This is a genomic window from Acinetobacter sp. 10FS3-1, from assembly GCF_013343215.1.
Lineage (GTDB): Bacteria > Pseudomonadota > Gammaproteobacteria > Pseudomonadales > Moraxellaceae > Acinetobacter > Acinetobacter lwoffii_C.
On sequence record NZ_CP039143.1, the window covers coordinates 1,555,644 to 1,670,986 of the forward strand.

Below are 115,343 nucleotides of genomic sequence, written 5' to 3' on the forward strand. Positions count from 1 at the left end.
TTGCCAAATGGCAGATTCCGGATAAGGTTATTTTTGCAGATAGTATTCCACTGAGTGGAACTGGAAAAATGCTGAAAAAGGATTTACGTGAATCTTATGGTTCTATCCTGACGGAACAAGAACAAGTGCCAAGTTAAGAAAAAAAGGCGCTGATCTTTCACGTTGAGGAAATATAAAAAACCAAAACCGGTCTGGATTCAGGCCGGTTTTTTTTATTGGTTTTTAAAACAAGCTTTATACAAGCAAGGTATTTATTGGACTTCAAACGAGCTAAATCAGCTTTTCTATGCAATATTGTCCTACAAAAAACCTCATCATGGATTCTCAGCCCATAATTTGTCCTGCATTGATATGGTTTGAAACTCAAAACTTTTTATCCTGAACCACATAATAAATAGACGATTGTATATTAATAAACACCTACGGATTAAGGGAATAAAAATGACAAATATAACCACCTACCGGCCGCATTGGGTACGTGAAGACTTTATTGACTTCATAGGTGAAAAAATACATCCGACCTGGGCACTAAAAAGAGTCAAAGCTGAGGTCATTAAGATCCAGGCAGTCAGTCCGGATTTTTTCAAGATTCAATTACGTCCAAACCGCAACTTTAAAGGACGACTGTTTCAAGCTGGCCAGCATATTGCGGTGACAGTAGCACTGGATGGGATTCACCATCAGCGTCATTATTCTATTGTGACAATTTTAACCAATGGTGATATTCTGATTGCAGTTCGACAGCAAGGCAAAGTATCACGTGCGCTGAGTCTGATGCAGCTGGGTGCGGTTATTGAGCTTTCTCAAGCTCAGGGTAATTTCACTTTGGGTGATTCTGACAGACCTTTGTTGTTTTTGGCCTCTGGCAGTGGCATTACCGCAATTTATTCACTTTTGCAAAAAGCCGTAGTGCAGTCACTCGAACCAATCGACCTGATTTATTTTACCCGTGACAATGCTTTTCATGCCGAGCTCAAAACGCTGGCTTTGATGCATCCCAACTTCGAATATCATCATTTTAATACCCTCGAACATGCACAGCATTTGAATCAGACTTTGCTACGAAAGCGAGTGCCTGATTTTGAAAAACGTGAAATCTATGCTTGCGGTTCAGACAGCATGATGAAAGCAGCACTTAGAATAGTAGCTAAATTTGACCTCCAGCCGCATTTTCATACTGAATACTTCCAGCTGATCACGGATAAAAAAGTAAAGGCACAGCCAGTACAATTTTTAAGGTCTCAACAAGCGTTTCAAGCTGATTCTAATTTGCTGGAAAGTGCAGAGCAGGCCGGGCTCAAGCCTGCACATGGGTGTCGTAGGGGCATTTGTAATACCTGCTCCTGTACCAAAGTGAGTGGTTCGGTACGCAATATATTAACCGGTGAACTTGATCACGCTCACAACACCCAGATTAAACTTTGTATTTCACAGGCGGTTAGTCCTGTGGTGATTAACTTATAACCACAATTAAACAAATAAATAAAAAGGTCCGTTCATGAATCTATCGGTTAATTTTAACAAACACAGCAAATCCCAATTTCTCAGTCTTGAACAGGTTGAAGAGTTTGGGGGCAAGGTGGATGCAATCCGCCGTCAGGTCATGGATGACTTGGGTGAAAAAGACGCAGAGTATATTTATAAAATCCGGAATTTTATCCGTTATAGCGAAATTACTTCGCGTGGCATGTTGATGTTGGCTGGATGGTTGCCGCCCGTGTGGCTATTAGGCACGGGTTTATTGGGTATTTCTAAAATTGTGGAGAATATGGAGCTGGGCCATAATGTCATGCATGGTCAGTTCGACTGGATGAACGATCCGAGCTTGATTGGTGCCAATTATGACTGGGATACCATTGCGACCGGAGATGACTGGAAGTATACCCATAATTATATGCATCATACGTATACCAATATCGTCGGGATGGATCATGATGTAGGTTATGGTCTGATTCGTGTCAGTGAATCCCAGAAATGGGAACCGCGCTTCCTGTTTAATATTCCAGTGGCAATGCAACTGATGGTCTTTTTTGAATGGTATGTGGGCGTGCAGCGTCTACATCTGGAAGAGGTGATTGTCTATAAAACCAAAACTTGGACACAGGTATGGGAAGAAGCTGCGCCCCTACGCCAGAAAATGCGCCGTCAAATCGTGAAAGATTATGTATTTTTTCCGCTGATTGCGGGGCCGAATGCGCTTCCTGTTTTTACCGGAAATGCTGTCGCCAATATCATTCGTAACTTATGGGCCTCAGCGGTCATTTTTAATGGTCACTTTACCGAAGATGCAGAAACCTTTGAATTTGAAATCGATAGTGTCGAGAAGGAAACCCGGGCTGAATGGTATTTACGCCAGATCCGGGGATCTAGTAATTTTAGCGGTGCTGCCTGGTTGCATATATTAAGTGGTAATTTGAGCCATCAAATTGAGCATCACTTATTCCCCGATATGCCTGCCAATCGCTATGCCGAAGTTGCTCCGAAAATTAAAGCGCTCTGTGCAGAATATGGGATTCATTATAATGAAGCCAGCTTCATCAAACAGTTTTCAACGGTTTGGATCGGTCTGGCAAAATGCTCGCTGCCTCAGGAATGGAATAAGCAGATGGTAGAAAAAATCCAGATTCTGCAATCAGGCTGGAATGATTTAAAGAATAAACTGATCAAATAATTTAGATACTTTTACTGTTTATCCCTCTGGATACTCCTCAATAGATTTGGATGGTTTATTGAGGATTTTTTTCATTAGAATTGGAGATTAAGACTAGGGCTATCTATTATAGTTTATCAATCATAGTTATCACGCCAAACTTAAAGTTCTCGTATGGGCAGAGAAGCTCTATCAAGTTCTGTGTCAAGATTCAGCACCTCATTCTAATACCATCAATCGTGTAATTAATACTTTAGGTTGAAAGCTGACAGTTCAAAATACTTAAAATTAGTAAAAATGGCAGCTACACGCTCCGATTTTTTGAATTCGCATAACAGCCACGATGTGCAATAGGCTAGCTAGTAGCCAAGAGTTAATCTTTACTTTTTAGTGGGTAGGTCAGCTTAGATCACAACTAAATACTTTTAACTCACTAAACGTAGTAGTGCTGCAAAATCTTCTACATAATAATCAGCTTTGGCTTTAATCAAGTCGATTTCATGAGCAGAATATTGATCATAAATTGCGATGACATCAATACCGGCTTGATTGGCAGCTTCAACACCTACCAAAGAATCTTCAATAATTACACAGTCCTGAGCAGAAAGTTTAAAATGCTTGAGTGCATTCAAATAGACTTCTGGATGCGGCTTAATATTCTCGACATTTTCTCGCGTCCAGATCATAGAAAAATCATGTTCAAAACTAAGTTTGCGATTAATATTCTGATTATTTTCCTGATAGCGCTGAATATTGGATAAGCTGGTAGTTGTGGTTAACGCGATATGTAGCCCTTGCTGTTTCAGGGTGGAAATCAAGGTTTCTGCATGCGGTTTCAGCTCAATCACGTGATCAAGAAAATGCTGTGAAATATGATAACGGCGTGATTTTACCTCTTCTTTGCTAAGATTAAAGCCATAAAGTTCTTTTAAATAGTCACAATATTCCAGATAAGGATCAAGCGAATGTTTAAAAGCTTTCAGTTGTTGATCGCGTTGCTGCTGAATTTGGCTTAAACCGACCTGCACATGAGAAAGTTCCTGAATCAGGGCAGCATCTACCTGATTCCAGATGCCGACAGAATCAATCAGAGTGCCATCCAAATCAAAGCAGACCAGCTTTTTGCCCCGGAACATTTGACGTTTCCCCCAATTTTTTACAGCTTATTGTGTGCGGCAGAGTATATAACAGGAGTCCTGATTTTTTTGATCGCTTCAAAAAAAATCCAGCTTGGCTATTTTGAAAAAATATTAAAAAAACATCAGAAGGAAAAGTATTTTTTACTTGCCTTCGTATTGGAATGGAGGGTATGGCGGGTGTAAAAGTGTTATATTTCGATAATGGCAGTGGATAAAACAATATGGATAATTCGCATGCCAAATGATGCAAAAGTAAAAGGGAATATGTTGTTGTGTTTGAACTTGACTGTAAATTACTCAGTATTTTTTATTATGTATATAAATTCAAAAATGTCTCACAGGCAGCCGAACATCTGGAAATGAGCCAGCCAGCGGTCAGCAATTTACTCAATAAAGTTCGCCAGCATTATAGTGACCCTCTGTTTCTGCGTATTGGCAATGAAATGCTACCGACCGAGTTGTCTAAGCAGCTGTTTCCTTTGGTTAGTGAAGCACTGAGTAAAGTGGAGGCCATCAATAATTTTACCATTGATTTTGATCAGGCCACTTCGCAGCAACAGTTTACGCTGGCCATGACCGATGTATCACATCTGGTACTCTTGCCAAAAATTTCCCAATATCTCAAACAGCATGCTTCTCATATTCGGCTGAATGTACGCCCCATTACTTCAGAAACCAGTTATCAGATGGCCAATGGCGAAATTGATCTGGCTTTGGGCTTTTTGCCTAATTTTGAAAATGGTTTTTATCAGCAGAAGCTGTTTGAACAATACTATGTGGTGATTGCAGCCAAAGACCATCCACGGCTAACGGGTGACACCCTGACCACGGAAGAGTATTTACATGAAACTCATATTGATATTGATGCAGGCATGGGGCATTACCATATTGAAAATGAGTTACTCCGTCTGGAGTTAAAACGCGATATTTTGATGCGTTTGCCGAGCTACTTAGGCGTGGGTCTGGTGGTACAAGAGACTGATGCCATTGCAACCGTGCCGTATTATTTAAGTGAAGTACTCTTGTCTCGCGGTAATTTGAAAATTTTTAATGCGCCCATTGCTTTTCCGACCTATTCAGTAAAACAGTATTGGCATGCTTCTTGTCATCATAAGATTAGCCATCAGTGGTTGCGTCATACTTTCTATGAAATTTTAAGTAAATAGTTTTTTTAATTTCAATAACTGGATAAAGACCAGACAACGGACGGGGGTGATTACGCACAGTGTATAGGAGCAGGTGAATCATCAGATCATTCATTTCCCGGATGATTTGCCCTGCGAACAGGTGAATAAGGAATCAAGCTCCTTTAAATCGGGCAGAAATTCAGACAAATATTATCAATTTTATAAAATAATTCTATAATAGCGTCCATTCGGGTCAGGGTTCATCTAAACCATAGATGCAGATGTCTCATGCTGACCATTTTCTATTTTTCATTCAAGTTCTCCTCTGTGATCCGGCTTGTATATTCAGATTTAGCATCTTATTTGTCCATGACGGCACATAAGAATATTAGGTATCCACATGGAAATTAAGGTCAATTATCTCAATAATCTTCGCCAGGAAGCCAAGTTTGATGACTTCACGGTAATCGCTGATCAGCCGATCCGTTATAAAGGTGATGGCTCAGCGCCGGGTCCATTCGATTATTTTCTGGCCTCATCGGCACTTTGCGCTGCTTATTTTGTGAAAGTGTACTGCGCGGCGCGGAATATTCCGACCGACAATATCCGCCTGTCACAAAACAATATTGTCGATCCGGAAAACCGCTATAAACAGATTTTTAAAATTCAGATTGAACTGCCGACCGATATTTCTGATAAAGATCGCCAAGGTATTTTACGTTCAATTGACCGCTGTACGGTAAAAAAAGTCATTCAAACCGGCCCTGAATTTATCATTGAAGAAGTGGAAAGCATTGATGCCGATGCTCAAGCCTTATTGATGCCAAGTCTGGCTTCTGACCATACGACGTTCATTGCGGGTAAAGACCTGCCGCTGGAAGAAACTATTGCCAATATGTCTGCCATTCTGGCCGGTCTCGGCATGAAGATTGAAATTGCATCTTGGCGCAATATTGTGCCGAATGTCTGGTCATTGCATATTCGTGATGCGCAGTCGCCAATGTGCTTTACCAATGGTAAGGGATCGACCAAGGAAAGCGCACTGGCGTCAGCATTGGGTGAGTTCATTGAACGTCTCAACTGTAACTTTTTCTACAATGACCAGTTCTGGGGTGAGGAAATTGCCAATGCCGAATTTGTGCATTATCCTGACGAGAAGTGGTTCCAGCCAGGTCCGAATGGCGAACTACCTGTAGAAATTTTAGATGAACATACCCGTGAAATTTATGATCCTGAAGATGAGCTTTTAGGCATCCATCTTTATGATACCAACTCCGGGAATATGGCACGTGGTATCTGTTCATTGCCATTTGTGCGACAGTCTGATGGTGAAACCGTATATTTTCCATCCAATCTGATTGAAAACCTGTATTTAAGTAATGGTATGAGTGCTGGCAATACCTTGGCTGAAGCTCAAGTTCAGTGCCTGTCTGAAATCTTTGAACGTGCGGTTAAACGTGAAATTCTGCAAGGGGAATTGGCCCTGCCGGATGTGCCGGAACATGTATTGGCAAAATATCCAAAAATTGTGGCAGGTATTCAAGCTTTAGAGGAACAAGGTTTCCCGGTACTGGTAAAAGATGCGTCTTTAGGCGGTCAGTTCCCGGTAATGAGTGTGACCTTGATGAATCCGCGCACGGGTGGGGTATTTGCTTCATTTGGGGCTCATCCAAACTTTGAAGTAGCTTTAGAACGTAGCCTGACTGAGCTGTTGCAAGGCCGTAGTTTTGAAGGCTTAAATGATCTGCCACAACCCACTTTCAGCAGCAATGCCGTGACTGAGCCAAATAACTTTGTCGAGCATTTTATTGACTCCAGCGGTGTAGTGTCTTGGCATTTCTTTAGTGCAAAGTCAGATTATGATTTTGTCGAATGGGACTTTACCAATAATGGCCAAAACTCGAATGCGGATGAAGCCCAGGCATTATTCAGCATTCTGGAAGATATGGGTCATGAAGTCTATATGGCCATCTACCAGCATCTTGGTGCAACGGCTTGTCGCATTCTGGTGCCGGGTTATTCGGAAGTGTATCTGGTTGAAGATCTGGTTTGGGATAATACCAACAAGGCCTTGCAGTACCGTGAAGACATTCTCAACCTGCATCGTCTGGATAATGAACAACTGGAGGCGCTAGTAGAGCGTCTGGAAGAGTGTGAACTGGATGACTATACCGAAATCCGCACCTTAATCGGGATTGAGTTTGATGAAAATACCGAATGGGGCCAGTTAACGATTCTGGAATTGAAATTGCTGATTTATCTGGCGCTACAGCAGTTTGAAGAAGCCAAAGATCTGGTGGAGCAGTTCCTGCAATACAATACCAATACGGTTGAACGCGGCCTGTTCTACCAGTGCATGAATGTGGTGCTTGAAGTTATTCTCGATGATGAACTAGAACTGGAAGACTACGCCTATAACTTCCGCCGTATGTTTGGTGATGCCCATATGGATGCAGTTATGAGTTCAGTCGAGGGTACAGTACGTTTCCATGGCCTAAGCGAAACCAATATGCAGCTTAAAGGACTGGATCGTCATTTACGTCTGATCGAAAGTTACAAAAAACTGCATGCAGCCCGTGCCAAGTTTGTAGCGAGTTAAATCATGAATCTTGAAAATGGTTTAGGGGGGGCGCTAAGCCATTTTTTGAGCGTCATCCATAGCGGTTGAAAGCATGTTTTGTGATTTATTAATCCCAGCTCCCTGGGGAACTGGGATTACCTAAAAAATTAAAGTGAAGTGTTAACAATAACGGCTTCAAGGTTGGGTATATGAATAAAAGGAACATGCCTTTTATTCACCAGAATTACCTTACATATTCGGATAATTCGGACCACCGCCACCTTCCGGTGTTACCCAGGTGATATTCTGGGATGGATCTTTAATGTCACAGGTCTTGCAGTGTACACAGTTGGCTGCATTAATCTGGAAGCGTTTTGAACCATCATCATTTTCCATAATTTCATACACACCCGCCGGGCAGTAGCGTTGAGCTGGCTCATCCCATTTCGGCAGGTTCACTTCTACCGGAATTGAAGCATCGGTCAGCTTTAAATGCGCAGGCTGGTTTTCTTCATGCACGGTATTCGATACAAACACTGAAGACAGACGGTCAAACGTCAGCTTGCCATCCGGTTTTGGATAGTTCGGCTTGAAGTTCACTGCATCAACAGTTTTCAACGTCTTAAAGTCTGGCACCAGGTCATGTAAAGTGAAGGGTACTTTAAACACGTTCTGGTCGATAAAGTTAAAGGCGCCCCCCATCCATTGACCGAACTTGTGCATTGCCGGGCCAAAGTTACGCGCATTGTAGAGTTCTTCTTTCAGCCAGCTGTTGTTGAACTTCTCGATATAGGCAGTCAGCTCTTTGATGAAGAAATCTTCACCTTCGCTCACACGGGCAACTGCAAGATCACCACCTTTTTCTACACCGGCCTGGATTGCTTCAAATACCGCTTCACCGCAAAGCATGCCAGATTTCATTGCCGTATGTGAGCCTTTGATCTTGGCAAAGTTCAGGAAACCTGCATCATCACCGATTAAAGAGCCACCCGGGAAAGTGAATTTAGGCAGCGAGTTAAAACCACCCTTGGTCACAGCTCGTGCACCATAAGAAATCCGCTTGCCACCTTCCAGATACTGTTTGATTAAAGGATGGGTTTTCCAGCGCTGCATTTCCATAAATGGATACATGTGCGGATTGGTATAGGACAGATCCACGATCATGCCCAAAGTTACCTGATTGTTTTCAGCATGGTATAACCACCAGCCGCCTGAAGAACCGGTTTCATTTAAAGGCCAGCCGGCCCCGTGCATCACCAGACCTGGCTTATGTTTGGCCGGATCAATTTCCCAGAGTTCTTTAATCCCGATCCCGTAGTGCTGTGGATCAGCATCTTTATCCAGATTGAATTTTTGAATCAGGCGTTTACCTAAATGGCCACGGCAGCCTTCAGCAAAGATGGTGTATTTGGCATGCAGCTCATAGCCCGGGGTGAAGTTATGCGTCGGTTCGCCATCTTTGCCAATGCCCATATCACCGGTTTGAATACCTTTCACCGTACCATCTTCATGGTAGAGAATTTCAGCAGCTGCAAAGCCCGGGAAAATGGAGACTTCCAGCTCTTCGGCTTTCTGGCCTAACCAGCGCACCACGTTGCCGAGGGAAATGACATAGTTGCCATCATTATGCATGGTTTTTGGCACCATCCAGTGCGGAGCCTGTTTGGAGGTGGTTTCAGACAGCAGGAAGAACGTCTTGTCTTCAGTGACGGGCACATGAAGAGGCGCTCCCTGTTCTTTCCAGTCAGGGAAGAGTTCATTGATGGCACGAGGTTCGATAATTGCACCGGACAGGATGTGGGCACCGACTTCGGAGCCTTTCTCTACGACACAAACGGACAGATCGTTCAAGTTGTTTTCAATTGCAAGTTGACGGATTTTAATTGCCGCAGAAAGACCCGCAGGGCCTGCACCTACGATGACTACGTCAAACTCCATCGACTCTCGAGTAATATCTTCCATAATCTAAAACCTAAGGTTGTTATACGATAATGATGCTTGCACACTGTTCAGACTATAATTTAGTAAAGCTTTATTTTATAAAGCAAAGAAGTGAATCAAGCCGCTTCCACAGAACAGATTCCATGATTAAAAAATAGCGGTTAGATCTGTAACAAAATAGAGAATGAGGGGGTATCATTCTCTATTTCAGACCCAATAACTCAAATATTATTCAAGCTTAACGCAATATTATTGACCATATGAATGAGGCGAGGGCCAATTTCATTTTCCAGCTTTTCCTGATCCAGAATGTAGCTTGGAGCACCACAGTTAAAGGTTAAAATGCCATGTTTAGGGTGAATCAGAGGAACCGCGACAGAATTCACATCTTTGGTCCAGTCACCGATAGAAAGACAATATAAAATCATCTGTTTGAATCTAAATATCAGGATTAAAAAATAAGATTAAGCGCAGTTTTGTGCCTCTCTATAATACTGTAGTAGAGAAAAATACTCCTGTTTTTCACGATCCTTGTGAGCATTCTATTATTCCATTCGTTCAGCATTGGATAAGCACTACTTTGAATGAAATAAAAATACAACTAATCAGCAAATTAAGAATATCCTTTTTAACACAGGAAAATATTTTTTTATGATCATTTAGTTGGTTTTAATTTAGGGCATATTCAAATTTTGGCGGTTATCTCAAACGCCCCCATTTAAATGATACGGACGCCGAAGGCTGGTTTGATACTGGCGATATTGCCTATCAGGACCAGCAGGGCTATATCCGGATTTGTGGCCGTAAGAAGGATGTGATTATCCGTGGCGGAGAAAATATTCCGGTCGCAGAAATTGAATCATTGCTCTATAAACATCCGAATATTGCAATAGTAGCTTTAGTGGCTTATGCAGATGAACGAATGGGTGAGCGTGCCTGTGCAATCATCAAGCTGAAAGATCCAACACAGCCGTTAAGTTTTAATGAGCTGGTAGATTTCCTGAAAACCCATAATCTGGCCATGCAATATGTTCCGGAACGTTTGGAGATATGGGATGAAATTCCAATGACGCCATCGGGGAAAATCCAGAAATTTAAACTCAGAGAACTCTTGGCCCAATCTATAGCATCAGCAGCAATTGCAATGAATTAAAAAATGGAATAATTAAATGAGAAAAACCCTGAACAATACAATATTATTCAGGGTTTATTTTCATCTTAGATAAAAACGGCAATGGGGGGAACAAAAATCCCAAGCTTAATTTTTGGACGAGTTACAATTTTATTAGGCTAACTCCAACCTCTATAGTCGCAGCAGAAGATACCTGATTTTATCTGCTAGTACTTTGCATCTGCCTTGAAATACTGTCCAGCTTTTTTGTGAACGATGTCCATTTATGAAGGGGCTTTTAAATAAGCTTAGTTTTGATCTGAACTTTTCTTTTTCTTGCCTCCGCCATCTTGTTTATTGACTGTTGACCAGGCAATCCGTTCAGCCTCCTCTTCAGATCGGCCGCGTTCTTTTTCACTGTCTTCAATATGCTTGGCCTGTCGCTTTTGTTTATCTGTATAAGCAGATTTATCACCTCTAGGCATCTCACTATCCTCATCAGATTTGCAGTGAAAAATACTATAACAAGCGCTTAGGTGGGAAAGGGTAAGTATCTGTCAGAATTTGTTTAAATTATTTTGGAATCTGCCAAACTTGATAAAAAATCAAAAGCCGCCTCATATTTTTAATGTATTTCAAAGCACATATAATACACGCCATTTAGGGCTATTATTCAACTTAATAAATTGATTGTATTAAATATTTTTATAATCCTTATAGATTAGTAGAAATATTTTTTGAAAACTAGAAATTCTCAAAAATGAAGATAAGCATCCACAAGGATGCGTTATCTTCAGATCTGATTAACCATTAATAATGCTGCCACCATTCACATGAATGACCTGACCTGAGATATAACTGGCTTCTTCACTGGCCAGAAATAAATAGGCAGGTGCGACTTCACTCGGCTGTCCCATGCGGCCCATGGGGGTCTGTTTACCAAATTCTTCCAGCTGTTCTGCATCAAAACTGCTCGGGATCAAGGGTGTCCAGATCGGGCCGGGCGCTACACCATTGACCCGGATTCCCGTTTTGTTTTTCAATAAATTGGTAGATAAGCTTCGCGTAAAGGAGGTAATGGCCCCTTTAGTGCTGGCATAGTCGATCAGCAGGTCATGACCGTGATAGCTGGTAATACTGGTGGTGTTAATAATGCTGTCACCTTCATGCATATGCGGCAGTACCGCCTGAGTCAAATGGAACATTGACAGAATATTGACATTAAACGTTTTTAATAGTTGCTCAGAGGAAATATCCGTAATACTCTCCTGTGGATATTGAACGCCGGCATTATTCACCAAAATATTAATAGTTTTAAATTCCTGAAGGGCTTGCTCGACCATTTTCCGGATGGTTTCAGGTTGCTGCAAATCGCATTGAATCAGGAGGCAGCGTCTGCCTTCATTTTCAACCATTTTTTTAGTCTCTTGTGCATCCTGATCTTCATCCAGATAGCAGATGACAATATCAGCACCTTCACGGGCAAATAAAACAGAAACGGAGCGTCCAATGCCACTATCGCCGCCTGTGATCAGTGCCACCTTATCTTTTAATTTATCACTGCCTTTATAATTTGATTTGATGACTTCCGGGAGAGGATTCATTCTGCTTTGGATACCCGGTTGATGTTCTTGCGTTTCAGTTGAAGCTGGGGTTTCAGGATAATGATTCATCTCTTCTCCAATTCCAATGAGGTCGTCCTATAAGAAAAAATATATTAGGAGAATTTGAAAAAAATGAGTCAACACCTCACATTTCATAACATAATGTATTCGTGATTTATCAATTTTTCATTCAGATTGACATTATGAATGATTTTTGCTGGAACAGGCTGGATGAAGATTCTTTTAATTACAGGTTGGGGACTAGGCATTTCAGTTCTCCAGCCATTTGCGGACTTGCTAAGACAACAGCAATATCAGGTTGAAATCTGGGACATCTTTGATCCCAATGACCTTTCAGTTCGTGCTGCCAGAGTAGAACAGGCCCAATCTTTTGATGTTTTAATCGGCTGGTCATTGGGCGGGCAACTTGCTTTATTGCTTGTGCATGCAATTTATCAAAAAACACAGCTTGTTAAACCTGTCATCTGCTGTATGTCGAACCCCTGTTTTGTGGCAAATGATCTTTGGCCTCAAGCCATGCCCTATATGCAATATCAACAGTTTCAAAAGTCTGTTTTAAAAAATCCTCTACAGGCAATGCAGCGCTTCTGTGCATTAGTGACTCTTGGTTCATCAGCACCTCGAGAAAGGGCAAAATATCTTCAACAACAGATTCTAAATATTGATTTAATCTATCAAGCCCGCCATCTCTATCTTCTTGAACAATTAAATTTGGTCAATATCTTCAAGTCTTATCCAGGCAAGATGCTTTTTGTATTTTCCAGAAACGATATGCTGGTTCCCTACCAACTTAGCCAGGAAAGCGAGCTATTAGCAGCATGTAACCTGAACTTGGTAAGTATTGATGCTGCACATGATGCCATCCTGTTCGATACAAAATTGTTAATCGAACCAGTTTTAATATTTTTAACCGATACAGTAGCAGCTAAAGCCAAATAGCAGATAATGACATTTTCATTTCAATTTTAAAACGTTAAGATCAAAGTCATCTTTATTATTAGGGTTGAATTCTGTGCAGGACGCTTTCGATCAACAGCATATTTGGCATCCTTATACCTCCATGACTAATCCACTTCCCTGTTATAAAGTCAAGGCGGCACAGGGGGCAGTGATTGAACTGGAGGATGGATCTCAACTGATTGATGGAATGTCTTCTTGGTGGTGTACGATTCATGGCTACAATCATCCGGAATTAAATCAGGCTGTCAAAACCCAACTGGAATCGATGTCGCACATCATGTTTGGCGGCTTGACCCATCAGCCAGCAATCGACCTGGCCAAACTGCTCCTTGAAATTACCGCTCCTGAGCTGGATAAAATTTTCTTTGCCGATTCTGGCTCAGTGGCCGTTGAAGTGGCTTTGAAAATGGCCGTGCAATACTGGCATGCAAGACAGCAGCCTCAGAAAACCAATTTTGTTACGACCCGTTCCGGTTATCATGGCGATACCTGGAATGCCATGTCGGTATGTGATCCGGTGACGGGCATGCATCAGATTTTTGGTTCCAGTCTAGCCCAACGTTTTTTTGTGCCTGCGCCGCAAAGTACTTTTGAAGGAGAATGGCATGTGGCAGATATTCAACAGCTAGAACAGGTCCTAAAAGAAAAGCATCAGCAGATTGCGGCCCTGATCATTGAGCCGATTGTACAAGGCGCAGGTGGAATGCGTTTCTATCATCCTGAATATTTAACACAGGCCAAACGACTCTGTGAACAATATGATGTCCTGCTGATTCTGGATGAAATCGCAACCGGTTTTGGCCGTACTGGAAAACTCTTTGCCTATGAACATGCTCAAGTGAGCCCCGATATTATGTGTATCGGCAAAGCACTGACGGGGGGGTATATGACGCTCTCTGCGACCCTGACCACAAAGCATATTGCAGACACGATCTCCGATGGTGAAGCAGGTGTGTTTATGCATGGCCCGACATTTATGGCCAATCCTTTGGCTTGCGCCGTTGCTTTAAAAAGTACCCAGCTATTACTTGCCCAGGACTGGCAAAGTCGTATTCAGGCCATTGAAGTCCTGCTCAAAAAACATTTACAGGTTTTGAACACTTTGCCGCAAGTCAAAGCAGTTCGCGTTCTGGGCGCCATCGGTGTGGTCGAGTTGCACCAGCCTGTAGATCAGGCTCACTTTCAGGCTGAATGTGTACGCCGTGGGGTGTGGATTCGTCCTTTTGGTCGCCTGGTCTATGTCATGCCTCCTTATGTAATTTCTGATGCTCAACTTGAGACCCTGTTAAAGCAGATGGTTGAGATGGTTCAAGAGATGGAGTTAGCCCATGCACCATCTTGACTATTTTCAGCAGCAACTGGATGAGCTGAAACAGCAGGGTCAATACCGTCAGTTTAAGGCCAATATTTCAAGCCAGCCTCGGCTACAAATGAATGGAATCGAGATGCTGAACCTGGCTTCTAATGATTATCTGGGACTGGCTTCAGATCTTCGCTTACGTGAAGAGTTTTTTGACCTGATACCTCTGTCGGAACGCCAGATGAGTGCCAGTTCATCACGTTTGCTCACCGGTAATTTTGCAGCATTTGAACAGCTTGAAGACACGATGGCGCAAGCATTTGGCCGCTCGGTATTGCTGTTCAATAGCGGTTATCATATGAATATCGGAATTTTGCCGGCGCTCGCCAATGCAAAAACCATGATCATTGCCGATAAGCTGGTGCATGCTAGCATCATTGATGGCATACGCCTTTCCAAGGCGCAGTATGTCCGTTACCGGCACAATGATCTCTGCCATTTACAGCAGTTGTTAGAAAGGTACCAACTCGATGCAGCAATTGACCGCATTATTGTGGTCACTGAATCTATTTTTAGTATGGATGGCGATGAAACGGATTTAAAAGCATTAGTGGCCTTAAAGCAGCAGTGTGACAAGGTCATGCTGTATGTAGATGAAGCACATGCGATCGGCGTACGTGGTGAGCGGGGGCTTGGCTGCGCCGAGCAGTATCAGGTGCTGGATCAGATTGATTTGCTGGTGGGTACTTTTGGCAAAGCACTGGCTTCTGTCGGCGGTTATCTGGTCTGTCATCCGGTAATTCGCAACTATTTAATCAATACAATGCGTCCGCTAATTTTTAGTACCGCGCAACCTCCACTCTGTATGGCATGGACGCGTTTTATTTTCCAGAAAATGCAGCAACTGCGGGCAGAGCGGCAATATCTGGCCGAACTGGCTGCACAGTTTCAGCAGGGCATTCAGGCACTAGGCTTTGCCTGTCCTTCGAGTTCACAGATTATTCCGGTGATGATTGGTGAATCCGGTCAAACTGTTCAGGCCGCCCAGATGATGCAAAAAAACGGCTTTTATATCTTGCCGGTGCGCCCGCCAACTGTCCCGGTCAACACTTCAAGACTAAGAATCTGCCTGCACCGGCAGGTAGAACAAGAAGATTTGAATCACTGTCTGACCTTATTGGGAAGCTTGTCTCGATGAAAAGTGAACAGATTGCCCGACGTTTTGCCCAGGCACATTTAAGTTATAAACAGCACGCCGTGGTCCAGAATGCAGTGGCTGCCGAGCTGATACAGCTGTTACAACAGCATGTGAGCCAGCCGGATTTTCAGCGCGTCCTGGAAATTGGTTGCGGTTCAGGCCTGTTTAGCCAACGCTTTATGCAGTCCTATGGTTTTGAACATCTTTTTTTGAATGACCTGTATGCCGAAGTACAGCAGCATTTTCAGGAGGATGATCGTCTTTTATGGGGCTTGGGTAATATTGAAACGTTGCCGTTGCCGCAGTCGCTGGATCTGGTGGTATCTTCCTCGTCACTGCAATGGATTAAGGATTTAGCAGCACTGTTGAAGAAAGTTCATCAGGCTTTAAAGGCCTCAGGCCATGTATGTTTTTCCAGTTATGCCCAAGACAATTTAAAAGAAATTAAAGCTTTAACCGGGCAAGGGCTGGATTATTTAAGTTTGGATCAAGTCGTGAGAATGCTTGAATCACAGGGTTTTGAAGTGATTGCACAGCATGAAGAGCGAATGACTTTAGACTTTGAACATCCCAAGCAGGTGTTACAGCATATCAAGGCCACCGGAGTACAAGCGACAGCACAGGGTTTTCGCTGGACCAAGTCTTCACTGCAGGCCTTTTATCAAAATTATCAACAATTTCAACATCCCGATACGCAGCATTATGGCTTAACTTATCATCCTATTTATGTGATTGCCCGGAAGGTGATATGAACGCGCAGATTTATTTTGTCAGTGGTATTGATACCGCTATTGGTAAAACCTTCGCCACAGGTTTTCTGGCCAAACACTGGAACGAGCAGGGCATCCGCACCATCACGCAAAAGCTGATTCAGACCGGTAATACTGACGTTTCTGAAGATATTGAACAGCACCGAGAAATTATGGGCTGCGGACTGCTCAGTGAAGATCTGCAAAAGCTGACTATGCCAGAAATTTTCACTTATCCGGCCTCACCCCATCTGGCTGCCAGATTAGACAAGCGTGAAATTGATTTTGGGAAAATTGAGCAGGCTACCCAACAGCTGGCCCAACATTATGAGCGGGTTCTGATTGAAGGTGCGGGTGGTTTGATGGTTCCACTGACCGAAGACTGGTTGACAATTGATTATATAGTGGCACAGCAATACCCGGTTATTCTGGTGACTTCTGGACGTTTGGGCAGTATTAATCACACCTTACTCAGTCTGGAACTGCTCAAGCAGCGCCAAGTCAAGCTGCATGCCTTGGCCTTTAATCATACGGACAATTCACAGGATGAACTGATCGCTAAAGATACGATTCGCTATTTAAAACAGTATTTGCAACGAGATTTTACTGATACTGAATGGCTGGATATTCCGGCTATGGATCTAGAACAGGATTAAAGAGAGATAAAAGAAATAAAACATCGGGGAATTTTCATTAAGGTCGGTTATACGCAATGGATTAACGCAAATCAAAGAGAAAGGTTAGTAAAGCCTCTTACAACAGCGAAGGCCCAATCTTTGATTGGGCCTTCGCTCAAAGCCAATATTTAATGATGAATTAAATACTCACTTTAAAAGGAATTAAAAGAAACCGGCTGGTTTAGTTGAATAGCTCACCAACAGGTTTTTGGTTTGCTGGTAATGCTCAAGCATCATTTTATGGTTTTCACGTCCAATCCCTGATTTTTTATAACCACCGAAGGCAGCATGAGCAGGGTAGATATGATAACAGTTGGTCCATACACGACCCGCCTGAATCGCACGACCCGCACGGTAAGAGGTATGCGCTGAACGTGACCAGACACCGGCACCTAGACCATAAATAGTGTCGTTGGCAATGCGGATTGCATCATCAAAATCTTTAAAGGTGGTGACAGCAAGTACCGGTCCAAAAATCTCTTCCTGGAAGGTTTTCATGTCATTGGTACCTTTGAAAATAGTCGGCTCAATATAAAAACCTTGACCAACCTCATGGCGTTCTGCACCACCGGTTAAGATTTCGGCACCTTCTTCACGACCAGTTGCAATACAGCCCAGAATTTTATCTTGCTGTTCCTGAGAGGCCTGCGCACCAATCATGGTTTCGGTATCTAGCGGGTGACCGGTTTTAATACGTTTTACTCGTTCGATTGCTCGTTCCAGGAATTTGTCCGCAATACTTTCCTGAACCAGGGCACGTGATGGACAGGTACAAATTTCTCCCTGATTCAGGGCAAACATGGTAAAGCCTTCAAGGGCTTTGTCTAAATAGTCATCTTCCTGATCCATAATGTCTTCAAAGAAGAGGTTTGGAGATTTACCGCCCAGCTCCAGCGTAACTGGAATAATATTTTCGGTCGCATATTGCATAATCATCTGGCCAACCCCTGTTGAACCAGTAAATGCAATTTTGGAAATACGCGGGTTGGTTGCAAGCGGGCGACCCACTTCTACACCATAACCGTTGACTATGTTAAGTACACCTTCAGGTAACAGGTCTTGGATCAATTCAACCAGAACCAGAATGCTGGCAGGGGTTTGTTCGGCAGGTTTCAATACAATACAGTTACCCGCCGCCAACGCCGGCGCCAGTTTCCATGTGGCCATTAAAATCGGGAAGTTCCACGGGATAATCTGTCCAACGACCCCTAAAGGCTCATGGAAGTGGTAAGCGATAGTATCTTCATCAATCTCTGAAATACCGCCTTCTTGAGCACGGATACAGCTGGCAAAATAGCGGAAATGGTCAACGGCCAAAGGAATATCGGCAGCCAGTGTTTCGCGAATCGGTTTACCGTTATCCCAGGTTTCAGCCACAGCCAAAAGCTCTAAATTGGCTTCTAACCGGTCAGCAATTTTTAATAAAATGTTAGAGCGAGTTGTTGGAGAAGAGCGGCCCCATTGATCTTTGGCCTTATGTGCCGCATCCAGTGCAAGCTCAATATCTTCAGCGCTTGAACGTGGAATTTTGGTAAATACCTTACCATCTACTGGAGAAATGTTATCAAAGTATTGACCTTTTACAGGTGGTACCCATTGTCCGCCAATGAAGTTCTCATATTGGGCTTTAAACTGAACTTTTGAACCGGGTTGATTAGGATCGACATAACGCATATAGGTGTTCCTTGACTTATTTTAGTGTTGTAAAAATCTGTAATTACAGTTTTGGTATCAGGGACTCTGGTACACTATTCGACTTAGCATACATGGAATAAGGTTGGAGAAAGGTTGGAGACAAGAAGGTTTACAATTTTTTCACTTGATCTTAAAAGATAGTTATATAGTCATTACAGTGGATGTAAATCATGGCTTTTTTTGTGAGAGTATGGAATGGAGATAAAGCAAGATCTGAGCCAGAGACGACAGAAAATCGAACAGTTTAGAGCGAGTAGTAGTTGGTCGGCATTACATGCAGAGCAACTGGGGCAAAGTATTGCCAGCTCCTGGCAGCGCTCATCTTCTGCTGCAATACCAAAAGATCGTTCTGCGGCGCCTTTAATCCATTTGCAAAAAGAAACTTACTCTTCCACTTTGGCAAATGCCTTGCAATATTGTGCGCAGGATTTAAAGCATATTGCTGAACAGTCTTCCATGGTACTGGCAGTTGCAGATATGGGCAGTACCATCATTTGGTCAGCCTCTAGCCCGCAAATGAAAAGTGCCGCCGAAAGTGTACATTTTATCGAAGGTGGGCAATGGCGTGAAGAACTGGTGGGGACAAATGCTTTAGCACTGTCATTAAAAACTCAGCAATCGAGCTGTGTGTTTTCCAATGAACATTATATGTCGTCTATCCACGACTGGGTTTGTTATGCTGCTCCGATTGTTGATCCGCATTCACAACAGCTTTTGGGGGTAATCGACCTTTCGACCACCTGGCAACAGCATAATAGTCTGGGACTGCTGGCTGCGGAACGCTGTGCTTCCATTATTCAGTCTGCTTTACTGGAACATCAAAAGCAGCAACTCTATATTCGTGCTTTTTCTGTGCCGCAAGTACTGTTCAATGGTAAGGTTTTGGTGCTGACTCCACGCCAGATTGAAATCCTGACCATTCTGGCTTTATGTCCACAAGGTCTAAGTCTGGACAGTCTGCACCAGGCTTTATATGGTGAGCGTAAAGTCAGTATGGGCACATTAAAGGCGGAAATGTCACAATTACGTGATGTGCTTGGGGGAATGCTGGGTTCAAGGCCGTACCGTTTATTGGCCCATGTCGAGGCTGACTTTTTGCTGACAGAGCAGGCTTTAGATGCAGGGTATATCGATTCTGCCTTAAAACTGTGTAGCGGGGTGTTTTTGGCTAAAACAGAAAGTCCTTTTTTATGTGCATGGCGCGATTGTCTGGAATCTCGCTTAAGTGATGCCATTTTTAAAGCCAATGAAACCGATGTATTACTGAAACATGTAGCGCGCTTCCCCGAGGCGATTGATGCTGTCGAACGTTTGATTGAGCTGATGCCGAAAACGAATCCCGTATATCAAACCCTATTAAAATATAAAGATAGTTAAGACGGCGATAGGCTGAATTGATCAAGCTTTGCATTTGCATACACGGCCGATCATTAAAGTTTTTTAAATGGCTGGTTTATCTTCTGAATCTTATGGATCAGGTTGCTATAGTGCCTTGAGGGCGCCGTCGGACAGTCTTATATTCATTTATTAAGACTTTCTCCCTTATCCTGCTGACGAACCAGAATTCCCCCCAATTGTAAGAGTAAAAAAAAGCAACTACCGTCTAACCTATTTTCTAAAAAATACGTTAAACAGCAGTTGCTAAAAATGTAAGCCAATAACTAAATGGGAGAGAGGGCTTACATTGAGGATTACATTGCAGCTTTAAAAATTTCTACCACTTGCGCATGGGTTGCTTTACGTGGATTGGTCAGCATACAGGCATCTTTTTGCGCATTTTCAGCCATAATTGCCAGATCAGCTTCCTTCACAGATAATTCAGCTAGACCAGTTGGAATACCAATTGAAGCTGAAAGTTGACGAATCGCATCGATCGCTTCATAAGCGGCTTCATTGACGGTCAAGCCTTCAATATTCACGCCCATTAACTGTGCAATTTTGGCATAACGGTCAGGGCAGGCAATCAGGTTAAATTCACATACATGTGGAAGTAAGATTGCATTACATACGCCATGCGGCAAGTTATAGAAACCGCCAAGCTGATGTGCCATCGCATGTACATAACCTAGCGAAGCGTTGTTAAAAGCCATTCCTGCCAGATATTGTGCATAGCTCATAGCATCACGCGCTTCCAGGTTTTCACCATTGGCAACCGCAGGGCTGAGCCATTGGCTAATCATGCTGATAGCTTTTTCTGCACAGGCGTCGGTAATAGGGTTGGCGTCAGTAGAAACATACGCTTCAACTGCATGAGTCAAGGCATCCATTCCGGTAGCAGCAGTTAAGCTGGCCGGTTTGGCAATCATCAGCTTCGGGTCATCAATCGCAATTAGCGGAGTACAGCGCCAATCGACAATAGCCATTTTCACATGAGTCTCTGTATTGGTAATAATACAGAAACGTGTCATTTCAGAGGCAGTACCGGCTGTAGTATTGATCGCAATCAGCGGTGTCATAGGCACTGTGCTTTTATCAATACCCTCATAATCACGGATATGGCCGCCGCCCGCAGTCACCAGCCCGATACCTTTGGCACAGTCATGTGATGAACCGCCACCTAAAGACACAATAAAATCACAAGCATTCTCGTGATAGGCTTGCACCCCTTTATGTACGTTAATATCAGTAGGGTTCGGTTCTGCACCCGGGAAAATATGACAGTCGACGTTAGCTTCTTTTAAATAAGCAGCAATCGTATCGGCAACACCAAATTTAAACAGACCGGCATCTGTCACAATCAGGGCTTTCTTTGCGCCTAAATTTTGTGCTCTGCTTCCTACTTCTTTGGCACAGCCAGGACCAAAAAGTGAAACACAGGGAATGTAAAAACCATTGGTTTTATCTGCAAGATTTTTAAAAGCCATGGGGCAACTCCTTTTACCATTATTCAATTGTTGACATTTTTCATCGTCGATGAAGTATGCAGTCAAGTCCGGAAGAATCCCACCTACCAAACACCTACCATTTTAATAACATGTTGATTTTTATCTAAAATCTGAATGGGATTTAGCCGTTCCCTTACATCGAGGACCTTACGATTTAACAATAGATGTATAGAGTAGAAGGAGGACAGGACATGTCTCACTCTTATTCGAGCGATTTTGATAAAGGCAACAAGATGAGTATCCTGATATTTTTTAACTTAAAGATGAGCTATATTCATTTTTGGTGATTTTGTGAGTGAGACAAGATCTTTAGGAACACTACTCAGAAACAGAATATAAATATTCTAAAGAGACATGTTTAAGTCCGATACAGCATTCAATTTAGAGCTATAAAAATTCATTTCTCTAAACCGGTTTTTAAACTTTCCTTTAACTTTATTTGACATTAGCTATTGTATTTTATCATTTTTATATATTTATTAAGCTGAAAAATAAACAAATTTATCTAGACCTGTTTATTCATGATACGATTCAAGTATAAATTACCTTATCAAGAAATTCAGATTTATCTTAGAAATTAGGGCACCGGATCATCATTAATAAAGAGTTTGCATGTTCGATTAAAAGCATTCGTTTTGATGAAAATTATCATCCTTCAGACAGTACGCGTCTTACCACTAACTTTGCAAATCTGGCAAGAGGAGAGAGTCGTCAGGAGAACCTGCGTAAAACCCTGGCGATGATCAACAATCGTTTCAATGACTTGGCTCATTGGGATAATCCTCAGGCAGATCGTTATTCAGTTGAAGTTGAAATCATTTCTGCGGATATGGATATTGAAGGCAAGGGGAAGGCGTTCCCAGTCATTGAAATGTTGAAGACGACCATTATTGATCATCACAAGAACCAGCGCATTGATGGCATGGTTGGAAACAGCTTTTCCTCTTATGTACGGGATTATGACTTTAGCGTATTGCTATTAGAACATAGCAAGAAGCAGTCGACACGCAGTACTCCAGATCATTTTGGCGAATTACATGGCAAGCTGTTTAAATATTTGGTCAACTCTGAGGCCTATAAAGCAAAGTTTAATAAAGCACCGGTGATATGTCTCAGTGTCTCAAGTAGCAAGACCTATCAGCGGACTGAAAACCAGCATCCTGTATTAGGTGTGGAATACCAGCAAGATGAATATTCATTAACCGATGAATATTTCAAAAAAATGGGCTTAGAGGTTCGCTACTTTATGCCATCCAACAGCGTGGCGCCTTTGGCTTTTTATTTTAGTGGAGATTTACTGAGTGATTACACGAATCTGGAGTTGATTAGTGCCATTAGTACAATGGAAACCTTCCAGAAAATTTACCGACCTGAAATTTACAATGCCAATTCTGTGGCAGGGAAATGTTATCAGCCAAGTTTGAAATATCAGGATTATTCACTCACGCAGATTGTCTATGACCGCGAGGAGCGTAGCCAGTTAGCGCTGAAGCAGGGCCGATTTACGGAAGAGCAGTTCATCAAGCCTTATCAGAATATCCTTGAACAATGGGCAAAAAGCTACTCGGCTTAAAACCACTCACTACTTGATTCACTAAACGATAAAAGAAGATTGATGATGAAACGTCTATTACCGACCTCAACGGCTGGCAGTTTGCCAAAACCTTCCTGGCTGGCAGAACCGGAAAAACTCTGGTCACCGTGGAAACTACAGGAAGATCAACTGATTGAAGGCAAACAAGATGCCTTACGTTTATCATTACTAGAACAAGTCCATGCAGGTCTTGATATTGTGAGCGATGGTGAACAAACTCGCCAACATTTTGTCACTACCTTTATCGAACACCTCGACGGCGTTGACTTTGAAAAGCGTGAGACAGTCCGAATCCGTAATCGCTATGATGCAAGTGTACCTTCAGTGGTAGGAGCAGTATCTCGTCAAAAACCGGTTTTTGTGGAAGATGCTAAATTTTTACGCTCTCTGACCAGTCGGCCAATTAAATGGGCATTGCCTGGGCCAATGACCATGATTGACACCCTCTATGATGGTCACTACAAAAGCCGTGAAAAACTTGCCTGGGAATTTGCCAAAATTCTTAATCAGGAAGCAAGAGAATTAGAAGCTGCCGGTGTTGATATTATCCAGTTTGATGAACCGGCATTTAACGTGTTTTTTGATGAAGTGAATGATTGGGGCGTTGCTACCCTGGAAAGAGCCCTTGAAGGCCTGAAGTGTGAAACCGCCGTACACATTTGCTATGGCTATGGTATTAAAGCCAATACCGACTGGAAAAAGACTTTAGGCTCAGAATGGCGACAATACGAGGCAGTCTTTCCCAAACTGCAAAAATCCAAGATCGATATCGTGTCTTTAGAATGTCAGAATTCTCATGTTCCGATGGATCTGATTGAGCTGATTCGCGGAAAAAAGGTGATGATTGGTGCAATTGATGTAGCAACCAATAGAATTGAAACTCCAGAAGAAGTTGCTGAGACCTTATGTAAAGCACTTCATTTTGTTGATGCTGACAAGCTTTATCCTTCAACCAACTGTGGTATGGCGCCGTTGTCTCGCCAAGTCGCAATAGGCAAGTTGAATGCTTTAAATGCTGGTGCGGAAATTGTTCGTAAAGAGCTAACAGCTTAGTTCTTATTGATTACATGATGCGTCAAGAAAGATCTAATTCGGTTTGATCAGGTATTTCTGGTCAGACCGATAAGCGCAATCCAGATGAAATAGCATGTTAACCCAAATACATTCAGCTGATCTGCCGACGCCGTGGTATCAAAAAAGCTCTATCTTAAGAAAAACGCCGATTTAATTTTGGAACAAGTGATGATTGACTCAACTGACTTTAGAAATGCCATGTCTCTGTTAACAAGTGCGGTTAATATTGTGACTACAGCAGGAGCATCTGGTTCTCATGGATTTACTGCATCTGCGGTATGTAGTGTCACGGATACACCACCAAGCTTGCTGGTCTGCATGAATAAAGCCTCTAGGTCTCATGCACACTTTATAGAAAATAAAATTTTAACTGTGAATGTGTTGGGCGCACAACATAAGCATATTTCCAAGGTCTTTTCATCCAAAATGAGTTCAGAAGAACGGTTTAAACATGGAACCTGGCTGGAATTAGAAACGGGTGCACCTGTTTTGGAAGATGCTCTGGTTAGTTTTGATTGTGAAATCGATCAGATTCAAGAAGTTGGAACGCATACTATTTTCATGTGTCGTATTGTCGCGATTCAACAAAGTCAAAATGATCAAAGCTTGGTTTATTTCAATCGTGCTTATCATCATGTCGGTGGGGAGGTAGTTGCTTAAATGGTGAGGTTTTTAGAATGTACAAGCGCACTAAACTTTAGTGTAACGTATATATTATGTCACTTGGAATACTCAGCAACGTGAATATAGAGTTGCAGATTCACGTGGCTGAGCTGTGGCAACAAATAATGTTGTGTAGCATATCTCGGATATTCTATTTAATTCATGCTGACCTAAAAGTTTAGTTCACCAGGAAAGTTAAAATTTATATTTAGCTACTCAGGAGATGGAATTTACAAAATTAAGTTTTAGTCTATCAACCTAAAAAAATTAGGGCATAGTATAGGTCTTCACTATATCCAACTATGCTGTAACGATAGCATTTACTACCGATAAACCTAAATTACTCCTACTTGTCTTTATCGAATCTAAATCAGATTTGAAAAATAATTACGCTGGGTGCTGTCCTGCGGTAATAACTCTAATAAGCGCTGTACTGCATCAATTCGATCATATGTTTGCCCAATAATTCGTAATAACTGATCAATATCTTTTATTTGATAGATCAACTGGCTTAAACGGGCATCAAAACAATGTCGCCAAGTACTTAGTAAAGGGCTTTCTGATTTAGATAAAAAGCTACCTTTATATAGCGAGAATGTGCTGGCAATAAGATTTGCATTTAATGATTGTTCAGCACGTAAAAAATCACATTGGACTTCACAGGTAAGCCTATAAATACGAGCCTCGATTGAATGAGGTAATAGGCTACGAAGTTGTGAAAGCTCAGCCTTTAGGGTTTTTAGGCTGACATTACGCTCACCATAAAGGGCAGAGTGTAACTCTTCTAAACCAATACCATAGGGATGCAAAGCTAAAATGCAAAGTATTTCAATTTGACGGTGACTCAAACTCAATGTTTGCCCATTAAATTGAACCCAAGGCGAGCCTAGCGCCTTAATGTATAAAAAATTTTGCTGCTCAAATTTTATGGCTCGTTGTATTAAATCTGCACAGCGTTCAACTGCAAGCAGTCCCAAAGGAGTATGTTTTTTATATTTTGTGGAAAGGTTAATAATCCCATGAAATTGCCCTGATGTCGGATCCCAGATCGGTGCAGCATAACAGACCCAATCACGAACACTGCCCATTTGGTTCTCATGAGAATAGACACAACTTGATATCTGGCTATTTAAAGTCATACCTATCGCATTGATCCCAACAGCCTGTGTAGACCAATGCCCACCCTCAATAAAATGAGCCTGTTCAGCAGAAGAAAGCATTGCCGAACTACTCCATGTCCATAAGAGGGTACCTTGATGATCTGTAAGACCAATAGCCATATCTGAATCATTAGCTATTTTGAGTAAGTCAGCATAATTATGCTGGATAGAGCGGCGAAATAAAGAAGTTCTATCTTCTGGAGGTAAGGCCAAAACAGGGGCGGCATGCACAGTATGCTGATTGATTAAATGGGTTGTTTGCAGCTTTTTTGCAGGTGTTGTATTGCACAGATTCATATCATATTCCCTTATGATCAGACTGTAATATTTTTAAATACTAGAAAAGAGTTTTGAAGTTTATAGTCAATTATGCTATTTCCTCTTGCTTACATTTAAAATGGTTTTATCTTTGCTTTGTTAAATCCTATCTTTTGGTTTTACCAGCTCCTTGCGCTACTTTAAAAGTGTTCTTATGGGCTGAAAATGACTATTTCCATCTCAAATGTTAATAAACGTAAACAGGATAAAAAGTCATTCACGCATGTAAGGAGTAGGTACAGCCTCACCATGATATTGACGATCAGCAAAATAACTCGACCGAACCAATGGTGCACTCCAAATATTCTTAAACTTTAAGTGTTCTCCATGAGTTTGATACCGTTTAAACTCTTGCAATGTAACAAAACGATGAATTGGTGCATGTGATTTGGATGGCTGTAAGTATTGGCCAATTGTGACATAGTCAATTTGATAATCTTTCAAATCATTTAATAACACAATAACCTCAGCTTCAACTTCTCCCAAACCGACCATCAAACCACATTTGGTTGGGATATCAGGGCAGTAGTGTTTAAATTTCTTAAGTAAATCCAGTGAATGCTGATAGTTAGAGCCTGGCCGCATGGCTTTATACAAACGTGGAACAGTTTCAATATTATGATTAAAAACATCGGGTGGATTTTGACTCAGAATCTTCAGGGCAATATCTGCACGACCACGAAAATCAGGCACTAAAATTTCAATTAAAGTCTCTGGACTGGTTTGACGAATTTCTCGAATGCAATCGGCAAAATGCTGTGCGCCACCATCTTTTAAGTCGTCCCGATCAACCGAAGTAATCACGACATACTTTAAGTTTAAATTCTTTACCGTTTCAGCCAAATGCTTTGGCTCATTAATATCTAAAGCATGAGGACGACCATGAGCGACATCACAAAATGGGCAGCGCCGAGTACAGATATCTCCCATAATCATGAAGGTTGCGGTCCCACTGCCAAAACATTGCGGCAAGTTAGGACAAGCCGCTTCTTCGCAAACCGTATGTAGTTTTTGTTGCCTTAATAAATCCTTAATGATTTGGACTTCCTCAGGTTGACTAATTTTAGCCCGAATCCATTCTGGCTTCTTCGGTGTCGTTTTCGTTGGAATAACTTTAATTGGAATACGCGCCATTTTTTCAGCGCCCCGCAGCTTCTTTCCAGTTAATCTGGTGTTATTTAAATCCATTTCAAACACTCCATCGTTTAAAATAATTAATATAAATTCTGATATTAAATAAGCTGTTTTAAAAGCATTAATAATATTAAAACAGGGCAAAAAACTTATCATACAAAACAAAGGTTGGCTAAAGGTTTGTTTTTATATGTAATTGAACAATATTGAAAATTTACAATTTTTTTTAGATTTATAAGCTCATGTTTTTAATATCTATCTTATCTTTTTATGCATTATATTTTTTTAGTCTAATATGAAATTTAATAAAAATATTCTTATATAAATATACGATTTAAAAATCCAATTATTCAATTTTGGATTTTCTTTTAAGCGTAGGGAATAAGGAATAAATATATGCAATTAACGGAAGAGCAATTGCTGGCAGCATACAAAAGAATGCGCGACATTCGTGAATTTGAGGACCGACTTCACGATGAAAATAATACAGGTGATATTCCAGGATTCATCCACTTATATAGCGGTGAGGAAGCGGTGGCAGTAGGAATCTGTGAAAATTTAACAGATAAGGACTTCATTACCTCAACACATCGTGGTCACGGACATTGTATTGCTAAAGGCTGTGACATTCACGCCATGATGCTAGAAATATTCGGTAAAGATGATGGTCTGTGTCGTGGTAAAGGCGGCTCAATGCACATTGCGGACTTAGATAAAGGCATGCTTGGTGCAAACGGTATTGTCGGTGGTGGCCCACCTTTAGCAATTGGTGCAGCTCTAAGTGCCAAAACCCTCAAGAATGGTGGTATTGGTCTATCGTTTACGGGGGATGGCGGATCAAATCAGGGCTTAACTTTTGAAGCAATTAATATGGCTGTGGTGTTAAAGCTTCCTGTCATCTTTGTTTTTGAAAATAACGGCTTTGGTGAAGGTACTGCACACGACTATGCCGTAGGCAGTAAAGACATTGCAGGTCGAGCGGCAGGTTTTGGCTTACCTGCTGAAAAGGTAGATGGAACAGACTTTTTTGCTGTGTATGAGGTTGCACAAAAGGCAATTGAACGTGCCCGCCGTGGTGAAGGTCCGAGTGTAATTGAAACGATAACCAACCGTTTTTATGGACATTTTGAAGGTGATCCAGGGCTTATCCGCTCCAAAGAAGAACTGGATTATGTCAAAGAATATAAAGACCCATTGAAAATATTTCGTGAAAAAGTCAAAGGTAAAATTGACGAAACTAAACTGGACGCGATTGATGCCCAGTCTAAAGCCAATGTAGACGACGCCGTGGCAAAAGCACGCGCAGCTATGTATCCAGAAGTCTCTCAGTTGCTTACTGATGTTTACGTCTCTTACTAAAGGAATAGTAGAAAAATGCCAAATAAAAGTTATCGAAATGCGATTAAAGAGGCAATTGAATTAGAAATGCGCCGAGACCCAAGTGTTATTGTGGTCGGTGAAGATGTTCGTGGTGGGCATGGTGGCAAAAATACCGATGACAATAAACTGGAAGGTTTTGGCGGTGTACTGGGTGTAACCAAAGGTTTATGGACTGAATTTGGTTCTGAAAGAGTCATTGATACTCCGATTACAGAATCGGCGATTATTGGTATGGCGGCAGGTGCTGCTGCAACGGGTTTAAGACCTGTGGCAGATTTAATGTTTATGGATTTTTATGGCGTATGTTATGACATGCTGTATAACCAAGCGGCTAAATTCCGCTACATGTTTGGTGGCAAAGCCAAAGCACCACTCGTCGTACGTGGCATGATCGGTGCAGGTTTTTCCGCTGCAGCACAACATTCTCAGTCGCCATATAACGTGTTTGCCTCAGTGCCGGGTTTAAAGGTGGTGGTACCTTCTAGTGCCTATGATGTGAAAGGGTTATTGATTCAAGCCATTCGAGATGATGACCCAGTGGTCTTTTGTGAACACAAGTTATTGTATGACCTTAAGGGCGAAGTACCAGATGAGGCCTACACTATTCCTTTTGGCGTTGCGAATTACACCCGTGAAGGCACTGATATTACCATTATTGCCTTAAGCCTGATGGTGCATCGCGCCAATGAAGTTGCTGACAAGCTGGCAAAAGAAGGTATTTCGGTTGAAGTGGTTGACCCTCGAACTATTTCTCCGTTAGACGAAGATGGTATTTTAGAGTCAGTGGCTTCCACAGGTCGCGTAGTGATTGTAGATGAATCGGCGGCGCGTTGCGGTTTCGGACATGATGTGGCTGCACTCATTGCACAGAAAGGCTTTCATTATCTTAAAGCACCAATCGAGTTAGTCACTCCACCACACTCACCCGTACCATTTTCACCAGTACTAGAAAAAGAATGGCTACCAAGTGTAGAACGCATCGAACAGGCTGTACGGAAGACGTTGGAGGCTTAGGATGAGCGAAATTAAAACCTTAGAAATCCCAAAATGGGGTTTGTCCATGGAAGAGGGCACGATTGCCCAATGGCTGATTCAGGAAGGTACTCAATTTAGTAAAGGACAGGAAATTTGTGAAATTGAAACCACAAAAATCGTCAATGTTCTGGAAGCACCTTTCGATGGCTTGCTACGAAAAATTATTGCTAAAGATGGTGACACACTTATCGTAGGTGGAGTCATTGCAATTTGTGCAGATGCAGAAGTTTCCGATGCAGAAGTTGAAGAGTTTGCACAGTCTTTAGGCGGAATACCAGCTGTAACAGAAAACAAAGCTGTAGAAACGGTTCCTGAAAAAGTAGCTGTAGCTCAAGTTGAAACCAAAGTACAAGCTGCTCCTAAACAGAACAGTGTTGGTAATGGATCAAAGATTGTCGCTCAGGGTGGATATATAATTCCTGCTGCGTTACAGGGCTATCAGCAAAGCGATGATATTTTTGCAACGCCACATGCCTTGAAATTGGCTGAAAAACATAATGTAAACCTCGCTCAGATTGCTGGTTCTGGACGTGAAGGGCGTATTAGTGTTCAAGATATTCAGGCCGCAGTCCAAGCCGCTGGCGGGGCTTGGCCAGATGTACGTCATCAGGCCAGTACGAAAGCCGCCAAATCTAAAGCAGATGACAGTCAGGTTCTAGCGACCCCTGTTGCCCGCCGTTTAGCCAAACAATGGGGTATTAATTTGCATGACTGTCGTGCATCTGGTTCACGTGGACGAGTTTGTAAAGAAGATGTTGAAGCAGTTTATCAGCGGGAAAATCCTGTACAAGCTCAACATGCTGATCATGCTGATCCAGCAGAGCCAGCGAAAATCACTACCGTTGCTATGAATGGTATGCGCAAAGCAATCGCTTCACGACTACAAGCGGCAAAACGCAATGCACCACATTTTCGCTTAACAATAGACTTAAATGTTGAGTCGGTTCAGGCTTTGCGTCAGCAAATTAACAGTACCGTACCACAAGTAAAGCTGTCTATTAATGATATGCTGATTAAAGCTGCCGCCGCCGCGCTGATCAAAGTTCCACAGGTCAACGTGCAATTTGATGAAGAAAATCAGCAGATCTTACAGTTTGAACAGGCTGATATTTCGATTGCCGTGGCTATCGAAAACGGACTGATCACGCCAATTATTAAAGCAGCAAACCTTAAATCTTTGGCGCAAATTTCCAACGATATGCGTGATCTGGCGACACGTGCCAAGACTGGAAAATTAGCACCTGATGAATTTCAAGGTGGCAGTTTCAGTATTTCCAATTTAGGAATGCTGGGTATTCAACAGTTTGATGCCATTATTAACCCACCTCAAGGTGCAATTCTGGCCCTCGGTGCAGCCGAAAAACGTGCTATCGTCGAAAATGATGAGATTGTTGCTCGTGAAATGGTGACAGCAACATTGTCATGTGATCATCGTATTATTGATGGTGCATTGGGTGCTCAATTCCTATCGGTGTTTAAGCAGTTTGTCGAAAATCCTGCATTAATTTTGGTGTAGGAGGAAAAGGCATGTCAGATACACAGTTTGATCTTGTGGTTATTGGTGCTGGTCCTGGAGGGTATGTCGCTGCGATTCGTGCAGCACAACTGGGATTGAAAACTGCAGTCGTTGAAAAACAACATTTAGGAGGGGTGTGTCTTAACTGGGGATGCATTCCAACCAAGGCATTATTAAGCGGGGCTGCGCTTGCCCAGCAGTTTAAATCCGCAGAGCATTTCGGCTTTACTCTTAACGCTGTTGATTTTGACATTCAAAAATTGGTCCATCATAGCAGACAGGTTTCTGAACAACTGGTACAAGGTATTGGTCAATTATTGAAAAAGAATCAAATTACTGTTTTCAATGCGACAGCCCAGTTTATTGCCAAAGAACAATTACTACTTACAGATGTAAATGGTCAGAAACAGCAGATTTCTGCACCACATATTATTGTAGCAACAGGTGCACGTGCAGCTAATCTGCCTCATATTCCTGTAGATGGTGATCAAATCTGGAGTTATAAAGAAGCTTTAGTTCCAGAACAATTACCAAAGTCTTTACTGGTCATTGGTTCGGGTGCTATAGGCAGTGAGTTCGCAAGCCTATACCAAGACTTAGGCTGCCAAGTCACCTTGGTTGATATTGCAAAACAGATTCTACCTAGCGAAGATATTGAAGTTGCGAAGTATGTACAAAAGCAATTTGAACAGCAGGGGATACAGGTTTTAACCGAAGCGACTGTAAAGAAAATAGAAACAGATCATGCTCAAGTACATTGCCATATTGAAACTGCCACAGGTGTGCAAATCATTAGCGTTGAAAAGGTACTTTCGGCTACTGGAGTAAAACCGAATGCTGAAAATCTTGGCCTAGAAGCTTTGGGGATTGAATTTGAGAATGGCTTTATTAAAGTCGACTCATGGTGTAAAACCAATGTTGTGGGCGTTTATGCAATTGGCGATGTCGCTGGTGCACCGTGTTTGGCACACAAAGCCAGTCATGAAGCCATTCTTTGTGTAGAGAAAATTGCAGGCCTAAGTCATGTACATGCTTTAGATCGTACACAAATTCCAGGCTGTATCTTTACCCATCCTCAAGTGGCCAGTATTGGTTTAACAGAACAGAAAGCGAAAGCTGCAGGCTTGAGTATCAATGTTGGTAAGTTTCCTTTGCAAGCCAATGGTAAGGCATTGGCTTTAGGCGATAGTGCAGGATTTGTTAAAACCATTTTTAGTCAGGAAACGGGTGAGTTATTAGGTGCTCACATGGTCGGACATGAAGTCACCGAACATATTCAAGGTTTTGCCATCGCAAAATACCTAGAAGCTACAGATGAAAGCTTAGCACAGGTCATTTTCCCTCATCCGACTTTGTCTGAGGCGATGCATGAGTCGGTATTATCGGCGATGCAACGTGCAATCCATATTTAAGGAGTCGCAAGATTCTTAGGAGGTGAACCTAGAATTATTAGTTAATTCCTATAAAGCGAACTATAAAAACTCTCCAAGGAGGGTTTTATTTCATAGTTCGCTTTACTTTTTGGCGACTTCATTTTTAGCTTTAATTTCTGCTGAAAATTTCAAAATTAACTTTTATAGATAGTTGCGTAGGCCACAGTCTTAGACACCCAATTTAACATAATATAGATTATACGAAACGCTTTGTTAGAACCCATTTAAAGTGTCTATATTCTCACCAATAAAAATGTCTGGTTTATGATGGTTTAAACATCATGGACTGGATATGAAATATAGATGCTGATCACTATGTCTGACAAAGAAATTCAACGTCTTGCTGTTCTGCAAGACGTTCGAGATCATCGTATTACACAAGTCCGTGCCGCTGAAATCCTTAATCTTTCAACCCGTCAAATTACCCGGTTATTACAGAAGCTCAATCAAGATGGTGTTTCAGGTATGGCGCATGCCAGCCGTGGTCAACCTGGCCATCGTCGCCATGATGATTTATTAAAATCAAAATGTCTTTCCATTATTTCCGAACATCTGCTGGGATTTGGACCTACCTTGGCCCATGAGAAGCTCAGCAGCATATTTGACCTGAATATCCCGGTAGAAACGCTTCGGCGCTGGATGACTGCAAATGACCTCTGGATTCCGCGATCCAAGCGCCTTAAACGTCCATATCAGCCACGTTATAACCGTGATTGCTTCGGTGAGCTGATCCAGATTGATGGCTCATATCATGACTGGTTCGAAGGACGCGCTGCTAAGTGCTGTTTATTGGTGTATATCGATGATGCCACTGGAAAGCTGTTGCATCTGCGCTTCTGTGAGGCAGAAACGACCTTCGACTATATGCTTTCAACCCGAGCCTACATTGAACAATACGGTAAGCCTCTGGCCTTTTATAGCGATAAACATTCGGTCTTCCGAGTGAACCAGAAATCGAGCCAGGACAGCAAGATCACGCAATTTGGCCGGATTCTGAATGAGTTAAACATTGATATTATCTTTGCCAACTCCCCACAGGCTAAAGGTCGCGTAGAACGCGCGAATAGAACCCTTCAAGACCGTTTGATCAAGGAGATGCGTCTGGAAGGCATCAGTTCAATTGCCGAAGCCAATGCCTGGTTACCCTGCTTTATTGAGCATTTCAACCAGAAGTTCGCCAAGTGTGCGCGAAATTCAAAGAACTTACATCGTCCGCTAACAGAGTCTGATGCTGAGCTGGAGGATATATTCACCTGGCAGGAACCGCGTAAGGTCACGAAGAACCTCACCATCACCTATGACAAGTGTATTTATCTGCTTGAACCGACAGAGCTGAATCATAAGCTTGTTGGGCAATACATTTCATTTCTGGAGTACCCGGATGGCACTGTGGCGATCATGCATGAAGGACGGAAGATCAACTATAGTGTCTTCAATAAACTGGCTGGACTACAGCAGAATGAAGTGGTTGAGAATAAAAGATTAGGCTCGGTTCTGGCGCATATCCAGCAACAGCATGAAGAGTTGGAAAAACAAAATAAACGTTCCCGTCTCAAGAAAAGTATGCCGAGTCGTAAAGCTCAGAAAGCTGTTATTGAACAAAGAAATTTAAATCCTGTGCTTGACTCTTGCAGTTAAAAACAGGACATTTTAAATGGTTTATCGCATAGACATTTTAATTGGTGAATAACATAAATTGTAAGCCCAAAATAGAAATGTCCGGTTTCTCCAAAGTAAAAATGTCCGCTTTTAGAATATGCATTTTTGCAATTTCCTTAGCGGACGGTTTGATATGTTGGTGTCTATGTCGGATAAAGAACTTAAACGATTGTCGGTCTTGCAGGAAATCTGTGATCAACGCATAACCCAGTCCCAAGCTGCTCAGTTACTTCATATTTCAGAGCGTCAGATCAGACGCTTACTGCAGAAATACAAAGCTCAAGGCCCAGTTGCATTAGCCCATGCCGGTCGTGGTCAAATCAGCAACTCCAGGCTTCCTGAAGAACTCAGACTCAAGTGCCTCAATATTGTTTCGGATCAACTGCATGGTTTCGGACCCACTTTAGCGCATGAAAAGCTCACTACCATTCATGGATTCGACATTTCGGTGGAAACACTACGTTCTTGGATGATTGCAGCCGATTTATGGATTCCTCGATCCAAGCGTCTGAAACGCCCGTATCAGCCTCGTTATAACCGGGACTGTTATGGTGAACTGATTCAAATTGATGGCTCACACCATGACTGGTTTGAAGGTCGAGCCCCTAAATGCTGTCTGCTGGTGTTTATCAATGATGCCACAGGAAAATTGCAGCATTTACGCTTCTGTGAATCAGAATCAGCCTTTGACTATATGATTTCAACACGTTTGTATATTGAGCAGCATGGTAAGCCGTTGGCATTTTACAGCGATAAACATTCAGTCTTCAGGGTGAATCAAAGCAGTAAGAAAGACACCAAGATTACCCAGTTTGGGCGCGTACTCAGCACCCTGAATATCGATATTATCTTCGCTAATTCACCACAGGCCAAAGGCCGTGTAGAACGGGCCAATAGAACGCTTCAGGACCGTCTGATCAAAGAAATGCGCCTGGAAGGCATCTGTTCGATTGAGCAAGCGAATGCCTGGCTACCCTGCTTCATTGAGCAGTTCAATCAGAAGTTCGCCAAGATGGCTTTTAATCCCAAGGATTTACACCGGACTGTTACTGAAACTGCTGAGGAGTTAGATGATGTTTTTACTTGGCGTGAACCCCGCAGAGTCACGAATAGCCTGACGATTACTTATGATAAATGCGTATATCTCTTGGAAAACACGGAAGAAAACCAAAGATTGATTGGTAAGTATCTTGAGTTCCTAGAATACCCGGATGGTACAGTCGCGATTGAATATCAGGGAAGAAAAATCAATTACAGCATCTTCGATAAATTAAGTCAGCTTAACCAGCGAGAGATTGTTGAGAATAAACGTTTAGGTGCTGTTCTCAATCATATTCAACAACAGCATGAAGAATTGGAACAGCAATACAAACGCAATCGTTCTCAATCTATGCCAAGAAGACGTGCACAGAAAACAGCAATTCAACAACGAAATCTGAATCCTGTGCTTGACTTGGAAATGTCTGTATAGGACATTTCTACTTGGGAATAACATAAATAAATCAAATATTTGTTTATAAATAATTTACTGGTCAGCCAATTTACCTGTGCCGCTTATACTTTATACGTCACCGATTTTTTAAACTTAGTTAGGCCTTCTTTAATTTTAGACGAGTACTGATATTTTCATAAAACTTCAAACTCAATTCTACGGTTTTTCTTACGACCTTCAGGCGTTGCATTATCAGCAACAGGTTTACTCGCTCCCAAACCTTCAGTGCTTAATGAATGTTCAGGAATATTTTTAGCAATAAGATATTTTTTGACAGTCTCAGCGCGTTGCTGGCTGAGGATAATGTTTTTATTGACATCTCCTAAGCTGTCGGTATGCCCAATAATCCGAACTTTCTTAGCTCCCGCTTTATTTAATGCAACTACCATTTCATCTAAAATTTGTGTACTAGCTGCCAAAACTGATTCATATTGATATTCAAAATGGTAATTTTCATTATCATCTGGATACAGACTCATCACCTGCTCCCTCAAAAAGATCTAATAAGAAAAGTAAAAACAATGCAGCTTAAGCTGCTGGGATAAAAATACACTTCATTAGGAATAACAATGACGCTGGAATTTGAATATTTATTGCAAAAAATTTCTACAGAACAACCTTGTGGGATGGACTGCTCATTTTCAAATGAATTTTCAAGTATTAAAAATGCAAGAACACAGGATGATCCCTTACTGGATCAAGGTGACTGGGAGGCTGAACCCAAACAGGCAGACTGGAATTTTGTAGAAACAAAGACTATCTAATTACTGTCTGAAAGAACCAAAGACCTGCGCTTATATACCTGGCTGATTGAATCTTGGAGCCATCTATATGGTTTTGAAGGAATTGCGCGAGGATTAGAACTTTGCCAACGTAGTCTGATGCAATACTGGTTACACTTGCATCCTGAAATTGAAGATGGTGATCTGGACCAACGTTTAGGATTATTAGAAGGGTTTATTGCTCAACTGCCAAGCTTGATCAAAGAGGTTCCGCTTGTTAATCAGGCGCCTTATTACAGCCTGAAAGATTATGAGCACCTTCTACATCAGCAGAATATAAAACGTAAACAACAGATTGAAGAAAGTGAAGAGCTAGAGAAAACTGATCAATATCAGGAACAATTTAAACAACTCCTCTTCAATACACCTAACATGCTACAGCAGCAAAACTATCAGTATTTGCTGGATATTGAGAATCAATGGCAATGTTTCAAGACTGTCTTGGATGGTCTACTTGGCCTAGAGGGGCCAAGTTTTTCTGCCACAGATGCCCAAATCGAATCTATTCTGTCTATTATTCAGCGTATTTATAAACAAGAGTCCTCTTCTGCATCTTTATCTCGAGTTGCAGCACCCTCTTTAGAAAGCAATTTAAATACTCAAACAAATGCCGAGCTTCTTGCAAAGCAGAGTGTCCCATCGTTTCAGTCTTCTGTGCAATTTAATAATCAGAGCCATATTTTCAATCGGGAACAAGCCCTAAAGGCCTTACAGGACATTGCTGATTATTTTCAGATGAATGAGCCGCACAGCCCCGTCAGTTATATGCTTCAAAAAATCATTAAATGGAGTCATATGCCTTTACATGAGTGGCTGAGCCAAGTAATTAAAAATGAAAATCCTTTATAACATCTATATGAATTATTAGGTGTTTCTGACAAAAATGAATCAAATAATGAGTGGTAAAAACTGAATGTTTAAAGCAGAAAAAATACTTTGGGGTGAGGGACTGTTTTTAAGGCCTCAACATTTTCAGTTACAGGATGCTTATCATGAGCAACGCCTGAATCATACCATTCGTGCGATCTCTCCTTTTGCTCATGGGATTCAGTCGATTGAATTTGATGAAACTCAGCTCGGAATGCAAGTTCTGACTTTAAATAAAGTGGAAATGATCTGGCAAGATGGAGAAATCTATCAGGCTCCTGCACAGGATTTATTACCTGAACCGGTACAACTCGATATTCTAAACTTACAGGGAGAAATGCAAATTTACCTGGCTCTACCAATGGTACAACCAAATAAACAGAATGTTAGTTATAGTGACCAAGCCCAGTCTAGCCGCTATCACTCACATCTCAGTGCAACCCACGACCTGTTTACTGATGCAACTACTGCTGAGATTACCCTGTTGCGTCGTCGTGCTGAATTAAAAGTTTTTGAAATCAGTCAAGAACCTCAACATCAGATAGATGGCTATCTTTATCTTCCTGTGGGACGGATTAAAAGACAAAGTTCAGGCAATTTTATTTTTGATCATAAATTCATTCCGCCAATTTTACATATTCAGGCTAATCATAGTCTTTTGCTTAGCTTGCAGCGAACACTCAATATTATTCGAGCAAAGATCAAAACTATCCAGAGCAATAATCGTGAAAACGAACAAAAGCTGATTGAATTCCGCTCTGGTGATATTGTATCTTTTTGGCTGGTCAATGCTTTAAATACAGCACATGCCAGCTTAAATCATATTTTACAATATCCTATCATTCATCCTGAACGTTTATATAGTGAGTTGCTCAGATTAACTGGCTCTTTACTGACTTTTTCTACAGCCTATGAGGTTGATCAGTTACCTAAATATCAGCACTACCACTTATCTAACAGTTTTAGCCAGCTGGATACTATTCTGAGAGATCTTCTAGATACGATTATTTCCAACCGTTATATCGCTATTCCATTGAAAGAGACCCGCCCATCCTACTGGGTAGGAAGTTTGGAAACCGATAAGATTACTCGAGATACCCGCCTTTATCTGGCGATTTCAAGTAGCGTCATGCCTACACAAGATTTGATTGCTTATGTCCCTATCCGTTTTAAAGTCGGAAATACGGTGGATGTTGAACAGCGCGTGATTGCTGCCCTGCCTGCAATTCCGATCCAGCATTTAATTCAAGTACCTACTGCAATTCCAGTACGTTCTGGTGTTAGCTATTTTGAAATTGAAGCAAATAATGAGCTATATCAGCATATGCTTGATTCAGAGTCAGTATGTATTTATATCCCGAACGGATTTCAGGATATCAGTATTGAATTAATTGCGGTCATGAAAGGATAAGGACCATGATGAATACAACTACCAGTCCTGGACCTTCTCTATTTGATGATGGACAGATCGGTTCTGGACAGCTTTTTAACCAATCGACAGCTCTAAAAAATAATACGACAACCAACTTGATCGATTTGTTATATGATGGTTTTTATATCGTCTTTTTACTGAAAAATCATTATATTCCTGCTCATCCAGCCTCTTTCCGTGAAAAGATTCTAGAAATGCTGAATTACTTTGAGCATCAAGCACGAAAATTGCAATTTTCTTCAGAAGATATTCAAGATGCCAAGTATGCCTACTGTGCCTTATTGGATGAAACTATTGTCACCCAACAGGATACGCATTTTTTTGACTTGCAAAATTTCTGGATGCTGGATCCCCTGCAATTAAGTCTATTTGGTTCCCAACTGGCAGGTTACCGTTTCTTTGAACACTTAGAAGAAATCCGTCAGAAAGACAAAGAACGCCTAGCTGCTCTTGAAGTTTATCACTACTGCCTACTATTAGGTTTTCATGGTAAATACCGGCTTGAGTCCATTCATACTTTAAACCAGTTCATCACTCAGGTCGGAGAACAGATTGATTATCTAAAAGGTAAGAAAACTCCATTTTCTCCTTTTGCGGCATTACCCGACAAGATTAGACATATTATTCATCGTGAATTACCTTTTGTATGGGTTTTAGTTTTTCTGCTTTTGTTTACAGTCCTGAGCTTTGCCGGACTAAAATATATACTGTCCAGTGAAGGGACAAAGGTTTTAACTCAATACCAAAATATGATTAGTGTTCCAACCGAACAGGCTTATATCACGATTCATTTACCTTAGCTAGAATCTCAAAAGACAATATAAACAATACTTTAAAATGAAAAATGATAAAAAACATGTATGGCTTAACTAAAAAAACACGCCGTCTCCAAGTAGAAAAAAACCACTTATTCGATAAATATCATAAAGCTAAATTTGATATTAATCTGCCTGAATCAGGTTGCTGAACAATGATTCTCATCATTCTTAGCAGCTTTATTTTACTAAGTTTTATTTTGATTCTGATGCAGTTTTATGAATTGAGACTTCAAATACAAAACTTTTTACTAGCATGTGTACAACAAAGTAAAAAGCAGCTCATTGCCATGAGAAAATTTATCCATCAATTTAAATTGGCAGGCTCTCCGGAATATCTGCAATCCCATTGGCATTTACAACAATGGTGGATTTTAATTGCCGGTTGTGTACTGTTTATGAGTATTTTAATTTTTTCATTGACCCGGCCTGTTACAGCCAGTGTGTCGGAAGCTCGCTATTTAAAGAAGGTTGATCCACAAATATATGCACTTTTAGAAGGTCAGATTTTGACACCACCAGAAGAAGTAGATGAAGGGCTAATCCTACAAGCTTTGCAGGAAGATGATGATACGCATCAACCTGTAATCTCTGCCCAAAGTTTTAATCCAAATATTCAGGATGTACACTTAAGCTATCATCAAAATTTAAACCAGGCTGATCGCAAATGGCACAAAATGAATCCTCGTTTTAAACAACGTTTATTAATGGTATTTAAACTGATGCAGGAACAGCATGGTTATGAACTGGTTCTGCTTGAAGGCTACCGGAGTCCTGAACGGCAGAATTCTTTGGCCACCAACAGCAATATCACGCGTGCCAGAGGTTTTCAAAGTTATCACCAGTTTGGTTTAGCCGCAGATATTGCTTTTAAACGTAATGGGAAATTGATCATTAGTGAGCGTGACCCTTGGGCTATGCAAGGCTATCAACTCTATGGCCAAATTGCGGAGTCAGTCGGACTAACGTGGGGTGGCCGCTGGAAATCTATTCAAGATTATGGACATACTGAATATCGCATGCCAGGTTTAAAGAAAACGGCTGAGATGGCTCATCAACTCACCAATGAGGGTAACTTACAAGTCAATGCTGCATTGCCTTTACCATAAAAAATGAGCAGATTTCTGCTCATTGCTGTTATTTTTCATCAATAAAGCTTTGCATGTGCGTTAATACATCAGCCGTCTTTTCACCATGTAACCAATGCCCTGCATTTTCAATAACTTCAATTTTTGCTTGACCAAACTGCTCGTGAATCGCGTCAAAATGTTCCGGTCTTGAAATATAAGATGAATTCGCACCTCTTAAAAAAAGTACAGGTATTTCATTTTTTTCTATTTTTTCCCAAGCAATAATTTCCTCATAAGAATCAAAAAGCGCCGGAACGTTGAATAACCACTGCCCTTTATTAAATGACTTTAAAAGAAACTGAATCACCATCTCTTCCTGAATATAATCACGCATCATTTGAGCGGCTTCATTACGGGAATTCGGCTGTAGCTGTTGAACTTTAAATAAAGCTTTAAAGATTTCAGCATGGTGATTTTCATGATACTGGATGGGTGTAATATCAAGAACAATCATTTTTTCTACTTGATCTGGAGCGAGATCTGCCAACTTCATGGCAATTTTTCCACCCATTGAATGCCCGACTATAATACACTTCTCAATTTTTAAACCAGATAGCGTTTCTAAAATATCGGTGGCCATAAATGCATAGTTCATCTCTGAGGAGTGATCAGATAAACCATGATTACGGACATCCAGTTGAATGACAGTTCTCTGTTTAGAAAAATGTCGAGCTAGCATGCCTAAATTACTCAAACTCCCAAATAAGCCGTGAATAAATACCATAGGCGTTAAGTCAGCACTTTCATGTGTTTTTATTTGATAATTTAAGAGCATTTGGGAATTCCGTGATTACTTATTTCAGTTGTTTATATTCGTATGATATTGAAAGATAATCAATTGCTAAATTTTTAAATTATTTTTTTTGCTTAGGCTATTTTGTAATACTTTTAAACTTGGCGAAATTTTTTATAGATAATTGAATTGGCAATGACTTGATAAAAATGGCGATAAGTTGAATCTATACTTTGTTTTAATAAGATTGTTTAACACTATTATTTTTTTATTATAAATAATTTTGAATTCGCTTAGGCTATTTAATGGGTACGGTCTAAAGCAAAGAACCCCTCTCTACTTTTTTCTTGTTTAAAATTTTATTCTGAATAATAAATAAAATAATTGAATATTTATTCGATAAAGTTGCTAAGAAAGAGAAGTTTTATTTGTTAGGCTCCCCTACTCTTACAAAAGACAGCTGCGGTCATTCCTGAGTTATGCATACTCTGGACTTGACGATCCAGAAATTTTTTGGCAACCATTACCATAATAGGTGCCATATTTAGCTCATGATTTTCTTCAGATACTTTATGAATCTCCTCATAGGCAATTAAACGCTGACAGAAAGCCCAACGCTGCTTTTGTACGTCTCCTTCCTGATTGGGTTGATCTAAAATAGCTTTGGTTTCATTTACAATTCTGGTTTGTTCCGCAATAAACTGATCATAAGCAGGCTGGGTCAGTTTCTCTGCAAAAGCAGTCTGATTGCACTGAATCAAACTGAGAATTACACATAATAAAGATGAGGTTTTAGTCATTTAAAATCTTCTTTTATTCTTCTTTCCAGACATCTTCGTAATCATCTGCATCAATCATAAAACGGAAGCCCTGCTCCAAAGCTAAATACGGTAAAACCTCGGGAGCTATATCCTGCACTTCACGTACAGTCATGGTTTCAAAGGCATCTTCATTGGAGGCCAATTCACCGCCATAAATATACCAGCTAATATTTTCTGCGGTTTCAGGTTTTTTACGGATGCCAACAATGGGATCCTGTTTTAAGGTATGGACAGCCACCGCGACCACATCATCACCACTGACCTCTACATAGGCAGAACCAACCTCTTCACACAATAATTTCTGTTCTGCAATCAGTTCCTGTAACGGCGATAACTTTTGTGTATTTTTCGACATACTTAATCCATTCACTTAAATTAACGTCTTAGTTTAGCTTAACTTTCAGGATTCGGATGTGTATTTTATCTATTGAAATATGAAATTTTCTGGCTTTAAAAATATTCAAGTGCAGACGAGCGCTTAAAGCTTATAGAAATTAAGCTTTCTTCATCTCTAAATAGTTTTATATAAACCACATGCTCTACACAGCAGATATCAACGGCGATACAGTTGATTGAGTTTTTTTAGATTCAAGCTCTGGGATTACTTTTTAATAAACTCTAAATCCTCTGAATTTACCATATTCTACTTATTGTTACACACAATAATGGCGCAAAATGATTAAGCATACCGAGTTAATAGATTTACATGATTGCATTTGTGTCAGTTAACCATTCAAAAACAGGTCTGTATCTTGTTAATCACACTAAAACATATAGAAAATTATAAGAAAATCTAAACAGCTTCTTAGAGGTTTTGTAATATCGTTGATATATCCTCGGGAAAACTGGAACTCCCACTTTTATTACTAAAGAAAAACTAATGAATTTTGTCTTATTTTAATGAGGAATATTTTCTTATGGCGAAGAAATGAAATCTTCTTCTTTTTTCTGGTTTTCCTTCTGACTTAAAACAAGAAACGAGCTTTCATAATAGAGTAGAAATTATTTTTAGATTGGATGTTTAAAATTTGCTTAGGCTATTTATTAATAGGACAGAATGTGGTTTATCATTTTTTAAAAGTGCATAAAAATCACCCTCACTTATGGAGGATGATTTTTATTAATCAACTAAAAATTCACTTAAAACTTGGCAGTTAGAACCTGAGTAGAGACTTTATTTTTCCAAAGCTCGCGTAAGGTTGGCAAGTAAAACTTCTCGCCCAGCTCTACCAGTTCCGCATCAATCAAAGCATGCACATCATGCATAAACAGATAATCCAGCTCAACGCTACTCAGCTTCAGATGTTTCTTCTCATATTCTCTACGCTTCTGCTGGGCCTCTTTCACTAACTGATCAGCAAATGCTCTATCTTTAAACTGTGTAATGGCGTTCAAACGTAATTCAATAATACCCCACCCGGTTAAAAACATCTGGAAAGTTTCAAAATCTTTACTGGTAGATTCCCAAGACATTTCTTCAAGGTTTTCATTTTCTGGCAGTACAGGTAAAATAAGTTCCATTACACTTGGAAAAATCTTCTTAAAATTCAAAATAAATTTAACAGGATGCTCACCTGGATAATCTTTGAATTGCACCTTTTTTTGAACATCTGTTAAATAAATATCTAGCATAAAACAATCATCAGTAGTTAATCTCATCTACTGCTATTGTACGCAAGTCTGGACGAGATAAAAACTACTGCTGAGCCATCCACGTTAAAACAATAACAAAGAGTATGAAAATAAGCTGCCTCAACAACTTATTATTTTATATTTGGAGAAACCATATTTTCAGGACGAACTACTTCATCAAACTGTTCTTCCGTCACTAAACCTAACTCTACTGCCACCTGTTTTAATGTTTTTCCTTCTTTATAAGCTGTCTTGGCTACCTTGGCTGCATTTTCATAACCAATCACCGGGTTTAATGCGGTCACTAACATCAACGAATCATGCAGGAAATGATCAATTCTCTCATGATTCGGCTCGATGCCTACGGCGCAATGGTCATTAAAACTATTACATGCATCTCCCAGAAGTTGAATAGACTGTAATAAGTTATAGGCAATTACCGGCATAAATACGTTTAATTCAAAATTACCCGAAGCACCGGCAATATTGATGGTCGTATCATTCCCTAAAACCTGAGCAACCACCATGGTCATGGCTTCACTTTGAGTTGGATTAACTTTACCCGGCATAATGCTTGAACCCGGTTCATTTTCCGGAATACGCAATTCACCTAAACCACAACGCGGCCCACTGGCCAACCAACGAATGTCGTTAGCGATTTTATTCAGACTGACTGCAAGCGTTTTTAAAGCACCTGAAGCAAATACTGCTGCATCGCGGCCCGCCAAGGCTTCAAACTTATTCGGTGCCGTGACAAAAGGCAGATCTGTTAATTGAGCTAAAGTCTTTGCCGCTTGAACTGCATAATCTGGATGAGCATTGAGTCCCGTACCTACGGCGGTACCACCCAATGGCAATTCATATAGTCCGAGTAGTGCTTGTTCTAAGCGTAAAATTGCATGATCCAGTTGCGATACATAGCCACTAAACTCCTGGCCCAGTGTTAAAGGCGTCGCATCCTGAAGATGGGTACGGCCAATTTTCACAATATCGGAAAATTCCTGAGATTTCGCATGCAAAGTATCACGTAAACGACTGACTGCCGGAATCAACAGCTCATTAATCTGTAAGCTTGCAGCCACATGAATTGCGGTCGGGAAAGAGTCATTGGTTGATTGCGCACGATTCACATGGTCATTCGGATGCACAGGTTTTTGTGCACCTAAAGGATTACCCAGCTTATGATTGGCAATATTGGCAATGACTTCATTACAGTTCATATTGCTTTGTGTGCCAGAACCGGTTTGCCATACAACCAATGGAAACTGGCTATCCCATTGTCCGCTAATGACTTCATCCGCCGCTCCTACTATATAAGTCGATAGCTCCTGAGGAATCTGCTTTAACTCTGCATTGGTTATGGCGGCAGCTTTCTTGACCAGCCCCATGGCACGAATCATGGCACGAGGTAAATGCTCCTGACCAATCTTAAAGTTTTGCAAGCTACGTTGAGTTTGTGCTCCCCATAGGGCTTCACTTGGGACAGCGACCTCTCCCATCGTGTCATGTTCAATACGTGTTTCCATATTTAATCTCAACTTTATTTTGCATATTGCCAGTAGTTTTCTTATCTAAAATAAAGATATTTAAAGATATTTAAAGATATTTATGGTTATTTTAATCAGCTTAAGCACTCAAGTAAATGATAATTATTATCAAGTACTATCCTCTTAAGGTGTTTTGATAAAATAACCATTCATCCTCCAGCATTTTGCTTAAGCTATGCCGAGGCTGCCAGTGCAATAATTGCTGAGCTTTGGTGGTATCTGCACCAAGTTGATCCAGCTCGGCATGAGGATATGGCAAAGCATCTATTGTAGGAATGGTGGATTGAGTCACCTCTGCAACCTGATCCAGCAAGTTTTTAATTGAGACCAGTTCACCTGCAATATTAAAAGCCTCACAACATAACTCTTGCTGCTGTGACAACCATTGCAAAGATTTAATAACCGCATCACACCCATCCATTACATGCAGAAAACTTCGCTCTACGGTCTGGTCTGCTGTCATGGCCTGACGGCGTAATTCCAGATATTCTCGCTGATGTGCTCCTACCTGCATCGCCAGAGGTACAATATTTTTCGGTAAAGGTGGAATCCATTCACCTAAAATCCCGCCTTCAAAGGCACCAGCAATATTGGAAAGTCGCAAGATCGCAATTCGCCATTCATTATCGGTTTTGGCAGTATCCCGAATAATTTCCTCTACCATCTGTTGAGATTTAATATAAGGATTGGGATAAGTATAATTAAAAGGCTGATCTTCATGCAGATCGGGTGCTGAATGGCCATAAACGGCTAAACTGGACAAATGCACCAGATGCCGTACACCGGTACGCTGCATTGCCCGCATCAGACTCATAATACAGCTGACATTATCATTATAATAATCAAGAGGCTTTAAGACTGATTCTTCCATTGATTTAAAACTTGCAGTATGAATCACAGCCTGTATGGAATGCAGTTCAAATACTTTATTTAAGGTAGGGGTATTACGAATATCAATTTTAACAAAAGGCACATATCGACCAGAAATATATTCAAGACGCTCCAAAGTCTGCAAACTGGCATTGGCCAGATTATCAACCACAATCACCTCTACACCTTGTGCAAGCAGACTTAATGCAATGTGTGAGCCTAAAAAGCCTAAACCACCCGTCACTAAAATCATTTATACTACCTACTTTCTGATGTAGCCAAGATCAATTCGTTGATGTTGATCAAGCCTGTAGTGAATTTCGATGAGCACTTTAATTCTTGTTACCTCCGCACCGACGTCTATTTATGCCTGGCATGCTTTGGGGCTTGCTCAGGCATTACAGCAAAAACACGAAAAATTTCGCGTATTCTTTTATCAGGACGGTGTCTCGGTCGCGAATGCATTGCAATGGGTACCAGATGACCAGCGCAACCTTTCACGCGCCTGGCAAGATCTGAAAATCCGCTTGCCTGTATGTGTCAGTGCCGCCTTGGCACGTGGAATTACAGATCAGGACAATGCTCAACGTCACAATATTCAACAACATAATCTTGCAGATAGTTTTGAATTGGTCGGTTTAGGTGAGCTTGCCGATGCGGTTCAGTCCTCACAACGTCTTATTCAATTCTAGATGCTTCATTTTTCAGGATGTGTTGCTTTTAAAAGGAATCTTGTGTGAAATCTGTACTTGTTATATTAACTCAAGCCAACTTAAACAGCTTGCAGGTGCATGAAAGCCTGTCTGCAACCATGGTACTGGCCACCTTTGGTTCAGAAGTTAAGATACTGCTACAAGGAGCAGCTTTAAGTTTGCTGCATGCCGACCAACAATTTGAACAGCGCAAACATGCCTTTAAACTGGCCTCTAATCTGGTAGATAGTTTTGAATTTTATGATCTAACACCGATTCTGGTAGAGCAGAAAAATCAGGATTCTCCTTTTGTGAAACACAGTGAGCAAGATATTGAGTTTATCGAGCTGAATCCAGAATTTATTCAAAACTTCGATCATGTTTTGTATTGGTAAGGAATAAGGATAAACTCATGTCAGAAAACACCCTTTACCTAATCCAGTCAGATTATGCAGCTACGGCGTCTATACTGGATCAGCTTGCTCAAGTTCATTCTCCAGATGATTCAGTGGTTTTGATGGGCGAATCGCTACTGTATGTAGAACACGACTTCTTACAGCAGTTGCCGCGCGTTTATCTACTTGAAAATGATGCTCAGATATTGGTTTCTCCGTTGCCAGAGCATGCCACCTTATTAAACTATGCACAATTTGCAGATCTATGTCTGGCGTTTAAGCGCTGTATTTCAATGAAATAATCATGAGCCTGATATGAATTTAGAACTGGATCAAGATGGTCACCTAGTCGACTATACCCTCTGGAATGAGCAAGTTGCCCAAGTACTGGCTGACAGCTTAAAACTTCAATTAACACCTTGGCACCTAGAAGTATTACAGGCAGTGCGCCAGTTTTATCAGCAGTTCGGACATTCTCCTGCTACCCGTCCTCTGATTAAATTTCTGATGAAAACAGTCAGTCCGGAAATTAACAATGCGCTGTTACAGGAAAAATTTAATACTGGACTGGTTGCACGCCATTTAAGCCGTCTGGCTGGCGTTCCAAAACCGGCCAACTGCTTATAAAAGACTACCAGCCCTGCTTTTAAATAAAACAATAAAGACCAAGCCTGCTATCGCGCGCTTTTTGTCTTAGCCTTCAAGCTGACGAATACATTATTTGCAGATTTAAGCTAATCCTTGTGTGAAGTAATTCCGTCTTATTTAAATAAGACGGTTGGAATACTGTCCTATTTTATCTTTTGAAAATATATTGGCCAAGAAGCCATAAGAGCATTCAACGTATAAGGGCTCAGATCACTGAGTATGCCTTAAAGATTAAGAGCACTTTTCAGTCAGTCTAGCCCTTTTAGCGATTAGCTCATTTCACAGCTCAGTGAAAAAGCGGTAGGTTTTACAATCTTCTTCTGGTTTATTCATGCTGGGGTCTGGATATAAATTTTAGGCATTAAAAAACCACCGCACAGGGTGGTTATAAAATACATACGTCAGATTAAAATAGGTATTGCTATATGAGCTCTTTGCAAGTGGGAAAAAATCATCATCCCAAAAATTAAAAACGTTAAAGCGATTGTAGTAGAGCTATATATTGGCATTTATTCACTTATCATCTGTATAGAGCTACAAGATACCCAAATGAAATTACAAAGGCAAACAATATATTATTTTTAAACAACTTTTTAGTGAAAAACCTTTCGAAGGAAGCTTGCTTAACCAAATGATTGCTCTACTGCGCAAATCATTATTAATATAACCACGACAACCAATACTGTCTCGATTTTAGCTATCGTAAAGCACTCGGATTCATTGAGAATATATTTTAATAGTGATTTGAGATTACATTCTACTAATCTCTTCTTGGATTTTATCGTAGTTAACCCTGGTTATACGCATTTCTATAATTTTCGATTAATCTATATCTAGGAGAGGGCTTTTTTAATACTGGAAGAACTAACATTTCGTTAAGCAACTCTACAAAAAATTTCACCCGAAAATCATTCTTACGCAAATCTAGATCCCTATAACTCAAGACTTGACTGTCTTACATATCCCGACAGAGTTGCTACATTAGTAATTTAAGCCATTCTCTACACTGAATTTAAGTTTTAGAAACGTAGAGGAAATTCAAATGAAAAAGTATTCGACAGTTCTATTACTCACCCTATCAGGTTTGATCGGAACAGCTGCTATTGCATCAAAACCCCCAATAGAAGCCACCGCTGCCGCTGAAGCACAGCAAGTTGCTTTAGAATATGCCAGAGAGCAAGCAAAGACCTCAACATCATCTGATGAATAGAATGTAGCCCTCAAATGAGGGCTTCTTTTCCTGTAGTCTGGACTAAGAGGGAAAAATCCAAAACCCTGCAGAAAACCACTCTAGAGAGTGGTTTTGTTTTACCTGACTTCAAGTTCTTTATGCTTCCAAGATCGATTACTATCGTATGAAAAGCTCATGTTGTCAGACTCATAAGTTTTTTCTTGACGATTAAGCTTTTCAATCATTTCAATCAGAGTACCACCTCCATGGGCCTGCTCTTTGTAAAGTGCTCTCAAAACAAGTTCGGCAGGCTTTCCGATAGCCACTCGATCACTCTCCCAGTTGCGAACTGTGGATTCATTAACACTTAATATACCTGCTAGATTCTTTTGTGAAAGGTTTAGCTCTATCAAAATCTAAGACAAGACCAAAAAAAAGGCACTAATGCTCGATCTGATTCTTTAGTCATGATAAAGCCTGGCCAGAGATTTCATATTGACCCAATCCTTCATAGATCAATAGGAGGAAAGCTCACCCTAGTCACCATCTTCTGCGTCGTTAAGCCTATTGAGAACTCATCAGGCAGAATGATCTTTTTACTGTGAGCGTACCGAAGTGCTTCAAGAAATGTGACTGGTGGCATAATTAGCGCCAAAAAACTCACCAAAGTAAATTCTATCCCTGTAAATCGAGCACCAAATCATTAAGAAGCAGGCATTTCACTATGTGAGTATCATTATGAGTAACCTTGAAAACCAAGAGCCAAATTTCAATTTTTAAAACTTAATTATTCATCTACAATATCGGCAAATTCTGCCCCTAAAATCCGTGCTAAATCTTGCGGATTTATCCCAATATCAAGCCCCCTTTTCCCACCGCTTACATACATTTTTTCAAGCTGGCTTGCACTAATACAAATTACTGTTTTTAAGCGCTTTTTCTGACCAATAGGACTAATACCACCGACCATATAACCCGTTAAGCGTTCAGCATGTTTAGGATCTGCTATTTGCAGCTTTTTGCAACCTAAAGCTGCTGCTACTTTCTTCAGATTTAACTGATAATGTACAGGTAGAATTGCGACAAAATATTGTTTCTCATCGGTTACCAATAAGGTTTTAAAAACTTCTGCAACAGCAAGCCCTAGCTTTTCGGCTGCTTCCAGACCAAAACTTTTGGCCTGTGGATCATGCTCATATTCATGGATGCTATATGGGATTTTTTGTGATTTAAGCAGTTTACAGGCTGGTGTCATGGTATTTTTTGAAAAAATAAAACTTAATTATAGCGCTACTCCAGGCCTAGCTTGAAGTGCATGAATAATGTCTTAGTATATTTTGCTTTAAATACAAGCAATAAACTAAAGGAGAAAGTCTTTAACCACTATATAGCAATGTATAAGAAGCTGGCATCACCTGATATTTTGCACATTTCTGCCACTTGAAAAACGCCGATATTTTATACTTCCACACTATCAAACTGATCAGTTGAGTCAATTGCCGAACCTGGTTTACTTGATTATCAGTGCCATATATCAGCACTAAATGACTGCCTTTTTAATTTTTTAAAAGTTTTAAGCTCTCTACAAAGATTTCTGTTTCAAAAACCTTTTCTAGATTTTGCGTTTATAAAATTTCAGGAAATATAAGTAAAATATAACTTTCCCTCAGCATGCTCAACACCACCAAGTAAGAATTATTATCAGATAAAACAACTAGTTTTCTTTATTTTCTTAAACTTAACTGGTTGACATAAAGCGTTAAGAATAGGATGCTGTTTAAAATTTTTAACAACGACTCAGTTTATAAAACCTCAGTGGTTTAGAACTGGCCTAGATTTAAAATCAACCCTGAATTTTTAAGCCAAAAAATTTTAAGAACTTGATCAATACAACGCTTGAGTCCATGAATAAGATTGTATGAAGACAAGATTACACAAACAATATTAACTGTTTTTGCCAATCAGGTTTACAATAAAAAAAATGAAGATTGACCTAGATTTGTAAGTTTTTAACATTGTCAAATCCTTGCAAAGTTTTCATTATATGCCCACTGTTCGGCACACACTTTCTACGTCAATTCAAAGAAATTATAAAAAAAATGTGGGAAATCATGCCATAATAGACAAATTTTGCAGTGATCTTGCAAACTTGTCCTGATACTTTTCAATTGGAGCACGTTAGATGAATTCGACCATTCTGGTTATTCACGGACCGAATTTAAATTTGCTAGGAAAGCGCGAACCGGAAGTTTACGGTCATCTAACATTAGACGATATTAACCAGCAACTGGTGGCTCAGGCTCAATCAGCTACTTTACAACTCGACACCTTCCAGAGCAACTGGGAAGGTGCCATTGTTGACCGAATTCACCAAGCTCAACAAGATAATGTCGAATATATCATTATTAATCCGGCTGCCTTGACGCATACGTCTGTTGCCGTGCGTGACGCCCTTCTGGGTGTGGCGATCCCTTTTATTGAGGTGCACCTGTCTAACGTCCACGCGCGTGAGGCATTTCGACACCATTCTTACCTCTCCGATAAAGCAGTCGGAGTGATCTGTGGCTTGGGTGCTAAAGGCTATACAGCTGCACTCGACTATGTCATTGAAAAAATACAATCTTCTAAGCAATCTTAATTAGGAATACTGTCTCATGGATATCCGTAAAATCAAGAAACTCATCGAGTTGATGATTGAATCTGACTTACAGGCGCTCGAAGTTAAAGAAGGTGATCAGTCGATTGCTTTAACTCGTCGCAGTCCAGTGGTTGCAGCAGCTGTTCCTGCAATGCCTGCCCCGGCGGCTGATGTTGTTCCGGTGACCAAATCTCCTCGTGGTGCAGTCGAAACCTCTCCAATGGTTGGCGTGTTCTATGCAGCTCCTAGCCCAGGCGAAGCACCTTTTGTCAAAATCGGTCAAACTGTATCTGCGGGTGAAACGCTGGGTATTATTGAAGCCATGAAAATCATGAACCCGATTGAAGCAACACAAAGCGGTGTGATTGAAGAAATTCTGGTAAAAAATGGTGAAGTGATTCAATTTGGCCAGCCACTTTTCCGTTACCGCGCTTAATCACCTCGGGGATTTATAATGTTGCAAAAAGTTTTAATTGCAAACCGTGGTGAAATTGCCTTGCGCATCACACGGGCTTGTAGAACTTTAGGAATTAAGACCGTCGGTGTCTATTCAGATGCAGACAAGGATCTGATGCATTTACGTTTCTGTGATGAAGCCGTATGTATAGGTCCAGGTGCAAGTAGCGATAGCTACCTGAATATTCCTGCGATTATTACTGCTGCGGAAATTACTGGCGCGGATGCGATCCATCCTGGTTATGGTTTTCTGGCTGAAAATGCTGAATTTGCAGAAATCGTTGAAAGTTCTGGTTTTATTTTTATCGGTCCACGTCCTGAACATATCCGCTTAATGGGTAATAAAGTATCAGCCATTACAGCAATGCGTAAAGCAGGTGTACCAACGGTTCCCGGCTCTGCTCATGCAGTGACTCCACAAAATGCGCTGGCTGAAGCCAAAGAAATCGGCTTCCCGCTGATTGTTAAGGCAGCATCTGGTGGTGGTGGTCGTGGTATGCGTATTGTAGAGCGTGTCGATACCCTACTGGAATCTGTACAGGCTGCGCAGCGTGATGCTGAAATGTGGTTTGGTGATGATACGGTTTATATGGAACGTTTCCTGCAAAAACCGCGTCACGTCGAGATTCAGGTCTTGGGTGATGGGAATGGACATGCAGTTCATCTGTATGATCGTGACTGTTCATTACAACGCCGTCATCAAAAGGTTCTGGAAGAAGCTCCAGCACCTAACCTGCCAGAACAGGCACGTGCTGACATTCTGGAAGCCTGTGTCAATGCCTGCAAGATGATGCAATACCGTGGTGCAGGTACATTCGAATTCTTGTTTGAAGAAGGCGAATTCTTCTTTATTGAAATGAATACCCGCGTTCAGGTTGAGCATCCTGTGACTGAAATGGTGACAGGGATTGATATAATCGAGCAGCAGCTTCGAATCGCGGCTGGTCTTGGCCTCGATATTCAACAAGAAGATGTGCAGGTAAAAGGCCATGCGATTGAATGTCGTATTAATGCCGAAGATCCTTCAACCTTTATGCCTTCTCCAGGCAAGATTGAAACCTTCTATGCCCCAGGAGGCGCCGGTATCCGTTTAGATTCGCATATCTATCCAGGTTATAGTATTCCGCCCTACTATGATTCCATGATTGCCAAGCTGATTGCACATGGTAAAGATCGTGAAACATCATTGGCACGAATGAAAAATGCACTTGAAGAAATGATTCTGACTGGTATCAAGACCAATATTCCTTTGCATAAGGATTTGATTTTGCAAGATAAGAATTTCTCTGAGCAGGCAATGGATATTCATTATCTGGAAAAGCATTTGCTTAAGCAACTTGAAGGTGCAGAAGAAAAAGAAGCTGCTTCTTGATCTGTAAAGACCTATTAAAAAACCGCTGAAATTCAGCGGTTTTTTATTTTCTTATGGCAAAACCCGTCTTAATACGGCGAAACACTGTTCTGCTTTTTCATTGGCACAGAAATTGATGGTATAGGGATTTTTCCATTGTACAAAATATTGTGAAACTTCCCCGGACTGATCCACCTGGTTACCGGAACAGTCCTTTTCATTATTGTCATAACGTACCTGCAAGATTAAAGCCGGAATCTGTTCTGCAGGATTCTGGGCAGGCTGATAATCGTAAAGTCCTGAAGTCCACTCCTCTCCACTTTTAATAATCACGCTATTATTTGATTTAAAATTATAATATTCGATACATTTTTTATTTTTTGGAATTTCCATTCCCCATAACCCCACAATTTCGGGACGGGTATTGACTGTAAAAGTATTCGGAATTTCAGCGGATTTGATCGTCGTATCAGAGGCACTTTTATTCTCTGTTGCCATTAGCCAAGGTGAGGTCATGAGTAAGGCAAGGCTAAGACATATTTTTTTCATATTCACCAATATCATTTGAATAAATTTGTTCTAAGTTATCATATTTTAAGGAGATCGTATCTGAGTAAATCAAATAACAGGACCTAAGATACGAAAAATAAATTATTACCACGTTAACCAAAAATATAGATCTCTTTTCTTGTCTTTTTTGTATCTATTTTGTATGGATGATTTTAGAAAGACACGTGGGTTTTCGATCTATATTCAGTGATAAAACAGTTATTTAATCAAGCAACTACAATTAACAAAAGCTTATAAGGTTGGGCGGCCGTTATGATTTCACACTCAGGCTTGTAGTAGATATTTTCAAGGCAGATTTAATTAATTGAGTGTAAAGGAAGTGTCATTAGAGTATGAGGAAACCCCTGTAATCGTACAGACCGACTAAATTATATAAGCACATAACTCAATAAAGCCCCATGTTCTCCATCAAATGATAGAGTTTTATAGAGGCTGCTCTCTAAGCGTTAGCCTTAGTTCAGACACATTCCAATCATAATCAAGTGGGCTTGCATCCGCAATTGAAATGTTCTACAACCTTGAGACGCAACAAAAATTGAAGGAACACTATGAAATTTGAAGAATATTTACAATATGATGGTCTAGGGCTGGCCGAACTGGTTGCAAAGAAGCAGGTACATTCAAGTGAACTTTTGTCGATTGCACTGGAACGCAGTGCAGCAGTTAATCCCCTCTTAAATGCCATTATCATTCCCATGCATGAACATGCATTACAACGGACTCAGCACAAGCTGACAGGGCCTTTTGCTGGTGTGCCATTTCTGGTTAAGGACCTGTTCCAGGAATATGCAGGCTACCCAACGTCTTATGGCTGTCAGGGTATGAAACGTACTGGCTATATTGCCGATACCAATGCTGAAATTGTCAACCGCTGGGAAAAGGCCGGTATTGTCACCTTTGGCCGCACCAATACTCCCGAATTTGGCATTAAAGGGATTACCGAACCCGATGCCTGGGGAAGCTGTAAAAACCCATGGAATCTAAAACATAATAGCGGTGGCTCATCTGGAGGGTCGGCCTCTGCCGTGGCTGCCGGTATAGTCCCTATTGCTGGTGCTGGTGATGGTGGCGGCTCTATTCGTATTCCTGCTTCATATTGTGGTTTATTTGGTTTAAAACCAAGTCGTGGCCGTACTCCGTGGGGGCCGCAAATGAGTGAGGCCATGCATGGGGCAGCGATTCAGCATGTGCTCACCAAAACTGTACGCGATAGTGCGGCCATGCTGGATGCAACGCATGGCGAAGATCATAGTTCACTTTTCAAAATCCAGACTCCGCAGCAACCTTATCTGGAAGCCATCCAGCATCCACCCAAAAAACTGAGAATCGCTTTTAATACCCGTTCTACTATTGGTACTAGAGTTTCCCAGGATGCGATTCAGGCAATTGAACAAACAGCCCGCTTACTCGAATCGCTGGGTCATGAAGTCGTAGAAGATCAGCCGAATATTGATGGTATGCAATTGGCCAGAGATTTTATTACCACCTGGTTTAGTCAGTTCTCTTATATGCTGGATGAGATTCAAAAAAGTTATCCCTCCAAAACTGGTGATTTTGAACTGGACTCTTTGGCACTCGCAGCCTTTGGAGCCAAAACTACCGCCTTGGAATATATTCATAATTTAAATAACTGGGGACAATATGCGACTCAAATGAATCATTTCTTTGAACGTTATGATCTTTACTTGACACCTGCTACAGCGAGTGTCGCTCCTCAAAATGGCGAAGTAAAAATTCCGGGGTGGCAAAAACCCCTATTAAAGGCGCTCTTAGGCATGAAGAAAGCGCATTTGCTGGCACAAGGCAAACTGGTAGATCAGATTGTAAAAGAAAACTTGAAATGGGTTCCTTTTACCCAGCTGGCGAATATCACCGGACTGCCGGCTATGTCTGTACCTTTGTACTGGAATAAACAGAACTTGCCGCTCGGCTCACAGTTTATTGCACCTTTTGCTCGTGAAGATTTACTTTTGCAACTTGCAGCACAATTAGAGCAGGCACAGCCCTGGTTTGATCAATATGCCAAAATTCGTCTTTAAAGTGATTTAACTGTTTGAAGATGGTAATTCAACTTTGTTAGGTAAGCCCCCTAGCAGCAGAAAACCTAGCAAAGTTGAGGCTGCAGCTGCAAAAAAGATGATATCTCCGCCTAATTGATCCCAATAATGGCCTGCTAGAATGCTTCCTGTCGCCACACCGATTCCCCACATAGTGCTATAAAGTGCCTGCCCACGGCCCTGCTGCCCGGCAGAGAAATTCTGAAAAATGACTCGCATGGCAATCATGTGAAATAGACCAAAACTTAAAGCATGAATCGTTTGTGTCAAGAATTGTGCAACAAAGGAGGATGGAAATAAACCGACCACTAACCACCTTAGTCCGGTCGTTAACAGGCAAAGCATGATTAGATGCCGCCATGACCAGCGACTGAGAAAGAAGGTGGCATAAGCAAACATGATAATTTCTGCAATTACACCCACTGACCAGAGCAATCCGATCTGGCTGGTACTAAATCCGGCCTGACTCAGATAATTGCTATAAAAACTGTAAAATGGCGCATGTGAGAACAGCATAATTAATTCTATGAGAAAGAAACTATAAACCACTGGCCGTTTAAATATTGGCCAGATGGTATCCAGTTTTTTCTGTGCCACCGGCGCTGCCGTCGGTTCTTTAATACTAAATGACCAAAGAAAAGTTATAAATGAAATACATAATAAAAGGACTGGCAGCATACTGATCGGAATTACTTCAAATACAGCCCCCAAGCCAAAGACGCCGACGATGAAGCCAATAGATCCCCATTTACGGACTTTACCGTAGAGCTCTGCTCTCTTTTCACCTAGCCAGAATAAGGTTACGCCTTCAAACTGTGCCAGAATCGCATTCTGGAAAAAGCTGAAAATAAGCATGAGTAAGGCAACGGATTGAAAGTTATTGGGAATAAGAAAAATCATGAACCAGATACAGGCTTCCATCCAAGTAGCAATACGAACCAATAACATGCGCTTGCCTGACTTGTCCGCGAGCCATCCCCAAATTAAAGGGGCAAAGAAACGGGTAACAATTGCAATAGAAGACAAGATACCTATTTCCTGGTAATTAAACCCCTGATCTTCCAGATAAAGGCTCCAGAATGGCATGAATGCCCCCCACAACTGCATAATAGAAAAAATAGAATCCTCCTAGTCTGGTGCTGATTGCAAGCGCTTGCATTAGATTAAATATCCATGTATTTTCAAAAACTTAAACACTTTCATTATTACATCATATTGCATTCAATTTGACTTTATTGCACTTCAATAGTCTACAAAATTTATTTTTTGTAGACTGCTTATTTAATTTACTGATTTATAGGCTGGAATTTTAGCACAATACAGTTATCATGCTTGACGACAAACCTATTAGATCGAATAGGTAATAATAAAAATGAGAATAAGTAGCACGCCGGGAAATAATCGTGATTCCAGTCCCTGCAGTGATTGCGACTGCTCGTTAAGCATCCACCATTTGTGTCTCGTTCGACATTGTGCCCCCTTAAAATCGGCAATAAAAAACTCCCGAAGGAGATCTTACTTAAAAATTAGACGTAAAATTTATAAAGCAAGTTTTCTGCCCTTTCTTCACTGGAAAGAATGTAAATTTAGGCTTGTATTTTTCATCACGGCTAAGCTCCAGCATTGTGGAGCTAACATCCTTAATCTCAAACACTTCAGCCACGCTTTTAGCTTTTATTATTTCATCATCTTCACTGAGCGTATATACATCAAGCTCAGGGCTTAACTTTTGAAGTTCTTTCGATTAAGTCTTTTATTTTCATTTAATATCACGTGATTATTTTTGGCATTTTAGAATAATTTATTACGCAAGCCATCTCAACAGACTACTTCAAATCATCTGGCACATATTTTTTAGTATTATTTTAAGCAAACAGACACTGTACAGATTAGGTATCTACTAAATATAAATTAAATTCATTGACTATTTAAATAGTGAGATGGATCAATATGATCGAGTGTTTACTAAAAAACCTTTGAAATATAAATAAGATATAAACATTTTAATCGTACATATACCTACAAATGCATCCCTAAGCTACCTCATTGTAACTGCTTCTACTGTGCCATTCTTACTAGGTCGAATCTTCGGCAAACAAAATTGAGAAAACTATGTTAGTTAATACAAATACCGCTCAAAAAGCGTCTTTCAATCAATTTTCAAATAACGCTACTGACAACAAGCCTAAATCAGACAACCAGATACAGAAGCCCGCACAAGATAAGCCTGATCAAGATGATACAAACCCTACGAAAGAGCAGCATGATCAAAAAGAAAATGCAGACAAAAAATAAATCATAGCTCAATATCTTGATTAGCAAGAAAAGCCTATCTACCTGATGGGCTTTTTGGAATTCAAAATATCTGTTACGCTGTACATTACCTCAAATAATATGGCATTACGCATATAACGCCACACATAAATTATTATCCACTCTTTCAGCTTAATCATAATTCCGTCAATTGCTAGTAACTCATTTTGTATTAATTCAGACCGTTTGAGATTCTGATACTTGGACAGCTCAGCACTGCAAAATTCTAAGCCTTATTTAGCTTATACTTCTTCTGCCATAAGCATCTCATCAATAAGAAAAGAAAAAACCCGCTAATAATGTATATTTAGTGGGATTTTATATGCAGTAATCCGTCCAGTGAATTTAAGAAATAAAAAAACCTGCACTTTGGGGAAAATGCAGGCTATAAACTGAAATTAAGTAAAAGTGTGGAGAATTACTTAATGTTGAGTAATTTACTATGAATTACTTTACTTTTCAACAATTCTTGATGAATTTCAACTTTTTATCATCAACTGTATGCTAAATCTCAGTCACATTATATAAACCGAATAAGCAAAATGGGAATTAGAGCATATTTTCCAGATATTAAAAGCCCCACTAAGAAGTGGGGATCATTACCAATTTTGAGAAATGAATGCTTATTTATTCCCGGTACTAGCTGTGAATAACTTCTAACTCAAAACCGTTATCAATCATTTTATTAATACTGGGTATCAATGCGTCTATCCATTCTCCCTCACTCCAAACCTTTAAGACTCCATTTTCCTCCTTATAATAGGCATGAGTGAAAAATGAGATATGATGAATAACCTGTGTTCCATTTGGTATATTTTTCATACAAACCTCCAGTTTTTTTGTTGTAATTTTAATCTATCAGAATCTTATGTTTTTTAAGTATAGAAGCTTGTATCAATTCACTATTAAATGTGACTTTTCAAACAATGTATTAACCTATGTTATAAGAAGACGATTCCTTTAATTGTCAGTTTATTTTTACTTAAGCCGTTGTGAGTTAAGTTTTAATATATTTTTGGTTTCATGAACATCATCCAATAAAAAACCATCCGAAGATGGTTTTTTTATTCAGCCTTGAGCTATTAGCCGCAAGATGCTTGAACAATAATTTTAGTTTGTGGATCAGTGACTACTGTAACTCGATCTGAACGGTAATCTAAAGTTACTGGCTGACCTGGTGCCACCATTCGTACAGTTTCAGCTTTAGTTTTAGCTTTAATGACTGCTTCAGATAAACCAGTTTGTCCAACCAGCTTCGTTGCCTCATCCGCTATACAGCTAGTCATCGTATTTGGTGGTTGAGAAGGCATCTGTTCAGGATTATTTGCACATGCTGTCAATACAACTGCAGCTAAAATTAAAGATAAATTCTGGATAATTTTCATAAACTTTTGTCTTATCAAGATAAAAACATAATCATACCGAATACGATAGCTTTAACTACAGGCTTAACTACAATCTCTATACATTTTACTCAAACTGAATATTTAAAAAAAGTATTGCTCTCTTAAAGTGAAAATCTGGAAATTTCCATACAGATTTAATATTCACCACCCATAAGAAAAGAAAAAACCCACCAATAATGCATATTTAACGGGGTTTTATATACAAACTATGTTTGGCAAATTAAATATCATTAATACTCTACAGTAATTACAAATGTATTCTCATCTTCTAAATGAGTTTTGAAATTAAAAGCATGTTTGTGAAAGTATTCATTCAATTGCAAAATAGTGCCCTTATCAACAGTATTAAAAGGAACTTTTAAATGAATTGGATTTTCCTTACGCTTAGCAATAACCTCATGGAGTTTAATAAATAATTCTTCGTATTTACTTGTCGTAATATTGGCCATTTTGGTCACCAGTGATTACCAAAAATATAATTATAGCTAAGATACCAAACCCTATTGTAGGGTTAATTTTATACCTCAAGGAATACCCGGTTTTTCCACACAGTTCCGATATTCTTTTTTGTTATCGCTAATCTCAGTCACATCATGCAGGCTGAATAAGCAAAATGTGAACGGGAGCATGACTTTTCGCCTGGCAATAATAAATCTCCAGAAGGAGATTTATTGAGTTAATCCAGCTATTTGAGTTCTGAATCTTCAAAATTTTCAGGGAGATTTAAATTGATTTTAAAATTTGTAGTTTGATTAATATTACCCCAGTCTCCGTAAATCAGTGCTTTAACTTCAATTCCGGTATCTTCATATAGGCGCTTATCCTTTAAAATTTTGAGAAACTTTTCAGCATCTACGTCACTTAGATAACCGACTTGAATACCACCGACAACCACCATAATCGCATAGGTATATTCTGTATTTGTGGTATCCATAATCAAGAGAGCATTAACCACTTTACTCACAGAGTTATCAAGTTGAGGGCCAACTATTTCAATTATAGGGTGCTGAAATTCAATTGCACTGGAAATTTTATGACCAAATTTATTTTTAGTCATTTCTTTAAACTTTCCACCGGACTTATGTTGGCTGGGTTTCACCATTACAAAGAATGTGATTAAAACAATAATCACAAGAAGAACTAGGCCCATGACTCATACTCTTCACATGGGAAAGATAACAACACCCTAACACAAAAGGATCTATATTCTTTAAGTTTTATTGGGTTTTAAACTCTCATAACAATTTATTTAACTCAGAAGACAGCCAGTCAATAAACTGCTCTTTATCATCTATTTCCGGTATATCAAATACCCAATAATATTTAGATCCGAGCCTGCATTTAAATATTACAGTTAAGGTATTGATTTCAATATAGGCATCTTCTCCCCTGAGCTCTGCAAATGATCGTAGAGTTATTGAAAAAAACTTCAGCTTATTGACTATTTCATATTTTGATGGCTCATACTCCTTTAAGGCTTCATCATAAATAAAGGCAAAGATCTCTGGAACCATAGCAATGTCCAGTGGCTTAACTTCAATTAATAATGAAGATAAATCAACCCTTAGCATTACGGTGTACAACAAATGTATTGCCACTTATTTTCATTTTTAAAAGATTATAAATGCACAAAAGCCCACCGTACGGCGAGCTTTTTATTAAATCGAGAAGTTTAAAACCCGACTAGGCTTTAAAACCTGCCAACATAACTTTACTTACTACTTCATCAAAGTCTGGCTTTGAAAGAGTTGGCCTGCTATTTCTTATAGCTTTATAGGAAAAACTTGCTGCAAACCCCACACAAACCACAGTTAACAACTTCATTATTGCTTACCTCATGTATTGGGAAGATTTGATTTAAAATTATCATTTCTATCTGTAGTCTTTCAATTCACTTTAGAGTGATTTGTGTATTACACCTAAAACAATATGTAATAAAAAGGCTCACCCTTTGGCATTCACAATCACCAGCTGCCACAAGCCATTAGAGGCAACGAATACTGCTAAATCTGGCGTTGATCCAGTGGTCAAAGCTCAATTTGAAAAATCAGATGCTCAAATTGGTGAATACTTAAAGTTTCTGGATGACTCTAAAGCCCTCTTCAACAGAGAAATACAAAATCCTCTGCAAAGACTGTTCTGCTGAATACAAAAAACAACTGCGTATCTGCTCTATTGAAAATTCAGCCTGATGATTACCCCAAGCTAAGCCCCGCTTAAAGACATTAAAGTCATAAGGGGAAGACTATAAGGCAAGTTAAATATCCCCTATAGGTAAATTCAGATAAGAATTCCTCCTCCTCATCGCAGTATTTTTTATGTCATCCAAATGTAAATAAATCTTTATATTTCTATCCAACTAATTAACATGTTTATACTTATGATTTAGAACGAAAAGGTTTGTTCAATATGAAATATATAATTGGTGCTTCACTTCTTGCTTTGGCACTGGCCGGCTGCAATTCATCTCCTACCCAACCTACAGAATCAACGCCTCCTGTAGAAAGCACACCAAGTACTCCGGCTGAAACCCAAGTAATTAACTTTGTTGGACCAATGGATCTAACGATTCAGCTTAAGTCATCTGACAATTTTGAAACAGCAGAAATGACTGATAATTCAGGCAAAGTTCATCATTTGAAGCAAACTGTAGCGGCCAGTGGTGTACGTTTAGCGAATGACCAAGGTGTATCTATTCACTTTAAGCGTGGCGAAGGTGTAGTAGAGTTAGTTAAAGGTAAGCCAATTAACATTACTGAATACAAAAAATAGGATTCTTACTTTAAAAACCCATCTTAAGATGGGTTTTATTTTAGCTATGACCCAAGACAAAATACCCCTCAGGCAACCTGCATAAGAAACTTGCCCCTCCATCTATATGATTTTTTATGTAAAGCGTAAGGTTCAAAATAACGTCTGTAATAATCAGTATAAGCCCTATAATTATTAGAAATAATGCTATGTGGTCTGCTCCTTGAGTGTTGTTCATTTTATGTTGTCTGATCTGCTATGAATACTTTTTTTCTTTAGACTTTTAAAGCTGTATTTTTATTCATGATTTCTATATACAATTATATTCAAGTATTTGAAATTACTTCCTAGATATAGTGAATCTTTATGATAAATCATGCTGGTTTTAAAAGCTTTGAGGAAGCAGGTCAAACGGTTTTAAAATACCTGCACACTCGCTTTGGCTTCAATTTATGGATGATCACCCGCACTGAAGGTGATGACTGGATCGTTCTGCAAAGTGAAGATAATGGCTATGGCATTAAACCAGGGCAAGTGTTTCGTTGGGCTGATTCCTTTTGCTCCCAAATGGTACAAGGTAAAGCTCCCCGCATTGCCCCCTACTCACCTGCTATTCCACTATACCGTCAGGCCGCAATAAACAAGCTGGTAGATATACAAGCATATGTAGGCCAGCCGCTTGTAAAAGAAGATGGTTCACTTTTTGGCACACTTTGTGCTATTGATCCACAACCCAAGTCAGAAATGCTTATTGAAGAGGCAGCGATTTTTGAACTATTAGCACAGATGCTGAGTTATATCTTACAAACTGAATTAAGAGAGACACAACAAATACGTAAAGCTGAACATTTTGAAGCTGAGGCCCTTAGTGATTCACTTACTGGTCTGTTTAACCGTCGTGCATGGGACAAACTGCTTGAATTAGAAGAAGAGCGCTGCAAACAATATGGCCATCCTACTGCTATATTAATGATTGATCTTAATGACCTCAAAATTACCAATGATTCTTTAGGACATGCGGCAGGTGATGAACTCATTCAAAGAATGGCTTTAACCTTAAAAGATAATATACGCAGTAATGATATTGTTGCTCGCTTAGGTGGTGATGAGTTTGCAGTACTGAGTATAGAAACCGATTTAGAGAATGCTGAGAAGCTGGTATTAAGAATTCAGCATGCGTTGGTACAAGCTGGTATTAGTGCCGCAATTGGTTTGGCAATGCGAAATCCCCAATCTGGATTATCAGCAGCTGTTTTAGAAGCTGATGAAAAGATGTATCAAGACAAGGTCTTAATCAAATCAAATAGAATGGGTTAAAAAAACCGCCTTACGCGGCCTGAGATTTTAAAAAGCTGCAACCAAAGTGGCACTTGGGCCGGGTGGAGAAAGTATGAAAGCTTTTAATTGTTATCAATGATCGCAACATATCTGATGAAGAGTAGTATTTGTGAATGATGTCCTTATGCAGGTGAAGCTTTTTGCTGATCTCCGATACAGTTGGAACTTATCCAATACTCCATTTTTAGTCATTTCAAATAGGTTTCGAATTGAACTAAGGTAAATAAAGGTCAAAGTATTCTCTATACTGGCAAATGGTTTTAGGTTTAATATGTATTAGTTCAGACTTGATCGTACATTCTTCTTGAAAAAGAGAAAGTTACCCGTTTTGATAAAGGTGTCGAAATCTTAATCAAACAAAGGTAACTTTCTTATGTTGCATACTAACAATCAAATCATTAAACACAAAGTAGGTCTGCTCAATTTAGCTGAAGAGCTTCAGAATGTATCCAGAGCATGCAAAGTGATGGGTGTTTCAAGAGATACATTTTATCGCTATCAAGAGTTAGTGAAGTCTGGTGATATTGACGCACTGATCAATAAATCCCGTCGAGTACCAAATTTAAAAAACCGTGTAGATGATGCTACTGAACAGGCTGTTATTGATTTCGCAATTCAATATCCCGCATATGGTCAGCACCGTACTAGTAATGAATTACGCAAGAAGGGTGTATTCGTTTCAGGGAGTGGGGTTCGCTCTATATGGCTTCGTCATGATTTAGAAAACTTTAAGAAGCGTTTAAAAGCACTTGAGGCTAAAGTGGCACAGGATGGTATTGAATTAAATGATCAGCAGATTGCGGCACTTGAGCGTAAGCATGAGGATGACGTTGCTTGTGGTGAAATCGAAACAGCTCATCCAGGCTATTTAGGCGCGCAAGACACCTTTTATGTCGGGAATCTCAAAGGTGTTGGACGAATCTACCAACAAACATTCATCGACACTTATAGTAAGGTCGTTCATTGCAAGCTCTATACAACAAAAACACCGATTACAGCGGCTGATTTACTCAATGATCGTGTGTTGCCATTCTATCAATCTCAGGACTTACCAATGCTTCGCATCCTCACAGACAGAGGTACTGAGTATTGCGGTAAGGTAGAACAACATGACTATGAGTTGTATCTGGCAGTTAATGATATTGATCACACGAAGACAAAAGCAGCTTCCCCGCAAACAAATGGTATATGTGAGCGTTTCCATAAGACGATTTTGCAGGAGTTCTATCAAATTACGTTTAGGAAGAAGCTTTATAGCTCATTGGAAGAATTACAAGTTGATCTAGACGATTGGCTGAAATTCTATAATACTGAACGGACTCATCAAGGAAAAATGTGCTGTGGTCGTACACCACTTGAAACTTTACTTGATGGAAAACGGATTTGGGCTGAGAAAAATTTGGCTCAAATTTAACCTGACAGGCACAATAAAAAACGGGTAACTGTCAGATCAGGTTTGAGCTAGTACATGCAAATAAACCATCACTAGTCCATTTAAAGAAGTATTATCTTTATATCTGTGACTGAGAATTAAAGAGTAATTTTCATACATCATTGGTATTTCTCTTATTGCTTTCATACTTACTGGGCTGCAATTCATATCCTACAGAAATGATCAGTCCTGTAGAGAGTAGCGTACCCAGCATTTCCATCCTCACTCCCGCACAGATTCATGGCTCGCCCTCAGCAGTCCAATGGATTTAATCCTTAAGTTTAAATCGTCAAGTAATTTTGAAACTGCGCTGCTGACAGATAACTTAGATAGAACTTTCATGTTGAAAAGAGCGCCTGCTGCGAACGGTGTATTGATGCCTGATGACGAAGGTGTTTCTATTCACTTTAAAAATGGAGAAGGCCTTGTAGGGTTTGTGAAAGACCGACCTATCACTCTCCAAGAGTTTAAAGAATAGTTATCAAATTCTTGAACAAACCCACCGCATTGGTAGATTGGTTTTTTAAAGCCTGGAATCAATACATGCGCTCATAAGGGTACAAGCTCTATCAGAGCTTCTTCCACGTCATATTGCTCATCGTGTTGCTTCCCTTGGCTTTGCCTTGAACTTTGAGCAAATCTCTTGATTCATTTAATTGAGCATCAATATGGTAGGTTTTCCCATCCTGCGTATTGATCCACACTCCTTTACTGAATTGCTGATCTTTACCATTAGCAACCAGTCCTCTTAATGTTTCCATTCCAAAAAATGGCTGATTTTTTAGTACGCCCGCGCATTTGGTACACACTTCACTCATTGGAGCACCTGGCAATGGGTAGTTTTTGGTCACAACGGCACTATACTGTTCTGTTTTAGAATCCTTACGGATTACAATATCTGAAATATAATATCCAGTACGGTCATCGATAACCTTCCATGTGCCAATTAATGGATCAAAAGGCATGGCAGCTAAGGGGTTAATCATTCCAAGCAGGAGTGCAACAGCACCAATAAATTTAAACTTCATATAGAGACATTTTACAATTAAGTTAAAAAGCACAGAGATGTGCCAAGTGCGGGGAATTATAACCACTATTTTTTTAATATAGACAGAAATTTCACTAAAATTATATATATATCCAATACATGCAAAAAAAAACGAATAGTTTGAGGAGGCCATGTCTGCCAGAATAAACATCGTTTAAATCGGTTCAATAGAACCACTCTAAAATAATTATGCTAGAAAAACCTAAATTGGTGTACCACTTAGTCACTGGGCACACTTTTATACGGTTACCTTAGTGAATCGAAATCCGTTTAATAATTAAATGTTTGTCCCAAGGAATAAACCATCAGGGTGATAAGCAATACAACGAATATAGATATAGCTATTTCTGTTTTTGTCATTTGATCTACCCTTATTTAAGGTTGTACCTCCTTTATACAGCGCTTAAAGAATATTCTAAATAACAAAATATTACACTTTAATGATTCTTTGCAACAAAATAAAACATACTTTAATTTTAAAATTTAGTTTTCTTTTTTAAGTTTAAGCAAGCTTTATGGACTCTCAAAAACCAAATAAAAAATTGAAAAATATAAAGATATATAGATAACTCATTAACGTAAAACCAGACTTCTTTTAATGACAAACCTGAATACTTGAGATAAGGAACTGTCTATTGGCAAACTCGTAGAGTGGTATTAAAGCTATTAAATCTTTTTATTTAAGTAATTTTTGACTCAATTGTGATACCGGAGAAAAGATTTCTTTCTTTGATCTTTTCATTATCCTGAAACTGACAAAAATTCTACTTAATTCAAGCTACCAAAGACATTGACCTTTAATAATAAATTAGTTTAAATATTACCCGTATTATGTGGTTTTTTATATAAATGGAGAAAGTTTATCCTAAATATTTAAGTTTATTAAATTGACTTAAAGTAAAACCCCATTTAGTTCGCAAATGGGGTTATTGTCTTGTTTTCGACACTTTGAAAGTGAAAGACACTTATATCGTTTCTTTTAAATCAGCACTCTCTTCTTTAACGTCCTCATCATCCATATACTTGATTTCAGTCGCGCCATGTAGACCCAATAAACAGCATATAAATTGGAACATGTATTCCTCCTAAATTTAAAAGCTTGATCATGAGCAGAGCTTTTATGCGTGAAAGATAGTACTCGATATTCAATTATTCTAGAAAAAAGTCTTACTAAACTTGCCACTTGCCTCAGATTAATCCTCAAGCCTAGGGTAATTAGGTACGTACAGGCTCCTCAGCCTGATTTTTTGTTGAGTGATCTTTATCCTTCATCTGACACATTTTGCTCTTACAAGACTTATAGCAGCAACCCACCATTACGCCTATACCAAATGCACAAATACACTTTATCATTGCTCTGTCCTATATTTTCACTAAAACAGCTATATAAATAGCATCTATTCATGTTTCACTCTTGCAGGGATTGTCAGTTTTTATGTTGCCTATGAAAACTTATGTGAAGGCTGCAATTTCAGAAAATGATTCTTTGATAACACGTAATTCAAACAATAAAAAATGTATGATTTTCTACTGAGGAATATTATTAAAATTTTGATCTATAGTTGTTTTATTAAATTTTCTCGATAATCTTAAGATAGTAGCGACTTTTGAAAAAAATATGGATGCGACTATAGATCATTTTTTATTACTAAACTCTTCGTTCAGACGGCTTGTAACTTAAAGATCAGTGTGCATTTGTATATTTCTCTCTATACTTTTCTTAGGACGAATAACAGAATCTGAATAATATGAAACTACCTATATGTTTGAGCGCCTTCTTAGTACTTACTTTAACAGGCTGTCAGAAACAGCAGGCAGATGTATCTTCTGAACCAGACCCCACCACTAAAGCGCAGTTTGAACAATCAGATAATCGTTTAAGTGCCTATCTGGATCAACTGGATTCTTCTATACTGAGCATTAAAGAGCGCACCCGTATCCTTTGTGAAGATTATCCTAAAGAATATAAAACTTATTATATGCCAGCACTGCTTAAACTTGCACCTAAAGAATATACTGAACCGGGCTTGCTGAAGGACTTAGATAATGCCCTGAATTTTTATAAGATTAAAGCCAACATTCAGTGTTAATAAAAAATGAACAAATAAAGTCTAAATAAAAACCGCCTGAAAAGGCGGTCTTTATTTTGAAAAAGGATAACCTAAATCACATTAGTGCTGCAGATTCTGCTGATCTTATTGATCGCACCAATGTTATTGATTTTGATTACGCTGATTCTGTTGTTCTTGCTGATTACGTTGCGGCTGTTGTTGTTGCTGATTAGGATTTTGCTGTTTTTGGTTCTGTTGCTGCTGATTAGGGTTTTGTTGGTTGTTTCTTTGACCTTGCTGGTCTTGCTGTTGCTGTTGCTGGTTTTGTTGATTCTGTTGATCTTGCTGGTTCTGTTGATTAGTCATGGGTATTCTCCTTAGGTTTCGCTTTAATCAAAAGCCGATATATATATTTTCGACTTACCCTCTACTCTACTCAGTTTTTAAACTTCGCCAACCCATAAGCTGTTACATATTAATTCAATGTAAAAAATAGTAATTTAAGTAATTGAAATTTAATTTCTAAAGAAACAAAGATTACTTTTTATAATGCAAAAAATACATAATAAAAAAATATTAAGCTAAGCCTTTTATTCCTTTATAAAAAACAAAAACTTAATAAGGGCTTCTTGTAAAAAAGAAAATAATTTAGGTTTAGATACTGAAACAAAAAGAATATCTATTTTATATAAAATATTTAATTTCAAATACTTAAAAAAACAATGAAATTCATCTATACTATTTTTATAAAACCTGAAAGAAAAAATATGTCTATTTTATGCAATTTATTTAAATCTCATACTTACATTAAAATACACTCTATAAAGTAAAAATTTAAAAAAAATGGATTTTCCAAATAACAGCAATATATATCTATAAAATAGAAATAGCTTTAGATTTTTTTATTTTCAAATATAGACCTCTTGCGAAAGTAAAACTGCCTCAATATAGATTTCATGAAATATCAGAAATTAAATCGTTTTTCAGATTCTGAATTCCAGCGCTTGGTTGGTGTACCTCGAGCAGTTTTTAGTGAAATGGTCGAAGTTTTAAAAGAAGCAGAATCACTTAAAAAGAAATTAGGGCGTCCTCATACTTTAGCTATAGAGGATCAATTATTATTAACACTCAATTACTTACGGAGCTACAACACCCAATTGGAATTGGCGGCAAATTACCATATCGCTGAAAGTAATGTGAATCGAACTATTAAAAAGGTTGAAGATGCATTAATGAAATCAAGACGTTTTACCCTGCCAAAACGCAGCATTACCACAGCAGACGAACAATTTAACTGGGTAATTATTGATGCGACAGAATGTTTAATAGAACGCCCGAAAAAAAAATCACAGTAAGTTCTACAGTGGTAAAAAGAAGAAACATACGTTAAAAGCCCAAGTGATCTATCATCCGAAGAGCAAACAAATCATAGGAGTAGATATATCGTCTGGCAGTCAGCATGATATTAAATTGGCAAGAAAAACAGTTAAGAAATTCAAACATTGTGACTATGTTATGACCGATTTAGGGTACTACGGATTAGAGCAAGATGGCTTTAAATTATTGATGCCAATAAAGAAAAAGAAGAATTTACCCTTATTTGATGCTGAGAAAAATTACAATAAAATGATTGGAAAAATACGAGTTGTAATCGAACATATTAACAGTCAATTGAAAAGATTTAGAATACTAAGTGAACGCTATCGAAATAGACGGAAAAGATTCGGTTTACGCATTAATTTAATCGCTGCACTGGTAAACCGGATGAACTTGCAATAACAACTTTCGCAAGAGATCTTATAAATAAGGCAATAATATTTATAAGAAAATCAGGCCTTGTATGAATATCTAAAAGACCTGATGGATGTTGCAGTTATTTATCGTATTGAGCAATCACTTTTACAATAATCGTTTGTGATTCTTCCTGCTCTTCAGCGAGATACAGACGCTTTAACTCTTTACTGGTTACTTTAAAATTCAGATTTTGATAAGAAATAGTAGGGGGAATTTGATCAAAATATTGGCCATCCGCATCAATTTCTTCCTGAAATAAAGGTGTACCCAATTGATAGTCCAGACTTTTTAATACGACATATTTTACTGTAGTTTTCATTCTTACCACCTACTTTTACTCAGCTCTTTATTTTTGTTTTACCATTATTCCTATGAGGAAGAAACTATTAATTGCAGAGATTGCCCAAGCTTTAAACAGTCAGCCCCTAGCTCTTCTTTTAAGCTACAAATTTATAAATTTGCAATTTATTTTTACCTTATATCAAAATTAAAGCCCTATTCAGAGTTGATACCCAGCCAGAACCGGTCTAAATTAAACTTAAGCTATCTCTTATCAAAATGTGCACTATGCTTAAAACATGTTGTGAATTACTTGAAGAAAAAGAGATCAAGATCGCCTTCATTGAAAGTGCGAGTTCTGGGTATCTGACCAGTCAATTCTCCATCTGTAAAGGAGAAGGTGCCGAAACTTTACTGGGCGGTTTGGTCTGCTATGACGTCGGTGTCAAAGTCTCGGTACTGGGTCTATCACAGGATCTAATCAATAGTTACACCGCAGAATCTATGCCTGTCACTGTTGCATTGGCTCAGGCAGGCAAAAAAATGTTTCAGGATGCAGACTGGGTGATTGCCTGTACTGGCCTGCTTAAGCCTGGAGGCAGTGCTACACCAGAAAAACCGGAAGGCACGTTTTTTATCGCGATTGATGATGGAGTTCAGGTTCATCAGTTCCACTACTATTTGAAAGGTACCCCTCAGCAGCGTTTAAACAAATTGGTAGCAGTTTTGGCACATGATATGATTAATCTGCTCAATCAGTAAGACTTCATTATTTCTACCCTATTTTAAGATAAATTAAGCTTATCCTCACTATAATAAGGTTTAATGAGCAATGAAAATAAAAGCTATCATTTCAGTTTTACTGGTTGGTTTGCCTTGTGCGGCGTTTGCCACAGTGGGCGGACCTCAGAATATTGAAGTCTTAGGGTATGAGGTTAAAGATCAAAAGCTCTACCTGATGCGCCATTATCTGGATGGCCGAGGCCGTTTACCGCAACTGTATTATTATAATTTTAAATCCAAGCAGCCAAACCAGCTGGTGATGGTGAATTCCCTGTATATTAATCCGAAGACCAAACGTATTGATTATGATCAAAGTAGTCAAAAATTTGATCAGGAAATTGCCAAAATCAAGAAGCGTTTAATTCCAGTCATTCCGGTAAAAAAACAGAATATTCGACTTGAATTATTAAAAACCAGCAAAGGCTATGCGTCTGCCTGGTATGATCCACAAGAGAAAGTGCCAAAATGGACCTATCAATATCAAGTAAAATCTGGCTCACAAAAAAGTCTGACTCATCAAGCGGTCAGTTATCAGCAAGGTTTAAAAATCAGCCAGGCCTATAAAGTTCCTAAACAGAATAAAACGCTGGTGACAATCAAATATTTGGGGATTCCTTTTGAAACCGGTTATACCATTGAAGACCCGGTACTGTTAAGCCGTTAAGCTTGAGTTTAATAAAAATAAAGCCTCTCATGAGGCTTTATTTTTTTAATCAGCAACTCAGTATTCAGATCAAGCTGCTGAACTACGCTCTGCAATAGGAATGACTTTTCGCAGCTCTGGACCGGTATAGTCTGCGCTTGGACGGATAATACGGTTATCCGCACGCTGTTCCATCACATGCGCTGCCCAGCCAGTTATACGTGACATGACGAAAATCGGGGTGAACAGCTTGGTTGGAATCCGCATAAAGTGGTATGCCGAAGCATGAAAGAAATCGGCATTACAGAATAGTTTTTTCTCACGCCACATCACTTCTTCACAACGTACAGAAACCGGATACAATACGGTATCACCCACATCTTTGGCCAGACGCTCAGACCAGACTTTAATAATGGCATTACGCGGATCAGAGTCTTTGTAAATTGCATGTCCGAAACCCATGATTTTTTCTTTACGTTCCAGCATGCCCAGCATTTCGCGTTCAGCTTCTTCTGGAGACTGCCAGTTTTCAATCATATCCATTGCTGCTTCATTGGCACCACCATGCAAAGGCCCACGTAGGGAACCAATCGCTCCAGTGATACAGGAATGCATATCAGACAGAGTAGAGGCACAGACACGAGCCGTAAAGGTTGAAGCATTAAATTCATGCTCTGCATATAAAATGAGAGACACGTTCATAACCTGCTCATGCAACTCATTGGATTTTTCACCATGCAACAGATGCAGGAATTGTGCGCCGATAGAATCATCATCGGTATTTTCTTCAATACGTACACCATCGTGGCTATAACGATACCAGTAGCAGATGATCGCAGGTAAGGTGGCCAGGATACGATCTGCGATATCCTGCTGCTGTTCGAAGGACTGTTCAGCTTCCAGGTTACCTAACATGGAAACCCCTGTACGCATTACATCCATAGGATGTGAATCTGCAGGAATACGCTCAAGCACTTCTTTTAGGGCTTGCGGCAAGGCACGTAAAGATTTTAATTTTGCTTTATAGGCTGCTAATTGTTCTGAATCTGGCAATTCACCAAAGAATATTAAATAAGCTACTTCTTCAAACTGACAGTTTTCTGCCAGATCCTGCACGTCATAACCGCGATAGGTCAGACCTGCACCACTTTTACCGACGGTTGAAAGTGAAGTTTTCCCTGCCACTTGTCCGCGCAATCCTGCGCCAGTAAGTACTTTTCCTTCAGCCATTGTTTTAATTCTCCTGTTTAAACAGTTTATCTAATGTGTTTTCAAAGCTGTGATAGTCTAAAAATTCGTAAAGTTCTTTTCGTTGTTGCATCTGATCTAAAACATGTACCTGTGTACCATGTTCACGAACGGAGCGCATCACCTCAAGTGCTGCTTTTTGCATGGCGCGCGTTGCAGAAAGTGGATACAAGACCATACGTATGCCCTGCTCGGCCAGTTCTTCCGTCGTATAATATGGCGTATCGCCAAATTCGGTAATATTGGCCAGTACCGGCACCCCTACAGCATCACAAACGGTACGGTACATGGTGATGTCCGTCATGGCTTCGGCAAAAATTGCATCTGCGCCCGCTTCAACACAGGCACAAGCGCGGTCAATAACAGCCTGCAGACCTTCTTTTTGTAGCGCATCGGTACGTGCCATCACCACAAAATTGGAATCGGTTTTGGCATCCACTGCTGCCTTAATCCGGTCCACCATTTCCTGCTGGCTTACAATTTCCTTATTCGGACGGTGACCGCAACGCTTTTGTGCCACCTGATCTTCAATATGGACCGCCGCTGCACCAGCCGCAATCATCTGTTTAATGCTACGTGAAATATTGAATGCACCGCCCCAGCCTGTATCAATATCAACCAAAAGTGGCGTATCGACACGCTCAGTAATGCGGCGTACATCTTCCAGAACATTATCTAGACTGGTCATTCCAAGATCTGGTAACCCATAAGAATAGTTTGCTACACCAGCACCAGAGAGATAAATGGCTTTATAACCGACCTGTTTGGCCATCATGGCAGCATAGGCATTTACGGTACCCATAATTTGTAATGGTTTTTCGACTTCAAGTGCTTGTCTAAACTTTAAACCTGCAGACATTTGTTCTGTCATCTTCCCTTCCACAGTTCTGGCTATAATTATTGAAATTTGAGTATACCAATTTGCTTGGTGTACACCATTCCATTCTAGAACAAATACTCTAACACTTTAGTCAAATAATAGGTTTTTATTGCCGACCTGTTTTTCGTGATTGCCATTATTCTTAATAGAGCATGCTGTTAAGAATAATGTTCATCTAAAAATTAAATAAAATGAGCATTACTTCCTCTTAGTAGGAGCATCTATTAATATATCCAGCGCCCTAGCCAAATACACTTCTACACAGCACGCTGTACATATATTTGTTATAATCTCAATATCTACTTCATTCAATTGATTAATTTTTAGCCAATATGCAAGACCTTGCTCATCTGGAACCTCTCGCCAAAGATCTACCGCAAACCAAACGCGGCCATGATCGTTGCATTGCGTTGCTTGTCAGTGCAACCGAGCTTTTTCTGGAGCATAGTTATGATGCAGTCTCACTAGATGATATTGTTCAGCATGCTGGTGGTTCCAAGGCTTCTATTTATAAATATTTTGGCAATAAAGAAGGGCTATTTAAAGCGATCTGTGACTATCGTCGTGAAAGGTTTTTTGAACAAATCAGCATTCCTATTGAATTGATGGCCTTGGATTTTCGTCGTTATTTGGTAGAAACTCTGTTAAATTTTTATCATCAAATTATGACGCCTGAAAATTCGGCATTTATGCGTCTGGTCTTTGAACAGAGTCAGCGTAATCCAGATCTGGCTTTACATATTCATCAACGCGGACCTGTACATGTTCAGACTTCAATTGCCAATGCTCTGGAACAGGCAGATGCCAAAGGGGTACTACGTTGTGAAAATCCAATGTATTCGGCTCAGTTATATTTTGGTATTTTACGCAATCTGGAATGGCGTATTCTAATGGGAATTCAGGAAGAAGAGAGTGATGAAGAAATTACCAAGTATATTCATTACTGCGTAGACCGCTTTTTAGAAGGTCATCAAAAAGTCTAGTTTTTTTGCATTTTCCATCTCATATAGTATATTAGCCGATTCCGTATTTTTCTTAACTCACTAACCAACAACTAATTGTTGATCGGATTTTCAGCAATTATTGTGGAGTAACCAATGGCTCTCCGTCACTTTCTCACTTTACGCGATTTATCGACTTTAGAACTTAACCAAATATTGCAACGCGCTATTGAGCTCAAGCGCAAACAGCATAATAATGAAGTTTTCCAACCCTTTGTTGGCAAAGTCATGGGCATGATTTTTGAGAAATCCAGTACCCGTACGCGCGTTTCGTTTGAAGCGGGCATGAGCCAGTTTGGCGGTAGTGCTATTTTTCTGTCATCACGTGATACCCAGTTAGGTCGTGGTGAACCTATTGAAGACTCAGCACGCGTTATTTCCAGCATGCTGGATATCGTAATGATCCGTACTTTTGGTCATGACATCGTTGAGCGCTTTGCTTCTTATTCAAAAGTTCCAGTCATTAATGCGCTGACCGATGATCATCATCCCTGCCAGCTACTGGCTGACATGCAGACCTATCTTGAGCATCGTGGCTCAATTGAAGGTAAAACTGTGGCCTGGATTGGTGATGGCAATAATATGTGCAACTCTTATATCGAAGCGGCGCATATGTGGGGCTTTAAACTGAAAGTTGCCGCACCTAAAAGTTATGAACCACAAGAGAAATTCCTGTCTGAATTTGCCCATTGTGTCGAGCTGGTAGATACAGCTGAAGATGCGGCGGTCAATGCAGATCTGATTGTCACTGATGTTTGGGCCAGCATGGGCCAGGAAGAAGAACAGAAAATTCGTGAAAAAGCCTTTGCTGATTATCAGGTGAATGAGCGCCTTATGGATCTTGCTCATCCGGACTGTTTGTTTATGCACTGCTTGCCTGCACATCGCGGTGAAGAGATTTCTGAGAATCTGCTTGAGCATAAAAATGCTGTGGTGTGGGATGAAGCCGAAAACCGCCTGCATGCACAAAAAGCACTGGTAGAGTTCTTATTAAATGAGAACCTGAAAAAAGACTAAGATGTATCCTCATCTTCACAAATTAAGCACCAATCTCTGGTGCTTTTTTTGTCTCAGCTCTTATAATCAGGGTTGGGACGATATAAAAAGTGATACAAGCTAATGCAAAAAAAATATTGGGCTTTCGCAGTTATTGCAGGACTCAGCAGTCTGTTCATGCAAGCGAATGCTTCTGAATTTGATCAATATCTGCAAAATAAAGGCATTCTTAACAGTAAGTTCAAAATTCAGAAAAAAGCAGAGCTGAATGAATTGCTGGCAGTACTGAGCGCTGAAGACTCCAAAACCCTACCATTACAGATTGATCAAAATACGGTTATTGAGCAATTGCAACTCACTGCAAATAAAACCAGCCTGAAGGGCGTAATCACCACCCCGGACTTTGCGCAGTTTGAGACAGATTTGGGTCGTAAAGAAGTGCAAAAGCTCATTATGAAAAATCTAGTGCAAAGCTGCCCGATTTTCTTTGAGCATGAGTATCAAAAACTAAATCCGTATACCGTACAGCTTGAGCTCAGTTCAGAAAAAAATCGCTACACCCTGGAACTTAAACAGAAAGATTGCGGTATCAAATGATTTGCTCATCTGCTGCATAAAATGATTTAGTCTTGCTCTGCATCACGCCATGAATGATGCAGACACTCTTACTCTTAATAGACTGCAAGATGGAATCAGCTTTGCCCTCAACGCCGATTATCTGCTCTGGCATAATACCGTTTGCCCCCCCCTATCGGAAGCTTTAAAACATTAGAAAATACTCCCTCTACTATCCAAAAAATAAATAGCATTATTTTTCAAGTAAAGGTTCAAAAGGTTTTATACAATTCTTATTTAAAAGGTTGTTTAACGAACCAAGCCTTGGGGCTGCAACATAATAATCAGCGCACCTAAAATCACGACCATTCCACCCAGTAAATCCCAGCGAGACAGACTCACCTGATCAACAAAGCGCAACCATATCAAAGCTGAAAAAACATAGATACCCCCATAGGCCGCATAGATACGCCCGGAAGCGGCTGGGTGTAATGTTAATAACCAGACAAAAGCAGCCAATGCCAATGCAGTAGGAAGCCATAACCAGTGGCTTCTCCCCTGATTTAGAATCAGGTAAGGAAAATAACAGCCCAAAATTTCCATAAGCGCCGTGACCAAAAACAGGCAAAACGTGGTGAACAGCTTTGTAACTTGAATATCCATGATTTAACTATTGAACTGTATGATTGAGTTTATTAAAAAATATGAGTGCATGAAAAAACCCGTGCTTGCACGGGTTTAATTCTTTCTTCAAGCTTAGGCAGGTTCAGCTGTCTGATCTTCAAACACTTCAATTTTCAAGCCAACTGCTTTACCATCTTCTTTTTTCACGGATACGGCCACATTGCCACCGTTTTCTGCCAGCTCACCAAACAGAATCATTTCTGCCAGCGGCTTCTTCAGATGTTCTTGAATCAGTCGCTGCATTGGACGAGCACCCATTAAACGGTCATAGCCGTGTTCAGCCATCCATTCACGGGCACTGTGATCCACATCCAGAATGACTTTCTTCTCATCCAGTTGTGCCTGAAGTTCGGTAAGGAACTTATCAACTACATTTTCAATAACTGTAGTTGCCAAAGCTTTAAACTGAATCACGCCGTCCAGACGGTTACGGAATTCAGGTGAGAAGGCTTTCTTCATGGCTTCCTGGTTGTCATTGCTGTTGTCCTGCTCCATAAAACCAATGCTGACACGGGAAATACTTTCTGCGCCAATATTGGTGGTCAGCACCAGAACCACATTCCGGAAGTCCGACTTGCGGCCATTATTATCTGTTAGTGAACCATGATCCATGATCTGCAATAACAGGTTAAATACATCTGGATGAGCCTTTTCAATTTCATCCAGAAGCAGCACACAATGCGGATGCTTGTGAATTGCATCCGTGAGCAGCCCCCCCTGATCAAAGCCAACATAGCCCGGAGGCGCACCGATCAGGCGAGATACTGCATGACGTTCCATATATTCAGACATATCAAAACGGACCAGCTCTACACCCATTAACTTGGCCAGCTGTTTAGTGACTTCAGTCTTACCTACACCTGTAGGACCTGCAAAAACGAAGCTGCCAACTGGCTTATCCGGAGATTTCAGGCCCGCACGTGACAGTTTAATAGCAGAAGCGAGCGCTTCAATGGCTTCATCCTGACCAAAAACCACACGTTTTAGATCACGTTCCAGATTTTCAAGGACAGTCTTATCATCTTTAGACACTGTTTTCGGTGGAATACGGGCAATCTTGGAAATAATATCCTCAATGTTTTCCACCGTGATCGGGCTATTGTCCTGCTCAGCTTTCAGACGACGCTGTGCACCTGCCTCATCAATTACATCAATCGCCTTATCTGGCAAGAAACGGTCATTGATAAACTTGGCAGACAGTTCTACTGCGGACACCAAGGCCTGATCGTCATACTGAACATGGTGAAAATCTTCAAATTTCGATTTCAGACCACGCAAAATATCAATAGTTTCTGAAATAGAAGGCTCATTCACATCAATTTTCTGGAAACGGCGCGACAAGGCATGATCTTTTTCAAAAACCTGACGATATTCCTGAAAAGTCGTTGAACCGATACAACGCAATGAACCATTTGCCAGTGCCGGTTTGATCAGATTCGAGGCATCCATGGTGCTCCCCATACTCGAGCCTGCACCAATAATCATATGAATTTCATCAATAAACAGGATGGCTTCCGGTTTTTTCTTTAAAGCATTGAGGAGTTGTTTCAGGCGTTTTTCAAAATCACCCCGATATTTGGTTCCTGCGACCAAAGCACCAATATCCAGACTAAATATCTCGGCATTTTCCAGCGGTTTTGGTGCTTTACCGTTCACAATTAGCCAAGCCAGACCTTCCGCGATCGAGGTTTTACCTACGCCCGGGTCACCGACCAATAATGGATTATTTTTACGGCGGCGACATAAAATCTGTGCAGCACGTTCAATTTCTTTTTCACGACCAATTAAAGGGTCTGTTTTGCCACGCTGGGCTTCTACATTCAGATTGGTGGTATAGAGTTCCAGCGGTCCTGAATTCGCAGAAGATGCAGACTCTCCTTCCAACTCTTCAATTTCTTCTTCGGACGGCACATCATCCTTACGTGTGCCGTGCGAAAGATATTGGGTCAAAGTTAAGCGATTAATCTGGTGACGTTTCAACAAATAAACGGCAAATGAATCCCGCTCAGAATACATGGCCACCAGAATATCTGCACCTTCTACCGTCCGGTCACCACCACTGGATTGCACATGGAAAATTGCACGCTGCAAAATACGGTCAAAGCTTTCGGTAGGATGAGGTGCCTGATCGCTATTTTCAGCGAGTTTAGGGGTATGTTGTTCTACGTAATCTTCCAATTCTTTACGCAGCACGATAATGTCCGCGCCACATGCTTTAAGAGCATTAACGGCTGAATCATTATCAAGTAGAGCCAATAATAAATGCTCTACTGTCAGGAATTCATGTCTCTTCTGACGAGCCATGCTGACAGCCAAACGTAGTGATACTTCTAATTGACGACTGAGCATGCAACCCCCTTAGTTTTTAGGCTCAATCTGGCAAAGTAATGGATGACCTTGAGATCGAGCGCAATTGTTAACTTGGTTCGCTTTGGTTTCCGCAATATCCCGTGGATAGACCCCAGCTATACCTTTCCCTTCATAATGTACAGTTAGCATCACTTGAGTTGCTTGGTCAAGATTCATTGCAAAGTATTGTTGTAAAATTTCAATTACAAACTCCATAGGGGTATAATCGTCATTCATCAATACCACTGCATACATCGGTGGACGCTTTAATTCTGGAGGCGCAGTCTGTACTGCAATATCTGAATCACCCTCATGATCGGGTTCGTTGCTTAAACGCGGACTCATATGCCAATCAACAATTCCAGACTGATAAAAAGAATTTTTGACATCACTTAAACACATTTGACGTTTATTGTTTGGCATAAGATTTCTATTTCACACTTAATTTGCATTTGCTTCGGTCTTAGGAATTTCAGACAACACAGTAGACGGACTTTCTACCGCTTTTCCTTGATCCCAGCTAAAACGGCGTGTGACCGGTTTAGAACCTGTCAAGCGCACTTCGATAAATTCTGGTCTAAAGCCTTTGGGCATGGTCCAGCGCCCAGTAAGACGTTCATAGTTTTCAAAATTGAAACTCTTATCCTCCATCGGCACGACCAGAATTTCTGAGCCTTTGATCAGACGCATTTCGACTAAACCGGATACCCGATTTTTGCCTGGACTGACCTGAATCAGATCAAGCTGATATTCAAATGCATTGTCTGGCAAAGGCTTAATGCCAACATGCTGGACAGTCAAGGCCAAACCACCACGCTGACGTAAAATTTCCCGGTAAATTGTACCCAGACTTTCTGCCTGAACCTGTTCATCCTGGGCTTTGGTCATGGCTAAATAGAGGTCATTGGTATTACTGACCGCCAGATCTCGCTCCTGAACCGCAGTATTCAGGCTTTTATTCATGCTTTCCAGACTGGCTTTCTGCTTTTGTACCACTTCGACCAACTGTTCAGCATCAGCATCAAATCCGACCACAGTCAAACCCTGACGGTGTCCGACCGTATAGCCCAATAAGCCACTGCCCAACATCAATACTACTGCACCAACCACCAGAGGACTGCTGCCTTTCATCAAAGGTTTTTTTTCATCCGGCTCTTGAGGGATCGTCGCGTTTGAGTCTGTATTCGGCATTTTGATCTCTAATTCGATTTATTCAAAACACACATTTAAATCTAAATCTAAATGTGTGTGAAGTTCTAATACGTTTTTTATGGTAATAAGCCGATATTATTCAAGCCAGCATCTTCTGCAAAACCAAACATCAGGTTCATGTTCTGCACTGCCTGACCTGCTGCACCCTTAACCAGATTGTCTTGAACGACCAGTATCACCAGCTTGGCCGGCTGTGGCTTATATAAAGCAATCCGTAATTCATTGGCGCCACGTACTGAACGGGTTTCAGGTGAACTGCCGGCCGGCATCACATCTACAAATTTTTCGCCAGCATAGTACTGTTCATATAATGCCTGCAAATCTGCAGCCTGGCCAGCTTCGGTAAGGTCGATATAAATAGTCGACAACATGCCGCGGATCATCGGGACAAGATGCGGAACAAACAGGATCTGATCGAATACACCCTGCTGTCCTGAGATATTTTCTAGGGCTTCAACAATTTCCGGGTGATGACGATGACCTGGTACTCCATAAGCCTTGAAGTTATCTGAATTCTCAGAGTAAATCATGCCCAAGCTGGCTTTACGGCCTGCACCAGAAACACCTGATTTCGCATCAATAATAATACTCTCAGGCTTCACCAAAACTTCGTTAGCTTGTAAAACTGGTGCCAGACCCAGCTGTACAGTCGTTGGATAACAACCCGGATTTCCAATTACACTGGCTTGTTTGATGTCTTCACGATTCAGCTCAGATAAGCCATACACAGAATTTTTTAACAGTTCTGGACATGCATGCTTCATGCCATACCACTTTTCAAACTGGGCAAGATTCTGTAAACGGAAATCTGCTGCCAGATCAATCACTTTGGTATTTGCGGCCACCAGGGCTTCAGCATGCTGCATGGCAACACCATGAGGAGTTGCGAAAAACACCACATCACATGATTTAAGTAAATCCTGACTTAAATCAGAAAATTCAAGATCGGTATGACCGCGTAAGCTCGGGAACATATCATCCACACGACGGCCTGCTTCCGTACGTGATGTAAGTGCTTTCACTTGAACATTTGGATGTCGCAGCAATAGACGTAAAAGTTCAACGCCTGTATAGCCTGTACCGCCTACAATACCCACTGAAATCACGATCTTTACCTCAAAAATGTCTGTTTTCTTTATAACGTAATAGTATGACAGGAAGTTGTGGCTTTCTAAACCATTTTACTCAGGATTGATGCTTTTTTATAATTTTCAGCGGGTTGAGATTTTAAAAGTCTTGAAAGCACATACCGGTTTAATTCCCCTCATTGGTATTTAACTTTGTCCAGCTGCGATAACACAGATAAAGCCCAAAGAAAAATCCTGGCATAGCCAAAAACACAATAGGATCAGCCTGAACTGTAAACGGCGTTAGGCCAATAATGGCAAGCAGTACTGCAAGCGTCGCAAGCCATTTAGGAATTACTCTTTCCCGACTCCAGAGTAGAGCCATAATAAAGAGAATCGTCCAGGCCAATACACTAGAGATGAGGACTAAATAACTGGTCCAGTGATAAGAAATCGGATTGTCAGGAGAGAGCATATTCAAGATAAAAAGCATATAGAAAAATAATGCCGGCAAAGACATTAATATAATCAGGAGACTGATGCTAAACCGGTTCCAATTCATGTGAATAAATTCTAGTAGTTATGTGTCGATTTTAACCAAAATCTGAAAATGATAAAGTCTTAATTGCTTAGGCTATTAAGAATAAGCTTAAGATAAGACCAATTTAAACGATGCAACTTCATATTGATCACCTTTATATAACCGAAATTCGGATCAATTTAGGAATCATAGCAGCCTATAGTTATACCAATATTAAAACCAGCTGCAGTCTGCTAAATTTTATATTCTTATAGGCTGATGCAATTAGGCTTTATTGACAATCTGTCTGTATTGCAAAATGTATGTATGTTTATGCTGACATGCGCATGAAATATAAAACTTAAACATTCTAAATAATTTATACAGAAGCGCTAGCAAAACGTGCTGTCTAAAAACACATAGATTAACAATTCCACCAATATGGCAAAAACGTATTTTTTAAATACTGACGATGTTGCTGAAAGTTTGCATCATGTTGAGCAACCAACTGCCAGAACCTTGAGCTGTGATCGAAATGGTGAGTATGTGCAAGTTCATGTACACTTACATAACGCACAATCTCTTGAGGAAACAACACCAGCGCACTGTTGAGCATAATGTCATGTTTGGCTGAACAACTGCCCCAGCGGGTTTTGGGTTGACGAATATGACAGACATTAAAAGACAGCCCGGTTTCCTGAGCGATTTGCACCAAATACCCCGGCAACTGCTCCTTGGCATAGGCGATGACAAATGCCTTTAAATAAGCTTCAGGATTCCGGTCACTGATAGAAAGCTGGAGTTTTTCTGATTCAAAAACAAAATTATTTTTTTGGCTTTGATAACAAACCTGTAGAGCTTGGGCTTGATTAAAAAGTTGCAATTGTGCCGGTAAAGTCTGGTCAATACTTTGTACTTGTTCCTGCTGAATTTTCCATGTTTTTAATAACCAGGATTCGGCCTGCTGTAAAAAACTTTGTATTTGCTGCTTACTGCAAGAAACCGGCACCGTCATTTTGATCTGCTGATGCTCTACACGTAAACGTAAACGTCTGGAGCGAGCATTTCGGATGATTTGAATTTCAGGTAGGTCGTTTAGGGTCATTTTTTATATTTAATCATTAGGGTCTATTGACACTGCGTCCATGTTTGCGAAGTGAGAGATCTATTTTGCAAGATTTTTTTAGCAGAGATAAGGCATAAGCAGGAAACTTAGTCATTCTAAATGCTTTCGTTATGAAACTTGGCAACAGTTTCGCTACTCCTTTCGTTTCATGCCTCATCTCTACTCAGCTTTAGCTTACAGCACAAGCAAGCCATTTATGAAAGATCAACAGATCCTATTTTATTCATTTCTCTCACTCCCCCCTTTTTTAATAAAGAGGAAGATTCAAACTTTTAAAAATTTCTAGGAGCCTGATCAAAATTAAAAACGTTCCCTCCTTTAAAAAGGAGGGTCAGGGAAAACCTCTTAAACCGCAGTGCGTTCTTCAATTCCATGATTGGTTGCGACAATCGCAATATCGGCTTTATTTAATGCAAAAATTCCGTTACAGACAACGCCAGGAATATCGTTGATGCTTCTTTCCAGCTCAAGAGCATTCAAGATATTCAGGTTATAAACATCCAGAATTACATTACCGTTATCAGTCACTACACCTTCACGATAAGCAGGATCTCCCCCCAGGGCAACCAGTTTACGTGCCACAGCCGAACGTGCCATTGGGATCACTTCTACAGGAAGCGGGAAATCACGTCCCAATTGCTCCACCCATTTTGAATCGTCAACGATACATACAAATTTTCTTGCAATAGAGGCAACAATTTTTTCACGTGTTAGCGCAGCGCCCCCACCTTTGATCATGTGCATATGACGGTCAATTTCATCGGCACCATCTACATAAGCATCTAAACTGCCAACGCTGTTCATATCGACCACGTCTATACCCAGCTTTTTCAGACGCTCTGCTGTGGCTTCTGAGCTTGCCACTGCTGCTTCCAGCTGAAGCTCTGGCAAAAGATCAATTAAAAAGTTCACGGTACTGCCTGTACCAATGCCTAAAATGCCCCCTTTTGGTAAGTGTTTTAAAGCTGCTTTGGCCGCAGCCTGTTTTTTCTCATCTTGGGTTGCATATAGACTCATGACATCACTCAACTATTTTGGACTTTTGCAGCATTTTTAAACCGAAAAGCCGTATGGTTTGTTACAATAAGCGCCTATTTTAAACTGTTAGATGGAAAATTAACATGCTGTCTCGTTTGGTTCGACAAATTTTACAAGCAACGGTCTACGATGTTGCAATCGAAACTCCACTCGAAGCAGCGCCACGAATTAGCGAACGACTCAATAACAACATTCGTTTTAAGCGTGAAGATTTACAACCGGTCTTTTCTTTTAAACTACGCGGTGCCTACAACCGTATTAGTCAATTACCGAAATCCCAGCTCGAACGTGGCGTTATTACGGCTTCCGCAGGCAACCATGCACAAGGCGTGGCACTGTCTGGTAAAAAGTTAGGGATTCGCGCCATTATTGTGATGCCGAAAACTACACCGGATATCAAAGTACAAGCCGTTAAACGCCTGGGTGGTGAAGTGGTTTTACATGGTGATTCATTTGATGTCGCCAACAAGTATGCAATTCAGCGTGCGCAAGATGATGGCATGACCTTCATTCCGCCTTATGACGATGAGCTGGTGATGGCAGGTCAAGGTACGATTGCCAATGAAATCCTGCGTCAATGGCGTGATGTAGATTATGTATTTGTTGCGGTTGGCGGTGGCGGCCTGATTGCCGGGATTGCAGCCTATCTGGGAGATGTGGCGCCACACGTCAAAGTCATTCCAGTGGAATATGATGAATCTGCCTGCCTAAAAGCTGCTTTAGAAGCAAATGAGCGTGTGACCCTTCCATCTGTCGGTTTATTTGCAGATGGAACGGCGGTGGCCCAGATTGGTGAAAAACCATTTGAAGTGATTCGCCTGCAAAAATCAGACAACTCAGGCCCGATCGTCGAGCCGAATGTAGTACTGGTCAATACTGACGAAATCTGTGCTGCAATTAAAGATACATATGACGAGTGCCGCAGCATTGTTGAGCCATCAGGTGCGATGGCGCTGGCAGGTATTAAAAAATACGTTGAAGAACATCAAATTACCGATAAAAATATGGTGTCGATTGTCTGCGGCGCCAACATGAACTTTGATCGTTTACGTTATATTGCAGAGCGTACTGAACTTGGCGAGCGTAAAGAAGCCATTTTTGCCGTGACCATTCCTGAAGAAAAAGGCTCATTTCTGAAATTCTGCCGCGCCCTGCAAGGGCGTAATATTACGGAATTTAACTACCGTGCCAGTGACGCTTCTGCGGCACAGGTTTTTGTCGGCATCAGTTTAAAGAATGGTGAAAAAGAGCGTCAGGAAATTTATGAAAACCTTAAGTTTCATTATGATGTTGACGACCTATCCGATGATGAAGTCGCAAAACTGCATATCCGTTATTTAATCGGCGGTCATGCCGATATTGAAAATGAACGCTTATTCCGCGTGGAGTTCCCGGAGCGTCCAGGCGCATTGCTAACGTTCCTGGAGCGTCTGGGTCCTACCCATAACATTACCCTGTTCCACTATCGTAACCACGGCGCAGCAGAAGGTCGTGTGCTGGTGGGCCTGGAAGCTGAAGATGCACAGCAAAACCCGGACGGTCTGGTTGAAACTCTGGAAAGCATTAGCTATCCATACGATGAGATTACCAATAATCTGGGTTATCAGCGTTTCCTGAAATAAAGAGCAGATTATCAAACCGTCTGAACAGGCGGTTTTTTATTGCCTGGATTTTCTGAAAAAAGGCCACAAATACAGGATTTATGTAATAGTAGATAGCTGATTATTCTAAAAATCTTTAAGATATTAAGCAGATTCGATTTGAATAAAAAGTTAGGAACATTTCCATGGCATTATTTGCAGTCATTGGACTCGGTAGCTTTGGTGCAACGGTTGCAACTCAGCTAATTGAGCTGAAACATGAAGTAATTGGCATCGATCTGAATAAAAAATATGTTGAAAATATCTCTGACCAGCTGACACATGCGGTGATTGCCGATGCAACCGATGAACATGTCTTGGATGAGCTGGATGTCAAGCGTTGTGAAGCTGTAGTTGTGGCGATTGGTGAAGATATTGAGGCCAGCATTCTTTGTGTGCTACACCTGAAAAACATGGGCGTTAAAAAAATATGGGTCAAAGCCAAATCCAAGGCTCATCATATGATTCTGACCCATCTGAATGTCGATAAAATTATTCATCCTGAAGAAGATATGGGCGTACGTGTTGCCCAGTCTCTGAGCTATCCAATGGTCAGCCGCTATATGGCACTGGAAGATGATTATTATATTGTCAAAGTCGAAATCCATGCCGATCATCATGGCATGCCGCTACGTAAATTGATGAGCCATGTGCCTGAAATTAAAACCCTGCTGCTTAAACGCGGTAGCCGCATAGACGACAGCCCTGCTCCGGATATTCTGCTTCAAGAGGGCGACATTCTGGTCATTGAAGGTCTGCTTGAACCTTTACGCCGTCTTTCCAAATATTTTAAACGCTTATGAAAACACCAGACCTTAGTTCACATCACACGGTAAATCTTAGTCCGCCCGCCCTTCTGGCTTTGGGTTTTCTCGGGCTGATTTTTATCGGTTCTTTGCTGCTGATGCTGCCGATTGCCCATCAACAGGAGATTAGCTGGCTGGATGCTATTTTTACTGCCACTTCTGCCGTCACCATTACTGGCCTGTCAGTCGTAAACGTCGGAGAAGCGTATACGATGTTTGGCCAAATCATCATTATGTTCTTGTTGCAATGTGGTGGTCTGGGCTTTATGACTTTTGCAATTCTTGCGGTCATGAGTCTGGTGCCAGGAATGGGCTTAAAACAGCAGGTCATGGCTCAGGAATCCATAGGACAAACCAGCTTAAAAAAAGTCAGCTTTACCATTAAGGCGGTTTTTTTATATTCATTATTTTTTGAAGCTATTGGCACTATGATTTTAACCCTGGCCTGGCTGCAAGATTACCCCTTGGGTGACGCTTTATTTTATGCAGCATTTTATAGCGTCTCTGCCTTTAACAATGGTGGATTTTCTTTATTTCCCAATAGCTTAATGAGCTTTTCTGGGCAATATCTGGTGACCTTTACCATTAGCATGCTGTACATCATCGGCGGGATCGGCTTTTTGGTGCTGATGGATGTAAAAAAACATAAACGCTGGTCCAGGCTCAGCACCAATAGCAAACTGATTCTCTCCACCATTCTGGGTTTGAACTTAGGGGCTTTTATTCTGCTCTGGATTTTAGAAGCGTCGAACCCGCAAACCCTTGGAATCCTGAGTCTGGGCGATCAAGCCTTAAATGCCTGGTTTCATGCCACTGTCCCGCGTTCTTCAGGGTTTAACAGTCTACCTTTAGATCAGATGACAGATGCTTCGACACTGATCACCATGATCCTGATGTTTATTGGCGGAGGATCTTTAAGTACCGCAGGTGGCATCAAAGTCGGTACTTTTATTATTGTATTGATCAGCGTGATCAGTTTTTTACGCCGCGAAGATGAAATTCGCCTGTTTAATCACTCCATTTCCGAAAAAACCACCTTTAAAGCTTTGGCAGTGGTCTGTATTACCGCTGGACTGATCATTATGGGCTTTATGAGTTTACTGATTCTTGAACCTGATCATGAGTTTCTAGATTTGTTATTTGAGACAGTTTCAGCAGCCTGCACCGTCGGCTTGTCACGAGGCGTAACCGAAGAGCTGCAACCTGCCAGTTTGATCATATTAATGCTCTTGATGTACGCCGGTCGTTTGGGTCCCTTAACCCTAGCCTACTTTATTGCAACCCCGAAAAAAAGCCGCCTGAAGCATCCTCCGACAGAGATTCAGATTGGATAATTTTTAATTTGAAACACATAAATAGCCGATAAAAAAACCACGCCAAAGCATGGTTTTTTTATTCGAGGTATTTTAATACCAGTTCAGTAAAGATACACCCAAACCGACATAAGTCGCGCGGTGATTATAATCAATCAGACTCTCGCCATAACCATCAAAAAGTTGGAACTGTCCACGCAAACGACCACTAATCGGGAATGACCAGTCAAACTGTACGGCGCCACGACTTTCATCCCCACCTTTCAGTGTATGTCTCAACATTAATGAAAAATCATGTTCCTTGTGACGATAAAATGCAGTCAGATCCCCCCGACCAATATAGTTTTTGATTTCAGGATTGTTATCATCCTCCCACTTCTCTTCAATTCGATACCAGGGGCGAACCATCATGGCGAAATTGTCTTTTTCAAAACCAAGATTCAATATAACCCGGTTCCAGCTACGTGAAAGCGGATCTGAACGGCCATTGGACTGATGGTTAAGCGTCAGACCAAGTAAACGCCAATTTAAACCGAACAAGTCATAATTCGTACGGAAGATCAGACTGGCTTCAGGTTCATAATTGGTTTCACGAAACGGCCGGGACTCGTCCGAATTATAGACCTGCCAGCGTGAAGACTGGGTATAACCTAACCAGAGGTCACCATTATTGCCGAGAATATTTTCCACGGCCTTGGTTTTCAAAGACAGCTGGAATTTTGCTTCAGTTGACGTGAGATTCTGGTTCTCTGTCTCGGTATTGTTCGGGTTTTCACTTTGCGGGAATTCATTTTTTTTCGATGTCCAGAAACCTGGCATCAAATATAGCGGTTGATAGGAACGAATGTTCCATGTACCCAGTTTACTCTCTGGTGAAAGCTCCCAACGGCTATCCATTAAAGACTCAGTGGGAGTCAGTCTTGGCCTCTCAGAAGTATAGATATTAGAAAAAATATCTGCACTTTTTGCTTTCAGGCTATCGGCTGTGGGCCTAAGTTCCTGGGCAGCACGCTGTTCAGAAACAATTTCAGGCTGATTACTGCCCGATGCTTTAAACAAAGTATCGTAACAAGCCAGTCGCTCAGCACTCACTTCCAGTGCTGCACAGGCTTCGGCGGTTGCGGGCGTAGGACTATTGACCAGCACCGGATTTTCCGCATTCGCGTGCGTCCCAACCGCGCAGCCCAGCAAAACGCTCAGCTGCAAAGTTGAGCGCTTAATTGAATTAAGCGCCATCCTTTTTCCTCATTCTTCTATTTATTGAACTTGTTGAATACTAAAACCCAGCTGCTCCAATGCTTCCCGTTTTGCAACAGGTGCAACCACTGCTTTAGATGCTTGCTGCTCAACCAAATAAGTTTGTGCAACACGTTTCAGGTCATCCAGCGTGACATTCAGTAAACGTTCACGCAGCTGTTTGCGAAATGCCGGGGTACGCTGATGCAGATAGGCATAGCATGCAGTAATCGCTTCGCCTGCTGGTGAACCCGGCTTATCCATGCTGGCAATCAGGCCCAAAATGGCTTCTTCCAACTGATGCGGTTGTTGGGGAGCATTCAGCAACCACTGAATACTGGCCTCAAAATCCTGAAAAGTTTCTGCCAGACGTGGATCACGGTAGCTATAGAAACGGAATGAACAGGCATTGCCATCATAGCTGGCACCGCCACCATACGCCCCACCTTTTTCACGTATCGCGCTGTGCAGGAAACCATTACGTAAATAACCTGCCAGCACCATCAGTGCTGCAGCATCTGGATGTGATACCTCCACTGCAGGATAGGCTGCTGCACAGAACTGAACATTGGTCTGAATCAACCAGGCTTCATCATGATCATGATTGACTTTCTCAACCTGTGTCAGCTCAACAGGTGCGTTATTAACTTCCAGCTTGTCCCAGACATGTTGAATTTCTTCAATCAGGCGCTCAGCATGTGGCTCTTCACATACCAGCAGGAACTGCTTAGGTGCTTGCAGCAGGATGTTATGAATACGTTTTAACTCGTCAATCAGCGCATCATACGCAGCCGGGTCTTGTTCAATCTGATTCACCAGATGGATCAGCCAGTTTAAAGCCCCCAAACCGGTATTATGATAATCCCGTAAAGCTAAAGCACTGTGCTGACGCGAAGCGGTTTGCATGGCATAGCTGTGACCAGAACCGGAAATGCGTGACTGCCAGCGTGTTTTACGCTGTTGCAACAGTTCAACAATACGCGCTTTTTCGTCAAAACGTAGCTGCTCGAAACCGATCTTTAATAGACGGATTGCATCCAGATGCGTTGTCAGGGATTTGGTGGTAAGTGTGAGCCAAGCACTAATCTTGTGCTTGTCATCGACTTTAGAGCGTAGTGAAGCCCCCATTCCCAAGCCACCACTTACTGCAGTTTGTAGTTGCTGGAATTCAAGATAGTCGTATTCGCCTGCACCCACTTCACCCATCAAAATAGACAGCAAGTTGAAATACGGCGATTGCACCACTTCATCCGGAATTTTAACCAGTACCTGCTGATAATAAATCCCGTTGGTACCCGCATGATAAAGATTAAGCGGGGTATCTACGCGGTTACAGATAATTTCACGCAACTGGCCCTGCACAATCTGCAACTCGGCAGGAACATCTTCCAGGCCAACTTTAGGTAACAGTTCCAAATCATCCGGAGTATCCTGACGTACTTTTAGGGCTTCAGTCTGAGTAATAATTTCAGCTTTCTGCTCTTCGGTCAGTGTTTTTGCAATTTCAGCCAGACGTGCTTTTTCAGCTTCTGCTTCTTTGGCCGATTTGCCTGCATCTGGAACCAGCGTGAGCTGTACACGATGCGGATTATCCAGTAAATGTTCTTTAATCAGATTCGACAGCCACATCGGATCTTGCAGCTCGTCCTTAACCGCCGCAATGGCAGAATCTACATCCCAGACTTCAACCGGATCACGATGATGAATTGCACTGCCCAATCCACTTAGAATCAGGCTTAATCCATATGGCGTACCGTCACCATTGATTTCACGCTGATGCAGCTCGATTTGATGCAAGATTGCATCAACAGCCTGTTGATCGACAGGTTTGGAAGCTACCTCTTCAAGTATCTTGAATACACCATTTTTAAACTCTTCTGCATGTTCAGGGTTAGAACCTTGAACTGCACAATAGAAGGTCATTTCAAAGTTAGAATCATCTACGCCCAAAAATGGACCAGTCGACTGGGCATAGCCACAGGTTTCCAGATAGTGACGCAGTGGTGAGGCTGAATCTTCCAGCAAGATACCTTCTACCAGACGCATTCCCAGACGTAATTTGATTTCACTAGCTTCAGGCAATAACCAGGATAAAACATGATAGGTTTTATCTTTCAGATCTTCGGCATCTACAGCATAGGTATCGGTTACGGCAATTGGCGCGGTCAAACGTGTTACCGGTGTAGAATACAGTGTTTCGCCTTTTTCAAATTTGAACAATGCCAGATTTTCAAACTGCTCCTGAAGTTCAAAAGCTGATTTATTACCAAAGGTCATAAATACTGCATTACTTGGGTGATAATGTGATTTATAGAAATCCACAAGTTCTTCATAGCTGAGGTCTGGAATATCTTTAGGATCACCGCCCGAATTATAATGATAGGTCGTATCCGGGAATAAATAATGCGCCAAAGTATGATAAAGCTGATCTGAAGGCGAGCTCATCGCCCCTTTCATTTCATTAAAAACCACACCTTTATAGACCGGTTCGCCATTTTCAAACTCGATACGAATCCCTTCCTGAGCAAAATCCAGCGGATTCAGGTTCGCAGCAAACGCTGCATCCATATACACTTCCAGCAGGTTCTGGAAATCTTTGCTGTTCTGGGTTGCAAACGGATAAGCGGTCCAGTCCGCTGCCGTAAATGCGTTCATGAACGTATTCAGTGAACGGCGAATCATTAGGAAAAATGGATCGCGCACCGGGAATTTTTCTGAGCCACATAATGCAGTATGCTCCAGAATATGCGCTTCTCCCTTGGAATCCATGGGCTGGGTGCGAAAAGCCACCAGAAAGACATTTTCATCATGATTGGTCGCCAAATGATAATGGGTGGCGCCAGTCACTTTATGCTTATATTCAGACACAGCAATGTCTAAAGCTTCAACATGTTGTTGACGTACCAACTGAAACGCAGGATGTACAGTTTGAGAAATGGTTTCAGTGACATCTACAGTCATGCGATCTCCTAATATTTAAATTAAAAATAACTGATCGCATTATAGCTGTAGTTGTTTAAATTATTCACTGAGAAATCCAATGATTTTGATCGAATTCAGTAAACTTGATTATTTAAAATGATAAATCATCAAATTCACTTGAATCAGACTCTTAAATCATCTGAGGATACTGATCGAAGTTCTAGATCAGGTATTTGAAGTAGTTATAGTTTGGATGACTTTCTACAAAAACATAGTTCTGTTTCTGATAAAAGCTCGCAGCCTGTTTAATATCGGTATGCAAGCAAAGTGCTGAATAATGCGGACGCGCCAGCTGTTCCAGATAAGCAAGAAGCTGTTTGCCTACCCCATGCTGCCGATATTTTGGATGTACATAGAAACGGCGCACACGGCCAATGCGCTCCTCAACACCATTGTCACCCCATTGCTGATTGAGGCCCCCACAGGCAATCAGTCTGTCACCGTCATAAGCACCCACCAAAAACTCGTTGGCATGGCTAAAGCAGTTTTTCCCCGTACGGTATTCTTCAATCAACTTGTCAATTAATTCGTAACCTTCCTTACGCGCGAGTATGGCCAGTTTTTCAATCTGATCCGGTAGTTCTTTAGCAGTTACAATCTTAATTTCCATATATGCACACTATTTGAAATTGTGGTGAGGAGATACGCTTGCAGAACTTGATGCAAAGCCTCTTACCTTATAAATAAAACAAGACTCTCAAATCAATGGCTGTACAACTCATTGCATAAAAATAGTTCAGAAACTCGACCAAAGATAATCCAGAATGAATTGTATTATATAAATTTTCTTTGAAAAAAGCTCAGCAAACTACAGCAATTCCGAGTGATGGTGTAAACTTACGACTTTCATTTTTTAATGTGATCTTAGAATATGGCAACTGTTGATCTTTTTGCAATTGGAAATGCGCTGATTGACCAAGAATTTAAAGTTTCTGATGAATTTTTAACTGCACAGCACTTGCAAAAAGGCACCATGCAACTTGCAGATGGTGAAACTCAGGCGAGCCTCTATCAAAACCTAAGAGATACCCAAATTTATAAAGGTCAGGCATCTGGCGGTTCTGCTGCCAATACCACGGTGGCTTTTGCTGCACTGGGGAGTCCGGCATTTTATGCTTGCCGCGTCGGAAATGATGATTTAGGACATATTTATCTGAACGGTTTAAATGAAGCCGGCATTCAAACTACGCCTAAATCGATCAGTCAAGGTGTAACAGGTACCTGTATGGTGCTGGTCAGCCCGGATTCTGAACGTACCATGCATACTTATCTGGGAATTACAGCTGAACTGACCGATGCACAGATTGACTTTGAGCCATTAACTACAGCGAAATGGCTGTATATCGAAGGCTATTTATCCACTTCAGACACTGCACGTCAGGCGGTAAAACAGGCGCGTGAGATTGCGAAAGCCAATGGCGTTAAAATCGCCTTGACGCTCTCTGACCCGGCTATGGTGCAATATGCGCGTACCGGTCTGGATGAAATGATTGCCGAAGGTGTCGATCTTTTATTCTGTAATGAACAAGAAGCATTGATGTATACCCATACTGACACCATTGATGCTGCTTTAGTGAAATTAAAGACTTTAAGTCAATCCGTTGTCATTACATTGGCATCCAAAGGTGCGCTTATTTCAAGCAATAGAGAGACCTTTACTGTACCAGGTCGCGCCATTCAGGCAGTAGATACCAATGGTGCAGGTGATGCCTTTGCAGGCGCTTTCCTGTATGCCTTAAATGCCAATCTTGGTTTTAAGACGGCTGCAGAACTGGCGGTTTTAATTTCAAGTAAAGTGGTTTCCCAGTTTGGTCCACGTCTGGCGGTTGCAGACTATGCAGCCTTATTAGAAAATTTCCAGAAGGAATGTGCTTAATGTATAAAATTTGCTTGACTGAAGACATCCCGGAGCGCGAAGCACGCTCTTTTGAGACTCCGAATGGCGATACGATTTTCATCACCCAGCGTGATGGTGCATTCTATGCCTATCAGAACGTCTGTCCGCACTTGCAGGTAGAACTGGAGTTTCTGGAAAACCAGTTCCTGGATCGTGATCAGGAATTCATTGAATGCTCTACCCACGGTGCACTGTTCATGGTTGAAAGCGGTGAATGTATTTCCGGGCCTTGTCAGGGGCAATCACTTGAAAAAGTGGAGATTACCGTGCATTCTGATGGCGGGATTTATCTTACAGAATAAGACTTAATGGATTTTGCCATGCCAGCTTTTTTGCTCGACTACAACCTCATGCCTTTTCATTTGAGTCTGGTCTTGATCTTTGTGTTTAGCATGGCAAAAACTTCTGCTTTTTATTTTGGGCTTCAATCCAGAAAACTCTTTAAATGCATTCCGTCTTATGACTTCGCCTATCTTGATGTTCTGAATGTCAAATTTTCCAAAACCCTCATCATCCTTTTCTTTTTGATGAATTTTAGCTTTTCCGGCTATTTACTGCAGTTCCTGATCTATTCTCAGGAAATGGAATTCTTGCCAGCTTATTATCTGATTTTACCGGCCTTGATTATTGCCAGCTTTTTTACTGTATTTATGATCCATTGTCTGGATCAGGTGATTCCTCCAAAATACAAAAAAAATCATGTCAATCTACTCGGACGACTCGCAACCATTTCAAGTGGTAATGCACGTCCAGGTTTTTCAGCCCAAGCCCGGGTACGTGACGAATATGGCCAGATCCACTATGTACAAGTTGAACCTGAATTTGGTGAACTGGAATTTCAGTCCCAAATTATTTTAATTCGAGTAAGAAAATCACATTATATTGCCAAAAAAATCTGTCAGTCGAATCAGCTATTTAGTCTGAACCTGGACTAAATCACTTTAAAACTTTAGAGTGGGTTGAGGTTTGTAGTATGCAATTTGTGCTATAAAGGCTGCCAAGTATAAGCTAAAACTACTGCACTCTGACAATTACGTTTTAGCTTGTCATATCGAGTAGAAAGTCTTCATTTTACATTCGCTATTTCTTTAAGTAATAAATTTCAACAAACTCTAATGATTTCAATTTCTCATAAAAAATCCCACCTATGGGCGGGACTTTTTTATCTATCTAATTTATTTTTTCAAAAAGCTGGAAACCATATTCATGACATTCTGAATATCTTGATTGGCCTCCTGTGTACTGGTCTGTTCCCCTTGAGGAGTTAACGAGTCAATAATCTGCGGTAAGACCTGGGAGATTGCACTATAAATATCCTGCTTAGGCGCTTGAGTCTGCTGGGCGACGTCTTCAATGTCCTGATCATCAAACAGGCTTTGTACTTGCTGTGGATCGACTTGTGCATTTTCGCCTGGAGCTGCAGAGACCCAATCATCGACCTGGCTGTTTAATCCTTGGCCTTTTAACTTATCCAGTGCTCCCTGCAAACCGCCCTGCTTTTGAATCCAGGCTAGAACCAGCGGTAACACTGCAATCAATAGGCTTTTGGCAGAGCTTCCACTCGATTGGGATGTCCGCGTAGCAGATTGATTATTACCAAACTGACTTAATACTGAACCTAGAATTGCACCCAGACCATTTTGCTGATTTTGAGCCTGATTTGTCTGATTCCCCAATCGCCCCAATACCGACCCTAAAATATCAACCAACCCATCTTGTTGCTGTGATTGCTGCCGAGACTGGGATTGCCCGCCTCCCAGCGCCTGCTTAGCCAGCATTTCGACAATATTACTGAGATTGGTCATATTACTTTCCTACCGATGCGTTCTTTCTTTATTATAGCATACGGCTCTATAAATCCTTGTCTTTCAGTATTTTGTTAATATTTGCAATATTAATCCAACTCTTATCTCATCTTCATGTTACCAACGATATTTATCCCAGTTTTCAGGATTGGCCCAAAACTTTGAATTAAGCCAGTCAGGCACAAGCTTATAAGTCAAAATATTGAATTGCCAAAGCTCAAGACCACCTTCCCCACGCTGATAATTCAATTGGGTTAAACCCAAAGCCCTGAGAAGTTTTTGATCTTGGGTATGGCAGATGACCAGCAAACGCTTGGCAAATAAATCACGCATTTTTACCAAAATTTGACTTTTCTGCTGCTCTAGCAATACCACTATTTCAGGTGCAGCCAGCATCACCACTGCCAGATCATAGCGCTGTTGAAAAGGCAGATTTAAAACCTCAGATACGCTAAAATGGTACCATTGAATGGATTGCTGAAATTGAAGTCGGGTTAAATCCTGCCCAATGCAAATCGCAGTATGAATTGGCTGTTCCTGTGCAAAATCGTCTAGCATAGCAATGATGACATTTTGTTCAGCCATAACTGCACCCCTATGATTTAAGTGAGTAATTTTATGGAATTTCAGGGCATTTGCCAGAAAATGCATGTCGGTCTCAAAGATCTAAATGTAACTGATCAAAATACCCAACGGGCAAATGTTGAATATAAATTAATATTAGATGGATCTCAAATTAACCTCCCGTTTCAATTGGGCCAGGAAATCGAGATTGAATGGACAGGCAATATTTACTGTGTGTCTTGTGGTACTAAAACCTCCAAGTCTTTTTCTCAAGGCCACTGCTTTAAATGCTTTAAAACCAAAGCTTCATGTGATATGTGCATCATGAAGCCAGAAACCTGCCATTATCATTTAGGGACCTGCCGGGAAGATGAATTTGCACAGAATGTCTGCTTTCAACCTCACATTGTTTATCTGGCAAATTCTAGCGGCTTAAAAGTCGGCATTACCCGCCTTAACCAGATGCCTACCCGCTGGTTAGATCAGGGCGCTACCCAAGCCTTACCGATTATGAAAGTGGGCTCACGCCGTCTTTCCGGTAAACTGGAAGTCATGTTTGGCAGTCAGGTAGCTGACAAAACTGACTGGCGTAAACTTTTAAAAGGTGAAGCTGCGCCGCTTAATCTACCTGAGGTCCGCGAGCAACTGATTGAAGAGTTTGCACCAAAAATTCAGACGATCCGTGAAGAATTTCATCAGAACTTCGAGTTTAATGAAACGATTGAAGTACTTGAAGATGAACCGGCTCGCGAATTCATTTATCCTGTCGAGCAATATCCAGAAAAGATCAAATCCCACAACCTTGACAAGACCCCGGTGATTCGTGGAAAGTTACAAGGTATTAAGGGTCAATACCTGATTCTGGATACGGGCGTGATCAATATCCGCAAATATACCGGCTATGAACTCATTATTCGGACTGAGTAATGTATTACAAAGGGAGCTTGCTCCCTTTACTTATAATCCAAGTACGACAGCCTGTTCAAACAGTTATGATTAAATCAACTCCGAAATAGTAAATTGCTGAGCAACATATGATAATTTTCTACTAGCTCTATCAAAATTGGCTTAATAATAATCTCTGAATTGCCAGATTTTTTCAGCTTGTTCAATATCACTAATATTCTACCAGCTACATCCATAAGATAATTTACCTCTTAATAATAACCAAAGCACGCTGGTTACTGCTTCATCACCCCATGCCTTTTTCCTGACTTATCTAGCCCACGCGCCTGATCAGCTTGATTTGGTCTGGTGGTAGAGAAGAGTTTAATACCTGTTTTAAAACAAACTCAAAATAAGATATTTTTTCTTTTGGTTATTGATGTAGACAGGCTTGACTACATACCTCAAGCCATCAAAGGACTATTACTAAGTCTGATTTTTCTAATTAGCAGACACCCTAAATCTAGGTCAATAAAAAACCAGCCCTTAGGCTGGTTTTTTAGAGGAAAATTTTTATTTAATTTTCGCATGAGACTTTAAGTAACGTGTATAGTCATCAAATTCTTGCTGACCGCGTAATTGACGATACAGTTCTACCAGCTCATTACGCTGTTCGGCACTTAACACATCAATTGGATTTTTCTTCACTTCAGAAACCGCAACCACTACCAGTTCATTTGGCATATGTGCCGTAGTAACCGACCAATGACCGGCCTTTGGTGGTGTTACACTGAAGGCTGCACGCTGAACATCACGTTTTAGCAAACCTTCAGCACGGGTATAGATACCTACATCTTCAAAGACCAGGTTGCCTTTTGTCACAGCCGCTGCTGGCTTGGTTCTAAACTCATCCAAAGTCTTCTGAATTTTTGCTTTTGCCGCATTCAGTGCTTTTTCTTCAATCAATTTTGCAGTTACATGAGGTTTAGCTTCTGCCAACGTTTGCTCGCCTGCTGCATGATAATCACGCACCTTAATCCAGACCACATCGCCATTGTTTAACTGGATACTGGAAGAAGCATTGCGATCGCCATTTTTGACATCATCATTAAACAGCTTCACTTTAACAGCAGCATCGCTCAGAAGTGGATCACGTGTCGCCAGCGTCACACCTTTGGCACTTTGAACCTGCACTCCTTTTACTTCCTGCGCCACCACTTCTAAAGAATCCGAGCTAACAATCATATCGTTTAAGCTATTCACAGTATCCGAGAACGCGTTGGATTTTTTAGTTGCCAGAACCTCTTCAGACAAACGTGCTTTCTGAGACTCAAAAGATGGTACCGCAATCTGTGGAAGAGTGACAGAAATCAGATGATACCCGTTCTCTGTTTTTACTGGAGCAGACACTTGTCCAGATTTCAAAGAAGCTACAGCCTGGTCAAATGTCGCCCCAAATACACCTGCTTCATAAACAGCAATTTCACCACCCTTCGACTTAGACTCTGGATCTTCAGAATATTGTGCCGCTGCTTGTGCAAAACTGGTTCCTGCCTTGATTTTGGCAGCAACCTCAGCAGCAAGTTTTTTAGCTTCCGCATCGCTACGATTATCCGTGGTGATCAAGACATGTTTCACTTCAGGTTTAATATTCTGCTTTTGTGCTGCGACAAATGCATCATATGCCTGCTTTAACTCAACGTCTGTAACTGCCAGACCTTCAGCCACAATATTCTCAGGCTTCAGCACCACATAGTCGACATCTACCGTAGTTGGCTGTGTAAAAATAGCTTTATGCTTTTCATAATAAGCAGCAACTTCAGGCTCAGTAACTTTGACATCTTTTTTATAACTTTCCAGACTGATACTGGCAATGTGAATCTGGCGCTGTTCCGTTTGCAAGTCAGCAATCTGTTGAATATCAACACGACTAACCAGCGGATAATCCACAAAAGTTGAGGACAGCATTTTCAATGCATGATCTGTACGCAGGCTTTCGATCAAAGCATTGTTGGTCATTCCAATCGATTTCAGGTAGTTTTCATATAAAGCCTGTGAAAACTGACCATTTTGCTGAAAAGTTTGCTGCTGGGCAATCATCTGTTCAATTTGCTCTTTGCTCAGACTAATACCCAGTTTTTCAGCCTGCTGCAAAAGCAGGGTACGTGCTATTAAAGTATCTTTGGCTTTCTGCTCGATGAAACTTTGATTTAACAGGGTTTCATCGCCATTGGTATAGCTTAAATATTGTTGTTTGAATGATTTTGTTAGTGACTCTAATTCTTTTTGAGAGATGTCAGTCCCATTGACTGAGCTTACAGCATCAGAACTCCCGCCGCTAAAATATCCTTCAATACCTACAAGTGCTAAAGGGGTCAAGAATAGAACGAGCAAGACTTTGCCCAACCAACCCTTAATAACTTTACGAAAAGCTTCCATAAGTATTCCAATATTTTATTTGCAAGGGATTTTAACCGAAAATACCCATTGAATGAACGTGTTAATCATGAAATTACATCTATCAATAAAAAACGCGCCGAGAAGGCGCGTTTTATCGCTAAGTAGACTTAAGCTACAGCGTCTTTCAAGCCTTTACCTGCTTTAAAGCTAGGCACTTTGCTTGCTTTAATTTCAAGAGTCGCACCAGTTTGCGGGTTACGACCAGTACGTGCAGCACGCTCTTTTACACCGAAAGTACCAAAACCCACTAGAGTTACAGTATCACCAGCTTTTAAAGCCTCAGTAACAGAAGCAATTGTAGCATCTAAAGCTTTACCTGCGTCAGCCTTAGATAATCCCCCTTTTTCTGCAATTGCATCAATTAATTCCGATTTATTCATGAAAATTACGTCCTCTTAATATCGTTTATATAAGGTTCAAGAATTTGTTTAAATTGCCATAACGCCTTTATAGCAATGCTTTAGGTATAAACGCAATACTTATGAGCCTCTTTTTTTTCAAAAAACATGCGAAAAAAACAATGAATAATAAAGAAAGTCATTTCATTGAGGTTTTTTTCGTTATTTCCTTTTGTAATTTTTCCTGCTCTGCTGTCAGTTGATCAACTTTGGCATGCAATTGAAGGATTAGACGTTCCAGATGCTGTACATCCTTCAATGTCACTAATCCTATCCGATTCAATGAATGATGAACAGAGTTGTCGATCAATTTATCGACTTTATCTTTAGTCTCGGTTACCGACTCTTTAGCCTTCTCTGATACCCTTTCAACAGTCTGATCAGCAATGTCAGCGGTTTTGGATTCCAATTCCTCTCCAACCTTGACCAAGGAATCAAACAGCTTATTGCCTTCTTCTTCTGCCCGTGAAAATGCACCTAATCCTGCCAGCCAGATTTGCTTGGTATATTTGCGAAAATCCAGCACCGACCTGCGCTCTACTGACGATCTGGACTTATTCTTCGCTGTTTTATCGCTCAGCTCCGTAACTGTATCTTGTGTCGTTTTTATTTTATCCATGAACACGACTCCTGCTTATTTTCTGTGTAAATATTATAAAATTATCTACAAAATCACTGCATAATAGCAAATTTAGGGCTTGATAGATTTGCTAAACTGTTCTACAAAGCAATTTATTTCAACTCTAATTTGATTTACCCCTAAAACCTTTCCACGAGCAGGAAGCTTTTTCATTTTATTTTTCAGGTAAGGATTGGTCGTATTTATGAGCGAATCGCAACAAAGTCAAACTCAACCGCATTTGTTGCTCACGATGACTTTGATCGTTTTAGAGACAATATTTACGTTTATCCTCCAACATGACCGCGTTGTTGCATTGCAGGCAAAAAAGTTTGTAGAGGAAAAGATCACCATTAAAATCAATAGTTATGTTCCCTATTTTGATTTTTATGTACAATTCACTGCCAATGGTTTGCTGTTCGATTATAAAGCCTCAGGCCGTGTGATCGATCTGGATGTACGCACTACTCTCCTTGACCTGATTAAAATTTTTATTTTTGGTAATCGTAAAAGCATTCACAGAATGCGCATTGATGGCGACCAAATATTAAAAGACGAATTTCGTGATTTAGTAACTTTATTTAGTTTACCCAAAGTGCTCTCTGACTGGAAACACTGGTTATCTGAACCGCCTTCCAATGAAGCAGACATTATTAGCTCGAAAAAACGGATTGCACCACTTTTAAAAAAAATTGAAGAGCAGCGCTCCAAGATTAATACGCTTCAGGTCGAAGTAAAACAGTACCGCAATCGTATTAAACGTATAGAGCGCCGCCAGAAGCATATTAATCTTGTTTTTGCGTGTATTACCTTAGTTTTAATTGCGTTATTAGTATATAATTGGCTGAATATGTAATTGTTTCTTTTCTCAGTAAATTAAATACACATATCCAGTATAAAAATAACTTGACTAATTTAGTCGGGATTCATAAAATCGATACATCTAGTCTAACTATGTGTATCGAATCATGCGCCTAACCACTCGCGGTCGCTACGCAGTGACTGCTTTACTTGATCTAGCTTTGCAGCCATCTGAAAAAACGATTACGCTCGCTGAAATTGCAGCACGTCAAACCATTTCTGTTGCTTATCTTGAGCAGTTATTTGCAAAACTTAAGCGCCATGGCTTAGTTTCAAGTGTTCGCGGAGCGAATGGTGGTTACCATTTAGCGCGTAATGCAGATGAAATCACTGTATTAGCAATTATTGAAGCTGTAAATGAAACAGTTGATGCTACTCGCTGTGACCATAAAGGCAACTGCCAGAATGGAGCGATGTGCCTGACTCATGATTTATGGCAAGAACTCTCCCATCACATAGCCGATTATCTCGCGAAAATCTCACTGGCTGATCTGGTCGCACGTGACAACGTACAAACCGTGTCATTACGCCAAAACTCACCAAATTTTGATTCAGACCTTTTATCGGTTACAGGTATTTGACATGAAACGTCCGATTTATCTTGACTATGCAGCAACAACTCCGGTAGATCCTCAAGTTGCAGAACGTATGATGGAATGCTTAACTTTCGAAGGCACCTTCGGTAATGCGGCATCCCGTTCACATGCTTATGGCTGGCAAGCGGAAGAAAAAGTTGAATACGCACGTGAACAGGTGGCGAATTTAATTAAAGCAGACCCGCGTGAAATCGTTTGGACTTCAGGCGCAACCGAATCTGATAACCTTGCACTTAAAGGTGTTGCACATTTCTATGCATCGAAAGGCAAGCACATCATTACTTCTAAAATTGAGCATAAAGCTATTTTAGATACATGTCGTGAACTAGAATCTGAAGGTTTCGAAATCACCTATCTTGAGCCACAACCAAAAACAGGTTTAATCACACCGGAAATGGTTCAGGAAGCTCTTCGCCCAGATACTATTCTTGTTTCCCTGATGATGGTAAATAACGAGATTGGCACGGTGACTGATGTTGCCGCAATTGGTGAAATCACTCGCGCTAACAAAATATTCTTCCACGTGGATGCAGCTCAGGCTGCGGGCAAGGTTGAAATTGACCTGTCTACCTTAAAAGTAGATTTAATGAGTTTCTCGGCTCACAAAATCTATGGTCCTAAAGGTATAGGCGCCCTGTTTGTACGTCGTAGCCCACGTGTACGCTTAAAAGCGGAAATGCACGGTGGCGGTCATGAACGAGGTATGCGTTCTGGTACGCTTGCAACTCACCAGATCGTTGGTATGGGTGAAGCGTTTGAACTGGCAGGTAAAAACTTGGAATCTGAGCAAGCACGTTTACGTATATTACGTGACAAGCTTTGGAATGGCCTGCAAGACCTTGAGCAGGTATTCCTGAACGGCCATCCGACTCAAAACGTCGCCAACTATCTAAACGTAAGCTTTAACTTCGTTGAAGGTGAATCTTTAATGATGGCTCTGAAAGATGCAGCAGTATCTTCAGGTTCAGCATGTACTTCTGCGACGCTAGAACCGTCTTATGTATTACGTGCATTAGGTCTATCTGACGAGCTTGCACATAGTTCGATCCGCTTCAGCTTTGGTAAATACACCACTGAAGAAGATATCGATCATGTTTTAACTATCACTAAAGCTGCTGTTGAGAAATTACGTGAACTTTCTCCGCTTTGGGATATGTACAAAGAAGGTATCGACCTTTCTACTGTTGAATGGGCTGAACACTAATTTTTGAGCTTGAGATAGCCATCTAAGTATTGCTATCTCATTGATAAAAAATTTTTAATCCCCATATTTAATATTAAGGCTGACCCCGAGTTTTGGAGAAGCAACATGGCTTATAGCGAAAAAGTAATTGATCATTACGAAAACCCTCGTAATGTTGGTATTTTAGATAAAAATGCTGAAAACGTTGGTACAGGTATGGTCGGTGCACCAGCGTGTGGCGATGTAATGCGTTTACAGATTCAAGTAAACAATGAAGGTGTCATTGAGGAAGCACGTTTTAAAACGTATGGTTGTGGTTCTGCAATTGCTTCCAGCTCTTTGGTGACTGAGTGGTTGAAAGGTAAAACTCTAGACCAAGCACAAGCGATCAAAAATATTGATATCGCCACTGAACTGGCCCTTCCACCGGTTAAAGTTCACTGCTCTGTACTGGCTGAAGATGCGATTAAGGCAGCTGTCGAAGATTATCGCAATAAACAGTCTAAGGCTTGATCCTTCGTTTTTAAAGAAAGATTTATGGAGTTTTCATGATCAATTTAACTGAAAATGCTGCAACTCATATCAGCAATTACCTCAAAAATCGCGGTAAGGGTGAAGGCATTCGCGTTGGTGTGAAAACTTCAGGCTGTTCTGGCTTGGCTTATGTACTCGAATTCGTCGATGAAATCGATACACATGATCAGGTCTTTGAACAGTTTGGCGTTAAAGTATTCATTGACCCGAAAAGTCTGGTTTATCTTGATGGTCTGGAAATGGACTATGTCAAGAATGGCCTTAATGAAGGTTTTGAGTTTAACAACCCGAACAAAAAAGGTGAATGTGGGTGTGGTGAGTCTTTCACAGTCTAATCATAGTCGCCCTCCCTTATACAATTAAAACAGTGTAGTTCACACTGTTTTAATTGTATTTATACATTATTTTTTGCCCATTAATTGCGGATTTCACCTCCCATGAATCATTTTGAGCTGTTCAATCTTCCCGTAGCACTCGATATTGATTTGGCTTCTTTAAAAACAGCGTTTTTAAAGTTACAGCAACAATATCACCCGGATAAAGCTGAAGACAAAGATCAAGCATTGATTAAATCAAGTGAAATCAATCAGGCCTTCAAAATCCTGTCTGCTGTTGATAGCCGTGCCGCCTATCTGCTCTCGTTAAAGAAACAAGATTATCATCTCGATCAATCGATCAGTGATTTTGAGTTCTTGCAGGATGCACTGGACATTCGTGAACAACTCGATGATGCAATATCTGCAGAAGAGCTGGCTTCTCTAAAAGTTGAAGTCCAGCAATGGATTGATGGTCTGGTCCGTGAATTCAAGATTGACTACACAGATGAAGACTGGGCTGAAGCTCGTGATACAGTGCGCAAATTACGCTTCTTTGTTAAAGTCATGGCCGACATCGACAAGGCAGAAGACCGCCTTCTGGATGATGACAGCTTTGACCTTGATGATTTTTGATTTTCCTCTTTAATTTTAACGTGCAAAGGATGTAATACGATGGCTCTCTTGCAGATCGCAGAACCAGGTCAATCAAATGCACCACATGAACACCGCATTGCGATTGGTATAGATTTAGGCACCACCCACTCTTTGGTTGCCACGGTTCTTTCAGGTAAAGCCAAAGTACTTAATGATGAACAAGGTCGTGTATTACTTCCTTCTATCGTTCATTATTCAGAGCAAAGCACTCAGTACGGCAATGACGCTGTACCTTTTATTACCACTGATCCTCAAAATACGATTGTCTCCATAAAACGTTTTATGGGTCGCTCAAAAGCAGATATTAAATTTCAGCATCCTTATGCCTTGGTCGGCGAAGCCAATGAAATGCCCGCCTTTGAAACTACACAAGGCCGTAAAACGCCAGTCGAAATTTCAGCTGAAATTTTAAAGCAACTATTAAACCGTGCTGAATCGAGCCTGCAAAACCCTATCAATGGTGCAGTCATTACCGTTCCTGCCTATTTTGATGAAGCACAACGCCAGGCAACACGTGATGCTGCTCAGCTTGCCGGCTTGAATGTTTTACGCTTGTTAAACGAGCCAACTGCCGCAGCGGTTGCCTATGGTCTGGACCAGGAAAGCAACCTCAGTACCGACCGCAACTATGTCATTTATGACTTGGGTGGCGGTACATTCGACGTTTCAATTTTGCGTTTTGCTCAAGGTGTATTTGAAGTTCTGGCCACGGGTGGTCATACGGCACTTGGTGGTGATGACCTGGATCGGCTAATTGTCAAATGGGCGAAGAAAGAACTTCATATTGAAACGCTAAGTGATGCAGAACATGCCCACTTCGTGGTTGCAGCTCGTAAAGCCAAAGAAGCCCTATCAAATGCTGATTCTGTTGAGTTAAAGCTACTGGATCAGGCCTTAACGCTTGACCGCCCTACTTTTGAAGGCATTATCAAAGTTGCGCTGGACAAAACCATTAGCGTTTGTAAACGTGTACTGCGTGATGCCAAGCTAGAACTGGATGATATTCAAAACGTTGTTCTTGTAGGGGGTTCGACCCGCTCCTATGCCGTTCAGAAAGCAGTGCGTGAGGTCTTTAACCAGGAACCTTTATGTACCATCAACCCGGATGAAGTGGTTGCAATTGGTGCCTCGATTACAGCGAATCAGCTGATTGGCAACAGTAAAGACGGTTCTTTATTATTAGATGTAACACCTTTGTCCTTAGGTCTTGAAACCATGGGCGGACTGGTTGAGCGTTTAATTTCACGCAATACTGCAATTCCGGTTGCACGCCGTCAGGAGTTTACCACCTATCAGGATGGCCAAACTGCCATGTTAATTCACGTGGTGCAAGGTGAGCGCGATCTGGTAGAACATTGCCGCAGTTTAGGCCGCTTTGTACTGCATGGTATTCCTCCGATGACCGCGGGTCAGGCACGTATTGAAGTCACCTTTCAGGTCGATGCAGATGGTCTGTTAACCGTTTCTGCCAAGGAAATGACTTCGGGTGTAAGTGCACAAATTGACATCAAACCCTCTTATGGTTTATCAAGCGAAGATACCGAGCGTCTGCTTTTAGAAGGTTATCAGTTTGCAGAGGAAGATAAAAATCTTCGTCATTTGCAGGAAACCAAGGTAGAAGCACAGCGTGAACTTGAAGCACTGGTTCAGGCCTTGAAAGTAGATGTACATTTGATGTCTGAACAGCAACTTGCGGAGCTGACTGCTGCGCAGACTCGGCTTGAAGCAGAACTGCAAGGCGATGATGTCAGAACCATTGAATCTGCGGTTGAACAGCTTAAAATACATAGTGATGCCTTTGCTGCACTGCGTATGAATCAACATATTGATGCTGCCCTGAAAGGCACCAAACTCGACGACTGGTCAAACTCAAACTAATTTAAGGTAAAGACTATGCCACGTATTAAAGTTCTTCCTCATGCGCAAATTTGTCCAGAAGGTGCGGAGTTTGACGTTGAACAAGATGCAAATTTGTGCGAAAGCCTGTTAAAAAATGGAATCAAGATTGAACATGCCTGTGATATGTCATGTGCATGTACCACCTGTCATGTGATCGTACGTCGCGGCTTTGACAGCCTTGAAGAAATGAATGATGTGGAAGCTGACCTGCTGGATCGTGCCTGGGGTCTTGAACCTGATTCTCGCTTGTCTTGTCAGGTTAAAATAGTCGATGAAGATCTGGAAGTCGAAATTCCAAAATACACGATTAACCACGCTTCTGAAAACCATTAAAATATCCAAATAAAAAACCACGCTTCGGCGTGGTTTTTTATTCTTAGATTAGCATTTGAAGTGCAACACTATGTGGCTGTCATACTACCTGACTCAGACTTTTAAAGCCGAGTTTTTCTTGAGCAAATAAATATAATGCATGATACAACTTTGACTGTGATCGGTCGGAAGTAGAATGCCCGTTCATCTTACTTCCTTCCAATAATTTAATCTCTGTTGCACTTCCTTTGAAGTCTAAGATTGATCACATGATTTTAAAAAGTGGAACAATCTGAGCTTTATGATATTTAGCTTGCTATCTGATTGTTTCAGGCGGCACAGTTTCAATTACTTCATCTTCAAGTTTTAACTTCACAATACCCTGTGAATTTGTCAGTTTCTGCTGGGTTTCAATCCGCTTGATCATTCTTTCCAGAACTTCAATCAGGTTCGGATAGTCAAAATTTTGCACTTCATCCAGATTAAGCAGTAAATGAAAGCCTTTATATTCATAATCAAACCAGCGCTGATACTCCACCTTTTGAAAAGCATATCTTTCCATCACTTGCCAGGTTCTTACGGGTGCTTTGATCCCCTTCAGGAAAATCGGTTTTTTCGGTGCACACAGATAATCATTTTTGATCAAGTTATGCGTATCATCTGAAATCAGAATTTCATCTACTTCTGCGGCACTTTGCAATCGGGCCGCAAGATTGGCATCTCGTCCTACAATGGTATAAGCCATGCGGTGATTAGCCCCATAATTGCCTACGTGACAATAACCGGTTGAAATCCCCATACGGATATGCAAAGGTGGATAACCCATTTTAACCCAGCGTTCGCGCAGCAATTTCATTTGTTGACGCATAGCCAGTGCCATTTCCAGACAGTTTTTGGCATCCTGCTCGACTCCTTCCGAGTTTGGATCACCAAAGAAAATCAGAATGGCATCCCCCATGAATTTATCGACAGTTGCCTCATATTTTTTGGCAATTTCAGTCATATGACTTAAATAGTCATTGAGCAGGAAAGCCAGGTCATCTGGAATCAGGGTTTCAGAAAGTTCAGTAAAGCCTTGAATATCCGAAAAGAAAATAGTCAGTTTTTTACGCTTGTATTCGATTTTTGCCTCAGACTCACCTTTCATGATCGATTGCCACAGCTGGACTGGCGCATAGCGGCTCAGCTGGTTGGCGAACTCCATGTAACGGTTCATCTGGTCAAAATAGTGATTTTTCTTTTTGGTCATGTATTGCACACGACCACTTTGATAAAAACTTCCCACCCCAAAATACATCATTAGGCAGATAAAGCCCAGAATAGTCAGCTCACTACTACTCTGTTCAAAATAATTACCCAACCCAAAAACCAGAATAGCAGACAGGTAAAATACTGTCGTTCCGATAAGACTGGCCAGCGTCGACATTAAAAATGAGATTTTGTTACTGATTGCCGTATATAACAGTGCGGAAAGGCCCAGGAAAGAAAGAACCAGATCCAGATGTACTGCTGCGAGCACCACCGACACCACAGCCACATCAATAATAAAAAATACATTACGCTTGATGTTGGAGTTATAGCGATAGGTCAGCCACTGCGACAGCTTAGGACTAAGCAGTAGCAGTAGAACCAGCAGAAAAGGGATAAAAATCTGGTAACTGGTATCTGGAACAGTTTGGTGATAGACGACCAGCACCAAAGACAACATGATATATCCCATCAAGCGATGAAAATATTCAAAGCGTCTTGGCTCTTGATGCATCCAGTCGTCTAATTGCACTCAATCACTCTCTTAGGTCTATATCCATGAATGGACTATAGTAGCCTGCATGAATCAGTCCATACGCCAATCGAATGGCATATCGCCCTGACCGCGTAACGCCAGCATCAGGGTCTGGCGCATATGTGCCAATACTTCATTATTATAAGGCACCGCCGGTGTACCCCATACCGGTTTAGGCCATGCCACATCGTTCTGATAACGAACCACATGATGAAAATGCAATTGCGGCACCATATTACCCAGCGCAGCCACATTCATTTTATCAGCACGAAATACGCGGGAAAGCTGACTAGATAACCAGCTTGACTCACGCAGGAACTGTTCCTGGTCAGCTTGGCTTAATTCATATAATTCGGTAACGCCCGGTACACGTGGTACCAGAATGAGCCACGGAAATTGCATATCATTCATCAAACGACATGTTGACAAAGGAAAGTCGCCTACAAAAAACGTATCTTGAGCAAGTTGTGGATGCAAACTAAACATATCTTTATAAATGATGCAAAATTAGAATGATGACCAATACTATCATATCCAATTAGGACTGAGTATTATCCTCAGTCACATTCGGGGCAATTTTGTATGATTTATTCAGTACAAAATACCAATCATCTCTTTCAATAATTGCCTGAAAAAACAGCGCAGTATTCACACGCGTATTCAGATGGAACAGCGTGTGAATCTGTCTCCTGTCTGAGACTGCAAATTTCAATGCAGCTGTATTAATAAACTCTCCAGCAAATCACTGATGAACTGGATCCGTTTTTGATAATCTTCCAGCATGACCATGATTTTCAGGCGCTGCCCTCCATCCATCCTAAAGTAGGTTGGATGTTTCTGCATCATCTGGATAATACTCATTGCTTGCACCGGCGTATCTGGCGCAAACTCGATATGTCCGCCATGAGCGCTGACATCAATCTTGGTAATGCCAAGCTGTTCAGCTTTAAGACGCAGCTGATGGACAGCAAATAACTGTTTGACGGGTTGTGGAGGAATACCAAAACGGTCGATCAGTTCCATACGGATATTGTCGAGCTTTTCCTGAGTATCGGTATTACTGATGCGTTTATAGAACAATAAGCGCTGATGCACATCACCGAGATACTCATCTGGAATCAAAGCTGGCATATGCAGGTTGATTTCCGCAGTGAGCGTCAGGGGTGCATCAAAATTCGGCGTCTTGCCTTTTTGGATGGCTTTGGTGGCTTTTTCCAGCATTTCCATATACAGGCTATAACCAATCGCCTGCATCGAACCACTTTGCTGTTCACCCAAGAGTTCCCCAGCACCGCGAATTTCCAGATCTTCTGTGGCCAGCATAAAACCGGCACCCAAGGTGGCTGCACGTTGAATCGCTTCCAGACGTTTTTCGGCATCTCCCTTTAAGCCTTTAAGCGAAGGCACCAACAGATAGGCATAAGCTTGATGATGGGAACGACCGACACGGCCTCGCAGCTGGTGTAACTGTGCCAGACCTAGCTTGTCTGCCCGTTCAATAATGATGGTATTGGCATTCGGCACATCAATCCCGGTTTCAATAATGGTCGAACATACCAGCACATTATATTCTTTATGATAAAAACGCTGCATGACCTGCTCAAGTTCACGTTCACGCATCTGGCCATGGGCCACCACCACCCGTGCTTCCGGCACCAGATTGCGGATATTTTCTGCAGCACGTTCAATGGTATTAACTTCATTATGCAGGAAATAAACCTGACCGCCGCGCAGCAGTTCGCGCAGAATCGCCTCTTTAATTGTGTCGTTGGTATGTTCCTGTACAAAGGTTTTTACTGCCAGACGGCGTGCTGGTGGCGTGGCAATAATCGACAAATCGCGCATGCCACTAAAAGCCATATTCAGGGTGCGTGGAATTGGCGTTGCAGTTAAAGTCAGCATATCTACATCGGCACGCATGGCTTTAATCCGTTCTTTATCACGCACGCCGAAACGATGCTCTTCATCGACAATCATCAGCCCAAGATTATGGAACTGGACATTTTCCTGCAAAAGCTTGTGCGTACCGATGACAATATCGACTTTACCCTCGGCCAGATCTTCCAGGGTTTTACTATGCGTCTTGGAAGAGCCAAAACGGGACAGGACTTCAATACGTACAGGCCAGTCCGCAAAACGGTCCTTGAAGGACTCATAATGTTGCTGGGCGAGCAAGGTAGTCGGCACCAAAACCGCTACCTGCCGGTTATTTTGCACAGCAACAAATGCGGCACGCATGGCGACTTCGGTTTTACCAAAACCCACATCACCACAGACCAGTCGATCCATTGGTTTGGCCTGCTGCATATCATATAAAGTTGCTTCAATGGCATTGGCCTGATCTGGCGTTTCCTCATAGGCAAAGCCACTGGCAAATTGCATATACAGGCTTTGATCCAGTTCAAAACTGATGCCTGGCTTGGAAAAACGGCGTGCCTGAATATGCAGCAATTCGGCTGCAACATCATGAATCTGCTCTAAAGCTTTACGCTTGGCTTTATTCCAGGCATCGGTTCCGAGCTTGTGCAAAGGTGCTAAATCAGGATCACCGCCACTATAACGGCTGATCAGATGCAAATTCGTCACCGGCACATAAACTTTGGCACCCTCGGCATAGTCCAGCTGCAAAAATTCATGATCCTGATCATCGATACTAAGGGTAATCAGACCAGCATAACGCCCAACGCCATAATCAATATGTACAACTGGTGCACCAATACTGAGTTCGGTCAGGCTACGGATCAGGAACTCTTCTGACACCTCCTGCTGGCGCTTGCGGCGGCGTTGCACCACACGATGCTCATACAACTGGTTTTCAGAAATCACACTCAGATGATCGGTCAGGACTAGGCCACGCTCTAGAGGTGCACTGGTAATGGCAATCGCATGCAGAGATTCAACAAAGGCATTAAAACTGTCTACAGTGGGCATATCCCCGAGGCTTGGACGCAAAGCATCTTTTAAAGTTTCGCGGCGACCCGCACTTTCAGCCACCAGCAAGACCGGATGATTGGCAGCATCAATATATTTTTTGACTTCAGTAAAAGGTTTTTCGCGTTTCGGATCAACAGGCAGTCGTGGCGGGACTTGGGTATCCAGATTAATTACGCCGGCTTTTTCCTCAAATGGCTCTTGCGCGGCAATAATACGACTAAACTGATTTAGCTGTTCCAATAGCTGATTGGTCGGACTAAATAAAGTGTCAGGCGGTAAAATCGGCTGATCTATATTATGGCGACGATCTTCATAACGGCGCACGACATCTTGCCAGAATTGTTCCAGACTTTGTTCCAAAGCCTTGTCTGTAATGACAATGCCATTCTTTGGTAAGTACGAAATAAGGGTGCTTTGACCAGCTTGCATTGCCTCAGCACTGAAAAATAAAGGTAAATAGAATTCAATCCCGGGGGAAGCAATACCATCCATTACATCCTGATAGAGTGGATTCTTCTTTGGATTGGCAGTAGGAAAAAATTCAGCATAACGGTCGCGGAAAGTAGCACGGCCTTCTTTGAGTGGAAATTCCTGGGCGGGCAATACGGTAAACTGCTCCAGCATCTGGGTCGTACGCTGGGTTTCCGGATCAAAAAATTTCAGTGTTTCAATTTCATCATCGAACAGATCAATACGAATCGGCGCATCCTGACCTGAGGCGTAAATATCAATAATACTGCCGCGTACCGCAAATTCACCATGGTCATACACCGTATCGACCAGATGATAGCCAGCTTGAATCAATTTTTTCTTCTGTTGTTCCAGATCAAGCTTTTGACCGACACGAATATCAAAATGCTCACCCAGAATCCATGACGTCGGTGCAACACGCTGCGCCAAAGTAGAGGCAGACAACAGCAACACACCGCTTTGTGGCATATTTGATAAAATAGCCAGACGTTCCGAGACAATATCTTGGTGCGGCGACAAACGGTCGTAAGGCAAAATCTCCCAATCCGGAAAAATGATGGGCTTAATCCCATAAAATTCCAGCTCACTTTCCAGTTGCCCCAAGTGCTGATTATTGCGCGCGATGATCACAAACAGACGCGACTGCTGCTGCCTGATTATTTCTTTCAGCAATAATGCAGTAGACGAGCCTTGCAGATTACCTAACCAGCGTTTCTCGCCTGCTTTGAGCCTAGGTAAATTAAGTTGGGAAATTTCTTGTTGGAACATGTATATAGCTTTAAAGTCTAAACAACATGGCGCTTATATTATCACGATGATCCAGTGCGCTTTCGTTATTTTTATGCAGTCCTGATCATTCCGCTATAGAGTATGAAGTTCATGTGTCGCTAGCCTATTTTTGGTCGCGTAAAAACTGACGATAATAGTCATTCAATTTCTTGACAATTGTTTTAAATTGCAGCAGGTTTTCTTCGGTATTCGCCAGAGGCTGATTAAAGCGCTGATGCGCAATTTCCAGATCAATCTTTTCATTGATAATCATCGCGCTAGAATAAAGTTGCGCCAGATCATCAAAACTTTTCATGCGGCGATTGGATAAATACTCCAGACGTGCTCCCAGTTCCTGATTGAGTTGAATTCCATCAACGATATATCCTGTACCTTCTACATATTGGATATTCTGTTCTTCCAGATAAAGCTGTGCTGGAGAAGATTTATTGGATTGAAAGAGTTTAGTGATTTTATCAAACATGTTTTGCAGCAATTCCAGTTCATCTCAAGGTCGGTATATAGTCTAGATGAAAAAGCCCCAAACCCACATGAGGATTTGAGGCAAATGGCTAAAATCAGTACTTTTTGATTAAAGCCTAGAACTTTTAAGACACCTGTTCTAGTGGGCTCACTTCATTGGGTACTTCTGAAACCAGATTTTCAAAAGCGAAGATTTCATCCAGCTGCTGTTCAGTCAACAGGCCCAGCTCCAATACAACTTGTGGAACAGTTTTATTTTCACGGATACACTGTTTTCCGATTTCATCACAGGCTGCATGTCCCAATAACGGATCAAGCAGAGTGATAATTCCAATACTGCGCATTACAGCATCCAGACAGTTCTGTTCATTAACTTCAATGCCTTCAATACATTTTTGCTGTAAGGTCTGCATCCCTTGAGTGAGCAATTGAATTGATTCATTCAGAGAAATGGCGATCACAGGTTCCATGACATTGAGTTGTAATTGGCCTGCTTCTGCTGCCATGGTAATGGTCAAGTCATTCCCAATGACACGGAAGGCAATCTGGTTAACGACTTCTGGAATAACCGGATTGACCTTGGCGGGCATAATAGATGAACCCGCCTGTAATTCTGGTAAACGGATTTCCGCCAGACCTGTACGCGGTCCAGAGCTTAAGAGACGCAAGTCATTACAGATTTTAGAGAGTTTCACCGCCAGACGTTTTAAACTGCTAGACAGAATAATAAATGCCCCACAGTCGCTG

At 41.0% G+C, this 115,343-nt stretch carries 108 protein-coding genes and 6 pseudogenes (2 of these 114 cut by a window edge); 62 read left to right on the forward strand and 52 right to left on the reverse strand.

Going from position 1 to position 115,343, the window contains the following annotated elements; all coding sequences use genetic code 11:
* The 3 genes from E5Y90_RS07360 to E5Y90_RS07370 all read left to right on the forward strand — a co-directional run.
* A protein-coding gene (locus E5Y90_RS07360) for a long-chain-fatty-acid--CoA ligase (protein WP_174659845.1) crosses the window boundary here: on the forward strand, positions 1-137 show its end. It extends 1,507 nt beyond the left edge of the window; the window shows 137 of its 1,644 coding nt (coding positions 1,508-1,644); its start codon lies beyond the left edge, outside the window; its stop codon occupies positions 135-137.
* 304 nt (positions 138-441) lie between these two features.
* Entirely contained in the window at positions 442-1,464 is a 1,023-nt protein-coding gene (locus E5Y90_RS07365; protein WP_174659846.1) for a flavin reductase family protein, read from the forward strand.
* A gap of 34 nt (positions 1,465-1,498) precedes the next feature.
* Complete coding sequence (locus E5Y90_RS07370) at positions 1,499-2,671, forward strand: fatty acid desaturase family protein (protein ID WP_174659847.1); 1,173 nt, start codon at positions 1,499-1,501, stop codon at positions 2,669-2,671.
* A 404-nt stretch (positions 2,672-3,075) separates the two neighbouring features.
* On the opposite strand, the gene E5Y90_RS07375 is transcribed toward E5Y90_RS07370, so the two are convergent.
* Entirely contained in the window at positions 3,076-3,786 is a 711-nt protein-coding gene (locus E5Y90_RS07375) for an HAD family hydrolase (protein WP_174659848.1), read from the reverse strand.
* A gap of 275 nt (positions 3,787-4,061) precedes the next feature.
* Between E5Y90_RS07375 and E5Y90_RS07380 the strand changes: the two genes are divergently transcribed.
* Together E5Y90_RS07380 and E5Y90_RS07385 are read left to right on the forward strand one after the other, a co-directional pair.
* Positions 4,062-4,955, forward strand: a complete 894-nt coding sequence (locus tag E5Y90_RS07380; RefSeq protein ID WP_151206343.1) for a LysR family transcriptional regulator — start codon at positions 4,062-4,064, stop codon at positions 4,953-4,955.
* Between the two features lie 361 nt (positions 4,956-5,316).
* The gene (locus tag E5Y90_RS07385; protein ID WP_174659849.1) at positions 5,317-7,515 is read left to right on the forward strand and encodes an OsmC domain/YcaO domain-containing protein; all 2,199 of its coding nucleotides are present in this window, start codon (positions 5,317-5,319) and stop codon (positions 7,513-7,515) included.
* Positions 7,516-7,725: 210 nt separating this feature from the next.
* Here the strand turns inward: E5Y90_RS07385 and E5Y90_RS07390 are convergent, their stop codons facing one another.
* Together E5Y90_RS07390 and E5Y90_RS07395 are read right to left on the reverse strand one after the other, a co-directional pair.
* Positions 7,726-9,438 (reverse strand): electron transfer flavoprotein-ubiquinone oxidoreductase, encoded by a 1,713-nt coding sequence (locus E5Y90_RS07390; protein ID WP_174659850.1) that lies wholly within the window; start codon positions 9,436-9,438, stop codon positions 7,726-7,728.
* Between the two features lie 200 nt (positions 9,439-9,638).
* Positions 9,639-9,860 (reverse strand): annotated as a pseudogene (locus tag E5Y90_RS07395) (IclR family transcriptional regulator); the annotation flags it as partial.
* 233 nt (positions 9,861-10,093) lie between these two features.
* Here E5Y90_RS07395 and E5Y90_RS07400 point away from each other — a divergent pair.
* Positions 10,094-10,570, forward strand: a pseudogene (locus E5Y90_RS07400) (AMP-binding enzyme); the annotation flags it as partial.
* A 266-nt stretch (positions 10,571-10,836) separates the two neighbouring features.
* On the opposite strand, the gene E5Y90_RS07405 reads toward E5Y90_RS07400, so the two are convergent.
* Both E5Y90_RS07405 and E5Y90_RS07410 read right to left on the reverse strand, forming a co-directional pair.
* Positions 10,837-11,013: a hypothetical protein gene (locus tag E5Y90_RS07405; protein WP_161981114.1), complete on the reverse strand. Its 177-nt coding sequence runs from the start codon at positions 11,011-11,013 to the stop codon at positions 10,837-10,839.
* Between the two features lie 318 nt (positions 11,014-11,331).
* Complete coding sequence (locus tag E5Y90_RS07410; RefSeq protein ID WP_174659851.1) at positions 11,332-12,201, reverse strand: SDR family oxidoreductase; 870 nt, start codon at positions 12,199-12,201, stop codon at positions 11,332-11,334.
* A gap of 162 nt (positions 12,202-12,363) precedes the next feature.
* Here E5Y90_RS07410 and E5Y90_RS07415 point away from each other — a divergent pair, with 162 nt between their 5' ends.
* The 5 genes from E5Y90_RS07415 to bioD all read left to right on the forward strand — a co-directional run bounded on the left by E5Y90_RS07415 (position 12,364) and on the right by bioD (position 17,016).
* Positions 12,364-13,092 carry an alpha/beta hydrolase gene (locus E5Y90_RS07415; protein WP_174659852.1) on the forward strand — a complete coding sequence of 243 codons (729 nt, stop codon included), beginning with the start codon at positions 12,364-12,366 and terminating at the stop codon, positions 13,090-13,092.
* Between the two features lie 73 nt (positions 13,093-13,165).
* Entirely contained in the window at positions 13,166-14,455 is a 1,290-nt protein-coding gene (gene bioA / locus E5Y90_RS07420; protein ID WP_174659853.1) for an adenosylmethionine--8-amino-7-oxononanoate transaminase, read from the forward strand.
* Positions 14,442-15,611 (forward strand): aminotransferase class I/II-fold pyridoxal phosphate-dependent enzyme, encoded by a 1,170-nt coding sequence (locus E5Y90_RS07425; protein WP_174659854.1) that lies wholly within the window; start codon positions 14,442-14,444, stop codon positions 15,609-15,611. The genes bioA and E5Y90_RS07425 overlap by 14 nt, the downstream gene beginning before the upstream one ends.
* Complete coding sequence (bioC, locus tag E5Y90_RS07430; protein ID WP_174659855.1) at positions 15,608-16,363, forward strand: malonyl-ACP O-methyltransferase BioC; 756 nt, start codon at positions 15,608-15,610, stop codon at positions 16,361-16,363. The genes E5Y90_RS07425 and bioC overlap by 4 nt, the downstream gene beginning before the upstream one ends.
* Positions 16,360-17,016: a dethiobiotin synthase gene (gene bioD, locus E5Y90_RS07435; protein WP_174659856.1), complete on the forward strand. Its 657-nt coding sequence runs from the start codon at positions 16,360-16,362 to the stop codon at positions 17,014-17,016. Before bioC ends, bioD begins: the two co-directional genes overlap by 4 nt.
* Positions 17,017-17,199: 183 nt before the next feature.
* Here the strand turns inward: bioD and E5Y90_RS07440 are convergent, their stop codons facing one another.
* Positions 17,200-18,711, reverse strand: coding sequence for an aldehyde dehydrogenase family protein (locus E5Y90_RS07440; protein ID WP_174659857.1), 1,512 nt, complete (start codon positions 18,709-18,711; stop codon positions 17,200-17,202).
* Positions 18,712-18,927: 216 nt separating this feature from the next.
* Here E5Y90_RS07440 and E5Y90_RS07445 point away from each other — a divergent pair, with 216 nt between their 5' ends.
* On the forward strand, positions 18,928-20,109 hold the full coding sequence (locus tag E5Y90_RS07445; RefSeq protein WP_174659858.1) for a transcriptional regulator: 1,182 nt from the start codon (positions 18,928-18,930) through the stop codon (positions 20,107-20,109).
* A gap of 314 nt (positions 20,110-20,423) precedes the next feature.
* Here the strand turns inward: E5Y90_RS07445 and mdh are convergent, their stop codons facing one another.
* On the reverse strand, positions 20,424-21,596 hold the full coding sequence (mdh, locus tag E5Y90_RS07450; RefSeq protein ID WP_151203083.1) for an iron-dependent methanol dehydrogenase: 1,173 nt from the start codon (positions 21,594-21,596) through the stop codon (positions 20,424-20,426).
* Between the two features lie 616 nt (positions 21,597-22,212).
* Here mdh and E5Y90_RS07455 point away from each other — a divergent pair.
* From E5Y90_RS07455 to E5Y90_RS07465, 3 genes are all read left to right on the forward strand, one after another.
* Complete coding sequence (locus E5Y90_RS07455) at positions 22,213-23,190, forward strand: DUF1852 domain-containing protein (RefSeq protein WP_174660578.1); 978 nt, start codon at positions 22,213-22,215, stop codon at positions 23,188-23,190.
* Positions 23,191-23,235: 45 nt separating this feature from the next.
* The gene (locus tag E5Y90_RS07460) at positions 23,236-24,264 is read left to right on the forward strand and encodes a methionine synthase (protein ID WP_151206286.1); all 1,029 of its coding nucleotides are present in this window, start codon (positions 23,236-23,238) and stop codon (positions 24,262-24,264) included.
* Positions 24,265-24,453: 189 nt separating this feature from the next.
* Positions 24,454-24,945 (forward strand): flavin reductase family protein, encoded by a 492-nt coding sequence (locus tag E5Y90_RS07465; protein WP_151206285.1) that lies wholly within the window; start codon positions 24,454-24,456, stop codon positions 24,943-24,945.
* Positions 24,946-25,313: 368 nt separating this feature from the next.
* On the opposite strand, the gene E5Y90_RS07470 is transcribed toward E5Y90_RS07465, so the two are convergent.
* Entirely contained in the window at positions 25,314-26,405 is a 1,092-nt protein-coding gene (locus tag E5Y90_RS07470; protein WP_174659859.1) for a transcriptional regulator, read from the reverse strand.
* A 234-nt stretch (positions 26,406-26,639) separates the two neighbouring features.
* Entirely contained in the window at positions 26,640-27,614 is a 975-nt protein-coding gene (gene lipA, locus E5Y90_RS07475; RefSeq protein ID WP_174659860.1) for a lipoyl synthase, read from the reverse strand.
* Positions 27,615-27,956: 342 nt separating this feature from the next.
* Between lipA and E5Y90_RS07480 the strand changes: the two genes are divergently transcribed.
* The 6 genes from E5Y90_RS07480 (at position 27,957) to E5Y90_RS07505 (ending at position 36,054) form a co-directional block, all read left to right on the forward strand.
* Complete coding sequence (locus E5Y90_RS07480; protein WP_174659861.1) at positions 27,957-28,919, forward strand: thiamine pyrophosphate-dependent dehydrogenase E1 component subunit alpha; 963 nt, start codon at positions 27,957-27,959, stop codon at positions 28,917-28,919.
* A gap of 15 nt (positions 28,920-28,934) precedes the next feature.
* Positions 28,935-29,954 (forward strand): alpha-ketoacid dehydrogenase subunit beta, encoded by a 1,020-nt coding sequence (locus E5Y90_RS07485; RefSeq protein ID WP_151206282.1) that lies wholly within the window; start codon positions 28,935-28,937, stop codon positions 29,952-29,954.
* Between the two features lies 1 nt (position 29,955).
* Positions 29,956-31,491: a 2-oxo acid dehydrogenase subunit E2 gene (locus E5Y90_RS07490; protein ID WP_174659862.1), complete on the forward strand. Its 1,536-nt coding sequence runs from the start codon at positions 29,956-29,958 to the stop codon at positions 31,489-31,491.
* Between the two features lie 11 nt (positions 31,492-31,502).
* Positions 31,503-32,903 (forward strand): dihydrolipoyl dehydrogenase, encoded by a 1,401-nt coding sequence (gene lpdA, locus E5Y90_RS07495; protein WP_174659863.1) that lies wholly within the window; start codon positions 31,503-31,505, stop codon positions 32,901-32,903.
* Positions 32,904-33,227: 324 nt separating this feature from the next.
* Positions 33,228-34,562 (forward strand): ISNCY family transposase, encoded by a 1,335-nt coding sequence (locus E5Y90_RS07500; RefSeq protein ID WP_015060273.1) that lies wholly within the window; start codon positions 33,228-33,230, stop codon positions 34,560-34,562.
* Between the two features lie 166 nt (positions 34,563-34,728).
* Positions 34,729-36,054: an ISNCY family transposase gene (locus E5Y90_RS07505; protein WP_174659864.1), complete on the forward strand. Its 1,326-nt coding sequence runs from the start codon at positions 34,729-34,731 to the stop codon at positions 36,052-36,054.
* A 155-nt stretch (positions 36,055-36,209) separates the two neighbouring features.
* Here E5Y90_RS07505 and E5Y90_RS07510 read toward each other — a convergent pair.
* Positions 36,210-36,500 (reverse strand): annotated as a pseudogene (locus E5Y90_RS07510) (OmpA family protein); the annotation flags it as partial.
* 144 nt (positions 36,501-36,644) lie between these two features.
* On the opposite strand from E5Y90_RS07510, the pseudogene tssA reads away from it, so the two are divergent.
* The 4 genes and pseudogenes from tssA (at position 36,645) to E5Y90_RS07530 (ending at position 41,080) form a co-directional block, all read left to right on the forward strand.
* Positions 36,645-37,706, forward strand: a pseudogene (gene tssA / locus E5Y90_RS07515) (type VI secretion system protein TssA).
* Positions 37,707-37,770: 64 nt separating this feature from the next.
* Positions 37,771-39,135, forward strand: a complete 1,365-nt coding sequence (gene tssK, locus E5Y90_RS07520) for a type VI secretion system baseplate subunit TssK (RefSeq protein WP_174659866.1) — start codon at positions 37,771-37,773, stop codon at positions 39,133-39,135.
* An 8-nt stretch (positions 39,136-39,143) separates the two neighbouring features.
* Positions 39,144-39,956, forward strand: a complete 813-nt coding sequence (gene icmH, locus E5Y90_RS07525) for a type IVB secretion system protein IcmH/DotU (RefSeq protein WP_174660579.1) — start codon at positions 39,144-39,146, stop codon at positions 39,954-39,956.
* Positions 39,957-40,126: 170 nt separating this feature from the next.
* A complete protein-coding gene (locus E5Y90_RS07530; protein ID WP_174659867.1) occupies positions 40,127-41,080 on the forward strand; it encodes a M15 family metallopeptidase in 954 nt (317 codons plus the stop codon).
* A gap of 28 nt (positions 41,081-41,108) precedes the next feature.
* On the opposite strand, the gene E5Y90_RS07535 is transcribed toward E5Y90_RS07530, so the two are convergent.
* The 6 genes from E5Y90_RS07535 to E5Y90_RS07560 form a co-directional block, all read right to left on the reverse strand.
* Positions 41,109-41,876, reverse strand: a complete 768-nt coding sequence (locus E5Y90_RS07535; protein WP_174659868.1) for an alpha/beta fold hydrolase — start codon at positions 41,874-41,876, stop codon at positions 41,109-41,111.
* A 389-nt stretch (positions 41,877-42,265) separates the two neighbouring features.
* Complete coding sequence (locus E5Y90_RS07540; RefSeq protein WP_174659869.1) at positions 42,266-42,634, reverse strand: hypothetical protein; 369 nt, start codon at positions 42,632-42,634, stop codon at positions 42,266-42,268.
* Between the two features lie 13 nt (positions 42,635-42,647).
* On the reverse strand, positions 42,648-43,010 hold the full coding sequence (locus E5Y90_RS07545; RefSeq protein ID WP_151203063.1) for a hypothetical protein: 363 nt from the start codon (positions 43,008-43,010) through the stop codon (positions 42,648-42,650).
* Positions 43,011-43,795: 785 nt separating this feature from the next.
* Positions 43,796-44,287 (reverse strand): hypothetical protein, encoded by a 492-nt coding sequence (locus E5Y90_RS07550; protein ID WP_151203062.1) that lies wholly within the window; start codon positions 44,285-44,287, stop codon positions 43,796-43,798.
* Between the two features lie 131 nt (positions 44,288-44,418).
* The gene (fumC, locus tag E5Y90_RS07555; protein WP_151203061.1) at positions 44,419-45,813 is read right to left on the reverse strand and encodes a class II fumarate hydratase; all 1,395 of its coding nucleotides are present in this window, start codon (positions 45,811-45,813) and stop codon (positions 44,419-44,421) included.
* A 136-nt stretch (positions 45,814-45,949) separates the two neighbouring features.
* The gene (locus tag E5Y90_RS07560; RefSeq protein ID WP_174659870.1) at positions 45,950-46,957 is read right to left on the reverse strand and encodes an NAD-dependent epimerase/dehydratase family protein; all 1,008 of its coding nucleotides are present in this window, start codon (positions 46,955-46,957) and stop codon (positions 45,950-45,952) included.
* A 70-nt stretch (positions 46,958-47,027) separates the two neighbouring features.
* Between E5Y90_RS07560 and tusD the strand changes: the two genes are divergently transcribed.
* The 5 genes from tusD to E5Y90_RS07585 all read left to right on the forward strand — a co-directional run bounded on the left by tusD (position 47,028) and on the right by E5Y90_RS07585 (position 49,649).
* Positions 47,028-47,396, forward strand: a complete 369-nt coding sequence (gene tusD, locus E5Y90_RS07565) for a sulfurtransferase complex subunit TusD (protein ID WP_174659871.1) — start codon at positions 47,028-47,030, stop codon at positions 47,394-47,396.
* A 44-nt stretch (positions 47,397-47,440) separates the two neighbouring features.
* Positions 47,441-47,791 (forward strand): hypothetical protein, encoded by a 351-nt coding sequence (locus E5Y90_RS07570; RefSeq protein WP_174659872.1) that lies wholly within the window; start codon positions 47,441-47,443, stop codon positions 47,789-47,791.
* 17 nt (positions 47,792-47,808) lie between these two features.
* Entirely contained in the window at positions 47,809-48,093 is a 285-nt protein-coding gene (locus tag E5Y90_RS07575) for a hypothetical protein (protein ID WP_174659873.1), read from the forward strand.
* Between the two features lie 13 nt (positions 48,094-48,106).
* Entirely contained in the window at positions 48,107-48,418 is a 312-nt protein-coding gene (locus E5Y90_RS07580; RefSeq protein ID WP_174659874.1) for a TusE/DsrC/DsvC family sulfur relay protein, read from the forward strand.
* 1,063 nt (positions 48,419-49,481) lie between these two features.
* Positions 49,482-49,649: a hypothetical protein gene (locus tag E5Y90_RS07585; protein WP_174659875.1), complete on the forward strand. Its 168-nt coding sequence runs from the start codon at positions 49,482-49,484 to the stop codon at positions 49,647-49,649.
* A 98-nt stretch (positions 49,650-49,747) separates the two neighbouring features.
* Here E5Y90_RS07585 and E5Y90_RS07590 read toward each other — a convergent pair whose 3' ends face one another.
* Positions 49,748-49,936: a hypothetical protein gene (locus E5Y90_RS07590; RefSeq protein ID WP_174659876.1), complete on the reverse strand. Its 189-nt coding sequence runs from the start codon at positions 49,934-49,936 to the stop codon at positions 49,748-49,750.
* Positions 49,937-50,397: 461 nt separating this feature from the next.
* Entirely contained in the window at positions 50,398-50,865 is a 468-nt protein-coding gene (gene ybaK / locus E5Y90_RS07595; RefSeq protein WP_174659877.1) for a Cys-tRNA(Pro) deacylase, read from the reverse strand.
* 927 nt (positions 50,866-51,792) lie between these two features.
* On the opposite strand from ybaK, the gene aroQ reads away from it, so the two are divergent.
* The 3 genes from aroQ to accC are packed head-to-tail and all read left to right on the forward strand — an operon-like array spanning position 51,793 to position 54,076.
* A complete protein-coding gene (aroQ, locus tag E5Y90_RS07600; RefSeq protein WP_174659878.1) occupies positions 51,793-52,248 on the forward strand; it encodes a type II 3-dehydroquinate dehydratase in 456 nt (151 codons plus the stop codon).
* Between the two features lie 16 nt (positions 52,249-52,264).
* Positions 52,265-52,684, forward strand: coding sequence for an acetyl-CoA carboxylase biotin carboxyl carrier protein (accB, locus tag E5Y90_RS07605; protein WP_151203051.1), 420 nt, complete (start codon positions 52,265-52,267; stop codon positions 52,682-52,684).
* 18 nt (positions 52,685-52,702) lie between these two features.
* Complete coding sequence (gene accC, locus E5Y90_RS07610) at positions 52,703-54,076, forward strand: acetyl-CoA carboxylase biotin carboxylase subunit (protein WP_151203050.1); 1,374 nt, start codon at positions 52,703-52,705, stop codon at positions 54,074-54,076.
* A 51-nt stretch (positions 54,077-54,127) separates the two neighbouring features.
* Here accC and E5Y90_RS07615 read toward each other — a convergent pair whose 3' ends face one another.
* Entirely contained in the window at positions 54,128-54,571 is a 444-nt protein-coding gene (locus E5Y90_RS07615; RefSeq protein WP_171480671.1) for a hypothetical protein, read from the reverse strand.
* 602 nt (positions 54,572-55,173) lie between these two features.
* On the opposite strand from E5Y90_RS07615, the gene E5Y90_RS07620 reads away from it, so the two are divergent.
* Complete coding sequence (locus E5Y90_RS07620; RefSeq protein WP_174659879.1) at positions 55,174-56,664, forward strand: amidase; 1,491 nt, start codon at positions 55,174-55,176, stop codon at positions 56,662-56,664.
* Positions 56,665-56,670: 6 nt separating this feature from the next.
* Here the strand turns inward: E5Y90_RS07620 and E5Y90_RS07625 are convergent.
* A pseudogene (locus E5Y90_RS07625) lies at positions 56,671-57,841 on the reverse strand (MFS transporter).
* A 953-nt stretch (positions 57,842-58,794) separates the two neighbouring features.
* On the opposite strand from E5Y90_RS07625, the gene E5Y90_RS07630 reads away from it, so the two are divergent.
* Entirely contained in the window at positions 58,795-58,977 is a 183-nt protein-coding gene (locus tag E5Y90_RS07630) for a hypothetical protein (RefSeq protein ID WP_174659881.1), read from the forward strand.
* A 657-nt stretch (positions 58,978-59,634) separates the two neighbouring features.
* Here the strand turns inward: E5Y90_RS07630 and E5Y90_RS07635 are convergent.
* The 6 genes and pseudogenes from E5Y90_RS07635 to E5Y90_RS07660 form a co-directional block, all read right to left on the reverse strand.
* Positions 59,635-59,817, reverse strand: a complete 183-nt coding sequence (locus E5Y90_RS07635) for a hypothetical protein (RefSeq protein ID WP_151206181.1) — start codon at positions 59,815-59,817, stop codon at positions 59,635-59,637.
* Between the two features lie 260 nt (positions 59,818-60,077).
* Positions 60,078-60,272, reverse strand: a pseudogene (locus E5Y90_RS17645) (I78 family peptidase inhibitor); the annotation flags it as partial.
* Between the two features lie 359 nt (positions 60,273-60,631).
* Entirely contained in the window at positions 60,632-60,850 is a 219-nt protein-coding gene (locus E5Y90_RS07645) for a hypothetical protein (RefSeq protein WP_174659883.1), read from the reverse strand.
* A 236-nt stretch (positions 60,851-61,086) separates the two neighbouring features.
* Positions 61,087-61,551 (reverse strand): hypothetical protein, encoded by a 465-nt coding sequence (locus E5Y90_RS07650; protein ID WP_174659884.1) that lies wholly within the window; start codon positions 61,549-61,551, stop codon positions 61,087-61,089.
* Positions 61,552-61,636: 85 nt separating this feature from the next.
* On the reverse strand, positions 61,637-61,999 hold the full coding sequence (locus tag E5Y90_RS07655; RefSeq protein ID WP_174659885.1) for a hypothetical protein: 363 nt from the start codon (positions 61,997-61,999) through the stop codon (positions 61,637-61,639).
* An 85-nt stretch (positions 62,000-62,084) separates the two neighbouring features.
* A complete protein-coding gene (locus E5Y90_RS07660; RefSeq protein WP_174659886.1) occupies positions 62,085-62,225 on the reverse strand; it encodes a hypothetical protein in 141 nt (46 codons plus the stop codon).
* Positions 62,226-62,352: 127 nt separating this feature from the next.
* Between E5Y90_RS07660 and E5Y90_RS07665 the strand changes: the two genes are divergently transcribed.
* The 5 genes from E5Y90_RS07665 (at position 62,353) to E5Y90_RS07685 (ending at position 66,400) form a co-directional block, all read left to right on the forward strand.
* Positions 62,353-62,547, forward strand: a complete 195-nt coding sequence (locus E5Y90_RS07665) for a hypothetical protein (protein ID WP_174659887.1) — start codon at positions 62,353-62,355, stop codon at positions 62,545-62,547.
* A 263-nt stretch (positions 62,548-62,810) separates the two neighbouring features.
* A complete protein-coding gene (locus E5Y90_RS07670) occupies positions 62,811-63,173 on the forward strand; it encodes a lysozyme inhibitor (protein ID WP_151205489.1) in 363 nt (120 codons plus the stop codon).
* A gap of 348 nt (positions 63,174-63,521) precedes the next feature.
* Complete coding sequence (locus E5Y90_RS07675; RefSeq protein WP_151206371.1) at positions 63,522-64,469, forward strand: GGDEF domain-containing protein; 948 nt, start codon at positions 63,522-63,524, stop codon at positions 64,467-64,469.
* A 394-nt stretch (positions 64,470-64,863) separates the two neighbouring features.
* The gene (locus tag E5Y90_RS07680) at positions 64,864-65,904 is read left to right on the forward strand and encodes an IS481 family transposase (protein ID WP_004642076.1); all 1,041 of its coding nucleotides are present in this window, start codon (positions 64,864-64,866) and stop codon (positions 65,902-65,904) included.
* Positions 65,905-66,184: 280 nt separating this feature from the next.
* Positions 66,185-66,400 (forward strand): hypothetical protein, encoded by a 216-nt coding sequence (locus tag E5Y90_RS07685; protein ID WP_174659888.1) that lies wholly within the window; start codon positions 66,185-66,187, stop codon positions 66,398-66,400.
* A 91-nt stretch (positions 66,401-66,491) separates the two neighbouring features.
* Here the strand turns inward: E5Y90_RS07685 and E5Y90_RS07690 are convergent, their stop codons facing one another.
* Positions 66,492-67,121 carry a DUF2147 domain-containing protein gene (locus E5Y90_RS07690; RefSeq protein WP_373688396.1) on the reverse strand — a complete coding sequence of 210 codons (630 nt, stop codon included), beginning with the start codon at positions 67,119-67,121 and terminating at the stop codon, positions 66,492-66,494.
* Between the two features lie 1,597 nt (positions 67,122-68,718).
* Between E5Y90_RS07690 and E5Y90_RS07695 the strand changes: the two genes are divergently transcribed.
* Positions 68,719-69,060 (forward strand): hypothetical protein, encoded by a 342-nt coding sequence (locus E5Y90_RS07695; RefSeq protein WP_174659889.1) that lies wholly within the window; start codon positions 68,719-68,721, stop codon positions 69,058-69,060.
* 123 nt (positions 69,061-69,183) lie between these two features.
* Here E5Y90_RS07695 and E5Y90_RS07700 read toward each other — a convergent pair whose 3' ends face one another.
* Positions 69,184-69,387, reverse strand: a complete 204-nt coding sequence (locus E5Y90_RS07700; protein ID WP_174659890.1) for a hypothetical protein — start codon at positions 69,385-69,387, stop codon at positions 69,184-69,186.
* A gap of 590 nt (positions 69,388-69,977) precedes the next feature.
* Between E5Y90_RS07700 and E5Y90_RS07705 the strand changes: the two genes are divergently transcribed.
* Positions 69,978-70,800 (forward strand): IS5 family transposase gene (locus E5Y90_RS07705; protein ID WP_174659891.1). Its coding sequence is split into 2 segments (ribosomal slippage): positions 69,978-70,358 and positions 70,360-70,800, totalling 822 coding nucleotides; the frame shifts between segments, so codons are not numbered across the junction.
* Between the two features lie 94 nt (positions 70,801-70,894).
* On the opposite strand, the gene E5Y90_RS07710 is transcribed toward E5Y90_RS07705, so the two are convergent.
* On the reverse strand, positions 70,895-71,134 hold the full coding sequence (locus E5Y90_RS07710) for a hypothetical protein (RefSeq protein WP_151205471.1): 240 nt from the start codon (positions 71,132-71,134) through the stop codon (positions 70,895-70,897).
* A gap of 248 nt (positions 71,135-71,382) precedes the next feature.
* Here E5Y90_RS07710 and E5Y90_RS07715 point away from each other — a divergent pair, with 248 nt between their 5' ends.
* Positions 71,383-71,856, forward strand: coding sequence for a CinA family protein (locus tag E5Y90_RS07715; RefSeq protein ID WP_151206172.1), 474 nt, complete (start codon positions 71,383-71,385; stop codon positions 71,854-71,856).
* Between the two features lie 70 nt (positions 71,857-71,926).
* Positions 71,927-72,541, forward strand: coding sequence for an aminotransferase (locus E5Y90_RS07720; protein ID WP_151205469.1), 615 nt, complete (start codon positions 71,927-71,929; stop codon positions 72,539-72,541).
* A 69-nt stretch (positions 72,542-72,610) separates the two neighbouring features.
* Here the strand turns inward: E5Y90_RS07720 and prpC are convergent, their stop codons facing one another.
* Positions 72,611-73,750 (reverse strand): bifunctional 2-methylcitrate synthase/citrate synthase, encoded by a 1,140-nt coding sequence (gene prpC, locus E5Y90_RS07725; protein WP_174659892.1) that lies wholly within the window; start codon positions 73,748-73,750, stop codon positions 72,611-72,613.
* Between the two features lie 4 nt (positions 73,751-73,754).
* Positions 73,755-74,639 carry a methylisocitrate lyase gene (gene prpB / locus E5Y90_RS07730; protein ID WP_151205467.1) on the reverse strand — a complete coding sequence of 295 codons (885 nt, stop codon included), beginning with the start codon at positions 74,637-74,639 and terminating at the stop codon, positions 73,755-73,757.
* 341 nt (positions 74,640-74,980) lie between these two features.
* Here prpB and E5Y90_RS07735 point away from each other — a divergent pair, with 341 nt between their 5' ends.
* From E5Y90_RS07735 to E5Y90_RS07745, 3 genes are all read left to right on the forward strand, one after another.
* Positions 74,981-75,631: a TetR/AcrR family transcriptional regulator gene (locus E5Y90_RS07735; protein WP_151204979.1), complete on the forward strand. Its 651-nt coding sequence runs from the start codon at positions 74,981-74,983 to the stop codon at positions 75,629-75,631.
* A 114-nt stretch (positions 75,632-75,745) separates the two neighbouring features.
* On the forward strand, positions 75,746-76,666 hold the full coding sequence (gene argF / locus E5Y90_RS07740; RefSeq protein WP_151204980.1) for an ornithine carbamoyltransferase: 921 nt from the start codon (positions 75,746-75,748) through the stop codon (positions 76,664-76,666).
* Positions 76,667-76,768: 102 nt separating this feature from the next.
* Positions 76,769-77,242, forward strand: a complete 474-nt coding sequence (locus E5Y90_RS07745) for a hypothetical protein (protein WP_151204981.1) — start codon at positions 76,769-76,771, stop codon at positions 77,240-77,242.
* A 267-nt stretch (positions 77,243-77,509) separates the two neighbouring features.
* Here E5Y90_RS07745 and E5Y90_RS07750 read toward each other — a convergent pair whose 3' ends face one another.
* From E5Y90_RS07750 to rpiA, 8 genes are all read right to left on the reverse strand, one after another.
* Positions 77,510-77,863 (reverse strand): YnfA family protein, encoded by a 354-nt coding sequence (locus tag E5Y90_RS07750; RefSeq protein WP_151204982.1) that lies wholly within the window; start codon positions 77,861-77,863, stop codon positions 77,510-77,512.
* A gap of 93 nt (positions 77,864-77,956) precedes the next feature.
* Positions 77,957-80,233: an ATP-dependent Clp protease ATP-binding subunit ClpA gene (clpA, locus tag E5Y90_RS07755; protein WP_174659893.1), complete on the reverse strand. Its 2,277-nt coding sequence runs from the start codon at positions 80,231-80,233 to the stop codon at positions 77,957-77,959.
* Between the two features lie 9 nt (positions 80,234-80,242).
* On the reverse strand, positions 80,243-80,656 hold the full coding sequence (clpS, locus tag E5Y90_RS07760) for an ATP-dependent Clp protease adapter ClpS (protein ID WP_151204984.1): 414 nt from the start codon (positions 80,654-80,656) through the stop codon (positions 80,243-80,245).
* Positions 80,657-80,674: 18 nt separating this feature from the next.
* A complete protein-coding gene (locus tag E5Y90_RS07765) occupies positions 80,675-81,424 on the reverse strand; it encodes a DUF6776 family protein (RefSeq protein WP_174659894.1) in 750 nt (249 codons plus the stop codon).
* Positions 81,425-81,501: 77 nt separating this feature from the next.
* Positions 81,502-82,551, reverse strand: coding sequence for an N-acetyl-gamma-glutamyl-phosphate reductase (gene argC / locus E5Y90_RS07770; RefSeq protein WP_174659895.1), 1,050 nt, complete (start codon positions 82,549-82,551; stop codon positions 81,502-81,504).
* 148 nt (positions 82,552-82,699) lie between these two features.
* Positions 82,700-82,993, reverse strand: coding sequence for a hypothetical protein (locus E5Y90_RS07775; protein WP_416377161.1), 294 nt, complete (start codon positions 82,991-82,993; stop codon positions 82,700-82,702).
* A gap of 463 nt (positions 82,994-83,456) precedes the next feature.
* Positions 83,457-84,137 carry a M48 family metallopeptidase gene (locus E5Y90_RS07780; protein ID WP_174659896.1) on the reverse strand — a complete coding sequence of 227 codons (681 nt, stop codon included), beginning with the start codon at positions 84,135-84,137 and terminating at the stop codon, positions 83,457-83,459.
* A gap of 366 nt (positions 84,138-84,503) precedes the next feature.
* Positions 84,504-85,175, reverse strand: coding sequence for a ribose-5-phosphate isomerase RpiA (gene rpiA / locus E5Y90_RS07785; protein ID WP_174659897.1), 672 nt, complete (start codon positions 85,173-85,175; stop codon positions 84,504-84,506).
* Positions 85,176-85,279: 104 nt separating this feature from the next.
* Here rpiA and ilvA point away from each other — a divergent pair, with 104 nt between their 5' ends.
* The 3 genes from ilvA (at position 85,280) to E5Y90_RS07800 (ending at position 88,976) form a co-directional block, all read left to right on the forward strand.
* Positions 85,280-86,818 (forward strand): threonine ammonia-lyase, biosynthetic, encoded by a 1,539-nt coding sequence (gene ilvA, locus E5Y90_RS07790; RefSeq protein ID WP_174659898.1) that lies wholly within the window; start codon positions 85,280-85,282, stop codon positions 86,816-86,818.
* A 164-nt stretch (positions 86,819-86,982) separates the two neighbouring features.
* Positions 86,983-87,639 carry a potassium channel family protein gene (locus E5Y90_RS07795; protein ID WP_174659899.1) on the forward strand — a complete coding sequence of 219 codons (657 nt, stop codon included), beginning with the start codon at positions 86,983-86,985 and terminating at the stop codon, positions 87,637-87,639.
* On the forward strand, positions 87,636-88,976 hold the full coding sequence (locus E5Y90_RS07800) for a TrkH family potassium uptake protein (RefSeq protein WP_174659900.1): 1,341 nt from the start codon (positions 87,636-87,638) through the stop codon (positions 88,974-88,976). The genes E5Y90_RS07795 and E5Y90_RS07800 overlap by 4 nt, the downstream gene beginning before the upstream one ends.
* A gap of 72 nt (positions 88,977-89,048) precedes the next feature.
* Here E5Y90_RS07800 and E5Y90_RS07805 read toward each other — a convergent pair whose 3' ends face one another.
* The 3 genes from E5Y90_RS07805 to E5Y90_RS07815 form a co-directional block, all read right to left on the reverse strand.
* Positions 89,049-90,191: a phospholipase A gene (locus E5Y90_RS07805; RefSeq protein ID WP_174659901.1), complete on the reverse strand. Its 1,143-nt coding sequence runs from the start codon at positions 90,189-90,191 to the stop codon at positions 89,049-89,051.
* Between the two features lie 21 nt (positions 90,192-90,212).
* Positions 90,213-93,152, reverse strand: a complete 2,940-nt coding sequence (locus E5Y90_RS07810; RefSeq protein ID WP_174659902.1) for an insulinase family protein — start codon at positions 93,150-93,152, stop codon at positions 90,213-90,215.
* A 181-nt stretch (positions 93,153-93,333) separates the two neighbouring features.
* Positions 93,334-93,783, reverse strand: coding sequence for a GNAT family N-acetyltransferase (locus E5Y90_RS07815; RefSeq protein ID WP_174659903.1), 450 nt, complete (start codon positions 93,781-93,783; stop codon positions 93,334-93,336).
* Positions 93,784-94,044: 261 nt separating this feature from the next.
* Between E5Y90_RS07815 and E5Y90_RS07820 the strand changes: the two genes are divergently transcribed.
* Genes E5Y90_RS07820 through E5Y90_RS07830 form a run of 3 tightly spaced genes read left to right on the forward strand, consistent with a single transcriptional unit; the run spans position 94,045 to position 96,005 of the window.
* On the forward strand, positions 94,045-95,049 hold the full coding sequence (locus E5Y90_RS07820; RefSeq protein WP_174659904.1) for an adenosine kinase: 1,005 nt from the start codon (positions 94,045-94,047) through the stop codon (positions 95,047-95,049).
* A gap of 14 nt (positions 95,050-95,063) precedes the next feature.
* Entirely contained in the window at positions 95,064-95,372 is a 309-nt protein-coding gene (locus tag E5Y90_RS07825; protein ID WP_171478803.1) for a Rieske (2Fe-2S) protein, read from the forward strand.
* 18 nt (positions 95,373-95,390) lie between these two features.
* Entirely contained in the window at positions 95,391-96,005 is a 615-nt protein-coding gene (locus E5Y90_RS07830) for an OB-fold-containig protein (RefSeq protein ID WP_174659905.1), read from the forward strand.
* 240 nt (positions 96,006-96,245) lie between these two features.
* Here the strand turns inward: E5Y90_RS07830 and E5Y90_RS07835 are convergent, their stop codons facing one another.
* Both E5Y90_RS07835 and E5Y90_RS07840 read right to left on the reverse strand, forming a co-directional pair.
* Positions 96,246-96,875 carry a YidB family protein gene (locus tag E5Y90_RS07835; protein WP_174659906.1) on the reverse strand — a complete coding sequence of 210 codons (630 nt, stop codon included), beginning with the start codon at positions 96,873-96,875 and terminating at the stop codon, positions 96,246-96,248.
* Positions 96,876-96,992: 117 nt separating this feature from the next.
* Entirely contained in the window at positions 96,993-97,460 is a 468-nt protein-coding gene (locus E5Y90_RS07840) for a DUF6231 family protein (protein ID WP_151206152.1), read from the reverse strand.
* 33 nt (positions 97,461-97,493) lie between these two features.
* On the opposite strand from E5Y90_RS07840, the gene E5Y90_RS07845 reads away from it, so the two are divergent.
* Positions 97,494-98,366, forward strand: coding sequence for a DUF2797 domain-containing protein (locus E5Y90_RS07845; protein ID WP_151203959.1), 873 nt, complete (start codon positions 97,494-97,496; stop codon positions 98,364-98,366).
* A gap of 531 nt (positions 98,367-98,897) precedes the next feature.
* On the opposite strand, the gene E5Y90_RS07850 is transcribed toward E5Y90_RS07845, so the two are convergent.
* The 3 genes from E5Y90_RS07850 to E5Y90_RS07860 all read right to left on the reverse strand — a co-directional run bounded on the left by E5Y90_RS07850 (position 98,898) and on the right by E5Y90_RS07860 (position 101,801).
* Complete coding sequence (locus E5Y90_RS07850; protein WP_174659907.1) at positions 98,898-100,763, reverse strand: SurA N-terminal domain-containing protein; 1,866 nt, start codon at positions 100,761-100,763, stop codon at positions 98,898-98,900.
* Positions 100,764-100,891: 128 nt separating this feature from the next.
* Positions 100,892-101,164: an HU family DNA-binding protein gene (locus tag E5Y90_RS07855; protein ID WP_004786051.1), complete on the reverse strand. Its 273-nt coding sequence runs from the start codon at positions 101,162-101,164 to the stop codon at positions 100,892-100,894.
* Positions 101,165-101,321: 157 nt separating this feature from the next.
* On the reverse strand, positions 101,322-101,801 hold the full coding sequence (locus tag E5Y90_RS07860) for a phasin family protein (RefSeq protein ID WP_174659908.1): 480 nt from the start codon (positions 101,799-101,801) through the stop codon (positions 101,322-101,324).
* Positions 101,802-102,006: 205 nt separating this feature from the next.
* Between E5Y90_RS07860 and E5Y90_RS07865 the strand changes: the two genes are divergently transcribed.
* From E5Y90_RS07865 to fdx, 8 genes are all read left to right on the forward strand, one after another.
* Positions 102,007-102,657: a hypothetical protein gene (locus tag E5Y90_RS07865; RefSeq protein ID WP_174659909.1), complete on the forward strand. Its 651-nt coding sequence runs from the start codon at positions 102,007-102,009 to the stop codon at positions 102,655-102,657.
* Between the two features lie 112 nt (positions 102,658-102,769).
* A complete protein-coding gene (locus E5Y90_RS07870) occupies positions 102,770-103,243 on the forward strand; it encodes an Rrf2 family transcriptional regulator (protein WP_151203955.1) in 474 nt (157 codons plus the stop codon).
* Between the two features lies 1 nt (position 103,244).
* Positions 103,245-104,462, forward strand: coding sequence for an IscS subfamily cysteine desulfurase (locus E5Y90_RS07875; RefSeq protein WP_151203954.1), 1,218 nt, complete (start codon positions 103,245-103,247; stop codon positions 104,460-104,462).
* Positions 104,463-104,567: 105 nt separating this feature from the next.
* Positions 104,568-104,954, forward strand: a complete 387-nt coding sequence (gene iscU / locus E5Y90_RS07880; protein ID WP_151203953.1) for a Fe-S cluster assembly scaffold IscU — start codon at positions 104,568-104,570, stop codon at positions 104,952-104,954.
* A gap of 35 nt (positions 104,955-104,989) precedes the next feature.
* Entirely contained in the window at positions 104,990-105,310 is a 321-nt protein-coding gene (gene iscA / locus E5Y90_RS07885) for an iron-sulfur cluster assembly protein IscA (RefSeq protein WP_151207853.1), read from the forward strand.
* Between the two features lie 102 nt (positions 105,311-105,412).
* A complete protein-coding gene (gene hscB, locus E5Y90_RS07890) occupies positions 105,413-105,925 on the forward strand; it encodes a Fe-S protein assembly co-chaperone HscB (protein ID WP_151203951.1) in 513 nt (170 codons plus the stop codon).
* A 39-nt stretch (positions 105,926-105,964) separates the two neighbouring features.
* Complete coding sequence (hscA, locus tag E5Y90_RS07895; protein WP_174659910.1) at positions 105,965-107,824, forward strand: Fe-S protein assembly chaperone HscA; 1,860 nt, start codon at positions 105,965-105,967, stop codon at positions 107,822-107,824.
* Positions 107,825-107,839: 15 nt separating this feature from the next.
* Entirely contained in the window at positions 107,840-108,178 is a 339-nt protein-coding gene (gene fdx / locus E5Y90_RS07900) for an ISC system 2Fe-2S type ferredoxin (protein ID WP_151203949.1), read from the forward strand.
* A gap of 295 nt (positions 108,179-108,473) precedes the next feature.
* Here the strand turns inward: fdx and E5Y90_RS07905 are convergent, their stop codons facing one another.
* The 5 genes from E5Y90_RS07905 to aspA all read right to left on the reverse strand — a co-directional run.
* Entirely contained in the window at positions 108,474-109,937 is a 1,464-nt protein-coding gene (locus E5Y90_RS07905) for an adenylate/guanylate cyclase domain-containing protein (RefSeq protein WP_174659911.1), read from the reverse strand.
* Between the two features lie 54 nt (positions 109,938-109,991).
* Entirely contained in the window at positions 109,992-110,426 is a 435-nt protein-coding gene (locus tag E5Y90_RS07910; RefSeq protein WP_151203947.1) for an HIT domain-containing protein, read from the reverse strand.
* Positions 110,427-110,648: 222 nt separating this feature from the next.
* Complete coding sequence (gene mfd, locus E5Y90_RS07915; protein ID WP_174659912.1) at positions 110,649-114,113, reverse strand: transcription-repair coupling factor; 3,465 nt, start codon at positions 114,111-114,113, stop codon at positions 110,649-110,651.
* 124 nt (positions 114,114-114,237) lie between these two features.
* Positions 114,238-114,597: a hypothetical protein gene (locus E5Y90_RS07920; protein WP_174659913.1), complete on the reverse strand. Its 360-nt coding sequence runs from the start codon at positions 114,595-114,597 to the stop codon at positions 114,238-114,240.
* A 124-nt stretch (positions 114,598-114,721) separates the two neighbouring features.
* Positions 114,722-115,343 carry the 3' portion of an aspartate ammonia-lyase gene (gene aspA / locus E5Y90_RS07925; protein WP_174659914.1) on the reverse strand. It continues 830 nt past the right edge of the window, so only the last 622 of its 1,452 coding nucleotides appear in the window; its start codon lies beyond the right edge, outside the window; its stop codon occupies positions 114,722-114,724.

Coding starts and splice junctions, on each gene's coding strand:
- tusD (WP_174659871.1), top strand. CDS start 47,028: ATGAGCACTTTAATTCTTGTTACCTCCGCACCGACGTCTATTTATGCC.
- bioD (WP_174659856.1), top strand. CDS start 16,360: ATGAACGCGCAGATTTATTTTGTCAGTGGTATTGATACCGCTATTGGT.
- E5Y90_RS07660 (WP_174659886.1), bottom strand. CDS start 62,225: ATGAAGTTGTTAACTGTGGTTTGTGTGGGGTTTGCAGCAAGTTTTTCC.
- E5Y90_RS07835 (WP_174659906.1), bottom strand. CDS start 96,875: ATGACCAATCTCAGTAATATTGTCGAAATGCTGGCTAAGCAGGCGCTG.
- E5Y90_RS07560 (WP_174659870.1), bottom strand. CDS start 46,957: ATGATTTTAGTGACGGGTGGTTTAGGCTTTTTAGGCTCACACATTGCA.
- E5Y90_RS07850 (WP_174659907.1), bottom strand. CDS start 100,763: ATGGAAGCTTTTCGTAAAGTTATTAAGGGTTGGTTGGGCAAAGTCTTG.
- E5Y90_RS07810 (WP_174659902.1), bottom strand. CDS start 93,152: ATGACTGTAGATGTCACTGAAACCATTTCTCAAACTGTACATCCTGCG.
- E5Y90_RS07630 (WP_174659881.1), top strand. CDS start 58,795: ATGTTAGTTAATACAAATACCGCTCAAAAAGCGTCTTTCAATCAATTT.
- E5Y90_RS07855 (WP_004786051.1), bottom strand. CDS start 101,164: ATGAATAAATCGGAATTAATTGATGCAATTGCAGAAAAAGGGGGATTA.
- E5Y90_RS07485 (WP_151206282.1), top strand. CDS start 28,935: ATGCCAAATAAAAGTTATCGAAATGCGATTAAAGAGGCAATTGAATTA.
- tssK (WP_174659866.1), top strand. CDS start 37,771: ATGTTTAAAGCAGAAAAAATACTTTGGGGTGAGGGACTGTTTTTAAGG.
- lpdA (WP_174659863.1), top strand. CDS start 31,503: ATGTCAGATACACAGTTTGATCTTGTGGTTATTGGTGCTGGTCCTGGA.
- E5Y90_RS07480 (WP_174659861.1), top strand. CDS start 27,957: ATGCAATTAACGGAAGAGCAATTGCTGGCAGCATACAAAAGAATGCGC.
- lipA (WP_174659860.1), bottom strand. CDS start 27,614: ATGGATTTAAATAACACCAGATTAACTGGAAAGAAGCTGCGGGGCGCT.
- mdh (WP_151203083.1), bottom strand. CDS start 21,596: ATGGCTTTTAAAAATCTTGCAGATAAAACCAATGGTTTTTACATTCCC.
- E5Y90_RS07750 (WP_151204982.1), bottom strand. CDS start 77,863: ATGGATATTCAAGTTACAAAGCTGTTCACCACGTTTTGCCTGTTTTTG.
- E5Y90_RS07765 (WP_174659894.1), bottom strand. CDS start 81,424: ATGCCGAATACAGACTCAAACGCGACGATCCCTCAAGAGCCGGATGAA.
- ilvA (WP_174659898.1), top strand. CDS start 85,280: ATGCTGTCTCGTTTGGTTCGACAAATTTTACAAGCAACGGTCTACGAT.
- E5Y90_RS07535 (WP_174659868.1), bottom strand. CDS start 41,876: ATGCTCTTAAATTATCAAATAAAAACACATGAAAGTGCTGACTTAACG.
- E5Y90_RS07805 (WP_174659901.1), bottom strand. CDS start 90,191: ATGGCGCTTAATTCAATTAAGCGCTCAACTTTGCAGCTGAGCGTTTTG.
- E5Y90_RS07490 (WP_174659862.1), top strand. CDS start 29,956: ATGAGCGAAATTAAAACCTTAGAAATCCCAAAATGGGGTTTGTCCATG.
- E5Y90_RS07635 (WP_151206181.1), bottom strand. CDS start 59,817: ATGAAAAATATACCAAATGGAACACAGGTTATTCATCATATCTCATTT.
- E5Y90_RS07795 (WP_174659899.1), top strand. CDS start 86,983: ATGGCATTATTTGCAGTCATTGGACTCGGTAGCTTTGGTGCAACGGTT.
- E5Y90_RS07875 (WP_151203954.1), top strand. CDS start 103,245: ATGAAACGTCCGATTTATCTTGACTATGCAGCAACAACTCCGGTAGAT.
- E5Y90_RS07530 (WP_174659867.1), top strand. CDS start 40,127: ATGATTCTCATCATTCTTAGCAGCTTTATTTTACTAAGTTTTATTTTG.
- E5Y90_RS07385 (WP_174659849.1), top strand. CDS start 5,317: ATGGAAATTAAGGTCAATTATCTCAATAATCTTCGCCAGGAAGCCAAG.
- E5Y90_RS07870 (WP_151203955.1), top strand. CDS start 102,770: ATGCGCCTAACCACTCGCGGTCGCTACGCAGTGACTGCTTTACTTGAT.
- rpiA (WP_174659897.1), bottom strand. CDS start 85,175: ATGAGTCTATATGCAACCCAAGATGAGAAAAAACAGGCTGCGGCCAAA.
- E5Y90_RS07550 (WP_151203062.1), bottom strand. CDS start 44,287: ATGCTAGATATTTATTTAACAGATGTTCAAAAAAAGGTGCAATTCAAA.
- hscA (WP_174659910.1), top strand. CDS start 105,965: ATGGCTCTCTTGCAGATCGCAGAACCAGGTCAATCAAATGCACCACAT.
- E5Y90_RS07680 (WP_004642076.1), top strand. CDS start 64,864: ATGTTGCATACTAACAATCAAATCATTAAACACAAAGTAGGTCTGCTC.
- E5Y90_RS07670 (WP_151205489.1), top strand. CDS start 62,811: ATGAAATATATAATTGGTGCTTCACTTCTTGCTTTGGCACTGGCCGGC.
- aroQ (WP_174659878.1), top strand. CDS start 51,793: ATGAATTCGACCATTCTGGTTATTCACGGACCGAATTTAAATTTGCTA.
- E5Y90_RS07745 (WP_151204981.1), top strand. CDS start 76,769: ATGCAAAAAAAATATTGGGCTTTCGCAGTTATTGCAGGACTCAGCAGT.
- E5Y90_RS07830 (WP_174659905.1), top strand. CDS start 95,391: ATGCCAGCTTTTTTGCTCGACTACAACCTCATGCCTTTTCATTTGAGT.
- iscU (WP_151203953.1), top strand. CDS start 104,568: ATGGCTTATAGCGAAAAAGTAATTGATCATTACGAAAACCCTCGTAAT.
- E5Y90_RS07860 (WP_174659908.1), bottom strand. CDS start 101,801: ATGGATAAAATAAAAACGACACAAGATACAGTTACGGAGCTGAGCGAT.
- E5Y90_RS07370 (WP_174659847.1), top strand. CDS start 1,499: ATGAATCTATCGGTTAATTTTAACAAACACAGCAAATCCCAATTTCTC.
- bioC (WP_174659855.1), top strand. CDS start 15,608: ATGAAAAGTGAACAGATTGCCCGACGTTTTGCCCAGGCACATTTAAGT.
- E5Y90_RS07865 (WP_174659909.1), top strand. CDS start 102,007: ATGAGCGAATCGCAACAAAGTCAAACTCAACCGCATTTGTTGCTCACG.
- fdx (WP_151203949.1), top strand. CDS start 107,840: ATGCCACGTATTAAAGTTCTTCCTCATGCGCAAATTTGTCCAGAAGGT.
- E5Y90_RS07410 (WP_174659851.1), bottom strand. CDS start 12,201: ATGAATCATTATCCTGAAACCCCAGCTTCAACTGAAACGCAAGAACAT.
- E5Y90_RS07840 (WP_151206152.1), bottom strand. CDS start 97,460: ATGGCTGAACAAAATGTCATCATTGCTATGCTAGACGATTTTGCACAG.
- E5Y90_RS07620 (WP_174659879.1), top strand. CDS start 55,174: ATGAAATTTGAAGAATATTTACAATATGATGGTCTAGGGCTGGCCGAA.
- E5Y90_RS07720 (WP_151205469.1), top strand. CDS start 71,927: ATGAAAATAAAAGCTATCATTTCAGTTTTACTGGTTGGTTTGCCTTGT.
- E5Y90_RS07690 (WP_373688396.1), bottom strand. CDS start 67,121: ATGTTTATTCTGGCAGACATGGCCTCCTCAAACTATTCGTTTTTTTTT.
- E5Y90_RS07800 (WP_174659900.1), top strand. CDS start 87,636: ATGAAAACACCAGACCTTAGTTCACATCACACGGTAAATCTTAGTCCG.
- E5Y90_RS07390 (WP_174659850.1), bottom strand. CDS start 9,438: ATGGAAGATATTACTCGAGAGTCGATGGAGTTTGACGTAGTCATCGTA.
- prpB (WP_151205467.1), bottom strand. CDS start 74,639: ATGACAGAACAAATGTCTGCAGGTTTAAAGTTTAGACAAGCACTTGAA.
- E5Y90_RS07820 (WP_174659904.1), top strand. CDS start 94,045: ATGGCAACTGTTGATCTTTTTGCAATTGGAAATGCGCTGATTGACCAA.
- E5Y90_RS07415 (WP_174659852.1), top strand. CDS start 12,364: ATGAAGATTCTTTTAATTACAGGTTGGGGACTAGGCATTTCAGTTCTC.
- clpA (WP_174659893.1), bottom strand. CDS start 80,233: ATGCTCAGTCGTCAATTAGAAGTATCACTACGTTTGGCTGTCAGCATG.
- E5Y90_RS07645 (WP_174659883.1), bottom strand. CDS start 60,850: ATGGCCAATATTACGACAAGTAAATACGAAGAATTATTTATTAAACTC.
- E5Y90_RS07920 (WP_174659913.1), bottom strand. CDS start 114,597: ATGTTTGATAAAATCACTAAACTCTTTCAATCCAATAAATCTTCTCCA.
- accB (WP_151203051.1), top strand. CDS start 52,265: ATGGATATCCGTAAAATCAAGAAACTCATCGAGTTGATGATTGAATCT.
- icmH (WP_174660579.1), top strand. CDS start 39,144: ATGAATACAACTACCAGTCCTGGACCTTCTCTATTTGATGATGGACAG.
- E5Y90_RS07580 (WP_174659874.1), top strand. CDS start 48,107: ATGAATTTAGAACTGGATCAAGATGGTCACCTAGTCGACTATACCCTC.
- E5Y90_RS07440 (WP_174659857.1), bottom strand. CDS start 18,711: ATGCGTTATGTCGATCCTAATCAACCCGGTTCAAAAGTTCAGTTTAAA.
- E5Y90_RS07845 (WP_151203959.1), top strand. CDS start 97,494: ATGGAATTTCAGGGCATTTGCCAGAAAATGCATGTCGGTCTCAAAGAT.
- E5Y90_RS07545 (WP_151203063.1), bottom strand. CDS start 43,010: ATGTCGAAAAATACACAAAAGTTATCGCCGTTACAGGAACTGATTGCA.
- E5Y90_RS07735 (WP_151204979.1), top strand. CDS start 74,981: ATGCAAGACCTTGCTCATCTGGAACCTCTCGCCAAAGATCTACCGCAA.
- E5Y90_RS07460 (WP_151206286.1), top strand. CDS start 23,236: ATGAAACGTCTATTACCGACCTCAACGGCTGGCAGTTTGCCAAAACCT.
- E5Y90_RS07540 (WP_174659869.1), bottom strand. CDS start 42,634: ATGACTAAAACCTCATCTTTATTATGTGTAATTCTCAGTTTGATTCAG.
- E5Y90_RS07780 (WP_174659896.1), bottom strand. CDS start 84,137: ATGACCCTAAACGACCTACCTGAAATTCAAATCATCCGAAATGCTCGC.
- E5Y90_RS07700 (WP_174659890.1), bottom strand. CDS start 69,387: ATGACTAATCAACAGAACCAGCAAGATCAACAGAATCAACAAAACCAG.
- clpS (WP_151204984.1), bottom strand. CDS start 80,656: ATGCCAAACAATAAACGTCAAATGTGTTTAAGTGATGTCAAAAATTCT.
- fumC (WP_151203061.1), bottom strand. CDS start 45,813: ATGGAAACACGTATTGAACATGACACGATGGGAGAGGTCGCTGTCCCA.
- E5Y90_RS07500 (WP_015060273.1), top strand. CDS start 33,228: ATGCTGATCACTATGTCTGACAAAGAAATTCAACGTCTTGCTGTTCTG.
- E5Y90_RS07910 (WP_151203947.1), bottom strand. CDS start 110,426: ATGTTTAGTTTGCATCCACAACTTGCTCAAGATACGTTTTTTGTAGGC.
- hscB (WP_151203951.1), top strand. CDS start 105,413: ATGAATCATTTTGAGCTGTTCAATCTTCCCGTAGCACTCGATATTGAT.
- E5Y90_RS07815 (WP_174659903.1), bottom strand. CDS start 93,783: ATGGAAATTAAGATTGTAACTGCTAAAGAACTACCGGATCAGATTGAA.
- E5Y90_RS07470 (WP_174659859.1), bottom strand. CDS start 26,405: ATGAATCTGTGCAATACAACACCTGCAAAAAAGCTGCAAACAACCCAT.
- E5Y90_RS07425 (WP_174659854.1), top strand. CDS start 14,442: ATGCACCATCTTGACTATTTTCAGCAGCAACTGGATGAGCTGAAACAG.
- E5Y90_RS07650 (WP_174659884.1), bottom strand. CDS start 61,551: ATGGGCCTAGTTCTTCTTGTGATTATTGTTTTAATCACATTCTTTGTA.
- E5Y90_RS07575 (WP_174659873.1), top strand. CDS start 47,809: ATGTCAGAAAACACCCTTTACCTAATCCAGTCAGATTATGCAGCTACG.
- E5Y90_RS07585 (WP_174659875.1), top strand. CDS start 49,482: ATGAAAAAGTATTCGACAGTTCTATTACTCACCCTATCAGGTTTGATC.
- E5Y90_RS07715 (WP_151206172.1), top strand. CDS start 71,383: ATGCTTAAAACATGTTGTGAATTACTTGAAGAAAAAGAGATCAAGATC.
- E5Y90_RS07685 (WP_174659888.1), top strand. CDS start 66,185: ATGGATTTAATCCTTAAGTTTAAATCGTCAAGTAATTTTGAAACTGCG.
- prpC (WP_174659892.1), bottom strand. CDS start 73,750: ATGGCTGAAGGAAAAGTACTTACTGGCGCAGGATTGCGCGGACAAGTG.
- E5Y90_RS07375 (WP_174659848.1), bottom strand. CDS start 3,786: ATGTTCCGGGGCAAAAAGCTGGTCTGCTTTGATTTGGATGGCACTCTG.
- E5Y90_RS07405 (WP_161981114.1), bottom strand. CDS start 11,013: ATGCCTAGAGGTGATAAATCTGCTTATACAGATAAACAAAAGCGACAG.
- mfd (WP_174659912.1), bottom strand. CDS start 114,113: ATGTTCCAACAAGAAATTTCCCAACTTAATTTACCTAGGCTCAAAGCA.
- E5Y90_RS07365 (WP_174659846.1), top strand. CDS start 442: ATGACAAATATAACCACCTACCGGCCGCATTGGGTACGTGAAGACTTT.
- E5Y90_RS07695 (WP_174659889.1), top strand. CDS start 68,719: ATGAAACTACCTATATGTTTGAGCGCCTTCTTAGTACTTACTTTAACA.
- iscA (WP_151207853.1), top strand. CDS start 104,990: ATGATCAATTTAACTGAAAATGCTGCAACTCATATCAGCAATTACCTC.
- E5Y90_RS07710 (WP_151205471.1), bottom strand. CDS start 71,134: ATGAAAACTACAGTAAAATATGTCGTATTAAAAAGTCTGGACTATCAA.
- E5Y90_RS07445 (WP_174659858.1), top strand. CDS start 18,928: ATGGAGATAAAGCAAGATCTGAGCCAGAGACGACAGAAAATCGAACAG.
- E5Y90_RS07465 (WP_151206285.1), top strand. CDS start 24,454: ATGATTGACTCAACTGACTTTAGAAATGCCATGTCTCTGTTAACAAGT.
- E5Y90_RS07615 (WP_171480671.1), bottom strand. CDS start 54,571: ATGACCTCACCTTGGCTAATGGCAACAGAGAATAAAAGTGCCTCTGAT.
- accC (WP_151203050.1), top strand. CDS start 52,703: ATGTTGCAAAAAGTTTTAATTGCAAACCGTGGTGAAATTGCCTTGCGC.
- E5Y90_RS07505 (WP_174659864.1), top strand. CDS start 34,729: ATGTCGGATAAAGAACTTAAACGATTGTCGGTCTTGCAGGAAATCTGT.
- argF (WP_151204980.1), top strand. CDS start 75,746: ATGGCTCTCCGTCACTTTCTCACTTTACGCGATTTATCGACTTTAGAA.
- ybaK (WP_174659877.1), bottom strand. CDS start 50,865: ATGACACCAGCCTGTAAACTGCTTAAATCACAAAAAATCCCATATAGC.